The following is a 115,020-nucleotide window of genomic DNA, read 5'->3' as shown; positions in this document are numbered from 1 at the left end:
CATGTGGTGGTGGACCCGAACGGTCCGCAGTGCCGGTGCGGTTCGCGCGGCTGCCTGGAGCAGTACGCGGGACAGGCGGCGCTGCTGCGGGCCGCCGGGGTCGACGGGGGCGGCGGCCTCGGCGTCGCGGAGCTGGAGAAGCGGGTGCGGGCGGGCGACGCGCGGGCGGTCGGCGCGGTCGCGGAGGCCGGGCGGATGCTGGGGCGGGTGCTGTCGGGGGCGGTCAATCTGCTGGACCCGGACGCGGTGGTGCTCGGCGGGATCTACCGGAACCTGATGCCGTGGCTGGCCGCTCCGGCCGACGAGGAGTTGACGGGCCGGGTCGTGTCCGGGCTCTGGGCGCCCGGCGGGGGCCGGCTGCGCGCGTCGTCGGTCGCGGGGGACGCGGCGCGCGGCGCGGCGGCGCTGGTGATGACGGATGTGCTGGCCGACCCGGTGGCGTACGCGCGTCCGGCGATGGCCTGAGACGTAGAAGAAAAAAAGGGGGGAGGGGCGTCCGCCCCTCCCCCCTTTGCCCGTGGTGTCAGCGGACGCCGAGCAGGTGGTCCATCGCCAGCTGGTCCAGGGCCTCGAAGGCCATGCCGCGCTCGGCCGCCGCGTCGACGTCGAACTCCTCGAACGCGGAGCGGTCGGCGAGCAGGCCGGCCACGCCGTCCTCGGCGGTGCGCTGCGCCAGCTCGTCCAGGCGGGAGGCGCGCAGCGCGTCCTGGACGGCCGGGTCGGCGCGGAAGGCGGCGGCGCGCTCCTTGAGGATGAGGTAGTTGCGCATGCAGCCGGCGGCGGAGGCCCAGACGCCGTCGTAGTCCTCGGTGCGCGGCGGCTTGAAGTCGAAGTGGCGCGGGCCGGCGTAGTCGGAGTTCTCCAGGAGGTCGACCAGCCAGAACGCCTGGCGCAGGTCGCCGGCGCCGAAGCGGAGGTCCTGGTCGTACTTGATGCCGGACTGGCCGTTGAGGTCGATGTGGAAGAGCTTGCCCGCCCACAGGGCCTGGGCGATGCCGTGCGGGAAGTTCAGCCCGGCCATCTGCTCGTGGCCGGTCTCCGGGTTGACGCCGACCAGCTCGGGGCGCTCCAGGCGCTCGATGAAGGCGAGGGCGTGGCCGATGGTGGGGAGGAGGATGTCGCCGCGCGGCTCGTTCGGCTTGGGCTCGATGGCGAACTTCAGGTCGTAGCCCTGCTCGGTGACGTAGTCGCCCAGGAGGTCGAAGGCCTCCTTCATACGGTCGAGCGCGACGCGGATGTCCTTGGCGGCGCCGGACTCGGAGCCCTCCCGGCCGCCCCAGGCGACGTAGGTGGTGGCGCCCAGCTCGACGGCCAGGTCGATGTTGCGCAGGGTCTTGCGCAGGGCGTAGCGGCGGACGTCCCGGTCGTTGGCGGTGAAGGCGCCGTCCTTGAAGACGGGGTGCGTGAAGAGGTTCGTCGTGGCCATGGGGACGACGAGGCCGGCCGCGTCGAGCGCCTGGCGGAAGCGCTTGACGATGCCCTCGCGCTCGGTGTCCGAGGAGCCGAACGGGATCAGGTCGTCGTCGTGGAAGGTCACGCCGTACGCGCCCAGCTCGGCAAGGCGCTGGACGGAGTCGACCGGGTCGATCGCGGCGCGCGTCGCGTCACCGAAGGGGTCGCGGCCCTGCCAGCCCACGGTCCAGAGGCCGAAGGTGAACTTGTCCTCGGGGGTCGGTGCGAAGCGTTCCGTCATGGTGGTGCCGCCTTCGGGGCCGTGGGTCCGCAGCCGGTCGGGCGGCCGAACCTCAATTTGTTCACTGTCATGACTAATCATGCACGGGCAGCCCGGGCAACGTAAAGCCCCCGGAGCGGAGACGTCTGCGCGTGGAAGCCGCGAACCCGGAGCAGGGCCTGTTCCGGACGGGTTCGATCACGTAATTTGTTTTGCGTACGATCAAATACCAGCGAATGAGGTCAGCCATGCCGCCGCATACCGTCGTCATCGGTGTGGACAGCTCCACCCAGTCCACCAAGGCGGCGTTCACCGACACCGCCACCGGCCGGCTGCTCGCCGTCGGCCGCGCCCCGCACGTGGTCACCGGCGAGGGCGGTGCGCGCGAGAGCGACCCGGAGGTGTGGTGGCAGGCCCTGCGCGACGCGGTCGCGGACGGGCTGAAGGAGTCCGGGATCGCACCGGCCGACGTCGTGGGCATCGCGGTCGCCGGCCAGCAGCACGGCCTGGTCGTCCTGGACGCCGAGGGCCGTCCGCTGCGCCCGGCCCTGCTGTGGAACGACACCCGGTCCGCCCCGCAGGCCGCCGCCCTCACCGCCGCACTCGGCGGGCCGGACGCCTGGACCGCGCGCACCGGTTCCGTCCCGGTGGCCGCGATGACCGCGTCGAAGTGGCAGTGGCTGCGGGAGAACGAGCCGGAGACCGCGGAGGCGGCAGCGGCGGTCCGCCTCCCGCACGACTTCCTGACCGAGCGGCTGTCCGGCCGGGCGGTCACCGACCCGGGCGACGCCTCGGGCACCTGCTGGTACTCCACCGCGACCGGCGCCTACGACCCGGAGCTGCTGGAGCTCATCGGCCTCGACGCGGCGCTGCTCCCCGAGGTCGCGCCGAGCGGCGGGGCCCGGGTCGGTTCGCTGACGGTGGCGGCCGCCGAGGCGCTGGGGCTGCCCGCCGGGATCGCCGTCGCGGCGGGCACCGGGGACAACATGAGCGCCGCCGTCGGGCTGGGCCTGGGCGGCGGCGGGCTGCTCGACCACCCGGTGCTGAGCCTGGGCACCTCGGGCACGGTCTTCGCGGCCTCCCGGACCCGGCCGGAGTCGGCCGCGCTCTCCGGGTTCGCGGCGGCGGACGGTACGTATCTGCCGCTGGCCTGCACCCTCAACTGCACGCTCGCCGTGGACAAGGTGGCGGCCCTGCTGGGCCTGGACCGCAATGACGCGGCGCCCGGCGGCGAGGCGGTGCTGCTGCCGTATCTGGACGGCGAGCGCACCCCGGACCTGCCGACGGCGGCCGGTCTCCTCACCGGACTGCGGCACGACACGACCCCGCAACAGCTGCTCGGCGCCGCCTACGAGGGCGCGGTGGTGACCGTGCTGCGGGCGCTCGACGAGCTGTCGCGGGCCTGCGGTCTGGACCCGGCGGACCCCGAGGTGGCGGGCCGGCCGCTGCGCCTGATCGGCGGCGGGGCGCAGGGGCGCGTGTGGGTGGAGACCGTACGGCGGCTGTCCGGGCGGCCGGTGATCGTGCCGGGGGCCGGGGAGCTGGTGGCGCTCGGGGCGGCGGCGCTCGCCGCTTCGGCGGCGACGGGGGCGGACCCGGTGGCGGTCGCGGCCGGCTGGGAGACGGGCGACGACGTGCTTCTGGAAGCGGTGGAACGGGATGTGACGGCGTGGGACCGGGTCAACTCCGTACTGGAGCGGGCGGCGGGCCCGCTGCTCGGCGCGGACCGCCCCGTCTGATCGGTCATCACGTCGCCGCTGTGCGCGCGCACAGCGGCAACCAGCCGTTTTGGATAGCGAACTGATGTTCACTAGTATCCGGCGATGATCATAAGAAGAAGGCTGATGGCCGGGGTGGGCATCCTGCTCGCCACCCTGGCCACCGGGCTCGGCTCGGTGCTGCCCGCATCGGCCGGCGAAACCCCCACACAAGCCTCCCCCAAGGTCGAACTGGTCCTCGACGTCAGTGGTTCCATGCGGACCCGCGACATCGACGGCCAGTCCCGGATGAGCGCGGCGAAGCAGGCGTTCAACGAGGTGCTCGACGCGGTGCCGGAGCAGGTGCAGCTCGGCATCCGTACCCTCGGCGCCGACTATCCGGGCGACGACCGCAAGGTGGGCTGCAAGGACACCAAGCAGCTGTACCCGGTCGGCCCGCTGGACCGCACCGAGGCGAAGACCGCCGTGGCCACGCTCGCCCCCACCGGCTGGACCCCGATCGGCCCCGCGCTGCTGGGCGCCGCCGACGATCTGGAGGGCGGCGACTCCACCCGCCGGATCGTGCTGATCAGCGACGGCGAGGACACCTGCGGCCCGCTCGACCCGTGCGAGGTCGCCCGCGACATCGCGGCGCGCGGCATCCACCTGGTCATCGACACGCTGGGCCTGGTGCCCAACGCGAAGATCCGCCAGCAGTTGACCTGCATCGCCGAGGCCACCGGCGGCACGTACACGGCCGTCCAGCACACCGATGAACTGTCGGGCCGTGTCAAGCAGTTGGTGGACCGGGCGGCGGAGCCCGTGGTCACCCCGGTCGCCACGAAGGGCGCCGACAGCTGCACGGACGCGCCCGAGCTGAAGCCGGGCCTCTACACCGACCGCGAGAAGTTCGCCGAGCACCGCTGGTACAAGGTCGAGGTGAAGCCCGGTCAGGAACTGCGCGCCTCGGTCAGCGTGTTCGCCGACCGCGCCGTCAACAACGACTACGGGATGCTGCTGCGCGCGGTGACCACGCACGGCCGCGAGATCGTCCGGGGCTCCGAGTCCGGGACGGGGCGCACCGACGCCATCTCGTCCGGGCTGCGCTACCCCAAGCCCGAGCAGGACGACGACGAGCAGACCCCGGAGACCGTGTGCCTCCAGGTCGCCAACTCCTTCTCGGCCCCGGCCTCGGTGAAGACCGCCCCCGGCATGCCGCTTGAGCTGACCGTCGACGTGGTGGACGCGCCTGACGAGGCGGCGGACGTCGCCGCGTTCGGTCTGGGCCACGGCTGGTGGCTGCTGGGCCTGCTCACCCTGACCGGCCTGATCGTGGGTCTGCTCTTCGGCTGGATCTCACGCTGGCGCATCGCTGTCTGGAGGACCCGCTGATGTCCCGTACGAGACGTGTGCTCGCGGGCGCGCTGCTGACCGGCCTGACCCTGCTGACCGGGGCGTCGGCCGCCGTGGCCGACGACGCGTCGCCGAGCCCGAGCGCTTCCGGTGACGCCTCGGGCCCTACGGAGGCCGGCACCACCTTCCGTACCGCCACGGCGCTCCAGCAGGGCGAGACCGCCACCGCCGGGGCCTCCACCGGCGACTACCTGTACTGGGTCTTCCCGGCCGACGCCGGGCAGCGTCCCACGGTGACCGCGAAGGTGACGCTGCCCGAGAGCGCCACCCGGCACGGGGCGCAGACCTGGCAGGTCGACGTGTACGACGGGCTGCGCCGCCGCCAGGCGTGCGCGTACGGCAAGCAGACCGGCACCGCGGCGGCCGACGCCGCCACGGTCGAGCTGACCTGTGTGCTGCGTACCGTCCGGGCCAACGCCGAGCCGTGGGCCAACGACCCGCTGCCGGGCAGCTATTACGTCCGCCTCACGGTCCTGGACCTGGCCCAGGCGGACCTCGGTCTGCCGGTGCGCACCGAGGTCGAGGTGAACTCGAAGGACCAGGGCGGGTCCGTCGACGTGGACGGCAGCCTGTCGAAGCCGCTGGTGCCGGGGGTCTCCTCGGCCGAGCAGGCCTCGGACGACGCGGACGGCACCGACGCCTCCGCCGAGCCGGTCGCGCTCGCCGGTGAGCCCGAGGACGGCTGGTCCTCCGGCTGGTGGACCAGCCGCTGGCTGTGGACGGCCGGCGGCGGCCTGCTGGCCGCCCTGGCGGGCGTCTTCGGCTACACGGTGACCCGGGGCCGGGGCCGCCCGACCCACGTGCCGCCGGGCGCCTGACGGCGTGCCCGCCGCCGGACCGGTCCCTGCTTCGGGGGCCGGTCCGGCGGCGGTTCAGGCCCTGTCCGCGAACGCGCCGCCCGCCCCGAAGGCCAGGGCCGCGAAGCGGTCAGCCATGCGCAGGTGCGTGGCGGCGTCGGGGTGGAGGGCGTCGGGGAGGGGAAGTTCCTCCGCGTCCGCCTCGCCGTACAGCTCACGGCCGTCCAGGTAGTGCAACTGCGGTTCCTCGGCGGAGCGTTGGTCCACCAGGCGGGTCAGTTCCTCGCGGATGACGCGGAGTGTCAGCTTGCCGGTGTCCCGGTCCCCGGGGTCGCCCATCGCCGCGAAGCGGACCCTGCCCTCGCCGAGGCCGCTGAAGTCGGGGACGCTGGGCCCCGGGGTGTCCTCGTGGATGGGGCACAGCACGGACGACACCACCAGGAGCGGGGTGTCCGGGTGGCCCTCGCGGATGGTGTCGAGGAAGCCGTGCACCGCCGGGGCGAAGGCGCGGACGCGCATCACGTCGGCGTTGACGAGGTTGATGCCGATCTTGACGCTGATCAGGTCCGCGGGGGTGTCCCGCATCGCGCGGGCCGTGAACGGGTCGAGCACGGCGCCGCCGCCCAGGCCCAGGTTGACCAGCTCGACGCCGCCGAGCAGCGCCGCACGCGCGGGCCAGGTGGTCGTGGGGCTCGCGGCGTCGGAGCCGTGGCTGATCGAACTCCCGTGGTGCAGCCACACCTTGCGGCCGGAGGCCGGGGCGGGCGTGACGGGCGCGTCGGTGTGCAGGGCGACGACCTCGGTCCGTTCGTTGTACGGCAGCCAGACCTCGACGTCCTTCTCGCGGTCCGGGAGCCCGTCGAACCGTACGGACCCGACCGGGCCGTTACGGAACCGGGTCGACCCGGTCGTCATGTCGACGTCGAGGACGTTGCCGCCGCTCGCCGAGGACTGCGCCGCGAGGACGCCGTCGACCAGCAGGTCGTAGAGGCCGCCGGACCTCGGCGGGACGCCCTGGTAGACGGTGCGGGTGCGCCGCGCCTCCAGCTCGACCACCGTGGCCCGGGTCCGGAGGACGAGCCGTACGCCGGAGGGCTGGGCCTCGGCCAGGGCGATCTGGCCGTCCGGGGCCTGGGCGCGGGCGGCGGCGGGCAGGCGGTGCGGGAGCAGCCCGGCGTCGGTGCGCTCCACGTCGAGCGCACCGCGCAGGAGGGCGGGGGTGACGGGGGTGGTGAACGGCAGGGGTGCGGGCGTGTCGGTGCTCATGGCTCCACCTGGGTCGCGGGGGGGCGGTCGGGCGTCGTTACGCCTGCCCCGGCGGGGGCCAGTTGCGCAGGAGGGCGTCCAGCGCGTCCAGGGTGCGGGTCCAGGACTCCTGCGAGTCGGGGGCGCTGTGGCTGAACCCGCCCTGCGCCTCCAGGGTGGTGAATCCGTGGAACACGCTGCCCAGGAGCCGTACGGCATGCGTCTGGTCCGGCTCGGTCAGGTCGTAGCCGCGCAGGATGGCCCGGGTCATCCGCGAGTGCCGCAGGCCGGCACTGGCGGCCGCCGTTTCGGGGTCCAGCGTCATCTGGGCCGCCGCGTACCGGCCGGGGTGCTCGCGGGCGTAGTCGCGGTACATGTCGCCGAGGCCGCTCAGCGCGTCCTTGCCGGCCCGTCCCACGAGGGCGGCGGTGCCCCGGTCGGCCATCTCCTCCAGGGCGAGCAGGGCGATCCGGGTCTTCAGATCGTGGGAGTTCTTCAGGTGCGAGTAGAGGCTCGCGACCTTGACGTCGAACCTGCGGGCGAGCGCCGAAACGGTCACCTGCTCGAAGCCGACCTCATCGGCCAGCTCGGCGCCCGCCCTGGTCAGGCGTTCGGCGGTCAGCCCCGCGCGCGCCATGGTCCCTCCTCGTCCGGGGAAGGCCATGATGCGCGTACCTAAGGACTTTAGGCAAATGCGAAAGGGTTCAAGGAATGGTTACGCCCCTCGCACCGTGACCGTCCCCTTCCCCTCCCCCACAGCGCCCGTCGCCTCGGCGACCACGCGGTACGGGCGGTCGATGCGTTCGGAGGTGACCGTGAGGGAGTCGCCCTCGCGCGTCAGCCGGAAGGTGGCGGCGGTGGCGCCCGAGTGGTCCGGCACGGTGACGCTCGTACCGGTGACCTCGCCGAACACCCGCAGGGTGAGCCCGTCCAGCCAGTCGCCGTCCGGGCGGCGGTCGTCGCCGCCCCAGGGCAGGACCGCGCCGGGGCGGACCAGGACCGGGAGGCTGTCGAAGCCGTGGGTCTCGTGGCGCCAGGCGGGGCCGGTGACCGTCTCGCCGGTGAGCAGGTGGGTCCAGGTGCCCTCGGGGACGTAGTACTCGACCTGCCCGTCCTCCGTGAAGACCGGGGCGACCAGCAGGTCGGGGCCGAGCATGTACTGCCGGTCCAGGGTGCGGGTGGCCGGGTCGTCCGGGAATTCGAGCAGCATGGGCCGCATCACGGGGATGCCGGTGCGGTGGGCGGTGGCGGCGGCACCGTACAGGTACGGCATGAGCCGGTGCTTGAGGAGGGTGAACTTCCGGGCGACGTCCACCGCTTCCTCTCCGAACTCCCACGGCACCCGGTAGGACACGTTGCCGTGCAGCCTGCTGTGCGAGGAGAGCAGGCCGAAGGCGAGCCAGCGTTTGAAGACCGCCGGGTCCGGGGTGCCCTCGAAGCCGCCGATGTCATGGCTCCAGAAGCCGAACCCGGAGAGCGAGAGCGACAGGCCGCCGCGCAGGGACTCGGCCATCGCCGTGAACGAGGCGAAGCAGTCGCCGCCCCAGTGGACGGGGAACTGCTGGCCGCCTGCCGTGGCGGACCGGGCGAAGAGGACCGCCTCGCCGTGGCCGCGCTCCTTCTCCAGGAGTTCGAAGACCGTCCGGTTGTAGATCTGCGCGTAGTAGTTGTGCATCCGCTCGGGGTCGGATCCGTCGTGCCAGACGACGTCGGTCGGGACGCGCTCGCCGAAGTCCGTCTTGAAGCAGTCGACGCCCTGGTCGAGCAGCAGCCGCAGCTTGCCGGTGTACCACTCGCGCGCGGCGGGGCTGGTGAAGTCGACCAGGGCCATGCCGGGTTGCCAGAGGTCCCACTGCCAGACGTCACCGTTGGGGCGGCGGACGAGGTGACCGAGTTCGGCGCCCTCCGCGAACAGTTCGGACTTCTGGGCGATGTACGGGTTGATCCACATGCTGATCCGCAGCCCGCGCTCCTTGAGCCGGGCGAGCATGCCCTCCGGGTCGGGGAAGACGTCCGGGTCCCAGAGGAAGTCCGACCACTGGTACTCGCGCATCCAGAAGCAGTCGAAGTGGAAGACGGAGAGCGGGATGCCGCGCTCGGCCATGCCGTCGACGAACGAGGTGACGGTCTCCTCGTCGTACGAGGTGCAGAAGGACGTCGTCAGCCACAGGCCGAACGACCAGGCCGGCGGGAGCGCCGGACGGCCGGTGAGCGCGGTGTAGCGGGCCAGCACCTCCTTGGGTGTCGGACCGGCGACGATGTAGTACTCCAGTGACTGGTCCTCGACGCTGAACTGCACCTGCCCCACGGACTCCGAGCCGACCTCGAAGGAGACCTTGCCGGGGTGGTTGACGAAGACGCCGTAGCCGCGCGAGGAGAGGTAGAACGGGATGTTCTTGTAGGCCAGTTCGCTGCTGGTGCCGCCGTCCGCCTGCCAGATGTCGACGCTCTGGCCGTTCTTCACGTACGGGGTGAAGCGCTCGCCGAGCCCGTAGACGTTCTCGCCGATGTCCAGGGCGAGTTGGGCGATCATGTGGTGGGCGTCGTCGGGGGTGGTGGCGAAGGCGGTGCCCTTGGCGTCGACCCCGGTCAGGCGGCGCCCCTCGGCGTCGAGGAAGGTGAGGCCCCAGGGCCCGTCCGCGTCCATGCGCAACGTCACTGGTCCGCTGGTGAGTTCGGTGAGAGTGCCGTCCTGCCGGGTGCGGGCGCCTGAGGCGGCCGGGTCGAGCCCGGGGAGGGCGAAGTCCGGGCCCCGGCGGGCCTTTCCGGCGTGGTGCGTGGTGCGGACGCCGATGATCCCCTCGGCCGGGGAGAAGCAGTCGACGGTGATGAGCGGGGTGTTGAGGGTGTCGCCGCGCGCGGCCACCCGCTTCACCGCCGCGTACGCGGTGAACCGGTCGGCGCCGACGCTCAGATCGCGGATCTCGGTCGCGTAGGAGGCGCGTACGCCCTCACGCATGAGCCAGAAGCCGTCGGTGAACTTCATGCGGACTCCTTGCCGGGGGCATCGGAAGGGGGAACGGGGAGGCTGCGGGATCTCACGCGCCGGCCCCCGTGAAGCCGAGCCGCGCCAGCCGGACCGTGCCGCGCAGGGTGATGCGCAGGTCGCCGGCGCCGGAGGCGGTCAGACCGGCGTGGAGGGCGCGGTGGTCGTACGGTCCGTCCGTGGCGGGCACCGGGACGGTGACGGTGGTGCCGTCGACGGTGATCAGGACGGCCCCCTCGCCGGAGGCAAGGACCTCGACGCCGTCCGCCCCGGCACCGAAGTCGCAGCGGCGGTAGAGGAGTTCGTTGGCCTCGGCGGTGGCGGTGACCGCGTCGCCGTCCGTCTTCGCCCGGTCCACGATCGCGGTGCCCAGCTGCTCGTCGTAGTCGGCCGCCTCCAGACCATGGACCAGGACGGGGCGCGGCCCGGCCGGTTCGCCGTCGACGGTGACGACCGTGACGCCACGGATGTCCGTGCTGGAGGCGCCCGCCTGGATCTCGTACGCGCCGGGCTCGACGGTCCAGCGGCCGTGCGCCACGTCCCAGTGGCCCAGCTCCTCGACCGGCACGGTGAACGCGAGGCGCTCCGCCGCCCCGGGTGCCAGGTGCAGCCTGCGGTGCCCGGCGAGTTGGCGCAGCGGCAGGGGTACTGACGGGGCCACGGCCCGTACGTACAGCTGGGCGACCTCGTCGGAGGCGACGGCGCCGGTGTTGGTGACGTTCAGCGAGACATGGAGCTGGTCGCCCTCGCGTACGGCGGTCAGGTCGCTGTAGGTGAAGTCGGTGTAGGTGAGCCCGTGGCCGAACGGGTAGAGCGGGGTGCCGTTGTAGTAGAGGTAGGTCTGCCGCGAGCCGATGATGTCGTAGTCCAGGAGGTCCGGCAGCTCCGCGTCGGAGGCGTACCAGGTCTGCGGGAGCCGTCCGGCCGGGGAGACGTCGCCGGCGAGGACGCGGGCCAGCGCGGTGCCGGCCGCCTGGCCGCCGTGCGCGGTCCACAGCAGCGCGGGCAGCGTGGCGGCGGCGTCGGCCAGGGCGTACGGGTAGGCGGAGGTGACCGCCAGAACGGTGCGGGGGTTGGCGGCGTGGGCGGCGCGCCAGAGGCGTTCCTGCTGGGCGGGCAGGTCGAGGGTGGCGCGGTCCTCGGTCTCGCGGCCGTTGATGTGCGGGTCGTTGCCGACGACCACGACCACGGTGTCGGCGGCCGCGGCGGCGCGGGCGACGGCGTCCTCGCCGCGTTCGGTCACCTCGATCTCGAAGACGGTGGCGGCGGCCGGATCTTTCTCGTCCGGGGCGGCAACCTTTACGCCGTCGGCGGCGACTGAGACATACCCACCCGTTCCGATGTGCAGAAGGCGGTGACCGCCGGCATGCCCTTCCACCGCCTCCCACCGGAAGGTCTCCTGGACGATCCAGCCGCCCGGCTCGTCCGCCGAGGCGCGTACAAAGCCGTCCTCGGCGACCGAGAGGTAGCGGCCTTCCGGCTCCCGCAGGGTGATCACACCGCCGCCCCACTCCACGAGCACCAGCTCGGACGGGGTGTCGGCGCAGATCAGCGGGGGCAGGTCGGTGCGGCCCGCGAGCAGCGCCGGGTCGAGGGCGCCCTCCGAGCCGCGCGCCGCCTCCCCGGCCGGGTCCGCCTCGGGGATGCGCAGCCAGCCGTCCGCGCACCTGACGCGGATCAGGTCGGCGCCCTCGGCGTGGATGACGTGGTCGGCGCCGAAGCGCTCGCGGAGTCCTTCGAGCGGGGTCGAGCGGTGGATCAGGGTGCCGCTGTACCAGTCGAGCTTGCAGGCGTCCGCGAGGAGCCCGACGACGGCGACGGTGCGGCCGGCGTCCGGGTCGAGCGGCAGCAGCCCGTCGTTCTTGAGGAGCACGACGGCCTGCTCTGCGGCCTCCAGGGCGAGCGCCCGGTGCGCCTCGGTGTCGAGCGCGTCGGTGACCGCGTACGGGTCCAGTCCGGGGTCGAACTCACCGAGGGCGAAGCGCATATGGAGCAGGCGGCGGACGGCGGTGTCGATGTCGTTCTCGTCGAGGAGGCCGCGCTTCAGGGCGCCCTGGATGCGGCCGGTCATGACGGAGGAGTCCTGGCCGTGGTCGGTGAAGCTGTCGACGCCGGCGCGCAGGGCGGCGGCGGTCGCCTCCTCGTGGGTGTCGAAGTAGTGCTCGGAGTCCACCAGGTTGGTGGGTGCTCCGGCGTCGGAGCAGACGGCCAGGGGCTGTTCGGTCCAACTCCGCAGATGTCGGGAGAGCAGCGGCGACACGTGGTTGGGGCGCCCATTGACCAGGTTGTACGCGGGCATCACCCCGGCCACCGCGCCCGCGCGGACGGCGTCGCGGAAGGCCCTGAGGTCGTATTCGTGCAGCACCCTCGGGCGGACCGAGGAGGACGAGGTGTCGCGGTCGGTCTCGTTGTTGTGGGCGAGCCAGTGCTTGAGGACGGGGGCGGTGCGCCAGTAGTGCGGGTGGTCGCCGCGCAGGCCCCGGGTGTACGCGACGGCGATGGCGGAGGTGAGCCCGGCGTCCTCGCTGTACCCCTCCTCGCCGCGCCCCCACAGCGGGTGGCGCAGCAGGTTGACGGTGGGGGCCCAGACGTTGAGCCCGACCCGGTCGTCGTGGGCGCGCTTGGTGCGGACCTCGTCGCCGACGGCCTCGCCGATGCGGCGGACCAGGTCGTCGTTCCAGGTGGCGCCGAGCCCGACGGCCTGCGGGAAGACCGTGGCCTCCCCCATCCAGGCGACGCCGTGCAGGGCCTCCTGGCCGGTGCGGAAGGCGGCGAGCCCGAGCCGGTCGACCGCCGGGGCGAACTGGTGCAGCATCGCGACGCGCTCGTCGGGGGTCAGCCGCCGGAGCAGGTCGTCGACGCGCTCCGCGAAGGGCAGTCGCGGATCGCGGAAGGGCTGCGGATGTTCCGTCACGTGCGGGTCCTTCGTCAAAGGTGGGAGGTATGGCGGTGCCGGCGCGTCGTGCGGGCCACTGAGCAGCCTCGGACGATCTTTCGAAGCGCTTCGATGCTCAACGGCCGACCCCGCGCGTGTCAAGGCCCCGTCCTCGACCCCTCCCGCCTGTGCGCCTTCGTTGCACCAGGGGCGCCAAGGAAACAGGTCGGAGGAATCTGTAAACGGACTCTTGTGCGGCCGAGACCCTTCACTTAACCTCGCTGCAACATCGAAGCGCTTCGACAGAGCTTCGACCGACTTGCGACGGGGCGCTCTCGCCCCTGATTCCCCGGGACGGCGACACCGTAGGGCGCCTCCCTGTTGAACCGCTGCACCTGGTGCGCCTCGAAGGGTTGACGCAATGACGCCGAATTCCTCCCCCTCCGCCTCCGCCCCGAGCCGGAGAAGCTTCCTCGCCACGGGCGCGGTGGCGGCCGTCGCCGTGGCCGGCGGGGTGCCGCTGCTCGCCGCGTGCGGCGGTTCCGGCTCCGGTGCCGGGAGCAAGGAGGGCACGACCACGGGCAAGGCCCTGAAGAAGGTCGTGCCGAGCTACGCCCCGCTGAACCTGGTCCAGCCCGATGTCCCCGGCGTCAACGGTTCGAGCCCGGGCTTCACCAAGCTCCCCGACCCGCTGGTGGTCTCGGTCAAGGCGGTGCCGGGCAAGGGCTCGGCGTTCCGGGTGATGACCCCGCTGTGGGGCACGGTCCCGAAGAAGAACAACCCGTACTACACGGCCGTGAACAAGGCGGTCGGGGCGACGCTCAACTTCGACCCGCAGGACGGCAACACGTACCAGGACAAGATCGGCGCGGTCCTCGCCGGCTCGGACATCCCGGATGTCATGACGATCCCCGGCTGGAACATGCAGGGGCAGATCCGCAACGCCATCACCGCGAAGTTCGCCGACCTCTCCCCGTATCTCGCGGGTGACGCCGTCAAGAAGTACCCCAACCTGGCCAACATCCCCACCGGCGCCTGGCAGTACTCGGTCTTCGGCGGCAAGCTGCGCGGCCTGCCCATGCCGACGCCGGTCATCGGCAACGCGATCTTCTACCGCAAGGACCTGACCGGCTCCGGCGCCGTCCCCGCGAGCGCGGACGACCTGCTGGCCTTCGGCAAGGAGTACACCGCCCCCAAGAAGAAGGTGTGGGCCTTCGACGACCTGTGGACCTGCATCCAGAAGATATTCGGGCTGCTCCCGGACGCGCCGCACTACTGGCAGCTGGAGAACGGCAAGCTGGTCCACAAGATCGAGACGCAGGCGTACCGGGAGGCGCTGGCCTTCGCCCGTAAGCTCCACGACGGCGGGTACGTCCACCCGGACGCCGAGGCCAACAAGGACGCCGACGCCAAGATCCGGTTCACCAGCGGACACGTCGTCATGTACAACGACGGCACCGGCGGCTGGAAGGGCATGGTCACCGAACAGGCCGCCGCCAACCCGAAGTTCGACATGCAGGCGCTGGACTTCTTCCACCACGACGGCGGCAAGCCGGTGCTGTGGCAGGACGACCCGGCGGGCATCTTCACCTTCCTCAGCAAGAACCTGTCCAAGGAGAAGATCCAGGAATTCCTCGCCATCGCCGACTACGCGGCCGCGCCGTTCGGCACCGAGGAGTTCATGCTCACCAACTACGGCGTGAAGGGCACCCACTACACGATCAAGGACGGCACCCCGACGTACACCCCGCAGGGTGTCGAGGAGGCGCAGCCCTCCACGTTCCTGTTCGTGGCCTCGCCGCCCACCTCGATCGCCTACCCGGACCAGCCGCAGCTGGCCAAGGACTACGCCGGCTGGATGGCGCGCCAGGCGCCGTACATCAAGAAGCCCCTGTTCTTCGGCATGCAGGTGGTCGAACCGCAGCGTTACGCCTCCCTGTACACCCCCTTCGACGACCTCCAGAAGGACATCCGCCGGGGCCGCAAGAAGGTCGCCGACGTCGAGGACGCGGTGAACACCTGGAAGAAGAGCGGCGGCGACAAGCTGCGCGACTGGTACCAGGACATTCTCGACAAGAACGGCTCCGGCAACTGACACGCAGGTAAGAGACGTTGGGGGTCGCCGGGCACGCACAGCCCGGCGGCCGGGGTCAGGAGCACGACATGGGGAGCACACGGTGAAGGCACGGGCCACGGTCGCGGCCGCCCCGGACCGCACCGCCGCCGGGGCGAGCGCCCCGGCCGGCGGGAGCGGCGCCGGGGACGGCGACGGCGGGGATACGAGGAGCGCGGGCAGGACGCGGGCCCGGGGCGTTCCCAAGCCCCGGAAGGAGCAGGGCGGGATCACCTGGCGGCAGCGGCTGCGGCGCGACCGCACGCTGATCCTGATGACGATGCCGGCCATCGCGCTGCTGCTGATCTTCAACTACATCCCGCTGCTCGGGAACATCGTGGCCTTCCAGGACTACGACGTGTACGACCTGGGCATCACGGGCAGCCCGTTCGTCGGGTTCGACAACTTCACCCGGATCTTCGAGGACTACCGCTTCTGGGAAGTCCTCGTGAACACGCTGGTCATCTTCGTGACCCAGCTGGTCCTGTTCTTCCCGATCCCGATCGCCATCGCGCTCCTGCTCAACACGATCATGAGCACCCGGGTCAGGGCCTGGGTGCAGGCGGTCGTCTATCTGCCGCACTTCTTCTCCTGGGTGCTCGTCGTCACCGTGTTCCAGCAGATGTTCGGCGGCGCCGGACTGGTCGCCCAGTGGCTGCGCGAGCACGGCCACGAGGGCTTCGACCTGATGACCGACCCGGGCTTCTTCAAGTTCCTGGTGAGCGCGCAGGCCGTGTGGAAGGACGCCGGCTGGGGCGTCATCGTCTTCCTGGCCGCGCTCGCCGCCGTCAACACCGATCTGTACGAGGCCGCCGCCGTCGACGGGGCCGGCCGCTGGCGCCGCATGTGGCACGTCACGCTGCCCGCGCTGCGCCCGGTCATCGCCCTGCTGCTCGTCCTGCGGGTGGGCAGCGCGCTCAACCTGGACTTCGAGCAGATCCTGCTCCAGCGCGACCAGGTGGGCGCGGGGGCCTCGGAAATCCTGGACACCTACATCTGGTGGACGGGCATCAAGACCGGCGACTTCGGCTACGCGGCCGCCGCCGGCATCTTCAAGGGGCTGTTCAGCGTCGCCATGGTGCTGGGTGCCAACAAGGTCGCCCACATGTTGGGCGAGCAGGGGGTGTACTCCAAGAAATGACAACTCTCCTGGACCAGCGGGCGGAGCCGGCGCCCCCCACCGAGACACGCCTCCAGCGCGCCCTGCGGATCGAGCCGCGCCCCGTCTGGGAGGAGGAGCCGACGAAGGCCGGGCTCGCCTTCAAGGGCTTCGGGCTCGTCGCGATCTGCGCGGTCATCATCGTCCCCATCTGGGTGGTGCTGGTGACCAGCCTCTCCGACACGAGGACCATCAACGACGCGGGCGGCCTGGTCGTCTGGCCGAAGCACATCACCTTCGTCGCGTACAAGGAGCTGCTGAGCGGGGGCGCGGTGACCCGGGCCGCCGCCGTCAGTGTCGGCCTCACCGTCGTCGGCACGGCGGTCAGCATGGTCGTCTCGATCCTCTGCGCGTACGGGCTCAGCCGCCGCGACTCGTACGCGCACCGCCCGCTGCTGATGACGCTGATGGCGACCATGTTCTTCGGCGCCGGGCTCATCCCGACGTATCTGCTGGTCACCGGGATCGGGCTGAGCGACAGCTACTGGTCGATGATCCTGCCGAGCGCGATCAGCGTGTTCAACGTGCTGGTGCTGCGCGGCTTCTTCATGGACACCGCGCCCGAACTCATCGACGCGGCCCGCATCGACGGGGCCGGCGAGTGGCGCATCCTGCTCCAGATCATCATGCCGCTGTCGCGTGCGGTGATCGCGGTGATCTCGCTGTTCTACGCGGTCGGCTACTGGAGCCAGTGGTTCAACGCGATGCTCTACATCCAGGACAGCGACAAGTACCCCTTGCAGATGATCCTGCGTCAGCTGGTCCTCCAGCACCAGGTGCCGCCGGGCGCGATGGGCGCGGCCGTCAGCAGCGGCCAGATCAACAGCCTCGCCGTGCAGATGGCGGTGATGATCCTCGCGCTGATTCCGGTCGCGGTGCTGTCGCCGTTCGTCCAGAAGCACTTCCAGAAGGGCATGCTCACCGGCGCCGTGAAGGGCTGACCGGCCCCTAAACCCCCACCCAGGAGAACCGGAGACGCCATGCCGTCCCTGCGCGACGCGGCCCGTGGCCGCATCCTCTTCGGAGGCGACTACAACCCCGAGCAGTGGCCCGAGGAGGTGTGGGAGGACGACGTCCGGCTGATGAAGGAGGCCGGGGTCAACTCCGTCACCCTCGGCGTCTTCTCCTGGGCGAAGATCGAACCCCGGCCGGGAGCCAGGGAGTTCGGCTGGCTGGACCGGCTGATGGACCTGATGCACGCGCACGGCATCGGCGTCGTGCTCGCCACGCCGACCGCGTCCCCGCCGCCCTGGATGGGGGCGCGGCACCCGGAGACGCTGCCGCGCGCGGAGGACGGCTCCCTCGTCTGGTACGGCTCGCGCCAGCAGTTCTGCCCCAGCTCGCCGGTCTACCGCCGTTACGCCGCCGCGCTCACCGAGGACCTGGCCGCACGGTACGCGGAGCACCCGGCGCTCACCGTGTGGCACATCAACAACGAGTACTGCACGCACTGCTGGTGCGACGAGACGGCGGGCCACTTCCGCCGCTGGCTGCGCGCCCGGTACGGGACGCTCGACGCCCTCAACGAGGCGTGGGGCACGGCGTTCTGGAGCCAGCACTACGACGCGTGGACGGAGATCCTGCCGCCGCGCAAGGCGCAGTACATGAGGAACCCCACCCAGGTGCTGGACTTCAAACGCTTCACGTCCGACGCGCTCATGGAGTGCTTCACCGCCGAGCGGGAGATCGTCGCCCGGCACACCCCGCACATCCCGGTGACGACGAACTTCATGCCGCTGTGGTCCGGGCAGGACGCCTGGGCCTGGTCGGCCGAGGAGGACATCGTCTCGGTCGACGTCTACCCGGACCCGCGCGACCCGTGGGGCGGGCAGTACAACGCGATGCTTGCCGACATGACGCGCTCGCAGGCCGCCGGCCCGTGGATGCTGATGGAGCAGGCGGCGGGCGCGGTCAACTGGCGGGGCGTCAACCACCCGAAGCCGGAGGGCCTGAACCGCCTCTGGTCGCTCCAGTCGGTGGCGCGCGGCGCCGACGCGATCTGCTACTTCCAGTGGCGGCAGTCCCGGCAGGGCTCGGAGAAGTTCCACTCGGGGATGCTCGGCCACGCGGGTGAGCAGGGCCGCGCCTTCCGCGAGACCCGGCGGCTGGGCGGCGAACTGGCCGCGATCGGATCCGCCGTGTCCGGTACGGACGTGACCGCCGATGTCGCCGTCCTGCACGACTGGGACGCCTGGTGGGCGGGCGCCCAGGAGGGCGCCCCGTCCGCGCTCCTCGACTACGCGGAGGTGATCCGGCGCTGGCACCGGGCGCTGTGGGAGAACGGCACGCCCACGGACTTCGCCCGCCCCGACGCCGACCTCGGCCGGTACAAGGCGGTCGTCGTCCCGCACCTCTACCTCCTCGACGACGCGGCGGTCGACAACCTCGTGGCGTACGTGGCGGGCGGCGGACGCCTGGTGTGCGGGTTCTTCAGCGGCGTCGCGGACGTGGACGACCGCGTCCGGCCGGGCGGGATGGACGCCCGCCTGCGCGAGCTTTTCGGGATCGCGACCCTGCACGAGTGGTGGCCGCTGGACGCGGACGAGACCGTGGAGTGCGACGGATTCCGGGGCACCCTCTGGTCCGAGGAGCTGGAGGCGGCCGAGGGCACCGAGGTGCCGGCCGCCTACCGCGACGGCGAGCTGGCCGGGCTGCCCGCCGTGCTGCGCCGGGGCCGCGCGGTGTACGTGTCGACCCTCCCCGAGCCCCCGGCGCTGCGGGCCCTCCTGGCCGACGTGGTCCGGGAGGCCGGGGTCGAGCCGGTCCTCGCCGGGCTGCCCGAGGGGGTGGAGGCGGTGCGCCGGGGCGAGCTGCTGTTCCTGCTGCACCACCGCCGCGAAATGGTCACCGTGGCCGTGCCCGGCGTGTACGAGGACCTGCTCACCGGGCGCGTGGTGACGGACCGGATCGCGCTCGGCCGCTACGGAGTCGCGGTGCTGCGGAGATCGGCGCCATGACCGGCCGTTCGGACATCGACGCCACCTGGGAGCCGCGCCCCGCCGCCCGCTGGGAGGACGCCTTCCTCGGCGGCAACGGCCGGCACGGCGCCATGGTGTACGGCGACCCGGCCGACGACCGCGTGATCGTCAACCATCACACGCTGGTGCGGCCCAACGGCAGCCGGCACGTCCGGCCGCCCGAGCTGGCGGACCGGCTGGGCCGGCTCCAGAGCGCGCTGCTCGCCGGGGACACCGGGGCGGCGGAGCACTTCGGCGCGGGCCGGCCGCTGGTCTGGGTGCAGCCCTTCCACCCGGCCTTCCAGACCCGGGTCCGGCCGCTGCCCGGGAACGCCGCCGACCCGGCCATGGCGTACCGCAGGACCGTCGACTTCGCCACGGGTGAGATCACCGCCGTCTGCGAGTCGTGGCGCAGCCGGGTCCTCGTCTCGCGCGCCGACGATGTCATCGTCCAGCACGTCACGGGGCCGGGGCTCGCCGTGGACGTGACGCTCGACCACGCCCTGCCCGGCGCCCCGGCGCGGCTGGCGGTCGGCCGGAGCACCGTGCTCACTCCGGACGGGGCCCGGCTGACACTGCGCGCGGGCTACCCCGACAGCGACCTCGCGTACACCGGCGTGACGGTGCTCCGCGCGGAGGGCGGGCGGGTGTCGGTGGCGGGCGAGGGCGTCCGGGTCGAGGGGGCGCGGAGCCTGTCGCTGCTGACCCGGGTGCGCCGGCACACGGGCCACCTGGATCTGGCGGCGGAGTGCGCCGCGCTGCCCGGTGACGGGTATGCCGCGCTGCTGGCCCGGCATGTGGCGCTGCACCGGCCCGCCTTCGAACGGGCGGCGCTCACGCTGGACGCGGACCCGACCGAACGGGCGCTTCCCGGCTCCGAGTTGGTGCGGCGGCCGGACAGCCCGGCCCTGCTGGAGCGGCTGTGCGCGGCGGGCCGCTACCACCTGCTGTCCGCGTCCGGAGCCCTGCCGCCCCGGCTGACCGGGCTGTGGACGGGCGACTGGGACACCGCCTGGTCGGGGGCCTTCACGACGAACGCCAACCTGAACCTCCAGATCGCCTCGGCCGCCGCGGCAGCGCTGCCGGAGGTGTCGGAGGCCCATGCCGCGTTGGTATACGGGCAGCTCGCGGACTGGCGGGACAACGCGCGGGCGATCTTCGGGGCCCGCGGCATCGTGGCCCCGTCGCACACGGACGGCGAGTCCGGGCACACCCGCCACTACCAGCGCGCCTACCCGCTGCACCTGTGGACGGCGGGCGCGGACTGGCTGCTTGAGCCGCTGATCGAGCACGCGGAGACGACGGGGACCGAGGACCCCCGGCTCACCGCCGCCCTGCACGAGACCGCCCTGTTCTACGAGGACTTCCTCGTCCGGACCGGCCCGGACGGGCGGGTGGCCGTCGTGCCCTCGTACTCGCCGGAGAACCGTCCGGCCAACGCGAGCTGGGGCACGGTCGACGCGACGATGGACCTCGCGGCGGCCCGCCACGCGCTCACCGCCTCGGCCGACCGCTCCCCCGACGCCCGGGTCGCCGACCGCCGCCGCGCGCTGGCGGACCGGCTCGCCGACTACCGGGTCAACGAGGACGGGGCGCTCGCCGAGTGGGCGTGGCCGGGCCTCGCGGAGACGTACGACCACCGCCACCTCAGCCACCTGTACCCGGTGTGGCCGCTGGACGCGGTCAACCCGTACGACACGCCCGGGCTTGCCGCCGCCGCGCACCGGGCGCTCGCACTGCGGGGCGCGGAGAACGACTCGGCCCACGGCCATCTGCACCACGCGCTGATCGCGGCCCGGCTGCGGGACGGGGCCCGGGCCTCGGCGGCGGTCCGGTCGGTCCTCGCGGGCGACTTCTTCCACGACTCGCTGATGAGCGCCCACTACCCGGCCCGCGACGTGTACAACGCGGACGCGGCCCACGCGCTGCCCGCGGCCGTGATCGAGTCGCTGGTGCAGTCGACCCCGCGCCGGCTGGTCCTGCTGGCCGCGCCGCTCGCGGGGTGTCCGGGCGGCGAACTGCGCGGTGTGCGTACACGGTTCGGCGCGTCCATGGACCTGCGCTGGGCGGCCGACGGCACCGCGACGGCGGTGCTGCGTCCGACGCGTGACGCCCGGGTCGACGTCCGTACGGGCGAGGGCCACACGCTCGTCCGCACAGGCGAGGCCCACACCCTCACCGAAGCCTCCGCCGGCTCCCCCTCGGCTCCCCTGGAGCTGACGGCCGGCGTGGACCGCGTCCTGGAACTCCGGGCGCGGTAGCACTTCCCCCCACCCACCATGGAAGGACGACCCATGGCACCACGCACCCTCAGCAGGCTGGCCCTCACCCCGGCGGTGGCCCTCGCGGCCCTCGTCGGCTTCGCCGCCGCCCCCGCCCAGGCGGCCGTCTGGTCCTCGTCGGACCAGTGGGGCACGTACACCACCTCCGACAACTACACCCTCTACAACAACATCTGGGGCTCCGGCGCGGGCACCCAGTCCATCTGGGCCAACTCCTCATCGGACTGGGGCGTGTGGGCGGACCACCCGAACACCGGCGGCATCAAGTCGTACCCGAACGCCAAGAAGGTGGTGAACAAGCCGATCGGCTCGCTGTCGTCGCTCAAGAGCACGTACAACGTCACCGTCCCGTCGTCCGGCGCGTACAACACCTCGTACGACATCTGGGACAGCGACTACGACTACGAGGTCATGCTCTGGGTCAACTACAACGGCGCCGTCGGCCCGTTGGGCACCTCCCAGGGCACTGTGACGCTGGGCGGGCACACCTGGACCGTCTACAAGGGCGACAACGGTTCCAACCAGGTCTTCTCGTTCCTGCGGACCTCGGACTCCACCTCGGGAACGGTGGACATCCTGCCGATCCTGAAGTGGATCAAGGACACCAAGGGCTGGTGGGGCAACGAGACCATCGGTGACGTCCAGTTCGGCTACGAGATCACCTCGTCGGCCGGCGGGCTCGACTTCCGTACGAACGGATTCGGCGTCTCCGCGAGCTGACCCGCACGCCTGAGGAGCCGGCCCCCCGCTGCGGGGGGCCGGCTCACGCAGTCACCGAGGAGCGGGACCGGTGCTCTCACGCACCGTCAGTTCCGGTGCCAGCAGCTCGACTTCGTCCGTGCCCCGGCCGGACAGCTTGGCGACGACGTGCTCGACGGAGCGGCGGCCCATCTCCTGCGCCGGTATGGCGACGGAGGTCAGCCGCACCGATGCCTGGGTGGCCACCTGCTCGGGGCAGATCGCCACCACCGACACATCCTCGGGGACTGCCTTGCCCTGTTGGCGCAGCAGGTTGAGCAACGGCTCGACCGCCGCCTCGTTCTGCACGATGAAGCCGGTGGTGCCGGGGCGCTCGTCGAATATCCGGGACAGGGTCTGGGCCATCGCCGCGTACCCGCCCTCGCAGGGGCGGTGCAGCACGCGCACGCCGGTCTCCTGCGCCTTGGCGCGTACACCGTCAACGGTCCGCTCGGCGAAACCGGTGTGGCGCTCGTAGACCGCGGCGGCCTCGCCGATGACCGCGATCTCGCGGTGCCCGAGGCCGGCCAGGTGCTCCACGCAGAGCGCCCCGGTCGCCTCGAAGTCGAGGTCCACGCAGGTCAGTCCGGTGGTGTCGGCGGGCAGGCCGATGAGGACGGCGGCCCGGTCCGTCTCGCGCAGCAGGGGCAGCCGCTCGTCGTGCAGCTCGACGTCCATCAGGATCATCGCGTCGGCCAGCGAGCTGCCGGCGATCCGCCGCACGGCGGCCGGGCCCTCCTCGCCGGTGAGGAGGAGGACGTCGTAGCCGTGGGTGCGGGCGGTGGTGGCGACCGCGATGGCGATCTCCATCATCACGGGCACGTACATGTCGGTGCGCAGCGGCACCATCAGCGCGATGATGTTGGACCGGCTGCTGGCGAGCGCCCGGGCCCCGGCGTTGGGGTGGTAGCCGAGCTGCTGGATGCTCTGCTCGACGCGCTCGCGGGTGGCGACGGAGATGGAGCGCTTCCCGCTGAGGACGTAGCTCACCGTGCTCGCGGAGACTCCGGCGTGCTGCGCGACCTCGGCCAGGGTGACCACGGAACTCCCTCACGGTCGGATGTGGCGAAGCGCTTCGACTCCGCTCTCTCCAGCCGTGACGTGGAGAGACAGCGCGAGCCTAGCCCTGCCGTGACAGCATGTCCAGACCACTGTCGAAGCGCTTCGACACGCGGGGAGGCTTCCGGCTACCGCAACGATATGCCCGCCGGCCGACTCCCCGTCGCATCGGCTCAGCCGCCGAGCAGGACCGGGAAGGACTCCATGTCGTTCTGCGTCATCACCGGAAGGTTGCGCAGCTCGGCGTCGGGGATCGCGAGCCGCAGCTCCGGGAAGCGCGCGAAGAGGGCCGGCAGGGCGATGCCCGCCTCGACCCGGGAGAGCGCGGCGCCGGGGCAGATGTGCGGGCCGTGCCCGAAGGTGATGTGCCGGATCGGGGTGGGGCGCGTGATGTCGAAGGCGTCGGCGTCGGGGCCGTGCTGCTCGGGGTCGCGGCCGATCACCCGGTACGAGATCACCACACCCTCGCCCTTGGCGATGACGGCGTCGCCGACCTGGATGTCCTCGGTGGCGAAGCGCATGAGCAGATGGGTGGTCGGGGTGTCCCAGCGCAGGGTCTCCTCGATGACGGTGTCCCAGGACACCTCGCCGTCGAGGACCATCCGGAGCTGCTCGGGGTGGGCGAGCAGAGCGCGTACGGCGTTGAGGATGAGCCCGATCGTGGTCTCGTGCCCGGCGGCGACCATGGCCTTGAGGTTGCCGACGACCTCCTCCTCGGTGAGCGGCTCGCCGCCCTCCTCGGCCAGGATCAGCGCGGACGTCAGGTCGTCCGTGGGGTGCGCGGTCTTCTCGCGTACGAGTCCGGCGTAGAAGACGTCCAGGTCGGCGAGGAGCGCGAGCCGTTCGTCCTGCGGGGTGAGCATGGAGAAGAACTTCTTGTACTGACGGGTCAGCATGGCGTTCTCGGTCGGGTCGACGCCCATCAGCATGCCGACGACCCGCATGGGCAGGGGCTGGGCGAACACCGACTTGAGGTCCACCACGGCCCCGTCCCGGCCGCCCTCCTCCAGCGCGTCCAGCAGTTCGGCGGTGAACTTCTCGATGGCGGGACGTATCGCCTCCAGGCGGCGGGGCGTGAGCGCCTGGGAGGTCTTGGTGCGCAGCCTGCGGTGCTCCGCGCCGTCGACGGTGAACATGGACCGCCCGGCGTCGATCATGCCGATGAGCGGCCAGGCGTGCGTCACCTCGCCGCTCTGCCACAGCCCCCAGGCGTTGATGTCCTTGACCAGGCGCGGGTCGACCAGGAGCCGCCGGGCGTCGGCGTGCCGGGTGAGGGTCCACGCGGGGACGCCGAGGAGTTCGATCCGGGCCAGCGGTCCGGCGTCGCGCAGCCGGGCGGTCTCGCCGTCGAGGTCCTGGACCATCGGGTCGATGACGACGGTGGCACCCGGCTGGGCCGCGGCCTGGGCGGCATGGGGGCAGGTCACGAGAGATCTCCTGTCGTGCGTACGGGGGTGAACCGGACGGGGAGCGTGGTGTTGCCGCGCAGGAAGGGTGAGGGCCGTCGGACCAGGTCCTCGACGGCGACGTCGAGCCGGAGGTCGGGCAGCCGGTCGAGCAGGACCTCGATGCCGGTCCTGGCGATGATCTCGGCGATCTCCTGGGCGGGGAACGGGCACCGGTACTCGCCGTGGCTGAAGGCGAGGTGCGCGCCGTTGCCGCCCTGGGCCGGGCCCGCGCCGCCGGAGAGGCCCTGGCGGATGAGCGGGTCGGTGTTGGCGGCGCCGAGCCCGAGGAGCAGCATGTCCCCGGACCGGATGCGCTGCCCGCCCAGCTGGGTGTCGCGGGCGGCCCAGCGGCCGGCCAGGATCTGGGTGGGGGTGTCCTCCCACAGCACCTCGTTCATGGCCTCGCCGATGCTGCGCCGGCCGCCCGCCATGGAGTCGGCGAACTCGTCCTCGGTGAGCATCAGCCGGACCGAGTTGCTGATCCAGTCGGCGGTCGGGAGGTGTCCGGCGGCCGTGATCGCCATGAGGTCGAGCGTGTACTCCTCATCGGTGAACTCCTCGGGGTACGCGAGCATCCGGGAGGTCACATCGTCGCCCGGCTCGGCCCGTTTGGCAGCGAGCAGCCGGGCCATGTGCTCCCCGAACCGCTGGTGGGCGCTCTGCGCCTCCGGTCCCCCGTCCGCGAGGCCCTTCAGGACGCGCGCGATGGCGGCGCCCTCCTCGTCGGGGAATCCGACGAGCCGGGCGAGGACGAGCACGGGCAGGGGTTCGCAGAACTCCGCGACGAGGTCGGCGGTGCCCCGGGCGCACACCGCGTCGATCAGCCGGTCGGCCAGCTGCTCGCAGTGCTGCCGGATGCGGAACGGGTCGGCGCCTTCGAGGGCGGGGGTAACCATGCGGGCGTGCCGCAGGTGCTCCTTGCCCGCGCTGAAGTAGATGGACGGCAGGGGGCGCCCGACCATCGGCAGGAGGGGCCAGTCGTCGGGGACGTTCGGCCACTGGTTCCAGAGGCCGACGTCGCGCGGGAACAGCTCGCCGTCGCTGGTGACCCGGTGGAGCTCCCGGTATCCGACGACCAGCCAGGCCGGGAAGCCGCCGAGCAGCTCGACGGGGACGACCGGCCCGTGCTCGCGGCGCATCGCGCGGTAGACGCTCTGGGGCTCGGCCTGGAAGCCGGGGCCCCAGAGCGGGACGGCGCCGGCGTGGGCCGGGCAGCCGGAAAGGGCGTCCGGGGACACCGGCGCGGACTCGGCCGGGGAGGGGCGCGTCATGAATCCTGACTCCTGTGGCGAACGACTGGACGCGCCGAGATCACGCGGTCAACACCCGCTCACTATAAGGATTTTATGTGCAGCAGGACGGTCATTCGCGATCAATCCCGAACCTTGGACGGTCACTCCGGCCGGTCCGCGCGGGGCCTCACCCGGTCAGCAGCCCCGGATCGCTCACCCCGGGCGCACCCGTCTCGACATGCCCGGCGAAGCGCCGCAGGAAGGCGGCGTCCGCGTCGCTCGTGACGGTGAGGTCGTACCAGCGCTTGCTGCGACGCAGGTCGAGCGTCTGCGTCACGGTCTGCCCCGGGCGCACGGTGACCGCCCGCACCTCTCCCCCGTAGGCGGCGGCGCCGCGCAGGGTCAGCCGGACGGAGCCGGTGCCGGTGTGGGTGAGCGTGAGTTCGAGGTTGCCGGTCGCGGTGTTGTGACGGGCCGTCACCTCGGGTCCGGCGGCCTTGCCGGGGTTGCGGAAGGAGCGCAGGAAGCCGTTCGGGCCGTGGACGGTGAGGTCCGTGACACCCTTGGAGTACGCGGTGTTCCAGGTGTCCCCGACCGAGGCGCCCGCGTGCGTGGTGTAGGTCCAGGGCCCGTCCGTGCGGTTGCCGGACGTCACGAGGAACTGCGCGCCGGCCGCCGGTCCCCCGCCGAAGGTGAGCCGGAAGGTCCCGGCGGCCGGGTCGGCGGCGCCGTCCACCAGCGGCGCGTAGGGCAGCGGGCGGGTGGGCCGCGAGCCGGGCTCCTGCTTCGGCACCGCTCCGGTGGCGGGCGGTACGGGCCTGTAGTCGGGGTGCCGGTCGCCGTCCGGGGGCTCGTAGGCGTCGGTGGACGGCAGTTCGGGCGCGGAGGGGTCCGTGCGCCCGAAGTCGAAGGCGGAGGTGAGATCGCCGCAGACGGCCCGCCGCCAGGGCGAGATGTTGGGCTCGTGCACCCCGAAGCGGCGCTCCATGAACCGGATGACGGAGGTGTGGTCGAAGACCTCCGAGCAGGCGTAGCCGCCGGTGCTCCACGGCGACACCACGGTCATGGGCACCCGCTGGCCGAGCCCGTAGGGACCCGCCGCGTACCGCAGGTCGCCCGGGAAGTAGTCGGCGGCGGTGTCCACGGTGGACAGCCCCTGCGCGGGACCGGAGGGGACGTACGGCGGCACGACGTGGTCGAAGAAGCCGTCGTTCTCGTCGTAGGTGATGAAGAGGGCGGTACGCCCCCACACCTCCGGGTCCGAGGTCAGCGCGTCCAGCACCTGCGCGATGTACCAGGCGCCGTAGTTCGCGGGCCAGTTGGGGTGTTCGCTGTACGCCTCGGGCGCCACGATCCAGGACACCGAGGGCAGCGTCCCGCCCTTGATGTCGGCCTTGAGGTCGTCCAGCAGTCCGCCCCCGTTCTTCAGGTCGCTGCCGGTGCGGGCCTTGTCGTACAGGGCGTCGCCCGGCTTGGCGTCGCGATAACTGTTGAAGTAGAGCAGCGAGTTGTCGCCATACGTGCCCCGGTAGGCGTCACCGATCCAGCCCCAGGACCCGGCGGCGTCCAGCCCGTCGCCGATGTCCTGGTACACCTTCCACGACACCCCGGCCTCCTGGAGCCGCTCCGGGTAGGTCGTCCAGCCGTATCCGCGCTCGTCGTTGCCCAGCTCGGGCCCGCCGCCGGCGCCGTCGTTGCCGGTGTAACCGCTCCACAAGTAGTAGCGGTTGGGGTCGGTCGAGCCGATCAACGAGCAGTGGTACGCGTCGCAGACGGTGAACGCGTCGGCGAGCGCGTAGTGGAACGGGATGTCCTCCCGGGTGAGGTGGGCCATCGTGGTCGCCGTCTTGGCGGGCACCCACTGGTCGTAGGCACCCTTGTTGAACGCCCGGTGGCCGCCCGCCCAGTCGTGGTTCAGGTCCTGGAGGAACTGCATCCCGAGCTTGTCGGCCGGCGGCCGGAACGGCAGCACCTCCTTGCCCGCCGCGTCCGCCTGGTGCCACACCGGTTTGCCGCTGGGCAGCGTGACGGGGCGCGGATCGCCGTAGCCGCGTACACCCTTCATCGTCCCGAAGTAGTGGTCGAAGGAACGGTTCTCCTGCATCAGGACGACGATGTGCTCCACGTCCTGGATGGTGCCCGTACGCCCCCGCGCGGGGAGCGAGGCGGCACGGGCGATGCTGCTCGACAGAGCGGTGAGGGCGACGGAGCCCCCGGCGAGCTTCAGGAGCCGGCGGCGGTCGATTTCTGCCATGGAGGGAAGCCTTCGCGGTGGGGGGATGCGGGTGGAAGCGACTGGAGTGTTCCAGACCCGCCGGTCTCCGCGTAAGGCCCTTGCAGGGTGCACGGAGTGACGCCGGGCGGAACAGTCGGCGAACCTACCCACCGGGACCGGATCCATTCCCGCTCGCCGAGATCAGGCGCCGCACCGGTGCCGGGGCCCGTCACCCGGCGGCGGGCTGAGCGGTGAGGTGTACGTGCCGCCCGCCGCGATCCGCGAGGCGGCCATGCGGTCGTACGCGGTCAGGATGAGCTCCTTGGTGCGGTAGCCGCCGTACCGGGCCTCGTCCTTGCGCCGGACGATGGGGAAGGTGTCCAGGATGTACGCGGTGTCGGCGCGGCCGATCCCGTACAGGTGGAAGAAGAACGCGTCGAGTTCCGCGCGGATCTGGTGGCGGCGGCTCTCGTTCCAGCGGAACGGGCCACCGGTGTCGCCGAGATCGGCGGCGAAGGGGCCCATGTCGTGCGCGGTGCACGTGAGTTCGAGGACGCGCGGGGTCAGGAAGTCCGTGTGGCGGTGGACGGTCTCCGGTGGCAGGACCGGGAGTTGGCGGACGTAGAAGAAGTTGAGGTTGAGTCCTGCGGCCTTCTGGCGGGTGACGTAGTCGAAGACGAAGGAGTTGAAGTGGGCCACCAGGGCCGCGCTGTCCGTTGAGTTCCTGGTGTGCAGCAGGAAGACGGAGTCGCCGATGGCTGCCGGGGGCAGGATGGCGGAGATCATGGTGCGCTGGTTGGTGGGGCTGCTGATCCGGAGGAAGGCGAGGCGGCCGGGCGGGGTGCCGGGCGGTGTCTCGGCGCGGTCCACCCAGTTGCCGGGGACGGCCAGGCGGGACGCGCGGGCCCAGGAGTCGGCCGTCAGATAGGCGGGCTGGTTCTGGCGCTTCACGGCGGTGGCGCTCTTGACCACGTCCGCCGCGCGGTGGTTGTAGGCGTCGACCATCTTGGCCTCGTACAGCGGGAGCATGACCCGGTCGCCGTTGACATAGTGGTTCCCGGCCGGCTGCCAGCCGGTGGCCGTCAGCTCCTCGCGGGTGCGGAAGCGGTGCGAGTCGTTGGCCATGTGGAACATCGTGCCGAAGGCGACGCCCCACGGGTTGCCGTCCGGGGCTCCCTCCTTGATCAGGACGGGGAGCCGTGCGTAGACGCCGAGGGTGATCTCGGCGTCGCGGCGGGTCCGGAAGACCGGGCAGGTGCCCGTGTTGGGGTTGAGGAGCGTGATCTCCTCCGGCGTGAGCGCGAACACCCGTGACTCGTCGACGAGTTCGGCCGGGTCGCGGAGGAAGAAGGCGAACCGGGCGGCGGGTTCGCGCAGGGCGCTACCGGTCAGGGACAGGATGCTGAACTTGAACGAGCGGTGGACGTCGGGGAAGACGGGCGCGGCGTTCTCGAAGTCGTACAGGGCGGCGAGCGCGCCGCCGTCGATCAGGTCCTTGAAGTAGAAGCGGGTCGTCGCGTCCGTGGCGATGCCCGTCGGCACGATCATGCCCATCCGGCCGCGCGGGCCGGTCAGCGCACGGCCCGCCTCGGCGAACACGGCGTACGTGTTGATGTCACCGCGCCCGGTAAGCGGATACCGTCCACCGTCGCGCAGGAAGTGGCTCGTCCGCTCCGCCGTGCGCTTGGCCGCCTCGAAGGCGGTGTGCAGGGCGGCCCGGTCCGGGTCCTCCTTCAACGCGGCGATCAGGCGTTTGCGGGTGGCGGCCGTCTTCGCAACGGCGATCTCCGCGTCGTGCTGGGCGAAGAACTCCTGCTCCTGGAGCTTGATGCGCTCCCAGGGCGGGTTGCCGAGGACACAGTCGAAGCCGCCGCCCCCGTCCGGGCCGAAGACCTCGGGGAACTCCAGGTACCAGTGGAAGAAGCCGTACCGGTCCCGCAGCCGCGCGATCTCCTCGTGGGTGGCCCGGTCCGCGCCCGGCAGGTCGCGGAGGACCGCGTCGGTCACCGCCGGCGCCGCGTCCGCCGTCCTGCGCCACAGGAACGCGGCGCACCAGGCGTCGGCGGCCTCGCGCGCCGGTACGACGGGCCGGGCGCACGAGGCGTTCCGCTCGGCCCTGTTCCGCTTCTTCAGGGCCCTGGCGTGCGCGCGGTCGTCGCCCGCGAGCGGGGTGAACGCCGCGTCCGGGATGCCGTGCCGCACGAGGTCCGGTGCCGCGCCGATCAGGGCGTTGCCGTGCTTGACGCGCGCGTCCAGGAAGGTGAGCGGCCGGCCGGGCTCCGGGGCCTCCAGCCACAGCGCCATTCTGGCCAGTTCGACGGCCATCGGGTCCAGGTCCACGCCGTGCACGCAGTGGGCGACGACCTCGCGGAGTGCGTCGCGGAACAGCTCCGTCGTGCCTCCGCGCACCGCCGCGACGCGCCGGGCGATGCGGCGGGCCGCCGCCACGAGGAAGTGGCCGGAGCCGCAGGCCGGGTCGCAGACGGTGAGGGCGAGCAGCTCGCGGGCGGCGGCCTCGCCCGGGTCGGCGGCGCCCGCTGCCTCGCCGCGTGCGACGGCGGCGTCGAGGACGGGGTCGAGCGCGGCGTCGAGCAGGCACTCCACGAGGGCGGCCGGCGTGTAATAGGAGCCCGACGTCTTACGGGCGTTGCCCGGCAGCCCGACCAGCGCGAAGGCGCCGTCCGCCGCGTCGATCCGGGGGACGAGCTGGAGGAGCGCCTCATGGACGGAGCCCAGTTCCTCCGCGTCGAGGCGGCCGAAGTCGACCGGGCGGGCGCGTCGTGTCCCCGGGTCCGGGACCTCGGACAACTGGCGCACCGCCGTCAGCAGGTCGTCGTCGGACAGGGCCAGGCCGTGCAGCGGGGCATCGGCCTCCGTAGCGGTGAAGATGCCGCCGAGACCGGGCAGGCCGAGGCCGGGGTCCCCGTCCGGGTCACCGAGGGCGTCGAGTACGGCGCGCAGCGCCGCGTAGAGCTCACCGTGCTCCTCGGAGCCGCGCGCGCGGGCGCGGAGGCGGGCCGTCGAGAAGTGCGTCGCGTACCGCGCCCTGGCCCGGGCGGTCGTGGCCGGGGGCAGCAGGGCGTCGCGGTCCTCGGTGACGAAGAGGAAGAGGAGCCGGAAGACGAGGCGCAGGAGGGCGGTGTGCAGGGCGGCGGCGTCCGCGTTCGCGCGCAGAGCGGTGTTGGCGGGGTGGCGCAGGAAGCCGGTGCCGAGGGTGGTCAGCGCGGCGCGCACCCCCTTGCGGAGCCGGTCCGGGGTCCGGCTGCTGGGGAGGGCGGACATCAGGCGGACTTCCCGGCGGTGACGGTGGGGAGCGGAGTTGGGGAGCGAAATCGTATCCGAGGCGGTGGACGTCCGGGAGGCCGCTAGGGCCTGTCCGGGCGTTGGCTATCCTGAACGACCGTTGCGGATGTGATCACGGGCGGCCGGGGGGCCACGGGCGCGCCCGGCGAGGGGAGAGTCACGTGCAGGGTGCCGCGAGCCGGGGGTCGGCCAGGAAGGCCGAGCAGGCGTGGAACCAGGGGATGGTCCTCATGCGGCAGGGGGACAACACCGGGGCCGCCGCACAGTTCGCGCTCGCCACGACGCACGACCCCGGCGCCACCGACGCCTGGCTGGGGCTGCATGTGACCGGCACCGACCAGAAGGCTGCGCTGGACGGCATGCTGCGCAGCTCCGCGCAGTTCGGGGCGCTGCGGTCGAAGTACCAGACACCGTTCCGGTCCACCTTCCAGATCGGCCACTACGTCACCTTCCGGCTGGAGAACTCCCGCGATCTGTGGCTGGCCGCCATGTCGGCGTTCCTGGACGACCGGCGGCTCGACGACGCGTGGAAGGGGCTCTCCACGGCGCTGCTGGACTGCGACGAGACCCGTTTCGTCTGCACCCGGTACGCGTTCCTGAAGGAGGACTGGCCGCTCGTCCTGAAGTTCGCCCCCGGGATCGGTGACGCGTTCCTGCGCGACGAGGCGCAGTTGTACGTGGGCTGCGCGCTGTTCGCCCAGGGGGTCTGCCACGAGTCGCTGAACGTGCTGTCCGCGCTGCCCGGGAAGCTGGACGCGGGCAGCAGGTTCGACGCCGAGGTGAAGTACTTCATGGGGCGGTCGCTGGAGGCGCTGGGCCGCGAGGAGGAGGCGCTGAAGCGGTACCAGTACGCGTTCCGGTGCGCGCCCGACCTGCTCGACGTGGAGTCGCGCGCCCAGGCCCGCCCGGTGAGCAAGCCGGCCCCGGCGCCCGCCGCCCCGGTCGCGGCCATGGCGGGCGGGGGCCCGTCGCAGGCCGGTTCCGGTTCCGGTTCCGGCGGCGACGGCGGGCCGTCCGCCGACGAGCGGGCCCAGGTGCTCGCCGAGGCGCAGCAAGCGCTCGACGCCATGATCGGGCTGCAGCCGGTGAAGCGCCAGGTGCGGACGCTGCTCGCGCAGTTGCGGATGTCCGCGCTGCGCGAGGAGCAGGGCCTGCCCGGCGGGGCCCGGCCCCGGCACTTCGTCTTCGCGGGTCCGCCCGGCACCGGCAAGACGACCGTGGCCCGCATCATCGGCCAGGTCTTCGCCGGACTCGGGCTGCTGAGTTCGGGGCATGTGGTGGAGGCCCAGCGCGCCGACCTGGTCGGGCAGCACCTGGGGTCGACGGCCCTCAAGACGAACGAGGTCATCGACTCGGCGCTGAACGGGGTGCTGTTCATCGACGAGGCGTACTCGCTCAACATCACCGGGCTCAACGGCGGCGACGCCTTCGGCAAGGAGGCGGTTCAGGTCCTGCTGAAGCGGGCGGAGGACGACCGGGACCGGCTCGTCGTGGTGCTCGCCGGCTACCGGGACGAGATGTCGGAGCTGCTCGCCACCAACCCCGGACTGGTCTCCCGGTTCAACACCCGCGTCGACTTCCCCTCGTACTCCGCCGAGGAACTGGTGCAGATCGCCCGGTCCGTGCTGGCCTCGCAGGGCGACGAGCCGGACGCGGGCGCGCTCGACGTCCTGACCTCGCTGTGCGCGGCGATCGTGGACGGCGGCAAGGGGGACCTGGTGGGCAACGCCCGGTTCGCCCGGGAGCTGTGCGCGAAGGCGTCGGCGCAGCGCGATCTGCGGCTGTACTCGGCGCACACCGACTCCACGCCGACCCGCGAGGAGATGGTCACGGTCCTCGCCTGGGACATCGTCGCCGCGCACGACGAGCTGATGGAGGCGCACCGGGACGCGGGCACCGCGTAGCCCCTGTCTACGATCGATCGCGTGTGCGCACATGTGATCGTTGCCGAAGACGACGAGAATCAGGCCGAGCTGCTCCGCCGCTATCTCGAACGCGAGGGCCACCGGGTGACCGTCGCGCCGGACGGCCTCGCGGCTCTCGACGCGGTCCGGCACCGGGAACCGGATCTGCTGGTCCTCGATGTGATGATGCCCCGGGCCGACGGCCTCGACGTCGTACGCGTGCTGCGCGCGGAGCACCGGGAGCTGCCGGTGCTGATGCTCACCGCCCGGACCACGGAGGACGATCTGCTGCTCGGCCTCGATCTGGGCGCTGACGACTACATGACGAAGCCGTACAGCCCGCGCGAGCTGATGGCCCGGGTGCGTACGCTGCTGCGCCGCAGCCGACGGGGCGCGGGCGGCGAACCGGAGGACGCCGGGGTGCTGCGGGTGGGGGCGCTGGTGGTCGATCCGGTCCGGCACGTGGTGTCGGTGGAGGGGCGGGCCGTGGAGTGCACCCCGGGCGAGTTCCGGATCCTGGCCGCGCTGGCCGCCGAGCCGGACCGGGTGTTCTCCCGGCAGCAGCTCCTGGGCGAACTGCACGGCTTCGACCGGTACATCAGCGACCGGACCGTCGATGTGCATGTGATGAACCTGCGCAAGAAGATCGAACCGGCCCCGCGTCGGCCCGTGCGGCTGCTCACCGTCTTCGGTGTCGGCTACAAGCTGACGGACCCGGCGAAGGCGGCGGCCCGTGCGGCGACTTCGTAGCGTGCGCCGCTCCCCCGGCACCGGTGCGCGGCGGACCGTTCCGCTGCGCAAGAGCCTGTTCGCCCGACTCCTCGCGGTCTCCGCCCTGGTCGCGGCCTGTTCGGTGGCGGCGACCGCCTGGCTCGCCGTGCAGACGACCTCGGGCGCGATCCGGCAGGAGCAGGGCCAGAATCTGGCCGCCGACGCCCGGATCTACCACCGGCTGCTCGGTTACGCGGCGGCTCATCCGACCTGGGACGGTGTCGGGGCCACGGTGCGCGAGCTGGCGGAGCAGTCCGGGCGGCGGATCGCGCTGACGACCCAGGGCCGCGCCCCGCTGGCCGACTCGGCGGCCCGGGGCGCGGCGGCGCTCCCGGCGCAGGCGTCGGCGGTGGTCGATCCGCTGTCCGTGGACACCGCGCTGTCGACGGGCGCCGGGGCGACGGGCACCACCACGGACCGGGTCGACCCGCGCGCGGTGGGGCCGTTCCGGCTGCCCGCGTCGGAGCGGACCCGGCTGCGGAAGACCGCCGACCGGGGCGTGGCCTGCCTGGGCGACTTCGGGATCGCCGCGGATGTGGTGGCCGGTGCGAGCGGGCGCCCGCTGATCCAGGTGGTGGGCGGCAACGACCCCGAGCGGATCCAGGGCACACGGTGCGCCGTGGACGAGCTGGACACCCCGACGGCCACGGAGCGGAAGGCGCTGAAGGCCCTCAACCAGCTGGCCGACGCCTGTCTGGAGCGCCAGGGCCGCGACGGCGTCCACCTCAGCCTGGGCCTGTCCTGGGGGCAGGCGGCCGAGCCCGTACCGGCGGAGGCGGTGCCGGTGCCCGCAGCGCCGATGGCCACGATGCCGCCGAGCGTCGAGCCGCGCGCGGTGCCGACCGAGGCGCCCCGCGAGGAGCCGAGCGCCGAGCCCAGCGCGGTGCCGGGCCCCGGCGACCAGCAGGCGGCGGCCACCAGCGAGAACGACCGGGCCGTCGCCTCCTGTGTGGGCACGGCCCGCCGGGAGCAGCTGAGTTCGTACGTGGCGTCGCCCGCCCTGCTGTTCATCGGCGACCCGGGCGGCGGGACCGTGCCCGGCTTCGACCTCTCACCGGCGAACACCGCGCGGATCGCGGGCGCGGCGGCCTTGGTGCTGGCCCTGACCGTGGGCGCTTCGGTGCTCGTCGGCGCCCGCCTCGTACGCCCGCTGCGGGCGCTGACGGGCGCCGCCCAGCGGATGCGGGACGGGGAGGACACCGCGCCGGTGGTGGTCGCCGCCGACAACGAGATCGGGCGCCTCGCCGCCACGTTCAACGACATGTCCGCCCACCGCGCCCGCCTGGAGGCGCAACGCAAGGCCATGGTGAGCGACGTCGCCCACGAACTGCGCACCCCGCTCAGCAACATCCGGGGCTGGCTGGAGGCGGCCCAGGACGGAGTGGCCGACCCGGACCCGGAGTTCATCGCCTTCCTGCACACGGAGGCGGTCCAGCTCCAGCACATCATCGACGACCTCCAGGACCTGGCGCAGGCGGACGCCGGCGCGCTGCGGCTGCACCCCGAACCGGTGGACGTGGCGGAGCTGTTGGGGCAGGTCGCCGCCGCACACCAGGCGCGGGCCGACGCGGCGGGCGTCGCGCTGGGGGTCCGGCCGCCGGACCGCCCGCCGCCCCCGCTGACTGCCGACCCGGTCCGGCTTCGGCAGGCGGTGGGCAACCTGGTGTCGAACGCGGTACGGCACACCCCGGAGGGCGGGACGGTCACGCTGCGGGCGTACGGCTCCGAGGACGGGGACGCGGTGCTCGTGGACGTCGCCGACACGGGGAGCGGCATCCCGGCCGACGACGTGGCCCGCGTCTTCGACCGGTTCTGGCGCGGGGAGAAGTCCCGGTCGCGGCGGACGGGCGGCAGCGGGTTGGGGTTGGCGATCGTGCGGAAGCTGGCGGAGGCGCACGGCGGTACGGCCACGGCGGTGAGCACCTTGGGCGAGGGCTCGGTGTTCACGCTCCGCTTCCCGGCCGACACCACGCCCCCCGGCACTCCGGACGGCCCTGATGCGATGAACACAACGGTCTGACAGCTTCCTCACAACTTGGCGCGAGCCTGTCCGCACGCCTCGCGCCGCGGTGCGCACCCGCACCGCGGCCGCCCCTGAGGCCCATCCGGATCGGAGCCCTGCCCATGCCCCTGCGCACCACCCTGCGTACCGCCCTCCTCGCCGCCGTCGCGGCCGGTGCGGTCTGCGTACCGGCCACCGCGGCCTTCGCCGACTCCTCGGCCCAGCCGTCGGCCGCGCCGACCCGCCCCCCGGCGGAGCAGTCCGCCGAACCGTCCGCCGTGCCGTCGGCCGAGGCGACGGAGCCGCCCTCGGCGGTCCCGTCCGCCGCGCCGCGCGGCGGCGTCGCGGCCGGTGAACAGCCCGCCGGTTCCTCGGGCAGCGGCACGACCGCCCTCGCGGGCTCCGCGGCCGCCGCGCTGCTGCTCGGCGGCGCCGGGACGTTCGTCGTACGCCGCCGCACCGCCCGCCGCGACGGCTGACGCGCCCCGCACCCGATGAGCCGCAGTGGCGCCGCCCTAACGACCCGGGCGGCGCCACTGCCGTACGTACGACCCCTGGAGCCCCGACCCATGCCCCGCACCCGCCTTCCCCTCACCGCAGCCCTCACCCTCGCCGCCCTCGCCGCACTGACCGGCTGCTCCGGCGACCCCGCACCGCAGCCCTCCAAGGCCCCCGCGTCGGCGGCGGCCGCCGAGGCTCCCGCCCCCAGCGCCGCCGCCACCGCCGAGCCGCCCGCCCATGTCTCCATCCCGTCCCTGGGCGTGGACAGCGACATCATGCGGCTCGGCCTCAACCCGGACCGCTCGGTCGAGGTCCCGCCGGCCGACAAGGGCATGACGACCGGCTGGTACACGGGGAGCGCCGTGCCCGGTCAGCCCGGCGCGGCGGTGCTGATCGGCCACAACGACACCCGCTTCGGCCGGGCCGTCTTCCACGACCTGAAGAAGATCGCCAAGGGTGCGGAGATCGTGGTCCGGGACGCTCGGGGCAAGGATGTCCGCTTCGAGGTCACCGCCCTGGAGACGGTGAGCAAGCACGCCTTCCCGACGGCCCGCGTCTACGGCCGCACCACGGACCGCGCCCTGCGCCTGATCACCTGCGACGGCGCCTTCGACGCGGCCGGCCACCCGGTGGACAACCTGATCGTGTACGCGAAGCGGAAGTGACACGGACGCCGACCTGCGCCCCGCGCTCCCGGGGCGCAAGCTGAGGCGAGGAACTACTCCGGAGGGAGTGACCAGGTACGGGTCCTCAAGGAGGGCAAGAAGCTCCCCGTGGCGATCTCGCCCGACAGTACGCTCGATATCCCCGCGACCTCGGCCGAAGTGACCCTGACAGAGCTGAAACAGGCCGGCCGCTTGCCGAACGACGCGGGGCTCGACCCGGAGGTCGCCGATCCGGGAAACCCGCTGACGCACGCACGGTGGACCGGCAAGGACGGCGAGACAAAGACCATCGATGAAGTGACCAGCGGCAACTGCGCGGGGCTCGGCATGGCCGAGGAGACCCTCCTGAACGAACCGGACCCGCGGCCGGGCGAGTTCGTGCGTCCGGGACCACGGTCCTCATGGTCCCGGACGGACAACCTGGGTACCTGGAATTCGACGACCGCCAGGACCTCGGCATGTTCAAGGTCGAAACCCACTCATCTCCATGAGACTTGACCGTCCGTCAGGTGCTGAGAGGGCGCGGGCCTCCGCGATGGCCTCCTCCGATGGGTCGACCGCGTCGACCGTCATGCCCAGGCGGGCGAGCCGCCGCGCGAACCGCCCGGTCCCGCACCCCACGTCCAGCGCCGCCCCGCAGTCGCGCGGCACTTGGCGCAGCAGCAGGCGGTGGTAGTGGTCGTTGTGATCGAAGGGCATGGCCCCGACCCTGCCACAGCACCCGCACCACGGGCCGGCGCTCACGCCGAACCAGACTTCGCGATCCTCGCCGACGGAATCGGTCGCGCAATCCGCACCGGCCGTTCCGTCCGCTCGCCGGCCACCCTCCGCTGCGCGACCATGAGTACGGGCATCCCGCGGGCCAACGCACCAGGAGGCATCCATGGCGCACACGCGCTCCAGTGAGCACTCCAACGACACCGACGTCCTGATCATCGGCGCCGGGCCCGTCGGGTTGAGTGTCGCGGCGGAGCTTCGACGGCGCGGGGTGGTGTGTCGGATCGTCGACCGGCTGGCGGGCCGGCTGCCGTATGCGAAGGCGGTGGGTATCCAGCCGCGCACGTTGGAGCTCTGGGACCGGATGGGGTTGGCCGGGGCCGTACTGGAGGCGGCGGCGCCGATGTACGGGCAGCTCATCCACGTCAACGGGGCCGAGGTGGCCCGGATCGAGCTCGCGCTGCCGCCCGAGGTGCCCTACGGCTTCGCCTCGCTTCCGCAGTACGAGACCGAGCGCATCCTGGAGGAGTACGTCGCCGGTCTCGGCACGGTCGTCGAGCGCGGGACCGAGTTGGAGGGCTTCGACCAGGACGCGGACGGGGTGACGGCGCGGCTGCGTACGGCCTCCGGCGGGACCGAGGAGGTGCGGGCCGGATATCTGGTCGGCTGCGACGGTGCGCACAGCACCGTGCGCAAGGGGCTCGGGCTCTCCTTCGAGGGCGGGGCGTTCGGCGAGGAGTACATGCTGGCCGACGTCGAGGCCGACTGGGACCTGCCGTACGGGTACGGGGTGCGTGCCAGTCACACCGCGGCCGACGGGTCCACGGACGATCTGCTGGTCTGCATCCCGCTGCCGGGGACGGGCCGCTACCGAATGTCCATGCTGGTGCCGCCCGCGCTCTCCACCGGTCCGGCGGACGGCGGAGAGGTGGCGCACGGGCTGGAGGGCGGGCGCACGCCGGCGCTCGCTGACATCCAGGCCGTGGTCGACCGCCTGGCGCCGAGCCCTGCCGTCCTGTCGCGGATGCGCTGGTCGTCCGTCTTCCGGATCAGCCACCGGATCGTGGACCGGTACGGCGAGGGCCGGGTCTTCGTCGCGGGCGACGCCGCCCACATCCACCCGCCGACCGGGGCGCAGGGCATGAACACGGGCATCCAGGACGCCTGCAACCTGGCCTGGAAACTCGCCCTCGTGGTGCGCGGCGAGGCCGGTCCCGCGCTGCTGACCAGCTACGACGCGGAGCGCCGCCCGGTGGGTGAGGAGGTCGTCGGGCGGACCGTCCGGCACGCCACCCGGGGTGTCGAGAACGACGCCGACGACCTGCGGACCGTACTGCTCCGCGAGGCCCAGCTGCTCGTCGACTACCGGGACGGACCGCTGTCCGGCACCCCCTACGGGCCCGCCGACGCCCCGCAGCCCGGCGACCGCGCCCCGGACTGCGCCGGTCTGACGCACCCGGTGGCGGCATACTCGCTGCGGCTGCTCGACGTACTGCGGGGCCGGACGGGCCATGTGCTGCTCCGGTACGCGCCGCAAGCTGTCGACGCGGCGGACGTGGGCGGCATGGACAGCGTCACCGTCCTGGCGGGCGACGCGCCGGCGGACGCGCCCGGCTACCGCGACACGGGCGGCGAGTTCGCCCGGCTCTACCGGCCGGACGGGCCGACCGGTTTCGTCGTACGCCCGGACGGTCAGCTCGGCGCCCGCTTTCCGCTGTCCCTCGCGTCCAACGCGCTGCCGCGCTATCTGGCCGCCCTGTCCGCCCGGGACGCAGGCGCTTAGCGCCGCGCCTGCGCCAACCGCTGCCGCCGTGCCTCGTACAGCACGATCGACGCCGCGTTCGAGGCGTTGAGGGAGCTGGCCGAGCCCGTCATCGGGATGCTGATGATGTGGTCGCAGCGGTCGCGCCAGGCGCTGCTGAGGCCCGCCGTCTCGTTGCCGATGAGCAGCAGGACGGGCTGGGTGAGGTCGAATTCCGAGGCGTCGCACTCGCCGTCCTCGTCGGTGCCGACGACGAGGACCGGGCGGCCCCGGTCGCGCTCCGCGTCCAGCCACGCGCCGACCTCGCGGTGCGAGGGGGTGCGGACGACGGGGAGGGCGAAGAAGGAGCCGGTCGTCGCGCGGACCGCCTTCGGGTCGTACGGGTCGGCCGCGTGCCCCGTCACGATGAGCCCGCGGGCGCCGAAGGCGTCGGCGGAGCGGACGATGCTGCCGATGTTGCCGGGCTGCGTCGGGCGGTCGAAGACCAGGCCGAGGAAGTCCTCGTCGACCCGGATGCGGGACAGCTCGTCCGGCTCCATCTCGACCACGGCCAGGACCTCCGGGGCGCCCTCCGCCTTCTCGCTCAGCTCCGCGAGCAGGTCGGGGGCCATGGCGATGCGCTCCGTGGTGATCCCGCGCACCAGCTCCTCCGCCCAGCGGGACAGCGGGCGGCTCGCGTCGTACAGGAGGGAGCGGACCGTCCAGCCGTGCTCGACGGCCATGGTGATCGGCCGGACGCCCTGGACGAGGAACTCGCGGGCGCGGCCGCGCTTGGTCCGGTTGGTGAGCAGCGTCTGGAACTGCTGAAAGCGGGCGTTGCGGGTCGTGATCCGCTGGACAGCCACCGGGGTCCTCCAAGGGGTGATCGGCTCCTCCGGCCGCGGCGCGGGGCCGCCCGGAAACCAGAAATTCCCACGGTTCGCGATGAACCGTGGGAACTGGATGAGTGTCCGAGGGGGGACTTGAACCCCCACGCCCGATAAAGGGCACTAGCACCTCAAGCTAGCGCGTCTGCCATTCCGCCACCCGGACCAGGTGATCCGCCCCGGTTTCCCGCGGCGACAAAGAAAACAATACCAGGGGTTCGGGGTGCCCTTCACCTGGATATCGGGGGCCTGCCGGTGGACATCGCGCTGGTCAGTGCGGTGCCGGGGTGCCGCAGAGCCATTTCGCGGGCGGGGCGGGTTACGTTCGCCACCATGAGTGATCGCGGCTCCCGTACTCCCCGCGCGCTGTCGCCGCTGCGCGAGCATCTGCGCGAGACCTTCTGGTTCGCCCCGGCCATGACGCTCGTCGTCGCGTGCGTGCTCTGGTTCGCCGCCTCGGCGGTGGACGAGCAGATCGTCTCGTACCTGCGCGAGGAGCGGGCGTACGACGAGATCCAGGACCTGGTGAAGGTCGCCGAGGACACCAAGCAGATCGTCGTCACGGTCAGCTCGGCGATGATGACCTTCATCGGTGTGGTCTTCAGCATCTCGCTGGTCGCGGTGCAGATGGCGAGCGGCCAGCTCACGCCCCGGGTGGTGCGGATCTTCGTACGGAGCCGGATCAGCAAGCTGACCCTGTCGGTGTTCCTGGCGACGTTCGTGTTCTCGCTGCTGGTCCTCAGCTCGTACGAGAGCGAGACCGACCCGCGCCGGGTCACCTCGCTGCCGTTCGTGCAGAGCGTGCTGACCGCCCTGCTCGTCGGTCTCAGCCTGCTCCTCTTCATCGCGTACGTGAGCTCCACGCTGCGTCTGATGCAGATCGGGCCCGTCCTCGACCACATCACCCGGGACACCTTCCGGGTGCTGGGCCGGATGCCCGCCGGCCGCCCCGGCGAGGAGCCGCTGCCCGACGAGACCGGGCAGATCCTGTACGAGGGGCGGGCCGGCGTGCTCCGCGATGTCAACGTCGCCCGGCTGGTCCGGGCCGCCCGGCGCCAGGGGGTGGTGCTCCGGCTGATCCCCCGGCTCGGGGACTTCGTGGTGCCGGGGACGCCGGTGCTCGCCGTGCACGGCGGGGCGGCCCCGTCCCGGCACGCGCTGCGGTACACGGTGTCGGTGGGCGTGGAGCGCACCCTGCACCAGGACCTGGCGTTCGGGCTGCGCCAGCTGTCGGACATCGCGCTGCGGGCGCTGTCCGCCGCGACGAACGACCCGACGACGGCCGTGCAGTGCCTGGACCGGATCGTGCAGTTCCTGGCGGCGGCGGTGCGGCTGCCGCTGGGCACGGTGCACCACCGCGACCGCAAGGGCGCGGTCCGGCTGGTGCAGGAGGTGCCGTCGTGGGAGGACCTGGTGGACCTGGGCTTCGAGGAGGTGCGCCGGTGTGCGGCGGGTGTTCCGCAGGTGACGCGGCGGCTGCTCGCCGGGATCGACGACCTGATGCCGCTGGCCGGACCGGACCGGCGGGGGCCGCTCGTCCGGCACCGCGCCCTCACCGTACAGGCGGTGGAGCACGCGGTGCCGGACGCCGCCGAGCGGGAGTTCTCGCTGCTGCCCGACCGGCAGGGCATCGGCTGACGCGGCCGCGCCGGGCCTCTCCCTACTTGCGCAGCGCCGCGATGCCCTCGTAGCCGATCCGCGCGTGGTTCAGGGACTGCGCGAGGTCGGTCGAGCTCGGTGCGTTGTCCTGCTCGACCATCGGGTTGCGGTAGCGCGCCTCTCCGACGCGGCTGAAGAACGTCCGGTAGTCGATGATTCCGGTGCCGAACGGGACCATGTCGTAGCCGTCGCCACTGGTGGTGTTGGCGACGCCGTCCTTGGCGTGGAACAGCGGGTAGCGCTTGTTGTTGCGGCGGACCAGGGCCGCCGGGTCGAAGACGTTCTCCTGCTGCGAGCCGTCAAGGGCGGTGTAGGTGTGGAACTTGTACTGGGCGACGTGCGCCCAGAAGATGTCCATCTCCAGCCAGACGGCCTTCGGGTCGGTGACCTTCAGGAAGTATTCGAGCTTGCGGACACCGGAGCTGCGGGTGGGCCGTCCCTGCGCGTCCAGCGGTCCGCCGTCGAGCAGGAAGCCGTAGGCCGCGTCGTGGTTGTGCGTGTACAGCTTGATGCCCGCACGGCGAGCGATCTCCCCCAGCGCGTTCCACTTGTCGGCGGCCACGTCCCAGTCGGCCCGGTAGGCGCTGCCCGTGGGGTCGCCACCGGTGCCCATGTGCTCCATGCCGAGGATGTTCGTTATCTCCAGGTGCCGCTTGAACTCGTCCAGGTCGCTCTGGCTCAGCGGCCAGGACGACGGGATGAATCCGTGGTTGCCCTGGGCGCGCAGGCCGTATTCGTCCAGCCAGGAGCGCAGGAGCTTCGCGCCTGCCACCGTTTCGAGGTTGCTGCCGCCGGGTGCGTTGGCGTGCTGGCCGTAGCCGGCGAACTCGACCTGCCGGTAGCCGAAGCGGGCCAGCTGCTTGAAGACCTCGCGGAAGCCCGAGGGGAGATCGGTGCTGAGCGGGTCCCGGCCCGTGGCGTCGCGCACGGTGTACAGGATGATGCCCCGCTTGTCCGCCGGGACGAGAGCCTGCCCGTGCCCGTGGCCATGGTCGTGCCCGTGGTCGTGCCCGTGACCGTGGCCCTGGTGGGCGAAGGCGGGCGAGGCGCCGAAGACGGGCGCGGCGATGGCCGTCGCCGCGGCGGCGGTGCAGGTGCTGAGGAAGCGGCGGCGGTTGACGCCGAGGCTGCGGCGCAGGCCGTCTTCCGTTCCAGGTGCGTCGTTGTACGCGGTCATGGTGTCCTACCTTCGTTCTGGGCTCGACGGGTCCCCTGGGAGACCGGCCAGCGTGAGGAGCAGGGACTTCACTTCGGTGGCCCGGACGGGTCCGGTGAACGCGTGGGGGGTGGAGCAGAGGATGAGCGGCCCTTCTTCGTCGCTCGGGGGGAGGCGGCCGTGGCTGCCCCGTATCGGTGAGGGATCGAGCGGCACGACGGCGAGGCGGTAGCGCATGCCGAGCTTCTTGCGGGCGATGGCCGTGGCCGCCTTGACCCGGACGTACGGGTCCTCGGGGTCCATGAAGAGCTCGACGGGGTCGTAGCCGGGTTTGCGGTGGATCTCGACGAGCTGCGCGAAGTCGGGCGCGCGGTCGTCGTCGAGCCAGTAGTAGTACGTGAACCAGGCGTCCGGGTCCGCGACGGCGACCAGCTCTCCCGAGCGGGGATGGTCCAGACCGTGCGCCTTCTTGCCCTCGTCGTCGAGGAGGAGGTCGATGCCCGGGAGCCCGTCCAGGGCCTCGCGGGCGGCTTCGAGGTCTTCGGGCCGGCGTACGTAGATGTGCGCGATCTGGTGGTCGGCGACGGCGAAGGCCCTCGACGTCATCGGGTCCAGGTACTCCATGCCGTCCTGGGTGTGGACCTCCAGGAGTCCGGCGCGGCGCAGCGCCCGGTTGATGTCGACGGGCCGGTCGACCCGGGTGATGCCGTATTCGGAGAGGGCGACGACGGTACGTCCCTCGCGGCGGGCGTCGTCCAGGAGCGGGGCCACCGCGCGGTCCAGGTCGGCCGCGGCCCGGAAGGCGCGCGGGTCGTCGGGGCCGTAGCGCTGGAGGTCGTAGTCGAGGTGGGGGAGATAGCAGAGGGCGAGGTCGGGGTGGCGGGTGTCCAGGATGTGGCGGGTGGCGTCAATGATCCACTGGGAGGAGACGAGGTCGGCGCCGGGGCCCCAGAAGTGGAAGAGGGGGAACGTGCCGAGCTTCTCGGTGAGTTCGTCGTGCAGGGCCGGCGGGCGGGTGTAGCAGTCGGGTTCCTTGCGGCCGTCGGCGTAGTAGACGGGGCGGGGCGTGACGGTGTAGTCGGTGTCGGCACCCATGGCGTACCACCAGCAGATGTTGGCCACCGTGTATCCGGGGTGGGCGCGGCGGGCGGCGTCCCAGAGCTTGTCGCCGGCGACGAGGCCGTTGTGCTGGCGCCACAGCAGGACGTCGCCGAGTTCGCGGAAGTACCAGCCGTTGGCGACGATGCCGTGCTCGGCGGGGGTGGTGCCGGTGAGGAAGGTGGACTGGGCGGCGCAGGTGACGGCGGGCAGGACGGTGCCGAGCGGGGCCCGGGTGCCGGACTGTCCCAGGGCCTTGAGGTGGGGCATGTGGTCGAGGAGGCGGGGGGTGAGCCCGACGACGTCGAGGACGAGGAGGGGGGTGGGTGGGGCGGCCGCCCCTGCGGTGGTCATGGCAGCTCCTTGAGGCCGAGGTCGGTCAGGAGGTCGCGGGCGAGGGCGAGTTCGGCGGCGATGCCCTCGGCGAGCTGGGCGCGGGTGCGGGGGCGCAGTCCGGCGGGAAGCGCCTGCCAGGTGTAGGTCTCGACCTCCAGGTGCCGGGTGAGCGGCCTGGCACCGCCGACGAGCCGGCCCAGCGCGGCGCGGAGGACGGGGAGCGTGGAGGTGAGCGGGGGTGCGGGCGGTGCGTGCAGCGGTACGTGGAAGTGGGCGCGCCACGGGGTGCTGTCGGTGAGGACCTCGCCGGTGACGGCTTCGTCGAGGTCGTCGGTGCCACGCAGTCCGGCGGCGGTGGCGGTCCGGGTCTGGTGGAGGAAGCGTGGTTCGGCGAAGGCCGCGAGGGCGTTGCGCACCTCGGGGAGATGGGGGTGTTCGGCGTGCAGGGCGGCGGACAGCTGCGCCTTGACGGTGGGTATCCCGGCCTCGGTGAGGGCGTCGATGGCGGTGTCCGGGTCTTCGAAGGACGTGGCGAGGTGGCAGGTGTCGACGCAGACGCCGATGCGCGGGTGGCCGACGGCGGTGAGGGGGGCGATGGCGTCGGCGGTGGTTTCGACGGTGCATCCGGGTTCGGGTTCGAGGCCGATCCGGATGGACTTGCCGGTGAGTTCGGCGAGTAGGTCGAGGTGTCCGCCGAGGGTGGTGAGCGCGTCGAGTGCGGTGCGGGCCGCTTCGGGATCGCCCGAGTACGGGGTGCGCCAGGCCAGGGGCAGGGTGGAGATGGTGCCCTCGGTGACGTCGTCGGGCAGGAGCGCCGCGAGCAGCCGGGCCAGGTCGGTGGTGTGGGTGAGCCGTTCGGGGTCCGTCCAGTCCGGTTTGTAGACCCGGTACTTGACCTCTTCGGCGCCGAAGCCCTCGTACGGGAAGCCGTTGAGGGTGACGACTTCGAGTCCGCGGCGGTCGAGCTCGGCGCGCAGGGAGCGCAGTTGCGAGGGATCGTCGATGAGGGTGCGGGCGGCGTCCCGGGCGAGCCAGAGGCCGATGCCGATGCGGTCGCGCCCGAGCTTCCTGCGTACGGATTCGCAGTGGTCGCGGAGTTGGGCGAGGACGCCGTCCAGGGTTTCGGCGGGATGGACGTTGGTGCAGTACGCGAGGTGGACGACGGTTCCGTCGGGGTGGCGGAAGCGCATGGGCTCACTCCCCTCCGCGCAGGATGGAGTTGCCCTCGTGGAGTGGTCGGGGTGAGGGGGTGTCGAGGTGGAGGCGGCCGCTCTGTCCGTAGAAGGCGACGGGGTTGCGCCAGAGGACCTGGTCGACGTCGTCGTCGGTGAAGCCGGCGGTGAGCATGGCGTCGGCTACCCGGCGGGTCTTGAGCGGGTCGCTCCTGCCCCAGTCCGCCGCGGAATTGACGAGGACCTTCTCGGTGCCGTGCAGCTTGAGGACGGCGACCATGCGGTCCTCGTCCATCTTGGTGTCGGGGTAGATGGAGAACCCGGCCCAGCAGCCGCTGTCCAGGGCGTCCTTGACCGTCGTCTCGTTGAGGTGGTCGAGCAGGACGAGCTCGGGAGCGAGGTTCGACTCTCGTACGACGTCGATGGTGCGGCGCAGGCCGGTGAGCTTGTCGCGGTGCGGGGTGTGGACGAGGGCGGGCAGGCCGTGGTCGGCGGCGAGCTGGAGCTGGGCGGCCAGTGCGTGGTCCTCGGCCGGGGTCATCGAGTCGTAGCCGATCTCCCCGACGGCGACGACGGAGTCCTTGACGAGGTAGCGGGGCAGGGCGTCGAGGACGGGGGTGCAGCGGGGGTCGTTCGCCTCTTTGGGGTTGAGGGCGAGCGTGCAGTGGTGGGCGATGCCGTACTGGGCGGCGCGGAAGGGCTCCCACCCGAGGAGGCCGTCGAAGTAGTCGAAGAAGCTGGCGGGCGAGGTGCGGGGCTGGCCGAGCCAGAAGGAGGGTTCGACCAGCGCGCGGACCCCGGCGTCGTACATCGCCTGATAGTCGTCCGTGGTGCGCGAGGTCATGTGGATGTGGGGGTCGAAGATGCGCATCAGGTCTCCTCCGTGGGGGCGGTGGAAGCGGCGGGGCCGGGTGCCGTGAGGGCGAGGACGTGGTGCAGGCCGGCGGGGACGGGGCGGCCGGCCGCGATGCGTTCGGACGCGAAGTCGCCGAGCATCCGGGCGAGTTCGGCGTCGCCGCGTGATCTTCGGGCCAGGTCGTCGACGGCTTCGACGGGGACGCCGGTGAACAGGCACTTGAGGACGGCGTGGCGCCAGCCGTGCGGATCGAGGTGGGCCGCGGCGTACGGTCCGACGGCTGCGGTGACGAGGGTGGTGTCGTTGGTGCGCAGGGCGTCCTCGACGAGGGGCAGGGCGGCCGGGCCGAGGTCCAGTGCCGGCAGGGCGAGCAGAACGGCCCGGCGTTCGGCGGCGGTGCCCTGTTCGTAGAGGCGGGTCAGGACCGGCAGGCCGGCGCGGGCCTCGACGAGCAGCAGGGCGCGTACGGAGTCGGCGTGTTCGAGTCCGCAGTGCCGCCCGGCGGCGGCGTACCTCAGCTCCCACGGCGGTACGCCGTAGCCGTCCGCGGGTGCGGTGTCCAGGTGGGATGCGGCGTGGGCCGCCTCGGCGAGGGCCTCGTCGAGCCAGGCGCGCGCGGCTCCGCCGAGCAGGGTGTCGAGTTCCTCGCGCGTCAGGGACGGGTTCTTCGGGGTGTGCGTCACGGCGTGCTCCCTTCGGCGGTCTCAGCGGTTCGACGGGCGGTGCTTGTTCAGGAAGTCGAGGGAGGAGCATGCCAGTTCGGGGCCCGCGTGGGAGTGGCGGGGCAGTTCGACGACGGTGAGCCCGGCGTATCCGCTGCTCCCGAGGGCGTCGAGGGCGGCGAGGACGGGCGGAAAGTCGATCTCGCCGTCGCCGAAGGGCAGGTGCTCGTGGACGCCGCGCCGCATGTCCTCGATCTGTACATGGCGCAGCCAGGGGGCGGCGTCGCGCACGCAGTCGACGGGCGGGGCGGGCTCCAGGCACTGGCAGTGGCCGATGTCGAGAGTGAGGCCGAGGGGCTCGGGGTCGCCGCTGAGCACCCGGAGGTGGTGGAAGCCGGCGAGGTCGGCGAGGAGGTGCCCGGGCTCCGGCTCGATCGCCAGGGGGACCCCGGCCCGATCGGCGGCGCGGAGGACCGGGTCGAGGGCGCCGGTGAGCCGCTGCCAGGCGGCGTCGGGTGGCGTGCCCGGGGGCGTGAGGCCGCTGAAGCAGTGCACCGCGTGGGCGCCGAGGTCGGCGGCGACGTCGACGGCCCGGACGAGGAGCGCGGTCCTGGCCGCGCGGGCGTCGGGGTCCGGGTCCAGGAGCGAGGGCCCGTGCTTGCGGCGCGGGTCCAGGACGTAGCGGGCGCCGGTCTCGACGGTGACGCCGAGCCCCAGCTGCTGGAGCCGGGCGGCGACGCGGCGGGTGCGGGCGGCGAGGTCCGGGGCCATCGGGTCGAGGTGCATGTGGTCGAGGGTCAGGCCGACGCCGTCGTAGCCGAGGTCGGCGAGGAGGGCGAGGGCGTCGTCCAGTCGGAGGTCGGTGAGGCCGTTGGTTCCGTAGCCGAGGCGGAGGGTCATGTGGGGCTCACCTTCCGGGAGAGGGCGCGGGCGAGCGGGACGAGGCCCATGACGGCGAGGGCGGGACCCACGGCTCCGGCGCGTGCGGCGAGCGCGGCCTGGAGGGGGATCATCGCCCGGATGCCGCTGCCGACGGCGCGCTGGGTGAGGGGTGGCGACGGGTTGAGCGCGGCGTGCGTGAGGGGGCGTGCGGCGGTGCGGAGGTAGGCGCCGGTGAGCGCGGTGAGGAGGAGCCCGGCGGGGGCGCTGCGAGGGGCCCGCCGTTCGTGCGTCAGGGCGCCGCCGATCCCGGCGGCGGCCGTGAGCGCGGCGACGGGCGCGGAGGTGGAGCCGCCCTGCGTCTCGTGGCGCGAGACGGCGGTGACCGCGTAGGTGTGCGCGCCGAGCAGCGCGGCGGCGGGCAGGGCGGCGCGGGTGGCCCGCAGCGCCGGACCCCGCCCGGTGGCCGCCGCTCCCAGCAGCAGGTCCAGGCCCCGCGCCGCCGCCATCGCGGCCGGGCCCGCCGGGGTGTGCTTGAGGCGGAGGTCGTACGCCCAGACGGTGGCCGCGAGGCCGGTGGCCACGCCCAGGGCCGGGCGGCCCGCGCGGGCGGCGAGCACCGCGCCGGCCACGGTCAGGGCGCCGGCCGCGGTGAGGGCCGCGCGGGGCGTGATCCGGCCCGAGGGAATCGGCCGGTGCGGGCGGTCGACGGCGTCCTCGTCGCGGTCGGCCCAGTCGTTGAGCGCCATGCCGGCCTCGTACAGGCAGAGCGAGGCGCCCATCGCAAGGGCTGTGGAGCGGTCGGGGCGCCGGCCGGCGGCCGCGGCGCCCGCGAGGGCGTCTCCGGGGACGGTGAACAGGGCGGAGATCCGCAGCAGTTCCGCCCAGTCGCGTGCCGTCACCGGTCACCCCGGAGCCGATCGGCGAAGGCCAGCAGCGCCTGGTACTGCTCGAACAGTGCGGCCGGTCCGCCGTCCGGGTCCTTGAAGTAGAAGCCGAGTTCGGGCCGGGGGCCGGTCAGGCCCGCCTCGTGGGCCCGGGCCAGCAGTCGGGCCAGGTCGAGGACCAGGGGCGCGGCCAGGGCGGAGTCGCAGCCCTGCCAGGTGGTCTGGAGCACCATGCGGGCTCCGAGGAACCCGTCGAACGCGATGTGGTCCCAGGCGGTCTTCCAGTCGCCGAGTGCCGGGACGTCGTCGATGTGTACCTCACCCTCGGGGGCGGTGCCGAGCGTGTCGGCGAGGACGCGTTCCTTGCCGGCGTTCTTCGCCGCGGCGGCGGCCGGGTCGGCGAGCGTGGCCCCGTCCCCGCCGCCCAGCAGGTTGGTGCCGGACCAGGCCCGTACGGGCAGGGCGCGCTGGACGAACATCGGGGCGAGCACGGACCGCAGCAGGGTCTGGCCCGTCTTGCCGTCGCGGCCGGCGTACGGCAGCCCCGAAGCGGCGACGGCGTCCTGGAGGGCGGGTGCGCCCAGGCCGGTGGAGGGGGTGAAGTTCACGTACGGGCAGCCGGCCCGGAGCGCGGCGGCGGCGTAGAGCGAGCTGGCGGGCAGCCGTACGGCGCCGGGGGCGGGCACGGGCTCGGTGGAGGAGACGTTGACGACGACGGTCCTGGCCAGGCGGTTGCGTCGGCCGAAGTCGGTGAGGTCGGCGGCGAACGCAGCGATGAGTTCCTCGTCGGTGCGGGTGTCGCCGGGTAGGGGCCCGCCGATACGTATCTCCGCTTCGGCGGCGCCGAGTTCGGCCCGTACGGCCGAAGGGAGGCCGTGCGGGAGTACTCCCCCGGCGGCCAGTGCCTCGGCCCGTTTGGGGAGGGGGCAGTCCAGGGTGTCGTGGCCGCCGAAGACGAGGGAGGTGACGGGTGGCAGGCCGCTGTCGGCGAACGGGGCGGTCTCGGTGACCATGCCGGCGGCCGGGTGGAGTCCCGCCGCGACCGCCGCGGCTCCCGCTGTGGCGGTGGTGGCGACGGAGCCGTGTGCTCCGATGAACCAGACTCCGGTACGTACGGCGGTTGCTGACACGAGCTGCCTCCCTGACTGGGGGTCCTGGCTGGGTCGGTCCGGTGGCGCTGTACGGGAGAGGGAGGGCGGCGGGCGGGATTGCGGGCCCGCCCGCCGCCGGTCGGGAAACCCGCCCTACGCCGAGGGCAGTTCCTTCAGCTGGATGTTGCGGAAGGACACCTGGTCGTCCGCCCCGTGGTTCTGGAGGCCGATGTAGCCGTCCTTGAGGCTGCGGACCGGGTCGGTGTTGGTGAAGTCGTTGATCTTCACGCCGTTGAGGAAGATCTGGAGCCGTTCACCCCGCACCTTGATCTCGTAGCTGTTCCACTGCCCCGGCGGGCGCAGCACCTGGTCGCGGGCCTTGGTGTCGGCCGCCTTGAAGGTGTAGACGGAGCCGGTGGTGCGGTCGACGGCGTCGGAGGCGTCGATCTGGACCTCGTAGCCGTTGTTCACCGCGGACCAGGGGTCGTCGGACTCCGGGAAGCCGACGAAGACACCGGAGTTGTCGTCGCCCGCCAGCTTCCAGTCGAGCTTCAGGGAGTACGACTTCAGCTCCTTGGCCTGGTAGGTCAGCAGGCCCATGCCACCTTCGGAGCGCAGTTCGCCGTCGACCACGTCGAACTTCCCGGGGCCTGCCTGCTTCCAGCCTTCGAGCGTCTTGCCGTTGAAGATCGACCGGTAGCCGGTGTCGGGCTTGCAGTCGCCCTTGACCTGGCCGGCGGCGTACCGCATCCCGCCCAGGAGAAGCTTTTGGAAGTCCGCGTCGGCGTACGACTCCTTGGTGTGGCCGAGGCCCGTGTAGAAGGAGCGGCCTCCCTCGTAGGTCTGGCACCAGGTGATCGGGTGATCGCCCTTCATGGTGCCGCCGGTGTAGGTGGTCTCGTCGAGCGTGGCGAGGACCTTGACCTTGTCGCGCGGGTCGGTGCGGTAGTTGTACAGCTCGTCGGCCCGCTGCCATTCGTCGCCCAGGTGGGCGGTGGCCGGGTGCTGGTGGTCCTCGACGCGGACGGTGACGGGCTGGATGGCGGGGTGGCCGGAGAAGTAGGCGCCGACGAGTCCGCCGTAGAACGCCCAGTCGTACTCGGTGTCGGCGGCGGCGTGGACGCCCAGGTAGCCGCCGCCGGTCCTGATGTAGTTCTCGAACGCCTTCTGCTGGTCGGCGTTGAGGACGTCACCGGTGGTCGACATGAACACGACGGCGTCATAGCGGGCCAGGTTGGCGGTGGTGAACTGGCCCGCCTCCTCGGTGGCGTCGACCGTGATGTTGCTGTCCTTGCCGAGTTCCTTCAGCGCGGCGATTCCCTCGGGGATCGCGTCGTGGCGGAATCCGGCCGTCTTGGAGAAGACCAGGACGCGCTTGGCGGTCTTGTCGGGCGGGGTGTTGGAGAGCTCGAAGTCGTCGATGTCGTAGAGCGCGCCTTCGCCGCCCTTGAACACCAGGAAGAGTTCGGTGGCCTTCTTCGGGACGCCGCGCAGCGGGACGTCGATGTCCTGGAAGGTCTCCCAGCCGCCGGTCACCGGCACCGGTGCGGAGCCGAGGATCGTTCCGGTCGGCGAGCCGGTGCGCACTTCGAGGAATCCGCCGGCGCCGCCGGAGGAGATCCGGGCGGTGAGCTTGGTGGAGTCGCCGAGGATGTACGGCTTGAAGGAGATCCAGTCGTCGTTCTCGATGTCGCCGACGGTCTTGCCGCCTTCGGCGTTCGCCTTGTCGTAGGTCTTGATGCCGGACGAGTCGGTGAAGTGCTCGGCCTGGCGGTGGCGCGGCTGGAGCTGCGACTGGTCGTGGCCGGTCAGTGCGGCCTGGCCGCCGCCTCCGCCGTCGGTGTACGAGGCGTCGATGACGCCGAAGATGTTGGCGTTGGGGTCGTGCCCGCCGTCCATCTCGGTCTTGATGGTGCCGGTGCAGCCGTGCTCCGAGGTGATGGGGTGGCCGTGGCTGTCGTGGCCGAGGACGAAGCGGACCTCGATCTTGGAGCAGTCGATCGTGCCGTCCTCGGGATCGGTGACGGTCACCTTGAAGGGAATGGTGTCACCGAAGGTGAACAGCTGTCCGTCGCCCGGGAGTTCCAGCTTCACCGTGGGTGCCGTGTTACCGACGGTCACATGCACGCTGGCCGCTCCGGTGCGGCCCGAGGGGTCCTTGGCGGTGACGGTGGCGGTGTAGGTGCCGTTCTTCTTGTACGTGTACGTGGGGTTCGCGGCCGTGGACGTTCCTCCGTCGCCGAAGTCCCAGGCGTACGTGAGGGCGTCGCCGTCGCCATCGGTGGTGCCGGCGGAGGAGAACCGCACCTTCAGGGGCGCGGTGCCCGACGTCTTGTCGGCGGCGGCCTCGGCGATCGGGGAGCGTCCGCCGGTGGCGTTCTCGATGCGGTACAGGGCGGAGTTCTCGTCGCCGCCGAACCAGGAGAGGCCGTAGTCCAGGACGTACAGCGCCCCGTCGGGTCCGAAGGCCATGTCCATGATCTGGGTACCGGACCAGGGGACGTCGTTGATGGACTCGACCTTGCCGTCGGCGTCCTGCTCGATCCGCTTGATCCACTGGCGGCCGAACTCACCGGCGAAGAAGTCCCCGTCGTACGCCTCGGGGAACTTCACGGGCGAGTCGAGGTCCGCGTCGTAGTGGTAGACCGGTCCGCCCATCGGGGACTCCGAGCCGGTGCCGAACTCCGGGACGGACCCACCGTCGTACGGGATCCAGGCGGCCTGGGCCGGGGGCAGGTCGACCAGGCCGGTGTTGTGCGGCGAGGTGTTCTTCGGGGCCGCGCAGTCGAAGGCGGCGCCGGAGGTCTTGGTGGCGAAGTCGTAGTCCATGTAGGGGTCGTTCGCACCGGTGCAGTACGGCCAGCCGAAGTTGCCGGCCTTCGTGACCCGGGCGAACTCGACCTGCCCCGCGGGCCCCCGCTTGGGGTCGGCCGCGCCGGCGTCCGGCCCGTAGTCGCCCACGTAGACGATGCCGGTCGCCTTGTCGACGGAGAAGCGGAACGGGTTGCGGAAGCCCATCGCGTAGATCTCGGGACGGGTCTTGTCCGTCCCCGGCGCGAAGAGGTTGCCGTCCGGGACGGTGTACGAGCCGTCGTCCGCGACCTTGATGCGGAGGATCTTGCCGCGCAGGTCGTTGCTGTTGCCCGCGGAGCGGCGGGCGTCGAACGCCGGGTTGCGGTCCGGGCGTTCGTCGATGGGCGTGAAGCCGTCGGAGGCGAAGGGGTTGGTGTCGTCGCCGGTCGACAGGTACAGGTTGCCGTCGGCGTCGAAGTCGATGTCCCCGCCGACGTGGCAGCACATACCGCGGGACGTCTTGACGTCGAGGACCTTCTTCTCGCTGCCGAGATCCAGCGTGCCGTCCTCGTTGAGGACGAAGCGGGAGAGCCGGTTGACCCCGTCGAAGGGGGCGAAGTCGGCGGCGGTGCCGGTCTCGGGCGCGTCGCCCGCCGGGGTGTCCAGCGGGGGTGCGTAGTAGAGGTAGATCGCCCGGTTCTCGCTGAACTTCGGGTCGACGCCGATGCCCTGGAGGCCTTCCTCGTCGTGCGAGTAGACCGGGATGACGCCGGAGACCTTGGTGTTCCCCGCGCTGTCGGTGATGCGCAGCTCGCCGCTGCGCGAGGTGTGCAGCACGCTGCGGTCGGGGAGCACGGCCAGCGACATGGGCTCGCCGGTCTCGGCGGCGCCCTTGGCGAGGGTGACCTGCTGGAAGTCGGCGGCCGGCGCGGGTGCGGGCTCCTCGTGGGCGGCGGCCGTGCCCGAGGCGGCGCTCAGGCCGAGGGTGGCGGCGGCCAGCAGACCGCCGGTGAACAGGGCGAGGGATTTTCGGATGCGGAGCCTGGTGCGGCTGCCGCTGCGGGTGGTGTGCACGTGTCCTCCGGAGGTTGCCGGTTGTGCGGGCGGTGATGCCGTGCCGTTCGCGCGGGGACTGCCGCGCAGGTCAGCCGGGCCCGTGCGACGCCGGTGACAGGAAAGTGACGCTGGTCTATGTCAGGGACATGCCAGCACGGTAGGCCTGTTCGTCCAGGACGGAAAGCCCTTGTGCGCAGAGTTGCCGGACTTTTTCCTGGCTGAGGACAAAGCGGGATGAGGGCAGGGCGGAGCGGCCCGGCGGCGCGTGTGGACCGCCGGGCGCCGTCGCGAGGGAGATCAGTCACTGCCCCCGAACGCCGCGTCGAAGGATGCGCTCGGCGGGTCGAAGTCGTACCGCTTCAGCGAGGCCAGCGCCTCCGGGGCGCCCGCAAGGCGGTCCATGCCGGCGTCCTCCCACTCCACGGACACGGGGCCCTCGTAGCCGATGGACCGCAGCATCCGGAAGACGTCCTCCCAGGGCACGTCCCCATGGCCGGCCGAGACGAAGTCCCAGCCCCTGCGCGGGTCGCCCCAGGGCAGATGGGAGCCGAGGCGGCCGTTGCGGCCGTCCAGGCGCTTGCGGGCCTCCTTGCAGTCCACGTGGTAGATCCGGTCCCGGAAGTCGTACAGGAAGCCGACCGGGTCCAGGTCCTGCCAGACGAAGTGGCTCGGGTCGAAGTTGAGGCCGAAGGCCGGGCGGTGGTCCACCGCTTCGAGCGCGCGGTGCGTGGTCCAGTAGTCGTACGCGATCTCGCTGGGGTGGACCTCGTGGGCGAAGCGCACGCCCTCCGCGTCGAAGACGTCCAGGACCGGGTTCCAGCGCTCCGCGAAGTCCTCGTAGCCGCGCTCGATCATGTGCGGCGGGACCGGCGGGAACATCGCCACCAGGTGCCAGATCGACGATCCCGTGAAGCCGATGACGGTGTCCACGCCGAAGGCGGCGGCCGCCCGCGCGGTGTCCGCCATCTCGGCGGCGGCCCGCCGGCGCACCCCCTCCGGCTCACCGTCGCCCCAGATGCGGGCGGGCAGGATGCCCTGGTGGCGTTCGTCGATGGGGTGGTCGCAGACGGCTTGGCCCACCAGGTGGTTGGAGACCGCCCAGCACTTCAGGCCGTACTTGTCGAGGAGTTGGCGGCGGCCGTCCAGGTACGCCGGGTCGGCGAGGGCCTTGTCCACCTCGAAGTGGTCGCCCCAACAGGCGAGTTCGAGGCCGTCGTACCCGAAGTCGCGGGCGTGCCGGCAGACCTCCTCCAGGGGCAGGTCGGCCCACTGGCCGGTGAAGAGAGTGAAGGGACGGGGCATGGGGACGGGACCTCCTAGAGCGTTACGGGGGTGAGGACGGAGTACTTCGCGGCGCTCTCCTCCACCGCGGCCAGCACCCGCTGCACCTGAAGGCCGTCCGCGAACGTCGGAACCTCCGGGGCGCCCCCGGCGATGGCGCACACCACGTCCCGGGCCTGGTGGACGAAGGTGTGCTCGTAACCGAGGGTGTGGCCCGGCGGCCACCACGCCTCCAGGTACGGGTGCTCGGGCTCGGTGACGAGGACGCGCCGGAAGCCGGCCGTGGCGGCGGGTTCGGTGTGGTCGTGGAAGGACAGTTCGTTGAGGCGCTCCAGGTCGAAGGCGAGCGAGCCGCGCTCCCCGTTGATCTCCAGGCGCAGAGCGTTCTTGCGGCCGGCCGCCATCCGCGTCACCTCGAACGACGCCAGGGCGCCGGAGGCGAGCCGGCCGCTGAAGGCGGCGGCGTCGTCCACGGTGACCGGGCCGGTGTCCCCGGCCGCCGCCCCGCCGCCGAGACCCCCGGCCGGTCCCGCGGGCCGAGGGCGTTCACGTACGAAGGTCTCGGTCAGCGCCGACACCGCGACCAGCGGCTCCCCCGCGAGGTACTGCGCGAGGTCCACGACGTGCGCCCCGAGGTCGCCGAGTGCGCCGGAGCCCGCGCGGTCCTTGTCCAGGCGCCAGGTGAGCGGCGACGCGGGGTCGGTCAGCCAGTCCTGGAGGTAGACGGCGCGCACATGGCGCAGGGCGCCGAGGCGGCCGTCCTCGATGAGCCGGCGGGCGTGGGCGAGGGCGGGCACCCGGCGGTAGTTGAAGCCGACGAAGGCCGACCGGCCCAGGGCGGCGGCGCGCCCGGCCGCCGCCGTCATGGCCTCCGCCTCGGCCACGGTGTTGGCGAGCGGCTTCTCGCAGAGGACGTGCTTGCCGGCCTCCAGGGCGGCGACGGCGATCTCCGCGTGGCTGTCGCCGGGCGTGCAGATGTCGACCAGGTGCACGTCGTCGCGGGCGATCAGGGCGCGCCAGTCGGTCTCGGCGGCGGCCCAGCCGTGCCGCCCGGCCGCCGCCTCGACCGCGGTGCGGTCGCGTCCGCAGACCGCGGCGAGGACCGGCCGCATCGGCAGGTCGAAGACGTGTCCTGCGGTGCGCCACCCCTGGGAGTGGGCGGCGCCCATGAACGCGTATCCGACCATGCCGATCCCGAGCGTCGGCGGCGCTCCCGTCTCCTGCTGTGTCTGATCCCTCTGGGCCATCCGGGGCTTCCTCCTCGTCGGTGGTTCGGCGGGTGCGGCGGCGGTGCGGCTCAGTTGAAGCCCGTCGGCAGGTACTGGTCGACGTTGTCCTTGGTGACGACGGCGGAGTACAGGGTGAGGCTGGTGGGGATCTCCAGCTCGGAGAGGCCGGACACCCCCTTGGACTGGCCGAGGGCACGGGCCAGGTCGATGGCGGAGGCAGCCATGGTCGGCGGGTAGAGGACGGTGGCCTTCAGGACGGTGTTGCCGGCCTTGATGGCGTCCATGGCGGACTTGGCCCCGGCGCCGCCGACCATCATGAACTCGTCGCGCCCGGCCTGCTCGATCGCGCGCAGGGCGCCCACGCCCTGGTCGTCGTCGTGGTTCCACAGGGCGTCGAACTTCTTCTGGGCCTGGAGGAGTTGGGCCATCTTGGCCTGACCCGACTCCACGGTGAAGTCGGCCGCCTGACGGGCCACCAGTTCGATGTTGGAGTAGTTCTTCAGCGCGTCGGCGAAGCCCTTGCTGCGCTGCTTGGTGAGTTCCAGGTTGTCGATCCCGGCGAGCTCGACGACCTTGGCGTTCTTCTTGTCCTTGAGCTGTTCGCCGATGTAGGTACCGGCGTTGAGGCCCATGCCGTAGTTGTCGCCGCCGATCCAGCAGCGGTACGCCTGCGGCGACGCGAAGATGCGGTCCAGGTTGATGACGGGGATGCCCGCCCGCATGGCCTCCAGGCCGACCTGGGTGAGGGCCTTGCCGTCTGCGGGCAGCACGACCAGGACGTCGACCTTCTTGTTGATGAGGGTCTTGACCTGGCCGATCTGGGCGGCGGTGTCGTTGGAGCCCTCGGTGGTCTCCAGGGTGACCTCGGAGTACTTCTTCGCCCGGGACCTGGCCTGCTCGTTGATGGCGTTGAGCCAGCCGTGGTCGGCCTGGGGCCCCGCGAAGCCGATGGTGACGGGCCTGCCCGGCTTGTCGTCGGCGGCGGGCGCCCCGCTCTGCGCGGGCGCGTCCTTCTCCTTGGGGTCGTTGCTGGTGCACGCGGTGAGGAGGGCGCCGGCGGAGACGGCTGCGGTACCGAACAGGAGCCCTCTGCGACTGGTTTGAGGCATGGCGGTGGAACCCTTCATCCGGGGTGGGTGTGCGGAAGGTGGACGGGCCGGGCGGTTCAGGTCTCGGTGCGGGCGGTGCGGCTCTGGACGAGGACGGCGGCGACGATGATCGCGCCCTTGGCGATCTGCTGAACATCGCTCTGGAGGTTGTTGAGCGCGAAGATGTTGGTGATCGTGGTGAAGATCAGGACGCCGAGGACGGAGCCGGTGATGGTGCCGCGTCCGCCGCTGAGGAGGGTGCCGCCGATGATCGCGGCGGCGATGGCGTCGAGTTCGTAGAGGTTGCCCGCGGTGTTCTGGCCGGAGCCGGACAGGATGATCAGCATGAAGGCGGCGATGCCGCAGCAGAGCCCGGACAGCAGGTAGAGGTAGAGCCGCTGCCTGCGGACGTCGATGCCGGCGAGCCGGGCCGCTTCGGCGTTGCCGCCGATGGCGACGGTGCGGCGGCCGAAGGTCGTACGGTTCAGCAGCAGCCAGCCGGCGACGGTGACCGCCGCGAAGATCAGGACGAGCGGCGGGATGCCGAGGACGTAGGAGTCCGGGAGCCCCAGGTCCAGGACCGCGTCGACGGTGACCATCTGGGTCTTGCCGTCGGTGATCATGAGGGCGACCCCGCGCGCCGAGGCGAGCATCGCCAGCGTCGCGATGAACGGCACCACCCTCCCGTACGCGATGAGCACCCCGTTGACCAGACCGGCGCCCAGGCCGACGAGTACGGCGGTGAACAGGATGCCCGCGAGCCCGTACTCCTGGGTGGCGACCGTGCTCGCCCAGACGGAGGCCAGGGCGACCATCGCGCCGACCGAGAGGTCGATGCCGCCCGAGGTGATGACGAAGGTCACGCCGACGGTGACGACCCCGATCACCGACGCCTGGGTCAGGACGAGTTGGAGGTTTCCGGTGTCCAGGAAGGCGTCGGGTTCGGTGAATCCGCCGACGGCCACCAGCACGGCGAGGATGCCGAGCAGGGACAGGGTGTGCAGGTCCAGGCGCAGCCCGGGGACGCGCCGGGCTCCGGGCTTCTTCAGGGTCACGGGGGCGGGGGCCTGGTCCGGCCCGCTCTGCCGCGCCGTGGGAACGGGGTGGGTCATGACGTCGGGCTCCCTTCCATCACGAGGTCGAGTACGCGGTGCTCGTCCAGCTCCGTGGCGTCGGCGGTGTGCACCACACGCCCCTCGCGCAGGACGAGCACCCGGTCGGCGAGGCCCAGGACTTCGGGCACTTCGCTGGAGACGAGCAGCACGGCCAGCCCTTCGTCGGCCAGCCGGCGGATCACGGCGTAGAGCTCGGCGCGGGCGCCGACGTCCACACCACGGGTCGGTTCGTCCAGCAGCAGGACCCGGCAGCCGCGCAGCAGCCAGCGGGCCAGGACCGCCTTCTGCTGGTTGCCGCCGGAGAGGTTGCGCACGGGGGTGTCCGGGTTGTCGGGGTGCAGCGACAGGGCCCGGGTGGCCTCGCCCGCCGCCCTGCGTTCCGCGATGCGGTCCAGCCAACCGGCCCTGGAGTAACGGGACATGGTGGACAGCGAGACGTTACGGGTGACGGATTCGAGCATCAGCAGGGCCTGGGCCTTGCGTTCCTCGGGGGCGAGGCCGATGCCGGCGGCGACGGCGGAGCGCACGCTCCCGGGCCGCAGCGCCTTCCCGTCGACGGTGACCCGGCCGGCGGTGGCCCGGCGCGCCCCGTAGACCGTCTCCAGGATCTCGGAGCGCCCGGAGCCGACGAGTCCGGCGAGGCCGACGATCTCCCCGGGCCGGACCTCCAGATCGACCGGGGCGAACTCCCCGTCCCTGGCGAGCCCTTCGACGGTGAGAACGGGTGCGGCCTCGGCGCGCCCGGCGGGCGGCGGGGTGCGGGGCGGGAAGACGTACTCCACCTTGCGGCCCGTCATCAGCGCCACGATGTCGTGCGTCGGGGTGGTCTCGGCGGGCAGCCCGGCGGCGACGGCACGGCCGTCCTTGAGCACCGTCACCCGGTCGCCGATGCGGCGGATCTCCTCCAGGCGGTGCGAGATGTAGACGACGGCGACGCCCTCGGCGGTGAGTGAGGCGATGATCCGGAAGAGGTTGCCGACCTCGTCGGGGTCGAGCGCGGCGGACGGCTCGTCCATCACGATGAGGCGCACGTCGTGCGAGAGCGCCCGGGCCATGGAGACGATCTGCTGCTGGGCGGCGGAGAGTTCACCGACCGGGCGGGCCGGGTCGATCTCCGGGTGACCGAGCCTCGCCAGCAGGGCGGCGGCCTCGGCACGGGCGCGGCGGGAGCGGACGACGAAGCCGGCGCTGGTGAACTCGTGCCCCAGGAAGACGTTCTCGGCGACCGACAGGCCCCGGACCAGGTCGAGTTCCTGGTAGATGGTGGCGATGCCGAGGCGCATCGCGGCCATGGGCGACTTGAGTTCGGCGGGTTCGCCGCGCCAGGTGATCGCGCCGTCGTCGGGCTGGTGGGCGCCGGCCAGGACCTTGATGAGGGTGGACTTGCCGGCCCCGTTCTGGCCGAGCAGGCAGTGCACTTCGCCGGCCTGGACCTCCAGGTCGACGCCGTCCAGGGCGCGGACGCCGGGGAAGGACTTGGTGATGCCGGACATGGTGAGCAGGGGTGGTTGCGGAGCCATGACGAATCCCCTCGGCGGACGAGGTGTGGGTGTGTGGGGCCGGCCGCTCGGGCGGGCGGGCGGGTCAGACGGGTGAGAAGAGGTGGTCGCTGATGAGCCTGGCCGCGCCGGTGACTCCGGCGGCGGGTCCCAGCTCGCCCAGGACGATCGGTAGGTTGCCGGTGGCCAGCGGCAGGGAGCGCCGGTAGACCTGGGCCCGGACGGCGGCCAGCAGGGTGTGGCCGAGTCCGGTCACCCCGCCGCCGATCACCACCAGGGTGGGGTTGAAGAAGCTGACGAGGCCCGCGATGACCTGGCCGACGCGGTTGCCGCCCTCGCGGATCAGGAGGAGCGAGGCGGCGTCCCCGGCGGCCGCGGCGGCGGCCACGTCCGCGGCGGTGAGCCGGCCGGACGCCTTCAGGCGGGCCGCGAGCTCCTCGGACCGTCCGGCGCGGGCCGCGTCCTCGGCGTCCCGGGCGAGCGCGGCGCCGCTGAAGTGGGCTTCCAGGCAGCCCTTGTTGCCGCAGGCGCAGAGCCGGCCGCCGGGTTCGACCTGGATGTGCCCGATGTCGCCGGCGCTGCCCGTCGCGCCCCGGTGGACGGTGCCGCCGACGACGATGCCGCAGCCGATGCCCGTACCGATCTTGACGCAGAGGAAGTCGCCGACCGAACGGGCGACGCCCGCATGCTGCTCCCCCAGGGCCATCAGGTTCACGTCGTTGTCGACCATGACCGGGCAGCCCAGCTCCTGGCTGAGTGCCTCACGGACCGGGAAGCCGTCCCAGCCGGGCATGATCGGGGGTGCGACGGGGACGCCCTCGGGGAAGCGGACCGGTCCGGGGACGCCGATCCCGGCGCCGTCGAAGCTGTCGGCGAGCCCGGCGTCCCGGAGCTTCGTCGCCATGGACAGCACCTGCTCGAAGACCGCGACGGGCCCTTCGCGTACGTCCATGGGGTGGTTGAGGTGGCCCAGGACCTCCAGCTCCGCGTTGGTGACCGCCACGTCGACGTGGGTGGCGCCGATGTCGACGCCGAGGAAGCGCAGGTGCGGGGCGAGCCGGATGTTGTGCGAGCGGCGTCCGCCCCGGGACGCGGCGAGCCCGTCGGCGACGACGAGTCCGGTCTCCAGCAGCCGGTCGACCTCGACGGCCAGCTTGGACCGGGAGAGGTCGACCTGATCGCCCAGCTTCGCCCGGGAGTTGGGCCCACCGTCGCGCAACAGCTTGAGCAGTCGCGCCTGGTGGGCGTTCGCGGGTCGTGCCGTCATTCGTCTCACGCGCCCCTCCCGCCTCGTCGGCCTGTCCGTCGGGCTTGGGAGGGGAACGTAGCAGCGCTCGGCGGGACTGGGAAGAAGTCGCGCAGAAATCCGGCGAACTTTCTCCACTCCGAGGACAAAGGGCCGGGCTACGCGACAACGGGCTGGGCTACGCGTGGCTCACGGGCAGCTGATCACCTGTCCCGCGTAGCTGAGGTTGCCGCCGAAGCCGAAGAGGAGCACGGGCGCGCCGCCGGGGATCTCGCCCCGTTCGACCAGCTTGGACAGGGCCATGGGGATGGAGGCGGCGGAGGTGTTGCCGGAGTCGACCACGTCGCGCGCGACGACGGCGTTGACCGCGCCGATCTTCCGGGCGACCGGCTCGATGATCCGCAGGTTGGCCTGGTGCAGGACGACCGCGGCCAGGTCCTCCGGGGTGAGGCCCGCCTTCTCGCACACCTTGCGGGCGATGGGGGGCAGCTGGGTGGTGGCCCAGCGGTACACGGACTGGCCCTCCTGTGCGAAGCGCGGCGGCGTCCCCTCGATGCGGACCGCGTCCCCCATCCCCGGGACCGAGCCCCACAGCACCGGTCCGATGCCGGGGCGCTCCGCGTCGGGCGGGTCGGCGACGACGACGGCCGCACCTGCGCCGTCCCCCATCAGCACACAGCTGGAACGATCCGTCCAGTCGACGATGTCGCCCATCTTGTCGGCGCCGATGACCAGGGCGCGGGTGGCGGCACCGGCCCGCAGCGCGTGGTCGGCGGTGGCGAGGGCGTGGGTGAAGCCGGAGCACACCACGTTGATGTCCATCACCGCGGGCGCCTCCATACCGAGGCGGGCGGCGACCCGGGCCGACATGCTCGGCGAGCGGTCGATGGCGGTGGAGGTGGCGACCAGCACGAGGTCGATGTCGGACGGCTGGAGACCGGCCGAGGCGAGAGCCTTGGCCGCCGCGTGCGCGGCCAGCTCGTCCACCGGCTCGTCGGGACCGCCGATGTGGCGGGTCCTGATGCCGACCCGGCTGGTGATCCACTCGTCACTGGTGTCGACCATGGCCGCCAGATCGTGGTTGGTGAGCACCTTGGCGGGCTGGTAGTGGCCGAGCGCCACGACACGTGAGCCGGTCATAAAACAGGGTCCCCTCGCTCCATCTGTCAGGAACCAACCAGTCTTGGTCGCTACCGCCCGGTACGGGGGCAGGTGATCCCACAGGAATACCGGCCCCGGCTTGGAGGGCTCGACACCACCCCCGGTGGCCGGCGCCCGGCCCCTCCCGTTGCGGCACCGCGCCGGAGGTGCAGGACAATGGCAGCGTCGGGCGCACCGCCGGTGCGGCCCAAGCCCCCTCACACACAGAAATCCCAAGCCCCCTCACACACAGAAATACGGGTCCAACGGTCATGGGACGGGTCACCGAGCGCCGCCGCACCATCCGCATCCGGGACGGGGCCGTCTCCACCCGCCCCGACACCCTCGTCGCCGAGGAGCCCCTCGAGATCCGGCTGAACGGGAAGCCGCTGGCCATCACCATGCGCACCCCGGGCGACGACTTCGCGCTGGCGGCGGGCTTCCTGGTCAGCGAGGGCGTGATCGGTGACCAGGGCGATGTGCGGTCGATCGTGTACTGCGCGGGCGCGACCGCCGACGGGGTCAACACGTACAACGTGGTGGACGTGCGGCTCGCACCGGGTGCCGAGGTCCCCGACATCACGCTGGAGCGCAACGTCTACACCACGTCGTCCTGCGGGCTGTGCGGCAAGGCGAGCCTGGACGCCGTCCGCACCACGACCCGGCACCCCGTCGCCGACACTCCCCCGCTGCTGCTGGCCCCCGCCCTGCTGGCCGCACTGCCCGACCGGCTGCGGGCCTCGCAGCGGGTCTTCGACCGGACCGGGGGCCTGCACGCGGCGGCGCTGTTCTCGGAGACCGGCGAGCTGATGGACGTACGGGAGGACGTCGGGCGGCACAACGCGGTCGACAAGCTGGTGGGCCGGGCGCTGACGGACGGGCGGCTGCCGCTGTCCCGGTCGGTCCTGCTGGTGTCGGGGCGTGCCTCGTTCGAGCTGGCGCAGAAGGCGGTGATGGCCGGGATACCGGTGCTGGCGGCCGTCTCGGCACCCTCGTCCCTCGCCGTCGACCTGGCAGCCGAGACGGGCCTGACCCTGGTCGGCTTCCTGCGGGGTCCCTCGATGAACGTGTACGCCGGAGAGCACCGCATCGCGCTGGACGCGGGCTAGGACACCGGCGCGGCTTCGGGCGACACGGCGTCCTGACCGTCGCGGGCGCGCCGCTTGGCGATGACCGCGCAGACCATCAGCTGCATCTGGTGGAAGAGCATCAGCGGCAGGACCGCCAGGCTCGCCTGTGCGCCGAAGAGGACGCTGGCCATGGGCAGCCCGGAGGCCAGGCTCTTCTTGGACCCGGCGAACTGGATCGCGACGCGGTCGGCGCGGCCGAAGCCGAGGCGCTTCGCGCCGTACCAGGTCACCGTGAGCATCAGCGCGAGCAGCACCGCCTCGGCGGCGAGGAGGGCGCCGAGCCGGACCGGGGTCACCTGGTGCCAGATGCCGGCGACCATGCCCTCGCTGAACGCGGTGTAGACGACGAGCAGGATCGAGCCCCGGTCGACGAATCCGAGGACCTTGCGGTGGCGGGCGACGAAGCCCCCGATGCGGCGGCGCAGCAGCTGGCCCAAGGCGAACGGAAGCAGCAGCTGGACGCCGATCTTCAGCAGGGCCCCGCCGGAGAACCCGCCCCCGTCGCCGCCGAGCAGCGCGGCGGCGAGAAGCGGGGTGAGGAAGATCCCGGCGACCGAGGAGAAGGACCCCGCGCAGATCGCGGCGGGCACGTTTCCCCGGGCGATCGAGGTGAAGGCGATCGAGGACTGGATGGTCGAGGGGACCAGGCACAGGAAGAGGAAGCCGCTCTGCAACTGCGGCGACAGGACGTACGGCACGAGGCCCGCGCTCGCCAGCCCCAGCAGCGGGAAGACGACGAAGGTGCAGGCCAGGACCGTGAGGTGGAGCCGCCAGTGGCGCAGCCCGTCCAGCGCCTCGGCCGTGGACAGGCGCGCCCCGTACAGGAAGAAGAGGAGCGCGACCGCGCCCGTGGAGGCGCCGCCGGCCACCTCGGCGGCCGGGCCCGAGGCCGGCAGCAGCGCCGCGAGGACGACGGTGCCGATCAGCGCCGCTATGTACGGGTCGACCGGCAGCCAGGACGGCGGCTGCGGGATGCGGCGGCTCATGTGACCACGTTTCTCTCGTTCAGGGTCGGGGCGTTCCCGGGAACCATCCTGCTCGGAGGCCCTCCGATCGGGAAACCCGTACACCGCTCTGACTGCCATCACGATCCGCGATAGCCTGCCCGGCATGTACGACCCCGCGCAGCTGCGCACCTTTCTGGCCGTCGCCCAGACCCTGTCCTTCACCGCCGCCGCCCGCCGGCTCGGGGTGCGGCAGTCCACGGTGAGCCAGCATGTGCGGCGGCTGGAGGACGCGACCGGGCGGCAGCTGTTCGCCCGGGACACCCACCGCGTCGATCTCACGGCGGACGGCGAGGCGATGCTCGGCTTCGCCCGGACGATCCTGGAGGCGCACGAGCGGGCCTCGGCGTACTTCACCGGAACGCGGCTGCGCGGACGGCTGCGGTTCGGCGCCTCGGAGGACTTCGTGCAGACCCGGCTGCCCGAGATCCTCCAGACGTTCCGGCGCGACCATCCGGAGGTCGAGCTGGAGCTGACCGTGGAGCTGTCGGGGACCCTGCACCGGCAGCTGGAGGCGGGCCGTCTCGATCTGGTGCTGGCCAAGCGGCGGGCCGGGGACACGCACGGGCAGCTGGTCTGGCAGGACGCCCTGGTCTGGATCGGCGCGCCGGGGCTCCGGCTCGACCCGGACCGTCCGGTGCCGCTGGTCGTCTTCCCGCCGCCGGGCATCACACGGGCGCGGGCCCTGGAGGTGCTGGAGGAGCAGGGCCGCTCCTGGCGGATCGCGTGCACGAGCGGCAGCCTCAGCGGTCTGGTGGCGGCCGCCCACGCGGGGCTCGGCGTGATGGCGCACACCCGGGGCCTGGTGCCGCCCGGCCTGGAGCCGGTGCCCGCCCGGGCGGGGCTGCCGGAGCTGGGCGCGGTGGACTTCGTCCTGCTGCACGGCAGGCGCCGGGGCGGGGCGCAGCAGGCGGCGGACGCGCTGGCGACGGCGATCCTGGCGGGCGGCGACCGGCTGATCCGCGGGGTTCGTGGGCGTGAACCGGCATGACCCGGCCCCGCGAGGGGGAGAATGGCGGGGACGCGGCAGCCGGGGCCCGGCGAACCCGCCATACCGGCACGCAGCCACCCACACCGGCAGTGATCGCGTCGTACAGATTCGGTGGAGATTCCCGCCCGAGCTGCTTACTCCATGGTCAGAAGCGTGCCCGAGCCTTGCCCACTTGGCCGGATTTCGGCCCCTGACCTGTGCATATACCAAGTGGTACGGGCCGTTCCGGACCCTCCCGCACCGGCGTCCGGTGGGGTAGCGTCGCGGCGCTGTGCGGAGCACCTCAAGGAGCAGGTCATTGCGCGAATTCACTGTCCCGCCCATGGCGGCCGCGCCCCTCGTGGGCGGCCTCGCCGATGTCGTGTTCGACCATGCCGACGAGGAGCCGCACCGGGTCGCGCTCGGCCGGAAAGACGCGGACGGGAACTGGCAGGACGTGACGTCGGCCGCGTTCCGTGACGAGGTGCTCGCCCTGGCCAAGGGGTTGATCGCGCACGGGGTGCGGTTCGGCGACCGGGTCGCCCTGATGTCGCGTACGCGCTACGAGTGGACGCTGTTCGACTTCGCGCTGTGGGCGGTGGGCGCCCAGTCGGTGCCGGTCTACCCGACGTCGTCGGCCGAGCAGGTGCTCTGGATGCTGCACGACGCCGAGGTGTCGGCGGTGATGGTGGAGCACGAGGACCACGCGATGACGGTGGCCTCGGTCATCGACCGGCTGCCGCAGCTGAAGCGGCTCTGGCAGCTGGACGCCGGCGCGGTGGCGGAGCTGGTCGAGGCGGGTGCGCACGTCGAGGACGAGGTCGTGCACCGGCACCGGCGGGCGGTGACCCCGGAGTCGGTGGCGACCGTGATCTACACCTCGGGCACCACGGGCCGCCCCAAGGGCTGTGTCCTCACGCACGCCAACTTCATGTTCGAGGCGGACACCATGGCCTCGCGCTGGGAGTCGGTCTTCCACTCCAGACCGGGCGACGAGGCGGTGACGCTGCTCTTCCTTCCGCTGGCGCACGTCTTCGGGCGAATGGTGGAGATCACCGCGATCCGGGGCCGGGTGAAGCTGGGGCACCAGCCGGAGCTGTCCGCGAAGGCCCTGATGCCGGACCTGGTCTCGTTCCGGCCGACGTTCATCCTGGCGGTGCCGTACATCTTCGAGAAGGTCTTCAACGCGGCCCGCCGCAGGGCGGAGGCGGAGGGCAGGGCGGGGCCGTTCGACAAGGCCGTGGACATCGCGGTGAAGTACGCGGAGGCGATGGAGGCCCGGGCCTTCGGCACCGGCCCGGGGCCCTCGGCCGGGCTGCGGATGCAGCACCAGTTCTTCGACAAGGTCGTGTACAAGAAGGTCCGCGAGGCGATGGGCGGCCGCATCCGGCACGCCATGTCGGGCGGCTCGGGCATGGAGCGCAGCCTCGGCCTGTTCTTCGCGGGCGCCGGCGTCACGGTGTACGAGGGGTACGGGCTGACCGAGACGACGGCGGCGGCCACCGCGAATCCGCCGGAGCGCACCCGGTACGGCACGGTCGGGCAGCCGATCCCCGGCAGCACGGTGCACATCGCGGAGGACGGGGAGGTGTGGGTGCACGGGAGCCATGTCTTCGGCGGGTATCTCGGCGACCCGAAGGCGACCGACGCGGTGCTCAACGACGGCTGGCTGGCCACCGGGGACCTGGGCTCGCTGGACGAGGACGGCTATCTGACGATCACCGGGCGGAAGAAGGAGATCCTGGTGACGTCCGGCGGCAAGAGCGTGTCGCCCGCCGCCCTGGAGGAGCGGGTGCGGGCGCATCCGCTGGTGGCGCAGTGCATCGTCGTCGGCAACGACCGGCCCTATGTGGCGGCGCTGGTCACCGTCGACCAGGAGGCGGTGGAGCACTGGCTGACGATGCAGGGCCGGCAGCAGCTGGCCCCGGGCGAGCTGGTCCGCGACCCGGACCTGGAGATGGAGGTGCGCCGGGCGGTGGTGGCGGCGAACACCGCCGTCTCGCAGGCGGAGTCCATCCGTACGTTCCGCATCCTGGCGCACCAGTTCAGCGAGCAGCACGGGCTGCTCACCCCGTCGCTGAAGCTGAAGCGCAAGGCGATCGAGGCGGCGTACGAGACCGAGGTGGACGCGCTGTACCGCTGAGCGGGGATCGGATCGCGGCTGCCGGGAATGCGTGGGCGTTCTTGATCGTTGACCTTGGGAGTCCCACCCCTCAACGTAAGGATCCTCAGCTCGTGAGCCAGGTCCCCTCCCTCACCCTCAACAACGGCGTCGAGATGCCCCAGCTCGGGTTCGGAGTCTGGCAGGTGCCGGACGACGAGGCGACGAAGGCGGTCGCCACCGCCATCGAGTCCGGGTACCGCAGCATCGACACCGCCGCGATCTACCAGAACGAGGCGGGCACCGGCAAGGCCATCGCCGCCTCGGGCGTCGCCCGCGACGAGCTGTTCGTGACCACCAAGCTGTGGAACAGCGAGCAGGGCTACGACTCGACGCTGCGCGCCTTCGACGCCTCGCTGGAGAAGCTGGGCCTCGACTACGTGGACCTGTATCTGATCCACTGGCCGGTGCCGGCCAAGGACGCGTACGTCGACACCTACCGGGCGTTCGAGAAGATCTACGCCGACGGCCGCGCGAAGGCCATCGGTGTGTCGAACTTCCTCCCGGAGCACCTGGAACGGCTGCTCGGTGAGACCTCCGTGGTGCCGGTGCTCAACCAGATCGAGCTGCACCCGCAGCTCCAGCAGGCCGAGTCCCGCGCCCTGCACGCCAAGCACGGCATCCTCACCGAGGCGTGGTCGCCGCTCGGTTCCGGCAAGGGCCTCCTTGAGGTTCCGACGGTCCACGCGGTCGCCCGCAAGCACGACCGCACGCCCGCCCAGGCGGTGCTGCGCTGGCACCTCCAGACGGGCAACGTGGTGATCCCGAAGTCCGTGACCCCGTCGCGGATCGCGGAGAACATCGACGTGTTCGACTTTGAGCTGGACGCCGACGACCTGGCCGCGTTCGCGGCGCTGGACGAGGGCAAGCGGCTCGGCCCGAACCCGGGCGAGTTCAACGTCGGCGCCTGACCGCCACGGCTTTACGGAACCGCCGCCCCGCTCTTCTCCGAGCCGGGCGGCGGTTTCGCTGTGGTACGGGGATGGCTCAGGCGTCGCGCCGGCCCAGGTGGAGGGTGCGGGCCAGAAGCAGGAAGACGTCCGGGCGGCGGTGCAGGGATGCCGGGTCCTCGGGGTCCAGGAGCCGGTCGAGGACGGCGAGGTCCTCGGCGTCCAGGTGGTCGCGCAGCCCGCCGCTGCGGCGGGTGAAGTCCGCGACGACCTGTTCACGGGCCGCGTCGCCGAGGGGCGCGGGCAGGTCGAGCAGGAAGCTGCGGGTGCCCTGCGGGGTGAGGCCGGCCGCGCCGAACAGGGCCGCCCAGTTCTCGACCTCGCGCCGGGCGTCGGGCAGCTCCGCGCGCATCTCCTGGAAGAGCTCCGCCTCGGCGGCCTCCATCCGGGCTTCGATCCCTGGCCTGCCGAAGCCCAGGTCGCGCGGGAGCTGCCGGGGCTGGAGCCCGCCCTCGACCAGGGCGACGGTGCCACCGGGGCGCAGCAGTCCGCCGAATCCGGCGAGCACGGCGCGCTGGTCGCCCATGTGGTGCAGGGTGTTGCCGGCCCAGATCAGGTCGGCCTCGCCCAGGGCGGACAGCTCTTCGGGGAGGGCGGCGTGCAGGGTGGTGACGCGGCCGTCGAGCCCGAGCCGCCGCGCCCGGTCCCGGGTGCGGTCGAGGAGGGCGGGGGTGCCGTCGACGGCGACGACCTCGGCGTCCGGGAAGACCTCGGCGAGCAGGCAGGCGACCACCCCGGGTCCCGCGCCGACGTCGAGGACCCGGCGGACCTTCGGGGCGGTGGGCAGGGCGGCGATCCAGCGGGCCGCCTCGGTGTACTGCGCGCTGCTGAGCTCGGCGTTGCGCTCCAGGAGCGGGGCCATGACGTCCCAGTCGGGTTCGGACCCGCCGTGGTGGTGCCCGTGTGCGGAGGGCTCGTGGTGCAGGCCCTGGTGGCCGTCGTGGTGGTGGCCGTGGCCGGAGTGGTTGCTCATGGCATCAGGGTCACCACGTCCGGCCGCTCAGGCAAACTTCCTTGCCGTTCCGGCAAGCCTCTCGGGTGAGCTATCGGCGCCGGAAGGCCAGCAGCCGGTACTCCGGGTCGGCGCGCTTGCGGTCCTGGTCCGGCAGGGCGGCCAGGCTCCGGACGAGCTGTCCGGTCGCGTCCCCCGGCAGGACCAGTCGGGAGGCGTAGTAGCCCCGCCGGACCCCGCCCGCCACGCTCACTGGCGAGCGGCCCTGCCCGTGCCCGGTGAAGGACGCCTCGCCCACCACTTCGAGGCCGCCCTCCGCCGCACGGGCGACGACCAGGTCCGTACCGTCGGCCGGGGTCGGCGCCAGATACGGGGCGAACGCCTCGTCGATGTCGCTGCCCACGTCGTGCGAGGCGTCCTTGTCGACGGTGGTGATGAACACCCCGCCGGGCCGCAGCACGCGCGCCGCCTCCGCCACCACCGCCGGGACCGCGCCCGGTTCGCGCAGCAGATGCAGCAGCCAGACGGCCGAGACCGCGTCCACCGCCGCGTCGGGCAGGGGCAGCCGGCGGGCGTCGGCGAGCACGACGGCGCCGACGCGCTGCCGGGCGACGACGGCCATACCGTGCGCGGCGTCGGAGCCGGTCACCCGCAGTCCGGGCCGCCCGGCGGCGATCCGGCCGGTGACCAGACCCGTACCGCAGCCGATGTCCAGCAGGGTGCGTGCCGTGTCCGGCACCAGGCCGAGCACTGCGGTGGCCGCCGCCTCGGCGCGCGGCAGCCCGCCGCGCGTGGCGTCGTAGACCGTGGCCTCTTCGTTGTAATCCAGCATCGGGAGGCGACTCTAGGCCATGACCGCCGACCGCGGGCACCGTCCAGAGGTCTGAACCACCGACGTATTGCCGTGCGGCGACGGGGGCCATAACGTGCGGTGATGGAGCTGGAGTTGCGCCATCTGCGAACCGTACGTGCCATCGCCGACACGGGCAGTCTGACCAAGGCCGCCACCGCGCTGGGCCTCGCGCAGCCCGCGCTCAGCGCACAGCTGCGGCGGATCGAGAAGGCGCTCGGCGGCCCGCTGTTCGACCGCGACCACACCGGCGCGCGGGCGACGCCGCTGGGCGAACTGGTCCTGGAACGGGCCCGGATCGTGCTGCCCGCCGTCAGTGAACTCCAGGAGGAGGCGGTCCGGTTCGCCAACGCGATGGGGTCCATGGAGCGGTTCCGACTGGGCGGCACACACGGCCCTTTGCTCGGCGGCCTCGTGGACCGGCTGGCCGCCGCGCACCCGGCGGCGCCCGTGTCCACGTACACCTCCTGGTCAGTGGCCGAGATCGCCTCGCAACTGGTGGACGGGCGGCTCGACTTCGCGCTCATCGGGACCTGCGGCGAGAGCGCCCCGCCGGACGCGGACCGGCTGGAGTGGCAGGTCGTCGGGGTCGATCCGGTCTTCGTGATGCTGCCGGAGACCCATCCGCTGGCCGCCCGGAGCGAGTTGGAGCTGTCCGAGCTGGCGGACGAGTGCTGGGCGGACGTGCCGGGCGACGGCTGCTTCGCGGACTGTTTCGTGGCGGCGTGCGCGCGGGCCGGCTTCCGCCCGGTGTCGGTGTACGAGACGGACACCTCGTCCGTCGTCCATCTCGTCCAGGTGGGGCGCGCGGTGGGGCTGTGCCGGGCGACGTTCCCGCCGACGCCGGGGGTGGTGACGCTGCCGGTCGCCGGGGCACCGCTCAGCTGGCGCCATCTGCTGGGCTGGCACCCGCGCTCGGCCGCCGCGTCGGCGGCGGCCGGTGCGGTGAGCGGATACACCCGGGCGGCGTACACCCAGGCGGTGGAGCGCAGCGGAAGCTACACACGCTGGCTCGCCACCCACCCCGGGTTCGGCGCCTCGGTGTGAGGGGCTACTCCGCCCCGTGGCCGAGTGCCACCGCCGCGACCCGGGCGGCGAGGCCGAGGTCCTTCTCGGTGACCTTGCCGCCCGCGTCGTGCGAGTTCACCCACAGGGCGACGGTGTTGTAGCCGAGCGTCAGGTCGCTGTGGTGGTTCAGCTCGTCCTGGATCGCGGCGACGTGCATCGCGAGCGCGGCGGCGGCGAAGTGCGAGGGCAGCCGGTAGGTGCGGCCGATCCGGTCCCCCTCCAGCGACCAGCCGGGCAGCTCGCGCAGCCGGTCCTCGATCTCGTTCTGCGGCAGCGGTGCGGCGGGCATGGGGCGGCTCCCTCACTGGTGGTCGATGCCGGTCGGCGGTGCCGGTGACGTTACGGTCTCCGTATGACAACTGTCGCGCGCGACACGGGGGTAGGGCCGCTGCTGCGCAGCTGGCGGGAGCGGCGCCGGGTCAGTCAGCTGGAGCTCGCACTGCGGGCCGGCTCCTCGGCGCGGCACGTCTCGTTCATCGAGACGGGCCGCTCGCGCCCCAGCGAGGAGATGGTGCTGAGGCTCGCCGAGCACTTGGACGTGCCGGTACGGGAGCGCAACGCCCTGCTGGTGATGGCGGGTTACGCCCCGCACTACGCGGAGACCGCGCTCGACGACCCGGCGATGGGGGCGCTCCGGGACGGCCTCGACCGGCTGCTGCGGGGCTACGACCCGTATCCGGCGTTCGTCGTGGACGGGACGTACACCGTGGTGGCGGCCAATCAGGGGATGACCCGGCTGCTCGACGGCGTACCGGAACACCTGCTGGCGCCGCCGCTGAACGCGATGCGGCTCACCCTGCATCCGGAGGGCCTGGCCCCGCGCATCCGGAACCTCCGCGCGTGGCGGGCGGACCTCCTCGCGCAGATGGAGCGCCAGATCGGGCTGGTCCGTTCGCCGGAACTGCGCGCGCTGTACGAGGAGGTGGCGGGCTATCCGCTGCCGGCGGGCCCGGACGGGGGCGAGGACTGGCAGCCGCCCTCGTCGTCGGTGCCGTTCGCCCTGCCGCTGGTCATCGAGCACGAAGGGCACGTGCTGTCGTTCGTCGCCTCGATCGCCACGTTCAACACGCCGATGGACGTGACGGTGGCCGAGCTGGCCATCGAGACGCTGCTGCCGGCCGACGCGGACACCGCCGCGTATCTGCGCGCGCTGGTGCCCTGAGGGCGGACGGGGCCCGTGCCCGCCGGTCGCGGTGACACGGGCCCGTACGCGCTACACCCGCGCCCCGTTGTCGTGCGGGTCGCGGCGTCCCGCACGCTGCCGGGCACGCGGGGCCCGGGTACGGGCGGGTGGCGGGACCTTGCTGGTGCGTTCCAGCAGGAGCGCGGCCGGTACGGCGGTCATCACCGAGGAGTACGTGCCGACGACGATGCCGATCAGCAGGGCGAGCGCGAAGTCCTCCAGCGAGTCGCCGCCGAGGACGGCGAGGGCGGTGAGGATGAACAGGGCGCCCATCCCGGTGTTCACCGTCCGGGGCACAGTCTGGAGGACCGCCTTGTTCGCCACCTCGTCCAGCGGCTTTCTGCGGGCCTTCGCCCACAGCTCCCGCACCCGGTCGAAGACCACCACCGAATCGTTGACGGAGTACCCGATGACGGTGAGCAGCGCCGCCAGGAAGATGCCGTCGACGGTGCGCCCCAGCCAGGCGAACACCCCGATCAGGATGATCACGTCGTGCACGAGGGCCCCGACCGAGGCGACGGCGAACGTCCAGCGGAACCGGATCGCCAAATAGGCCAGCTGGACGAGTACGGCGATGGCCAGGGCGATCAGGGCGTTGCGCCGCAGTTCGTCGCCGAGGCTGGGGCCGATCAGCTCGTCGCGGACCTTGGTGGTCTCGCCGCCCTCGGCGGCCAGGGCGGCCCGCAGCGCGTGTTCGCCGTCGTTGTCGAGCTCCCCGGTGCGCACGGAGATGTCGCCCGCGCCGGCCGTGGTGACCTCGGCGTCCTTGAACCCGGCGCCCGCGAGGACGGTACGCGCGGTCTCGACGTCCACGGGGCGGCTGGTGGAGTACTCGACCAGGCGCCCGCCGGTGAACTCGACGCCCGGATTCACCCCGCGCACCAGGATGCCCGCGACGGCCACCGCGATCAGGACGGCGGAGACCGCCAGCCAGCGGCGCGGGGAGCGCATCAGCTGCGGGTCGCGCCGGGTGAGCCAGGTCCGCACCCGGCCCGGGATCGCGATGCCGTTGACGCCCCGGTAGTCCGCGACGAACCGCGAGTGCGCCGCGATCTCGGTGAGGGCGCGGGCGATGACCAGCGCGGAGAACATCGACGCCAGGACGCCGATGGCGAGCGTGACACCGAACCCCTTGACCGGTCCGGAGCCGAGGAGGAACAACAGCCCGGCCGCGATGAGCGTCGTCACGTTGGAGTCGGCGACGGCCGTCCAGGCGCCCTTGAACCCGGCGGCGAGCGAGGCCCGCAGGCTCTTCCCGGCCCGCCCGGCGTGCTCCTCCCGGGCCCGCTCGAAGACCAGCACGTTCGCGTCGACCGCCATGCCGATCGCCAGCACGAAACCGGCGAGCCCGGGCAGGGTCAGCGTGACGCCGAGGGCGACGAGGGCCGCGTACGAGATCACTCCGTACGCCGCGAGCGCCACGGCGGCGAGGGCGCCGAACAGGCGGTAGATCACGATGATGAACAGAGCGGTGGCCGCCGCGCCGATCAGGGCGGCCCGCGCGCTGGCGTCGATCGCGGCGGCACCGAGCGTCGGGCCGACCGTCCGCTGCTCCACGATCTCGACGGGCACGGGCAGCGCGCCGCCCTCGATGAGCAGGGCGAGTTCGCGGGCCTCGTCGGCGCTGAACGAGCCGGTGATCCGGGTGGACCCGGAGGGCAGGCCCGAGCCGCAGGAGACCGTCGGCGAGACCTGGGGCGAGGAGATGACCCGCTTGTCGAGCACGATGGCGACCCGGCGCCGCTCGTCCTGCACCGGGTGGCAGGCCGCCTCGCCGGTCAGCCGGGTCCAGTCCCGGCCGGCGTCCTTGTGGAAGTCGAGCGACACGGTCCAGCCGGCACCCTGCTGGGCGTCGAAGGACGCGGACGCCTCCTTGACCCCGGCGCCGGAGAGCGCGACGGGCCCGAGGGCCAGTTCGCGGCCCTGCTCGTCGGGGAGGGTCAGCCCCTTCCCGTCGCCGGCTGGTCCGTCCGCGCCCTGGACGGCGTGGAAGGTCAGCTGGGCGGTCTTGCCGATGACCTCGGCGGCCTTGCGCGGGTCCTGGACGTCCGGGAGTTCGACGATGATCCGGTCCTCGCCGGACCGGGTGAGCGTCGGCTCCGCCACCCCGAGCGAGTCGATGCGGCGGCGCAGCACCTCCAGGGTGCGGTCGGTGCTCTCGCGGTCGGCCTTCGCGGTGTCGGAGTCCTGGGCCTGGAGCACCATGCGGGTGCCGCCCTGGAGATCGAGGCCGAGTCTGGGTGACATGGTCAGCGTGATGAACACGGAGACGAGCAGCACGGCCGCAGCCAGCACCGCCCGCACCATGGTGGCGCGCGTCATTGCGGGTTTCCTCCGAGGGAGCGCCGAGCACGTCCCTCACCCGGTCAGGACGGCGGGAACGGCACGGCGTTGATGGGTCGCGGGACCGGAAAGCGGTCCCCGGGCCGGTGGACACCGGCACTCGGAGGCCCACGCACCCCGGGCAGCGCCACGCGCGGGCGCTGGACGGCGGAGACGGGGGCGGTACGAACGGCCCAGGGGCCGGAACGCGGAAGCGGGGCCCGCGCGGGACACGGAACGAGCCCGCCGGGGCCGGGCGGGGGCAACTGGTGTGCGGTACGGGGATGCTCGGCGGCGGCCCACGGGGTGGTGTCGGGGCCCCGCTCGACGGTCGGCTCGGTCCAGGGTGCCTCGGCGGTCGCCTGTTGTACGGGGCGGCTGGGGGCGGTCGTCGCGGGGGTCGCAGGCGTCGTGAGGCTCGCAGGCATCGCGGTGGGCGCGGGCGTCGCGGGCATCGTGGGAAGCGCCGCCGACGCGCGTACGGGGAGCCCCGCCCCGGCCGCCGCAGGCGCCCCGCCGACGAGGGCCAGCACGGCCAGGAGCAGCGCAAGCAGACCGTGCCGCGCGGCGGACGGGCGCCCCGAGGTCGCCCGGGGCGGCCCCGGGAGCGGGGTCACCGGGGGCGGCCGGGCAGGGCGGGCGCCGTGGCGTGGCGGAGGACGGAGCTGAGGACCCGTCCGGCGCCGCGCACGACCGTGGTCGCCGGGTCGTCCGTGCGCCGGACCGGGACGCCGAGGCGGACCGCTGTCCGGTGGGTGACGTCCGGTCGCAGTGCACCGCCTCCGGTGAGCAACGGGCCCCTGCGCAGGGCGCCGAGCAGCGCGCCGTGCGGGTCCTGCCGCCACATGGCCATGACCATGTCCAGGACGGCGCGGACGGCGGCGGTGGGCGGCTCGCCCGGCTCCAGGTCGCTGAGCCCGGTCTCGGCGAGCCGGGCGTCGCGCACCAGGCCGTCCACGAGCAGGGTCGCCTCGGTCAGCTCGGCCCCGATGTCCAGGACGAGGAGCGGGCCGCCGTCCCCCGGCCCGGCGAACGCGGCGGCGGCGCGGGCGCTGTCCAGGACGATGACGTCCGAGGGGCCGAGCGCGCGGAGCAGGTCGCGGGCGGCGGCCCGGTGTCCGGGGCCGGCGAGCACCGGGTGGCTGAGGACGATGACCGCGTCCTCGCGGTGCTCACCCAGGGCCCGGTCGGCGATGCGGGCCAGCATCCGGCCGCACGAGTCCGGGTCCACGATGCAGCCGCGCCGCACGGGCCGGCCGGGGCCGTACTCACCGGTCCCGTGGACGGTGTCCGCGACGACGCCCTGTCCGGGGACCCAGGCCCGGGTGCGGGAGCTGCCGAGGTCGAGGGCGAGGCCCCGAGTGGCGCCCCGGTAGTGCCGCCGTCCGTCGCGCAAAGAACGCATCGCCCCTCACCCCCGGCACGCAGCCGCGGCCGTACACACACTGAGTGACCCGCTGATCGCGAGGCATGACCGAGCCCTCACTATGCAATAGGGAGGCAAAGAAAGCCACTCCCCGGCAAAATCGAAGGCCCCGGCCAGGCCCCGCGCACCACGCGTGTGACGCTCACGCGTCAACCGGCAGGAACTCCGCTATCAGCTCCGCGAACTCCTCCGGCGTCGCGATCCGCACCCCCAAGTCCTCCGCCTTGGTCCGCTTGGAGCCCGCCTTCTCACCGGCCACGAGCAGCGTCGTGCGCTTGGAGACACTGGAGGAGGACTTGCCGCCGGCCCGCTCGACCAGCTCGTTCATCTGGTTGCGCGACAGCTTCTCCAACGCGCCCGTCATGGCCCCGGTGACCACCACGGTCATCCCGGCCAGCGGAGAGCCCTCGGCGCCGGCGGCCGTGTCGACCTCGGCCTCCTCGCCCGGCGGGGGCGGCGGGGTCGCGCCCGGTTCAGTCATGTTCAGGCCGGCGGCGACGAGCTTGTCGATGAGTGGGGCGAGCTCGGCCAGCTCCGCGACCACCCCGGCCGCCTTCTCCTTGCCGATGCCGTCGACCCGCTGCAACTCCTCCTCGTCGGCGGCTCTGATGCAGTCCATCTCCGCGAAGTAGCGGGCGATCCGGCGGGACATGGAGCGCCCGGTGCCGCGCACGCCGAGGGCGCAGAAGACCCGGGAGAGCGGCTGCGTGCGGGCCGTGTCGATCGCGGCGAGCAGATTGTCGGTGCTGGTCTCCCCCATCCGGTCGAGCGTGAGCAGCTGTTCGCGTTCCAGCATGAACAGGTCGGCGAAGTCGTTGACGAGACCGGCGTCGACCAGCTGGACGACCCGGGTGGTGCCGAGCCCTTCGATGTCGAGCTGGTCGCGCCCGGCGGCGTACGAGACGGAGGCGACGATCCGGCAGTCGCGGCCCCGCACACAGCGCCAGCGCTGCTCGCTGCTGTCGATCTCCGAACCGCACTGCGGGCATGCCTCGGGGAAGGCGATGGGCTGTTCGTCGCCGGTGCGCAGATGGGCGACGGGTGCCTCGATGCGGGGGATGATGTCGCCCGCCTTGTAGACCATCACGTGGTCGCCGATGCGCAGGTCCCGGCGGGTGATGTCGGCCGGGTTGTGCAACGTCGCGTAGCTGACGGTCGAGCCGTCGATCTCGACGGGCTCCAGCACGGCGCGCGGCGCGATGATGCCGGTGCGGCCCACGTTCCACTCGACTCCGAGGAGGCGGGTGACCTTCTCGACGGCGGGCAGCTTGTAGGCGATGGCCCAGCGCGGGGCCCGGGAACCGGAACCGGCGTCGCGCTGGTCGGCGGCCAGGTCCGCCTTGATGACGATGCCGTCGATACCGAACGGCAACCCGGCCCGCAGCGCGGCGACTTCCTCGATGCGGGCCTGGACCTCCTCGACGGTGGCGGCGGTGCGCGGCGCGACCTCCGTGCCGGCCGCGGTGTGCACGCCGAGCTCCGCGACCCGGGCGAGCACCCGGCTGTGCGGCAACTCGCTCAGCTCGGCCGCCACTTCACCGGACTCGGGCAGCGGCAGGGCGCCGTACGCGAAGAACGTCATCTCCACCGTGTACGCGCGGTCCTTGGCGCGCAGGGTGCCGGCGGCGCCGTTGCGCGCGTTGGCGAAGGGGGCGCCGCCGTGCTCGGTGCGGACCGTGTTGGCCTGCTCGAACTGCTCGGTGGTCATCAGGATCTCGCCGCGTATCTCGATCGTGACCGGCTCCGCGAGCCGCGCGGGGAGCCCGACGACGGTCCCGATCGCGTGGGAGACGTCCTCACCGGCGGTCCCGTCGCCACGGGTGATCAGCCGTTCGAGGCGGCCCTCGTGGTACCGCGCGGCCACCGCGAGCCCGTCGAGCTTCGGCTCGACGCTCCACGCGGTGACGGGCCGTCCGATCCGGCGCTCCAGGGACGCGGTCCAGGTGGCGAACTGCTCGGCCGAGAAGACGTTGTCGAGGGAGAGCATCGGCACCGTGTGCGGCACGTCCCCGACGGCCGCACCGCCTGCCACCTTGCCGGTCGGCGAGGCGGGCAGCACCTCCTGCGGATGCTCCCGCTCGTACGCGGCGATGCCGCGCGCCAGGCGGTCGTAGGAGTCGTCGTCGAGCGTGCTCTCACCCGTGGCGTAGTACGCGGCGGCGGCCTGCGCGGCCTCCTCGACGGCGGCGGCGTAGGAGGCGTGGTCGGCGAGCACGACTGCTGAGTTCGTCATGTCCTCCATCCTGCCGTCCACCACTGACAACGCCGCGGCCTCAGAGCCAGGAGAGCGCTCTCCCAGGCCCAGTGCCCCGGGTTTTGGTCAACAAATGCCAGAGAGAGCGCTCTCCCGCCTTTCACGGCCCGAACTGTCTCTTCGACACCCGGATTCGAAGGTTCGTCAGCCGTATTGACATGCCCTCAACACGCTCTTACGTTCCCTGGCAGAGAGCGCTCTCTCGCCTGATCAGGCCGCCCATGATCAGGGCACATCCCCCCACCACTTCCCGAACAGGAGTGCCGTGCTCTTCTTCCGACAACGACACAGCGGCGAGGACAGCCACCGCAGAACCCCACCGCCCCGGCGGTACCGCACGGCGGCGCTCGCCGCCGCGGCGCTCGCCCTGACCCTCCTTCAGGCCACCACCGGCAGCGCGTCCGCCGGCCAGGCGGCCCCCGCCCCCAAGGCGGCCGCCGACGTGGTCCGGGTGGCCGAATTCCTCGCCGAGTGCCCGTACACCCACCGGGCACCCGACGACCCGATCGTCTTCCCAGGCCTGCCCGGCGCCTCGCACATGCACAGCTTCTTCGGCAACGACTCCACGAACGGCCACTCCGACCTGGCCTCGCTGGAGAAGGCCAGGAGCACCTGCTCACCCGACATCGACCTGTCGTCGTACTGGGTGCCGACCCTGTACGACGGGGACAAGGAGGTGGAGCCCACCGGCACCACGTTCTACTACCTGGGCGAGGGCGTCCGGGACGACGTCATCCGGCAGATCAAGCCCTTCCCCCGGGGCCTGCGGATCGTCGCGGGCAACGCCAAGGCCACCGGGCCGAACGACAACACGATCTCGCGCTGGTCGTGTCTGCACCACGGCGAGGTCAACCCGTCGCACGACTTCGTCAACTGCCCGTCCGGCGCGATGCTGGAGTCGTACCTCGACTTCCCGCAGTGCTGGAACGGCAAGGACCTCGACTCGCCCGACCACAAGAGCCACATGTCGTACCCGGTCAACGGCGAGTGCCCGGCCACCCACCCGGTGCCGGTGCCCAAGCTCCGCCAGGTGCTGCGGTACCCGGTCAACGGTGACCCGGCCAGGTTCCGGCTGGCGTCCGGTCCCGGCTACACGATGCACGGCGACTTCTTCAACGTGTGGCCCGAGGCCGAACTGGCGCAGCGCGTACGCGACTGCATCAACGCCATCATCAAGTGCGGGGCCGACGGCACCCCCTGACGCACACCCCCGTCCCCACCCGCCCGTCCGGGGCCCCGCGCCCCGGACGGGCCTTCCCCCGAGGGAGCCCCTGATGAAAGCGGCCCGCGGTGCGGCGGCGCTCGCCCCGCTGCTCCTCCTCCTGGCCGGCTGCGGCTCCCCTGCGGCCGAGCCGGAGAGCACTCCCCCGTCCGCCACCGGCGCTCCCGCCGATCCGACCGACGCCGCCTGGGCACAGCTGATGACCCCGATGAACGAGTCGGCCGTGACGCTCCTCTCGCTCGCCGCCGACCGAGCCGACGATGCCGCCGTACGACGCTGGGCGGCCGGGCTGCGGACCTCGCAGAACGGTGAACTGGCCCGGCTCCGCCCGCTGCTGGCCCGGATGGGGCTCCCGGACACCAATGTGCACGAGGGCCACCACATGCCGGGCATGGTGACGGCCGACGACCTGGCACGGGCCCGCACGCTGAAGGGCGCGGCCTTCGACCGGTTCCTGGTGGACCGGATCGGCGGCCATCTGCGCCAGACCGCCCAGGTGTCGCGCTCCGAGACGGGGGCCGGCACCCGACCGGACGCCAAGCGGCTCGCGGCCGCCCTGGTCTCCGCCCGCCGGACCGAGATCGCCCGGCTGCCCGACGTGTCCGGCTGACGGCCGGGTCAACGTCATCCCAAGGCGCCCAGGGTCGTTGTCCCACCGGTCGTACCACCCGGTATAAAGACTGCATGCCTGCCGACGCGCCGCCGCCCGCCCGTCCCGTGACCTTGGAGGACGTCGCCGGAGTGGCCGGGGTGTCACGGGCGACGGTGTCCCGGGTGATCAACGGGGCGACCACGGTGGATCCGGCGCTGCGGCGGACGGTGGAGGCGGCGGTGGACGCCACCGGTTACGTCCCCAACCGGGCGGCCCGGTCGCTGGTGACCCGGCGGACCGACTCGATCGCCCTGGTCGTCTCGGAGCGGGAGCGGCGCACCGTGCCCGAGCCGTTCGTCGGCCGGATGTTCTCCGACCCGTACTTCGGGCGGGTGGTGGCCGGGCTCCTGGAGGTGCTGCGCCCGGCGGGCATCCAGCTGGTCCTGATGCTGGCCGACGACCAGGAGTCCCGCGACCAGCTCCTTTCGTACCTGCGCCACGGGCACGTCGACGGGGTGGTGCTGATCTCGTCGCACGCGGACGACCCGCTGCCCGGGCTGCTGCACGGGACCCGGCTGCCCGCCGTGCTCGCCGGGCAGCCGCGCAGGCCGACCCCGCTCACCTATGTGGAGGCGGACCAGCGGGCCGGGGCGCGGCTGGCCGCCGACCATCTCGCCGCGCTGGGCCGCCGCCGCATCGGCACGGTGTCGGGCCCGCAGGACATGCCGGCCGGTCAGGCGCGGCTCTCCGGGTTCCTGGACGCAGCTGCGGCGCACGGCATCTCGGACGTGGTGACCGCCGAGGGCGACTTCACCCATGCCGGGGGCGCGGCGGCGATGCGGCGGCTGCTGGCGGAGCGGCCGGATCTGGACGCGGTGTTCATCGCGTCGGACCTGATGGCGCTCGGGGCCGTACCGGTGCTGCTGCGGGCCGGGAAGGAGGTCCCGGACGATGTCGCGCTCGTCGGGTTCGACGACAGCAGTGCGGCGCTGGCCTGTGATCCGCCGCTGACGACGGTCCGGCAGCCGGTGGAGGAGATGTCGGCGGAGATGGCCCGGCTGCTGCTCAAGCAGATCGGCAAGCCGGTGGAACCGCCGCCGTCGGTGATCTTCCACCCGACCCTCGTACGCCGGCAGTCGGCCTGATCAGGCGCGGCCGGGCTCCTCGTCCGACATCACCGGCACCTGGGGCCCGGACGACTCCTGGAGCCAGTGTCTGAGGACCCGGTGCACGGCCTCGGCCCCGACGAGTTCGTCCGGGCGCTGCGCGTCCTCGCCGGTGACGGCGTCCAGCGGGTCCGTCAGGGTGCGCGGCCACAGCAGGAACGGCCGGGACTGGTCGCCGCCCAGGCCGCCGTGCGAGCCGATCTGCTCCTCGAAGGCGTGCACGGTGCCGGTGGCGGGGTCGTACATGGAGTTGACCATCACGTCGGCGACGTGCGGGAAGGCGTCCGTCCGCCGGATCGCGTCCGCCGCCCCCGGACCGTACACGGCCAGCGGCCCCTCTCCGTCGGCCAGCTCCGCCAGGGGCACCCGTACGCCGTCGCGGGCCAGCACCACCGAGCCGTGGCGCTCGCTGCGGACGAGCAGGAAGCCGATGCCCGGGTGGTTGGCGAGCGTGGAGAGCAGCGCGGGGTGGCGGCGCTCCAGCTGCTCCTGGGAGGCGCGGCCCTCGATGTCCGGGAAGGAGATCAGGCCGAGGTTGCCGGAGGCGAGGACTATCGGGTCGGAGGGGACCGCGACGTGCTCCTCCTGGCCCCCGGCGACCGGCCGGTGCAGGGCGATCCGGACCGCGTCGCGGGCCTCGGAGGCGCTGCGGGTGCGCTGCGCGCGCCGGGGCACGGGCAGTCCGCTGCCCGCCCGCACGAGGTCCTTGAGGGTCAGCCCGTACACCCCGGCGAAGGTGCTCCCCGGGCTCTGGCCGTGGTCGGACAGGAGCACGATCCGGTAGGTGCGGGGTGCCTGCTCGGCGACCTTGGTGATCAGGGCGAGCGCCCGGTCGAGGCGGGCGAGCACCTTCTCCGCGTCGCGGCTGCGCGGTCCGGAGTGGTGGGCCACCTCGTCGTACGCGACGAGGTCGGCGTAGACCGCGGTCCGGCCGGCGAACATGTCGCCGATGACGGCGGCGACCACCACATCGCGTTCGACGACGGTCGCGAAGGCGCGGATGAAGGGGTAGAGGCCGCCGCGTTTGATGCGGGGCGTCTCCTTGCGGAGGCGGGAGCGGGTCGACTGGGCGATCTCCCGGCAGACCTCGGCGGCGAAGGAGCCGGCGGTGCGGACGGCGTTGGCCGGGTCGGAGAAGTAGGCGAAGTACCCGGCCCGGGAGCGGCGGCCCTTGCCGAGTCGGGCGGCCATCGAGAGGACGAGCGCGAGCTGGGTGGCCCCGCCGCTGAAGAGGTTGCCCCGGCTGGCGCCGTCGAGGGTGAGGAGTCCGCCGTCCCGGGTGCGGGCGATGGCGCGGCGCTGGAGTTCCAGGGCGCTCGCGGGCTTGCTGGAGACCATGACGAGGCCGGTCTCCTTCTCGTACCAGCGGAAGGCGGGCACGTCGTGGTTGCTGCCGTGCAGGATGCCGAGCTGGCTGGCGCCGGTCTGGCTGGACCAGTCGGTGCGCCAGGGCATGAGCCGGTGTCCTTCGGGCTCGGCCAGCCAGTGGGCGACGGTCGGCATGACGCCTCCGGCGGCCGCCGCGACGAGGGCGTCGTGGCCGACCCCGTCGAGCTGGATGAAGACGGTGCCCGGCGGGCCGCCGCGCGCGTCGCCCGTGCCGGTGCGCCGGCGGCGCCGGTCGGCCAGGCGGGAGAGGCGGCGGCGGTAGGCGTTGTCGTCGCGCACGGCGAGGGCGGTGGAGGTCGCGGAGGCGACGGCGGACATCACCGCCGCGACGGCGACGGCGGTCTCGGGGGCGGCGGAACCCCGGCCGTCCGGGATGAGCCACAGCGCGAACAGGAGCAGCGAGCCGTTGAGGAAGAAGACGAGCGCGCCGAGGACCAGGGCCGGGACGATGAGCAGGGCTCGCACCACAACGGGCCAGACGAGGGCGGAGAGCAGTCCGAAGGCACCCGCGCCCCAGGCAGCGGCGAAGGCGGTCCTGGTGATGCTGTCGCCGTCGGGCGACTGGAGCCGGAAATCCGGGAGGATGCCCGCGAGCGCGAGCATGGTGAGCGTCGAGACGGCCCAGACCGCGATCACCCGCATCAGCGCGGCACCGGCGCGCCGCCATCGTCTGTCGCCCACGCCGCCTTCACCTCATGTCCGGGCCCTGCCGTTCCGGGCCCTGTCCCAGCCTTTCACAGCGGGCCGGGCGGTCCTGCGGGCGGTCAGCAGCCGTCGTATCCGGCGGTCGGCATGGAGAGGCGGCGGTGGACGCCCGCCTTGCCGTCGGCGGTGTAGGACGGCTCGGCCAGCCCGGCGATCTCCAGGCGTACGCCGCGCCGCTCGCACTCCGCGGTGAACTCCGGCACCGAGGCCAGGGCGCGGGCGAGGACCCGGTCGCAGGGGGCGACGAACAGCTCGACCTCGCCGCTGTCGATGCCGTCCCAGAGCGCGGGGTGGTCGGGGCGCAGCGCGTAGAGGCGTAGCTGCCGGGTGACGACATAGCCCTGGTCGGCGGCCCAGCGGGCGCACATGGCGTGCTGGCCCCGGGTGTCCACGAGGAACGGATCGCTGTCCAGTTCCTCCAGCGGCGTCAGGCTGGCGATGGCCGCCACGCGTACGTCCCCCATGGCCCGTCCTTCTCCCCGTGCTCGTCGTTCCCCGACCCTATGCGCCCGTACGCGAAGGCCGAGGGAGTGATCCGGGGCGGCGAGGGGGCGCACGGGGGCACGGGCCCGGACCGGTGATCCACGGGTGCGCCGGGGTGCGCCGACCGCCCGGGCGTGACTGGCCGTAGGCTCGTCGGGGCAGGTGTGAGGGGTCCGAAGGGCCCGGGTAGCAGGAGGAGGCGGCGCGTGCCGGTGGAGATCACCTGGTGGGGTCATGCCACGTGCACGATCGAGGACTCCGGGGTCCGCTTCCTCACCGATCCGTTGTTCGTACGGCGCTTCGCGCATCTGCGGCGGCGCCGGGGCGAGCTGCCCGGTCCGGACGCGGCCGTGGCCGATGTGGTCCTCATCTCGCATCTGCACTCCGACCATCTGCACCTGCCGTCGCTGGCGCGCGTCGCGCCGGGGGCGCGGGTGCTCGTGCCGCGCGGTTCGGTGCGGTCGGTGCCGGGGCTGCGGCTGCTGCGCCGGGCGCGCGGGCTGCGGATCACGGAGGTGGTCGTGGGCGACGAGGTGCGCGTGGGCGGGGTCCGGGTCCGGGCGGTCCCGGCTCTGCACGACGGCCGGCGGCTGCCGCTGGGGCCCCACCGCTCCCCCGCGCTGGGTTACGTGGTGGAGGGCGCGGCGCGTACGTATTTCGCCGGGGACACCGGGCTCTTCGACGACATGGCGCGGGCGGTCGGCCCGGTGGACGTGGCGCTGCTGCCGGTCGGCGGCTGGGGGCCGTATCTGGGCCACGGGCACCTGGACGCGGGGCGGGCGGCGCAGGCGCTGACCCGGCTGCGGCCGCGCGCGGCGGTGCCGGTGCACTACGGCACGTACTGGCCGATCGGGATGGACGGGGTCCGGCCGCACGAGTTCCACGCGCCGGGCGAGGAGTTCGTGCGGAAGGCGGCGATGGTGGCGCCGGAGGTCGTGGTGCACCGGCTCGCGCACGGCGAGCGGGTCCGGCCGGAGGGCCGCGCGTGATCGAGTTCCTGCGCCAGACGGCGCAGTTGCCCGCCGAGTCGACGCAGCAGGCGGTCGGCTATCCCTCGCTGTTCCTGCTGGTGGCGCTGGGTGCGCTGGTGCCGGTGGTACCGACGGGCGCGCTGGTGAGTTCGGCGGCCGTGGTGGCGTTCCACCAGTCGTCGCCGTTCTCGCTCCTCGTGGTGTTCGCGGTGGCGTCGTCGGCGGCGTTCCTGGGGGACATATCCCTGTACTGGCTGGGGCAGCGGGGGGTGCGGTCGAAGAACGGCTCGCGGTGGCTGCGGACGATCCGGGACCGGGCGGCGCCGGAACGCCTTGAGCAGGCGCAGCGGAAGCTGGACGAGCACGGGGCGACGGTCCTGGTGCTGTCCCGGCTGATCCCGGCCGGGCGGATCCCGGTGATGCTGGCGTGCCTGCTGGGCCGGATGGAGCTGCGGCAGTTCGCCCGGGGCGATGTGCCGGCGTGTCTGGCATGGGCGGCGACGTACCAGCTGGTCGGGATCCTGGGCGGTTCGCTGTTCCCGGAGCCGTGGCAGGGGGTGGTCGCGGCGGTGGGCCTGACGCTGCTGATCAGCGGGGCGCCCGCGGTGTGGCGCCGGACGCGGGCGTGGTGGGCGCGCTGACGCCGGCCTCCCGGGCTGTCAGCAGGCGGGAGCCGCCGATGGGCAGGTCCCAGAGCCGGTCGCGGGGGTGTCCGGCGCGCTGCCAGGCGGTCCGCAGCCGGGTGAGCGGTTCGAGGACCGGTTCGGCGGAGAGCAGGAAGGTCGCCCAGTGCATGGGCGCCATCGCGTGGGCGCCGAGGTCTTCGTACGCCTGCACGGCCTCCTCCGGGTCCGCGTGGACGTCGCCCAGCCACCAGCGGGGCTCGTACGCGCCGATCGGCAGCAGGGCGAGGTCGATGCCGGGGTGGCGGCGGCCGATCTCGGCGAACCAGTGGCCGTATCCGGTGTCCCCGGCGAAGTAGATCCGGCCACCGTCCCCCGGCCCCTTGGTGTCCTGGACGACCCAGCCGCCCCACAGCGAGCGGCAGGTGTCGGTGAGGGTGCGCCGGGACCAGTGGTGGGCGGGCACGAAGTCGAAGCGGACGCCGTCCAGCTCGGCGTGCTCCCACCAGTCGAGTTCGGTGACGCACGTGAAGTCCCGGCGGCGGCACCACGGGCCGAGTCCGGCGGGGACGAAGAGCGGGGTGTCCCGGGGCAGCCGGCGCAGGGTGGGGGCGTCCAGGTGGTCGTAGTGGTTGTGGCTGATGACGACCGCGTCGACGGGTGGCAGGTCCTCCCAGCGGACGCCGACGGGCGTGATCCGGGCCGGGGTGCCGAGGATGCGGCGGGACCAGACGGGGTCGGCGAGGACGGTGAGGCCGCCGGTGCGGATGATCCAGCTGGCGTGCCCGGCCCAGGTGACGCAGCTCGCGCCCGCCGGGACGGGCGGCAGGGGCTCGGGGGCGTACGGCAGGCGGTGGATGTGGCGCAGGCCCTCCGCGTTGGGCCGGATGGCGTGCTCGCGGGCCAGCCGGGACATGCCCCGGACGCCGGGGAGCGGGGCGGTGAGCCGGTCCGCGAAGCTCCGGGGCCAGGTGCGCACCTCACCGAGGGGGCGCGGGGTGACGACCTCGCCGCAGACCACAGGGGGTGCGACCGGGGTCTCGGTCCGGTCAGTCATCGGGGCTCCCGTCCAGGAGGGCGCCGGCGCGGTGGGTCAGCGCGGTGCGTCGAGGGCTGCTCGGAAAATGCTCAGCGCTGCCGCGATGTGCGGCAATTCGAGCGGGTCCGGGGCGGTGAGCGCCTCGGTCTGGCGCTCCGGGTCCGTGCCGAGGAGGGGGCCGGTGCCCAGGCGGACCCGGAGGGCGCCGAGTTCGTCGCCGAAGCGGTGGCCGCCGGGGGCGGGGGTGCCGAGCCGGGCGGACAGGTACTCCTCCAGTTCGAGGGAGTCGGTGACGCCCCGGGCGGCGAGCCGGGAGCGGAGCGGGCCGAGGTCCGCGTAGAGGTGGCGGCCGGCCTGCGGGGGCCGGGCGAGGGCGCCCCAGCCGAGGACGGTGCGGTGCGCCTCGGCGGCGAGCCGGCCGTGCAGGGCGGCGGAGCGCCGGGCCCGTTCGGCCACGGCGTCCGGTTCGCGCAGCGCGTGGGCGGCGGCCGCCGCGACCGGTCCGGCGACGGAGGCGCCGAGTGCGGTGAGGACGTCGAGCGTACGGGCGTGGCGGACGGCGGCGCGCGCGGTGTCCGGGAACCGGGCGACGGCGACCGGCCAGGCGGCCGGGGTCAGCGCGCCGTACAGGCCGGAGACGACCGTGACGTCGTCGGGGCACATCTCGGCCGGGCTGACCAGGACCGTGTCGTGCGGGCGGTGCAGGGTGTCGCGCCAGGTCTCGTCGCTGACGATGTGCAGCCCCTCGTCCACCGCGGCCTCGCAGGCCTCGCGCACGAGTTCCGGCGGGGCGACCGTGGCGGTGGGGTCGTCGGCCACCGAGAGCAGCAGCAGCCGGGGCCGGCCGCCCTCGGCGCGCACCCGCCGCACGGTTTCGAGGAGGGCGTACGGGTCGGGCACTCCGCCGCACTCGGCGGGCGTGGGCACCTGGTAGGCGGGCCGGCCGAGCAGCCTGGCCTGCGGGATCCAGGAGGCGGGGCAGGGGCGCGGCAGCAGGACGTCGCCTCCGTGCGCGGCGATCAGGGCGAGCAGCAGCGGTGCGGTGCCGGGGGCGGCGGCGACGCGCTCGGGGCCGCCGTGCAGTCCGCGCCGGTCCCAGTAGGCGCAGGCGGCTTCGCGCAGGGCGGCCGATCCGCCGGCGGGCTGGGGCGCGGCGTCGCCGGCGGCGGAGGCCAGCACCTCGGCCAGCTCGGGGAGGACGGGCAGTCCCGGCCAGGGGGCCGGCGGCCCGTACCGTACGGGGCCCCGGTCCTCCCGGACCGTGTCCGTGCCGCGCTCGTGCCGCCCGGTCCGCTCCCGGCCCATCGGGCCTCCTTCGCCGTCCGCCCGCGGGACCTTTATCCGCCCTCGGGACCTTTATACGAGGGAACGGGGCGGGGCGCCTTCCCTGGCCGGGTTCACACCGTGCTCCGGTCGTGTCCGAGGCGGCCCGACAGCTCGTCGGCGCCTTCGACGGCGAGGGCGGCGAGTTCCCGTTCGCGCTCCTCGCTCCAGCGGATCATCGGGACCGAGACGGAGAGCGCGGCGACGACCCGCCCCGACCGGTCGCGCACGGGGGCGGCGACACAGCTGACGCCGGGGTCGGACTCCTGGTGCTCCGTCGCGACCCCGCGTTCCCGTACGGCGTCGAGCGCGGCCCGCAGCTCACGTTCGCCGGTGAGGGTGTACGGGGTCAGGGCGGCCGGTTGGAGGCCGTCGAGCCGGGCGTCGAGCTCCTGGGCGGGCAGCGAGGCGAGGAGCATCTTGCCGGCGGACGTGCAGTGGGCGGGCAGCCGGTGGCCGGCCGCCGAGACCGTGCGGACGGCGTGGGTGGAGTCGGCCTGGGCCACGCAGACGGCGTCGGTGCCGTCCAGGATCGTCACGTGCACGGACTCGCCGCACCGCTCGGCGACGCGCCGGGCGACCCGGCGGCCCTCGGCGGCGAGGTCGAGCTGTTCGCCGTACCGGCTGCCGAGCTGGTAGGTGCGCACGCCCAGCCGGTAGCGTCCGGGCCGCTCGGGGTCGGTGACCAGGTAGGACCGGGCGGCGAGGGTGGTGAGCAGCTCGTGGACGGTGGTGCGGGGCAGCTGGAGCTTGCGGGTCACCTCGGGGGCGGACAGGGTGCCGTCGCCCTGGAGGAAGAGTTCGAGCACGTCGAGTGCCCTGGTCACCGCCGGCACGAGTCGCCCCATGGCCCCGCATTCCCCCTTGTTCGGTGTCCCGGCCGCGACCGGTGTGACGAACCTCAGGCTACCTGCGGCGTGGCCGCTGGTTCGGGGCGGCGATGCGGGGTATCCGCTGTCGCATGTCGTCAGCGAGCAATGCTTCCGTACCGTCCCGGATCGCCGGGCTGCGCGACCGGTTCCACCGGCGCGATCTCGCCGTGTTCCAGAATCTGGCCGAACGGCACTGGCCGGCCGCGGGCCCGGTGCTGCCCCGTCTGAGCCGCAGTGCCAATCACGGGCTGCTGTGGGTCGGGGCGGCGGCCGGGATGGCCGCCTTCGGGGGCAGTGCCCGGGCCCGGCGGGCCGCGCTGCGGGGCATCGCCTCGCTCGCGGTGGCGTCGGCCGCGATCAACACGGTGGGCAAGGGGGCGGTCCGCAGGCAGCGGCCGATCCTGGACGCCGTGCCGGTGATACGGCAGCTGAAGCGGCAGCCGGTGACCACGTCGTTCCCGTCCGGTCACGCGGCGTCGGCCGCCGCGTTCGCCACCGGGGTCGCCCTGGAGTCGCGGGGCTGGGGGGCGGTCGTGGCGCCCGTCGCGCTGTCCGTGGCGGCGTCCCGCGTGTACACCGGGGTGCACTACCCGAGCGATGTGCTGGCCGGGGCGGCGCTGGGCGTCGGCGCGGCGTTCGCCCTGCGCGGGGTGATACCGACGAGGGGGCAGCTGCCCGCGCCGGGCAGACCGCCGGCCGACGCGCCCGCCCTGCCCGGGGGCCGGGGCCTGGTGGTGGTCGCCAACCAGGAGTCGGGGACGGCGACCGCGACGGCCTCGCTGATCCGGAACGCGCTGCCGGAGGCGGAGATCGTGGAGTGCGCGCCCGGCCGGCTCGCCTCGGAGCTGGCGCAGGCGGCGGACCGGTGCACGGCGCTGGGGGTGTGCGGCGGGGACGGCACGGTCAACCTGGCGGCGTCCGTGGCGGTGGAGCACGAGGTGCCGCTCGCCGTGTTCCCGGGCGGGACCCTGAACCACTTCGCGTACGACCTGGGCATCGAGACCGTCGCCGACGCCTGCTCCGCGCTCACCACCGGGAGCGCGGTGCGGGCGGACGTGGGCCGGTTCCGGCCGGGGCCGGAGGGCTCCGAGGGCTACTTCCTCAACGCCTTCAGCCTGGGCGTGTATCCGGAGCTGGTGCGGATGCGGGAGCGGTGGTCGCCCCGGATCGGCGGCTGGCCGGCGGGGGTGCTCGCGGCCCTGCACGTGCTGCGCGGCGAACGTCCCCTGGAGGCCGAACTCCAGGGCCGGTGCCGCCCGTTGTGGCTGCTGTTCGTCGGCAACGGCCTGTTCCAGCGGGTGGGCCCGGCGCCGGGGCGGCGGCACAACCTCGCCGACGGGCTGCTGGACGTGCGCGTGGTGCACGGCGGCCGGACGCCCGGGCTGAGGCTGCTCGCGGCGGCGGTCGCGGGGCCGCTGACCCGCTCCCCCATGCACGCGGCGGTCCGCCGGCAGCGGGTGCGGATCTCCGGCCTGAAGGCGGGGACGCCGTACGCGTACGACGGTGAAGTGGCGCACAGCGAGACGGAGTTGCTGATCGACAAGCTGCCGGAGGCGCTGACGGTGTACTGCCCGAGGCCGGCGTAGCGAGACCGGGCGGGAAGCCCGACAGGGGGCGGTCGACGTGGAGTCGGCCGCCCCTTTCGCACGCCCGGCCACTGTCCACATAGCAAGATACCCATCTCATTATTCGGCGGGAGGCCCTACGGTGGTCCTACCGATCAGCGCTTTCGCGGTTCGCGTTTCGAGAGAGGATGCACGGCCATGTCGAAGGAGACCGCCGTCTACACCCACGGCCACCACGAGTCGGTGCTGCGCTCGCACCGGTGGCGCACCGCCGCCAACTCCGCCGCCTACCTGGTGGGCGAACTGCGTCCGGGCCTGGACGTGCTGGACGTCGGCTGCGGCCCCGGCACCATCACCGCGGACCTGGCCGCGCTGGTCGCCCCGGGCCGGGTGACCGCCGTCGACACCACCGACGACATCCTGGCCCAGGCCGCCGAGGTGGCCGCCGAACGCGGCGTGGACAACGTGGAGTTCGTCGTGGCGGACGTCCACGCCCTGGACTACCCCGACGACTCGTTCGACGTGGTCCACGCCCATCAGGTCCTCCAGCACGTGGGCGACCCGGTGCAGGCGCTGCGCGAGATGCGCCGGGTGTGCCGCCCCGGGGGCGTCGTCGCGGCGCGCGACAGCGACTACGCGGCGATGACCTGGTATCCCGAGTCGCCGGGCATGGACCGCTGGGCGGACCTGTACGGCCGGGTGGCCCGCTCCAACGGCGGCGAGCCGGACGCCGGGCGCCGGATGCTGTCCTGGGCGCGGCAGGCAGGATTCACCGACATCACCCCCACGGCGGGCTCCTGGTGTTACGCCACGCCGGAGAACCGGGCCTGGTGGAGCGGGCTGTGGGCCGACCGCACCGTCGGCTCGGCGTACGCGAAGCTGGCGGTGGACGGCGGGCACGCGACGGCCGAGGAGCTGGCGGAGATCGCCGAGGCGTGGCGTACGTGGGGCGCGCAGGACGACGGCTGGTTCCTGGTGCCGCACGGCGAGGTGCTGTGCCGCGTCTGAGCGCGGCCGAAAGGATCACATGGCGGCGGGCGGCCAACTAACCTGGCCGCCATGGAGATCCTGGGAACCACGCTGCGTATCTGCGTCGACGACCTGGAGGCCGCGGTCGCCTTCTACGAGCGGCTGACCGGCGCTCGGGCCCTCCGCTTCGAGCGCGGCGGAGTGTCCGTCGCCGCGATCGGCTGCTTCCTGTTGATGAGCGGCCCCGAATCGGAGCTGGAGATCCTGCGCAAGGTCACCGCGACCATCGCCGTGAAGGACGTGGACGAGGCCCACGAGTCCCTGACCCGGGTCGGCGCCCGCGTCATCGCGGGCCCGGTCCCGACCCCGGTCGGCCGCAACCTGATCGCGGTGCACCCGGACGGCTCGGTCTTCGAGTACGCCGACCGCAACCTGCCGGTCTAGCCGAGACCGGTTCGCTCCAGCACCAGGCCGGCGAGCTCGGCGGTGGGCAGCTCGCCGTCCAGCACCACGGTGTCCTCGCGCAGACTGCCCACCGCCGCCACGCACTCGGCGATCCGCCCCTTGCCCCAGCGCCGCACCGTCTCGTCGCGCTCCGGATCGCCGGGCACCACCACCCGGTCGTGCAGCCGCTGTTCGAGGACGGCTGCCGACACGTTCAGGAAGAAGTGGTGCACGGGCACGCCCGCCTTCTCCAGGGCCCCGAAGATGTCGTCGGCGTACTGCGTGCGGACCACGGTCATCGGCGCGAGGACCGGCCGGCCGTACTCCTCGACCAGCCCCTGGGCCAGGGATGCCACCTGCTTGCGCCACAGCGGGATGTTCTGGAAGTCGCCGCCCGGCGCCTCCACGATCTCGCGCAGCAGGAAGCCGACGTTCTCCGGGTCGAAGACCAGCGCCTCCGGCAGTCTGCGGTGCAGTTCGGTGACCAGGGTGGTCTTGCCGCTGCCGAAGGCTCCGTTGATCCAGATGATCATGCAGTGGTTCTCCTGTCAGGTGCGCGGGCGCATCCGGTAGTCGTACGGGTCCGGCAGCGGTTCGTCCGTGAGCCGCTGCCACACCTCCTCAAGGATCTCGGCGCCCTCGCGCAGGTCGGCCACCTCGAAGCCCGCGTCGAACACCGCCTTCGCGTCGTCCTTCCGGCCCTCCGCGATCAGCAACCGCGCTTCCAGCAGCCGGAACCGGCCGCGCGCCCGGACCTCCGGGGGCAGCCCCGCCCACACCGTGCGGGCCGCACCGGGACGCCCCGCCGTGAGCAGCGCCTCGATCGCCTCCCGGCCCAGCGCGGCGCTGGCGGCGGTCCAGGCCTCGTCGTCTTCGGTGCGCTCGGCGCACAGCCCGTCGAACGCCTCCGCGTAATACTCGGCGGCCAGTTCGCGCTGGCCGCTCACCAGGGCGGCGACGGCCAGGCAGCGCAGCAGCGGCCAGCGCGAGGCGGCCGTGGCCAGACCGCGTTCCCAGCTGCGGACCGCCTGGGCGCGGTCGTCGGCGTGCCACTGCGCGATGCCGAGGTGGAATTCGGTGTGCGGTTCGGCGGGGGCCGTCTCCAGCATGTCCCGCCAGTGCCAGGAGACCAGCGAGGGGCCGGGGACCGCTCCCTCGGGGCCGGGGAACGTGCCCTGGTCCAGCAGCTCCAGCCAGGGGGCCTGCTCCTCGCCCAGCGTGTCGTCGGTGAACGGGGTGCCGGGCAGCTTGTACCGGCCGCGGCGCACCTCCAGGGCGCCCCAGCCGGAGCCGGTGGCGAGGCGTTCGCCCGGTTCGGCGTCGGCGTGGGCGCGCCAGGCGTCGTACGCGGCGTCCACGTCGGCGCGCGGCAGGGCGTCCGCGAGCCGCCGCTCGGTCTCGGCGCGGGCGGCCGCCCAGTCGTCGCCGTGCACGACGGAGGGGTCGGCGGCGAGCGGCCCGTACGACTCCAGCCAGCTGAACTCGCCGCCCGGTTCCAGCGGGACGTGTTCCAGCTGGGTGCGGGCCAGTCCGGCCTGGATCTCCGCGTAGCCGCCGGTGCCGGGCTCGGTGAGCCATTCCTGCCAGCGCCGCCCGCCGCGCCCGCTGCCCCAGAGGAACAGCTTGCGGCCCCGCAGCAGGTCGGTGGAGGTCTGGACGAGGCCGTGGCCCTGCTCGTCCAGGGCGGCGATCCAGCGGCGGGCGCCGTCGGGCACCTCGTAGAAGTAGTCGGCGGGGTACTCGCTGCGCAGCGGATACGTGCGGTCGGTGCCGCCGCTCTCGGGGACCGGGACCCGGGTCAGGGCGCGCTCGTACCCGAAGTGCCAGGCTTCGTCGGCGGGCGCGACCACCCGGGTGCGCGCGTCCTCGGGGACGGCGATGTTGGACCACCAGTAGACGGGCGCGGGCTGCTCGTGCGGGTTGCGTATGCGTACGCCGACGTGCAGGAACGCGGAGTCGTCCGGGAGCCACAGGTCCACCTGGAACGGCAGGTCCCGCAGCCGCTCCCACTCCCAGAGCCGGACCATCTCGCCGCCGTCGGGCGCCGGGACGAGCGCCGCGTGCACGGGGGCGCAGGAGAGCGTGGTGTGCCCGGTCGCGCCGATGTTCCACTCGATGCCGCCGGAGAACCAGGCGCCGTTGAGCGCGAAGTCGGCGGGCTGGAGGACCGGGTTGGTGTACACGAGGTCGCGGCCGGCCGGCTTGTGGACGAGGGAGTGGATCCGGCCGCCGCGGCCGGGCAGCACGGTGACCCGCAGGTGGTCGTTCTCGATGACGATCGCGTCGAGGTCCGCGGGGACGCGCTCGCGCCCGTAGCCGTCGAGGAGGCGGACCGGCAGCACGGTGGTCAGCGGAGCGTGGCCGAGCTGGCGGGCCATGTCGCGCGGGAGCCCGGCCCGGTCCCGGTCTTCGATGACGTGCGTCTCGTCCAGCGGCCGCAGCGCGGGCAGCGGGTTCTCCGGCCCGGTCGCCGCCGCGGGCAGGGTCAGGACGGCACGTCGTACGGTGGTGGCCAAGGCAACCTCGCTCCCTCGCGCGGGCCGCCACAGGTCCGGGCGCCCCCCGATGACCATGGAACACGCCGGTCGCCGCCCCGACAAGGGGTGTCTCGGCGCCCGGAATTCCGTTTCCGTCCCGCTCACCACCCCCGTACGCTCGCTGCGGACACCGGAAGCGGCAGGCGAGAGGGACAGCGCGACAGATGAGTACGCAGCACACCTACCGGGTGATCGTGCGCGGCACGTTCCAGGATCTGACGGACGCGGCGCGCGAGCGGCTGCTGGCCGAGGTCGAGGAGCACGGGCTCGCCGGAATGCAGTTCACCGAGGAGGGGTCGCTCACCTACGACCGGGTCCTCAAGCACTTCAGCTTCCGCTATGTGGTCGTCTCGGACGCCGGGGACGGCGAGGAGATGGCCTGCGCGATCGCCGAGGACCGGGCGCAGACGACGCTGCGCGAGGCGGGGTACGGGCACGGCGAGCTGCGGTCCACGGCGACGGACATGGACACGATGAAGATCAATTACAAGCGGCGGTGACGCCGGGCCGGGCGCCCGATGGGGGCAACCTGCCCCCGGAAGGTGATGGACCGCGCGGATTCGGGAACCCGTTCCGTCGTCCCGCCCTCACGCGAAAGGTCCGGCCCATGACCAGCGAACAGACCACGCTCGGCCCCGACAGCGATCTCACCGAGGTCTTCGAGCTCGCCCAGCAGCTGAGGGTGGACTCGGTGCGCGCCAGCACCTCGGCGGGGTCCGGGCACCCCACGTCCAGCCTGTCGGCGGCCGACCTGATGGCGGTCCTCATGACCCGCCATCTGCGGTACGACTGGAACGCGCCCGAGAACCCGGCCGGTGACCACCTGGTCTTCTCCAAGGGCCATGCCTCGCCGCTCCTCTACGCCATGTTCAAGGCGGCCGGTGCCATCACCGACGAGGAGCTGATGACGACGTACCGCCGGTTCGGCCACCGCCTCCAGGGCCACCCCACGCCCGAGCTGCCCTGGGTGGACGTGGCGACCGGCTCGCTGGGCCAGGGCATCGCCTACGGGGTGGGCATCGCGCTCGCCGGGCGGGACCTGGAGAACCAGCCGTACCGGGTCTGGGTGCTGTGCGGCGACAGCGAGATGGCCGAGGGGTCCGTCTGGGAGGCCCTGGACAAGGCCGGGCAGCACCAGCTGGGCAACTTCACCGCGATCATCGACGTCAACCGCCTCGGCCAGTCGGGACCCACCGAGCTGGAATGGGACACCGGCACCTACGCGCGCCGCGTGGAGGCGTTCGGCTGCCGCGCCCTCGTGGTCGACGGCCACGACCTGACCGAGGTCGACAAGGCCCTGAAGACGGCGGCGGACGGCAGCGCCCCCACCGTGATCGTCGCGAAGACGGTCAAGGGGCGCGGGGTGAGCGAGGTCGCCGACAAGGAGGGCTGGCACGGCAAGCCGCTGCCCGAGGACCTGGCCGAGCGCGCGATCGAGGAGCTGGGCGGCGTCCGCGACCTGCGGGTGGCGGGCCCCCGGCCGCCGAAGGCCGCGCCCGCCGTCAAGCGCACCGGCGGCACCGTGGAGCTGCCGCGCTTCGAGAAGGGCGACGAGGTGGCCACCCGGGTCGCCTTCGGCAAGGCGCTGGTGGCGCTCGGGGGGCGCCCCGAGGTCGTCGCCCTGGACGCCGAGGTCGGCAACTCCACGCACTCGGAGGACTTCAAGAAGGCGTACCCGGACCGCTTCTTCCAGACGTACATCGCGGAGCAGCAGATGGTCGCCGAGGCCGTCGGCATGGCCGTGCGCGGCTTCCGCCCGTACGCGACGACCTTCGCGGCGTTCCTCACCCGGGCGCACGACTTCATCCGCATGGCGGCCGTCTCGGACATCACGATGGCGCTCTGCGGTACGCACAGCGGGGTGGAGATCGGCGCGGACGGGCCCTCCCAGATGGGTGTCGAGGACCTGGCGATGATGCGCGCGGTGCGCGGTTCGACCGTGCTCTACCCGAGCGACGCGACCTCGGCGGCGGCCCTCACCGTGGCGATGGCGGACCTCGACGGCATCTCGTACCTGCGCACCACGCGCGGCGCCTACCCGGTGCTGTACGGGGGCGAGGAGACGTTCCCCGTGGGCGGCTCGAAGACCCTGCGCCACGGGGACGGCGACCAGGTCACCCTGGTCAGCGCGGGGGTCACGCTGCACGAGTGCCTGGCCGCCGCCGACCTGCTGGCCGAGCAGGGCGTACGGGCACGGGTCATCGACCTCTACTCCGTCAAGCCGCTCGACGCCGACGCGCTCGCTCTCGCTGCCCGGGAGACCGGCGCCCTCGTCGTCGTCGAGGACCACCACCCCGAGGGCGGCATCGGCGAGGCGGTGCTGTCGTCGCTCGCGGAGTCCGGCAGCCACCCGGGCTTCGTCCACCTCGCCGGGAGCAACCTCCCGGGGTCCGGCACCACGGCGGAGCTGCTCGACGCGGCGGGGATCTCGCGCACGCACATCGCGGACGCGGCACGGAGCCTGGTCAAGTAGCCGGCGTCGGGCGGTCAGCGCATCTCGGCGGTGATCGCCCAGCGTTCGTGGTCGCGCCAGGCGCCGTCGATGTGGAGGAAGTCCGGTGAGTAGCCTTCGAGCCGGAAGCCCGCCCGGCGCACGAGCCCGATCGACCCCGCGTTGTCCGGCTGGATGTTCGCCTCCAGGCGGTGCAGGGCGAGCGGCCCGAAGGCGTGGTCCAGGACGAGTTCCAGCCCCTCGCCCATGAGGCCGCGCCCGGCCGCGTGCGCGAAGGCGCCGTAGCCGAGGGCGCCGCAGCGGAAGGCCCCGGCGACGATGTTGTTGATGTTGATGAACCCGGCGATCGCCCCGGCCCCGTGCGCCCCGTCCCGCTCGCACACGAGGAACCCGGCCTTCGTCGGGTCCTCGATGAGCACACCCGCGTAGGCGGCGTACGTCTCCGGGGTGGCGGGCGGGAAGAGCCAGGGCCGGTGCAGGGCGGCGCTCTCCCGGGCCCGGGCGGTGAATTCGTCGGCGTCGCCGAGGGTGAAGGGGCGGATCGCCGTGCGCGGCCCCTCGGCGAGATGGCGGGTGTCGGACATCGTCCCAGCTTAGAACGGCCGTACGGGGCAGGGCCGGTCAGCCCTGTCCCGTACGGCCGTCGCCCGCGCCGCTACTTGGGCCGCCTGCGGAAGACGTACGCGCCGCACGCCATGCCGGCCACGAACATCACGATCAGCCATACGTAGAGCGGCGCCGTCACCAGCGGGACGATGAGGCGGACCTCGACGTCCTTGGTGTTCTCGGCGATGAACACGATCGAGAGGACCGCGATCACGAGGACCAGGATGCGGGCGGGGGTGAAGGCCCCGCTCTTCCCGCTGCTCGACACGTCCTTCGGGCTCATGAGCAGCCCCTTTCCCGGCCCATGTACGGCCGTAGCCCCGGGGCTCCAGCATGGCTCCGCCCCCGTCCCGACCGGCGGAGATGTTCGGCCATTCGGGTGACGGGGGCGGTCGCGTCGGCAGGTCAGAGCAGTGCGGGCACCTCGACGGTGAGGGTGGCCGGGCCACCGTCCGCCGGGGCGTCCAGCACCGCCGGCACCCCGAGCGGGACGGTGAGCCCGGTGGGCCCGTGCCCGAAGCCCAGCTCCTCCACGACCGGGACGCCCAGCGCACCCAGCCGGTCCGCGAGCACCGCCCGCACCCGCTCATACGGCCCGCACCCCGCCCAGGACCCGCAGGCCACCCCGGCGACGCCGTCGAGCGCCCCGGCCCGCAGCAGCTGGGTGAGGATGCGGTCCAGGCTGTACGGGTCCTCGGTGGTGTCCTCGATGACGAGCAGCCCGCCCCGGGCCGAACGGCGGGCGTGCGGGGTGCCCAGGTCGGCGGCGAGCAGGCTCACACAGCCGCCGTAGGTGATGCCGCGCGCCCGGCCCGGGACCAGCGCCCGCGCCTCCTCCAGGCCCAGGGTCAGCTGCGTCCCCGGGTCGAAGAGCGTGGCCCGCAGGGACTCCTGGGTGCGCGGGTCCTTGAGGAACGTCTCGGTCCCCACCATGGGGCCGTGCAGCGTGGCGAACCCGGTCCGCAGCGCGAACGCCTCGTGGAGCACGGTGACGTCGCTGTAGCCGACGAACGCCTTGGGCCCGGCCTCCCGCACCGCCGCCCAGTCCACCAGGTCCACCATGCGGTGCGCCCCGTACCCGCCGCGCGCGCAGATCACCGCGTCCACGGAAGGGTCGCACCACGCGTCCTGGAGGTCCCGGGCCCGGGCCTCGTCGGCACCGGCGAGGTAGTCCAACTCCCGGTGCACGTCCAGCACATGGGGCATCGGTACGGGGTCGAGGCCCCAGCCGCGCAGGAAGTCCAGGCCGGGGTCCAGCCGGTCGGCGGGGACGGGCCCGCACGGCGAGACGACGGCGACCCTGGCCCCGGGGCGCAGCCGGGCGGGGCGGGTCAGTGGAGTGAGGGTCACCGCTTCAGCTCCAGGGTGGGCACATCGGTCCGGTCGAAGCCGAACACCTGGGCATACAGCGAGAGTTCGGACTCCAGCGCGTCGATCATCGTGCCCGCGCGACGGAAGCCGTGGCCCTCGCCCGGGTAGGTGCGGTACGCGTGCGGGATGCCGCGCCCCTCGACGGCGGCGAGGAAACGCTCGCACTGCACGGGCGGGCAGATGGGGTCGGCCTCGCCCTGGAGGAGCAGGAACGGAACGGTGAGCCGGTCGGTGCGGCCGACCGGGGAGCGTTCCCGGTAGCGCTCGGGGACCTCGGCGAGGGGTCCGACCAGCGATTCCAGGTACTGGGACTCGAAGTCGTGGGTCTCGTCGGTGCCCCAGCCCGCGAGGTCGAGGATGGGGTAGATGATGGTGCCGCAGGCGTAGACGTCGGTGCCGGTCAGCGAGGCGGCGCTGGTCCAGCCGCCGGCGCTGCCGCCCCGGATGGCGAGCCGGTCCGGGTCGGCGGTGCCCTCGGCGGCGAGCGTCCCGGCGACGGCGGCGCAGTCCTCCACGTCCACGATGCCCCACTGCTCGCGCAGCCGGTCGCGGTAGGCGCGGCCGTATCCGGCGGAGCCCCCGTAGTTGACCTCGGCGACGCCGATGCCGCGCGAGGTGAAGTAGGCGATCTCCAGATCGAGGACGAGGGCGGCATGCCCGGTCGGACCGCCGTGTGCCCACACCACGTAGGGCGGCAACTCACCCTCGGGACCGGTGTGTTCCGGGTTGCGCGGCGGGTAGATCTGGGCGTGGATCTCGCGCCCGCCGGGCCCGCTGAAGGTCCGCAGGGCCGGTTCCGGGTAGTACGCGGGGTCGACGGCGTCCTCGTGCGGGGTGCCGATGATCCGGGTGTGCCCGGTGGCGGTGTCCAGCTCCACGATCTCGTAGCCGCTGTGCGGGCTCGCGGCGACCCCGGTGACACGGGAGCCGCGCACAGTGAGCGTCGGCACCCACTCGGTCCAGGGGCCTGCGATGTCGACCAGTTCGCAGGTCTCCGGGTCCAGTATGCCGAGGGTGGTGGTGCCCTTGCCGTGCAGGACGGCGATCAGCCCGTTGTCCAGGGGGCGGAACCAGACGAGCCCGATCTTCCACAGCGGCCCGGCGAACTCCTCCTCGCGCGGGCACAGCTCCCGGGTCTCGCCGGTGTCCGGGTCGAGCCGGCACAGGTTCCACCAGCCGCTGCGGTCGCTCGCCAGGAGCAGCTGCCCGTCGGCGGTCCACTGGACCTGGGGCACGGACTCCTCGGGGCCGCCGGCGACGGCCCGGGCGCCGTGGAAGGTGCCGTCGTCGCCGATGTCCGCGACCAGCACCTCGGTGCCGTCCCAGGGCATGCGCGGGTGGTCCCAGCCGATCCAGGCGGCGCGCCGCCCGTCCGGCGACACCTCGGGGCCGGTGACGAACCGATGCCGCCCGTGCTCAAGTTCGCGTACGGCCGACCGGTCGTCGGCCGCCGATCCGTCCAGGGGCACGGCCGCGAGGACCCGGCGCAGCGCGGTGGGCGCCTCGCCGGTGAACTCCTCCAGGACGCACCACACCTCACCGGCCGTTCCCCGGTCCGGGTGGAGGCGCGGGTCGACCCAGCGCAGTCCGCCGCCGACGGGGGACACGGGGGTGAGCGGCCAGGGTTCGCCGTCGCCGTCCGGCTCGTAGGCGTACAGCCGCTGGTCGGCGAAGTGGACGAAGACGACCAGCGGGCCGCCCTCCGCCCGCGCGATGCCGGCCCAGGGCTGTCCGCCGTACTCGATGACCCGGCTGCGGACGTCCCAGGGGGCGGGCAGTTCGGTGGTGGTGCCGTCTGCGGTGCGGCGGACCAGGGCGCGCCGTCCGGCCTCGGCGGGGCGCGGTTCGGTGCACCACAGCTCGTCGCCGACCGGGCCGGTGTACTCGGGCCGGCCGTCGTGCGAGGCGGCCAGTGCGGCGTCGATCGGTGAGGGCCAGCTGCCGTGGGGCTGTGCGGTGGGCATGGGTGTGGGTCTCCCCCGAGTGGTTCAGGCGGTACGCAGGTAGTGGTCCAGGACCCGGACGCCGAAGTGCAGCGCGTCGACGGGGACGCGTTCGTCCACGCCGTGGAAGAGGGCCTGGTAGTCGAAGCCGATGGGCAGCTTCAGCGGCGAGAAGCCGTAGCCGGTGATGCCGAGCCGGGAGAACTGCTTGGCGTCGGTGCCACCGGACATGCAGTACGGCACGACGTGCCCGTCCGGGTCGAACCGCTCGATGGCGGCCCGGAGTTTGCCGTACGTGGGTGAGTCGACCGGGGCTTGGAGGGCGATCTCGCGGTGGGCGAACTCCCAGTCGACCGAGGGTCCGGTGAGCCGGTCCAGGGTGGCGTGGAACTCCTCGTCGCCGCCGGGGACGGTCCGGCCGTCGATGTGGGCGGTGGCGTGGCCCGGGATGACGTTGACCTTGTAACCGGCGTCCAGCATCGTCGGGTTGGAGCTGTTGCGGACGGTCGGGGCGACGAGGGCCGCGGCCGGTCCGATCTTGCCGAGGAGTTCGTCCACGTCGAAGCCGGGGGCGTCCAGGTCCGGGTGGATGCCGTGGAGCGCGGCGATCTCGGTCAGCGCGGCCCGGACCGTGGGGGTGAGCCGGACGGGCCACTCGTGCTCGCCGATGCGGGTGACGGCGGCGGCGAGCGCGGTGACGGCGTTGGCCCGGTTGACCTTGGAGCCGTGGCCGGCCTTGCCGTGGGCGGTGAGCTTCAGCCAGCCGGTGCCGCGTTCGCCGGCGCCGATGGGGTAGAGCGGCATGTTGGGCCCGGCGTGGAAGGTGAAGGCGCCGGATTCGCTGATGCCCTCCGTGCAGCCGTCGAAGAGCGCGGCGTGCCGGTCGGCGAGGAAGCCGGCTCCGTCCGCCGCGCTGGCCTCCTCGTCGGCGGTGTACGCGATGACGATGTCGCGGCGCGGGCGGATACCGGCCCGGGCCCAGAACCGGACGACGGCGAGGACCATCGCGTCCATGTTCTTCATGTCGATGGCGCCGCGCCCCCACACGGTCCCGTCGCGGACCTCGCCGGAGAAGGGGTGCACGGTCCAGTCGGCGGCCTCGGCCGGCACCACGTCGAGGTGGCCGTGGACCAGGAGGGCGGGGGCGGACGGGTCGGTGCCGGGAATCCGGGCGACCACGTTGGTGCGGCCGGGGGTGCGCTCCAGGAGCGCGGGTTCCAGGCCGGTGGCGGCGAGGCGCTCGGCGACGTACTCGGCGGCGGGGCGTTCGCGGCAGTCGCCGTCGCCCCGGTTGGTGGTGTCGATGCGGATCAGTTCGGAGGTGAACGTCACCGATTCGTCGAGCGCCAGGGTGTCGACGGAGTCCTGGGGGGCGGTCGCCTCAGCCATACTGCTCCTCCACGGCGGACGAGACGATCGTCGTCACCGCCTTGAACGTGCGGATACCTTCGTACATCGTCGCGCTGGTGTAGGAGACCCGCCTCTCGCCGCTGGGCGCCACACCGGGTACGACGGTGGCCGCCGCGGCCAGGTGCTCGGCGTCGAATTCCAGCTCCACGGTGAACGGGCCGCCCTCCACCGGTGTGTACCGCCCGGCCAGGGGGACGGCCCGGGCGGCGGCCGCCCGGATGTCGGCGGCGGTACGGGCGGGGGTGCGGCAGACGGCGGCGTACCGCGACACGTAGTCCTTGACGGCCACCTTCGCCGCGTCGGGGGCGTACCCCTCGGCGTCCACACAGGTCAGGTCGTCCCCGGTGACGAGGACGACGGGGACCCCGTACTCGGCGGCGACGTGCGCGTTGAGCAGGCCCTCGCTGGCCCGGACGCCGTTCAGCCAGACCCCGGTGATGGAGTTGGCGAGGTAGGTGTGGGCGAGGACGCCCTCCGTACCGGCGCCCGTGTGGTAGCCGACGAAGGCGACCGCGTCGACGTCCCCGTGCTGGATGCCCTCGACCATGCTGAGCGACTTGTGCTTGCCGGTGAGCATCTGGACGCGGTCGTCCAGTCTCTCCAGGAGCAGGTTGCGCATGGTCCAGTGGGCCTCGTTGATCAGCACCTCGTCCGCTCCCCCGTCGTAGAAGCCGAGGGCGGCGGCGTTGACGTCGGAGGTGAACAGGGAGCGGCACCGCTCCCACTGCGGCGTGCCGGGCAGCACGTCGGCCGGCCAGGTCACGCCGGTGGCGCCTTCCATGTCGGCGCTGACGAGGATCTTCATGCGGTCACACGGTACGCGCCGATGAACGCGCAGGCCAGGGGTGCCGAGCACGCCACAGGTCCATTCCAATGACGGCCCCGGCGACCGCTGCGGGCCGCCGGGGCCGGGCGGCGTCAGCCGCGCTTGGCGCCCTTCAGCAGCTTCTCGATCCGGCTGAGTTCCTTGTCGGTGAAGTCCAGGTTCCGGACCGTCTCGACGTTGTTCTCCAGCTGGGCGACGCTGCTCGCGCCGACCACGGCGGAGGTGACGCGGCCGCCGCGCAGCACCCAGGCCAGGGCCAGCTGGGCGAGCGACTGGCCGCGCGCGGCGGCGAGTTCGTTGAGTTCGCGCAGCCGGGACACCAGGTCCGGGGTGACCGCCTCGACCGACAGGAAGGGGCTGTTGCCGGCGGCGCGTGAGCCCTCCGGGATGCCGTTGAGGTAGCGGTCGGAGAGGATGCCCTGCTCCAGCGGGGAGTACGCGATGGAGCCGACGCCCAGCTCGTCCAGGGCGGTGAGCAGGCCGTCCTCGGGGCGGCGGTCGAGCATCGAGTAGCGCGGCTGGTGGATCAGGAGCGGGGTGCCGAGCTCCTTCAGGATGCGGGCGGCCTCGCGGGTCTGCTCGGGTGAGTAGTTGGAGACGCCGACGTAGAGCGCCTTGCCCTGGCGCACCGCCGCGTCGAGCGCGCCCATGGTCTCTTCGAGCGGGGTCTCCGGGTCGGGCCGGTGCGAGTAGAAGATGTCCACGTAGTCCAGGCCGAGCCGGGTGAGGCTCTGGTCCAGCGAGGACAGCAGGTTCTTCCGCGAGCCCCACTCGCCGTACGGGCCGTCCCACATCAGGTAGCCGGCCTTGGTGGAGACGATGATCTCGTCCCGGTGGGCGGCGAAGTCCGTGGCGAGCGCCTTGCCCATCGCGCTCTCGGCGGAGCCGGGCGGCGGGCCGTAGTTGTTGGCCAGGTCGAAGTGGGTGATGCCGAGGTCGAAGGCCCTGCGCAGGATCTCGCCCTGGGTCTCGGGTGTCCGGTCCCCGCCGAAGTTGTGCCACAGGCCGAGCGAGAGGGCGGGCAGCTTCAGGCCGCTGCGCCCGGTGCGCCGGTAGGGCATGCTCGCGTAGCGGTCGGCGGACGGGATGTACATGCGGGCTCCATAAGCGAGGTGGTCCGGCCACGACCGGCAGGACACCCCCAGGCTGGCTCACTTCGATCCAGTAGTCCAACAGGAGATTCCGCTTGGATTCAGGGCCTAGAGTTCTCAATCATGGAGTTGCGCCAGCTGGAACATTTCGTGGCCGTCGCCGAGGAACGGCATTTCACCCGCGCGGCGGAGCGGGTCGCCGTCTCGCAGTCCGGGCTCTCCGCCTCCGTACGGGCGCTGGAGCAGGAGCTGCGGACGCCGCTGTTCAGCCGGACCACGCGCAGCGTACGGCTGACCGAGGCGGGGCGCGCCCTGCTGGTCGAGGCGGAGCGCACGCTGGCCGGGGTGCGGGCCGCGAAGGAGGCCGTCGACGCGGTACGGGGGCTGCTGCGCGGGACCCTGTCGGTGGGCGTGGAGCAGTGCGTGGCCGGGCTGCGGCTGCCCCGGCTGCTCGCCGCCTTCCACCACGCCCACCCGCACATGGAGATCCGGCTGCGCCAGGAGGGCACGGCGGGGCTGGTGGAGGGGGTGGCGGGCGGCCGGCTCGACATCGCGTTCGCCGCGACGGTGGACCCGGTGGGCTGGCGCGGCGAGCTGGTCCCGCTGGCCCGGGAGCCCATGGTGCTGCTGTGCGCGCCGGGCCACCGGCTGGCGGAGGCGGACCGGGCGGCCTGGGCGGAGCTGTCCGGTGAGCCGTTCATCGACTTCCACCCGGACTTCGGTCCGCGCCGGGCGGCCGACGCGGCGTTCTCGGCGGCCGGGGTGCGGCGCACGGTGGCCCTGGAGGTCACCGACGTGCACAGCCTGCTGGAGCTGGTCCACGAGCAGCTGGGCATCGCGCTCGTGCCGCACCACTTCTCCCGCAAGCCCGAGGCGCGCGGACTCGTCGCGGTGCGGCCCGAGGGTGCCGATGAGGCGTTCTACGAGAGTGCCGTGGTGCTTCCCGAGGCGCGGGCGCTGAGCCCGGGGGCGCGGGCCCTGATGGCGCTGCTGCGGGACGACACGGGGAGCTGAGGCCGGGGGCCGCGCGGGCCCCCGGCGCCCGGTCTCAGCCGGTGGCCAGCACGAACCACCTCGCGGGCAGGTCGATCCGGGTTCCGTCGGGCAGGTTCTCGGTCTGCGGCAGGACCGTGTCGCCGCTGTCCAGGACGGTCAGCCCGGCGGCCGCCAGCAGCTGCGGGACCTCCTCGTCGGTGGCGCTCGCCGGTTTCAGCCCGTGCTCGAAGACCCGGCGCAGCTTCGGGCCCGGCCCGCCCGGGCCATGGGCGGCCCGTTGCAGGACGTCCTTGGAGGCGGGGGTCAGCTCGGCGACGAAGGCCCGGCCCCGGGTGCCGAGGAGCGTGGCGACGGCGGCGGCGACAGCGGGGCGGGCCTCGGGGTCGCTCTGGTGGATCACCGCCCGCATGTACACGTTGGTGTCGCCGGTGCGCGCGTGCAGGGCGCGCACGGCGTCGGCGTCGGTGAGGTCGAGCCTTTCGTACGCGGCGGTCTCCCCCGGGTCCGCCTTCCGGGCGTGCTCGATCGCCGCATCCGAGAGGTCCACGCCGAGGGCGCGGGGGAAGAGGGAGGCGAGGTAGCGGGTCTGGGTGCCGTTGCCGCAGCCGAGGTCCACGACGGGCAGGGTGGCGTCGGCGTACGGCAGGAGCAGCCGGCTGTGCGGTACGGCGCTCAGATCCGGGCCGGAGTCCCAGATGGCGTCACCGGGCTCGTGGGAGGTGGACGCCCAGTAGCCTTCCCACGCCTCGCGGTATTGCGGTGACACACCCATGCGTACTCCCCAGTCCCGTCGTACAGGCTCATCCTGCTCAGCCAGGGACTACTGCCCAGAGGTGCCCCGGGGCAAGGGTGCGGACACAACCTTCTTACGATCTACGGCTGTTGGTACGCGGGCGCGGCACCCGGGACAGGGCCAGCTCGAACCAGACGGTCTTGCCGTGCCCGGTGCCGCTGGTGCCCCACTCCCTGGCGAGGCTGCTCACCACCATGAGGCCCCGGCCGAATTCGTCGCTGTCGGTGACACCGAGGAGCGAGGCGGGGGCCGGTTCGTCGTCGCTGACCTCGCACAGCAGCGCGTCGGTGCGGACGAGTCGGAGCCCGATGTGGTGGGTGCGGCCGTGCTTGAAGGCGTTGGTGACCAGCTCGCTGACCATCAGCTCGGCCGCCTCCACGGCGTCGGGCAGCTCCCAGTCGAGGAGTTGGCCGCGCACCAGGCGGCGGGCCCGGGACACCTCGCGGGGGTCCAGGGCGAGCTGCCACTCGGCGACGTCCTCGTCCGCGATGCCGTTGAGCCGGGCCATCAGCAGGGCGACGTCGTCCTTGCGGCCGCCGCCGGTGTTCAGGGCGCGGATGATGGTGTCGCAGGCGTCGTCCATGGAGGCGGCGGGGTGGGCGGCGGAGGCGCAGAGCGCGGCGAGCCCGGCCCCGATGTCCTGGCCGCGCACCTCGACCAGCCCGTCCGTGCACAGGACGAGACGGTCGCCGGGGCGCACGCGCACGGTGGCGGTCTCGAAGGCGACCCCGCCGACGCCGATGGGCGCCCCGGTCGGCAGGTCGAGCAGTTCGGCCCGGCCGTCCTCGGCGCGGACCAGCACGGGCGGGATGTGACCGGCGTTGGCGATCTGGAGCTCGCCCGCGATCGGGTCGTAGACCGCGTACAGGCAGGTCGCGAGGTACTGCTCGCCGAGGCGCTGGGCGAGGTCGTCGAGATGGCGCAGGAGCTGGGCGGGCGGCATCTCCATGGTGGCCATGGTCAGCACGGCGGTCCGCAACTGCCCCATCATGGCGGCCGAGTTGAGCCCGTGGCCCATGACGTCCCCGACGACCAGCGCGGTGCGCGAGCCGGGGAGCTTCACCGAGTCGAACCAGTCGCCGCCGATCCGGCCGAGCCGGGTGCCCGGCAGATAGCGGGTCGCGATGTCGCAACCCGCCATGCGGGGCTCGACCTTGGGCAGCATGCTGTCCTGGAGCGTCTCCGCGACGTTCTCCTGGTACGTGTACATGCGGGCGTTGTCCAGGACGAGCCCGGCGCGCGCGGCGAGTTCGGCGCCGGTGGTGCGGTCCATGTCGTCGAAGGGCTCGCGGCCGGGGCGGCGCATCAGGACCATGAAGCCGAGGACCACGTCGCGGGCCTTGAGCGGCACGATGAGCAGCGAGCGGTGCGTGATCAGGGGGCGCAGGTCCCGCTTCTCGAACTCGCCGGAGATCCGGTTGCTCAGCTCCTCGCTCACATGAGGCACGATGACCGGCTCGCCGGTGACCATGCACTGGAAGAACGGGGTGTGTTCGGGGAAGGCGATGGCCTCGCCGACGGGCACGGTGTCGTCCCAGCGGCCCGGTTCGTCGTTGTGCTCGACCCAGACGCGGTGCCAGACGGTGGTGACGTCGGGCGGTCCGTCGGGAAACCCCTCACCGGCGAGGACGGCGGCGCGCAGATGCGTACCGGCGAAGTCGGTGAAGCGGGGGACGGCGGCGCTGGTGACCTCGCGGATGGTGCGTTCCAGGTCGAGGGAGGTGCCGATGCGGCCGCTCACCTCGTTGAGGAATTCCAGCCGTTCGCGGACCGCCGCGTATTCGAGGTCCAACTCGGGCCGGGGCACGGTGCGCTGCGGGACCACCTGCGCCTCGTCGCCGTACCGCTCCTCGCGCACCGGCAGCCCTCCGGCGCGCTTGGGCACGCCCCAGTCCGGGGTGACGGGAATGCGTTCGTGGTGGCTGAACTCCAGGACGGGGTAGCCCAGTTCGAGCACCTGGGCGACAATGTGGGTCGCCTCCTGGACGCTCATGTTCGGCAGGATCTCCGGCAGCCGCGCGGACAGCTCGGCGTGGCCCGGGAAGTCGGTGTGCAGGGCGAAGCCGGGGGCGATCGTACGCGCCGGACCGCCCTCGCCCTCCTCCACGCCGCGCAGCGGGCCGCAGTCGGCGGCGAGCACGAGCAGCCGGGCCGGTCCGGGGCCGGCGAGCGGGTAGGCCCACCACAGCACGTCGATCCGGCCGTGCCCGGGCTCGTCCAGGCGGGCCCGGCCCGACGCCGGGTAGGGGAAGTCCCCGCTGAGCGAGCTGTCGAGCGCGGGGCCCTCGTCGTACTGGGCGGGTGCGCCGTTCGCCCCCAACACGCCGGAGACGGGCAGGAGTTCACCGGCCGGGCAGCCGACCGCCTCCTCGCGGGCGATTCCGAAGAGCCTTCTCGCCCCGGACGACCAGTGCGAGACGAGCCCCTCCGCATCGACCACGGCCACGGCGAGCGGCACGCGGCCCGCCGTGCCGTCACCCGGCAGTGGTGTCCTCTGCGGCGGCACACCGAGGTCCATGAGGGGAAGGCTCCTTCCTCACCGCGGCATTCCGCGGCGCGTGACTCCACGGTACGGGGATGCGACCGGCGTCCGCGGGTCATCGGCGGAATCCCCCACGGGGGTGGTGCGCCCCGCGCGCTCCGGGGCGCACCGAAAGGCCCTGAGGGGGTCAGTCCTCGTGGCCCAGCTGGAGGTCGCGCTCGGTGCGACCGCCGCCCGCGACCTGGAGGACCGTGGCGACGGGCGGGTAGCCGGCCGCGATCACGGTGTACTCGCCGGTGGACAGGTCCACGAAGCGGAACGCGCCGTCCGGTCCTGTGGTCACGGTGTCCACGACGTTGCCCGCCGCGTCCAGGAGCGTGACCCGGGCGTCCTCGACGGGCCGCCCGGCGGTGGCCCGGACGATCCCGCGCAGCACGGCACCGCCGGCCAGTTCGATGTCCTGCCGGGTCTCCCGGGCCGCCTGCACGCTGACCGGGAGCGCGGCGGGCCGGAACGCCGGGGCGGAGGCCGCGAGGGTGTACTCGCCGGCGACCAGTTCGCCGATCACATAGCCGCCCTCGCGGCCGCTGCGCGTGGAGGCGACGACCTCGCCGCGTACGTCGGTGAGCGTGACGGCCGCGTCCCGCACGGGCGCCCCGTCCGCCGTGACGACGGTGCCCGCGAGCCGGCCGGCGCCGCCGAGCACCACGTCCAGTTCGACCGGCCGTTCGCCGACGGTGACGCTGACGGCCTGCGGCTGGTGGCCGCCGGCGGCGGCGATCAGGACGTACGAACCGGCGCCCGGCACGCTGAGCGCGTACCGCCCCTCGTCGCCGCTGGCGCCCCGGCCGACCTGCTGGCCCTGGACGTCGATGAGGGTGAGGGCGGCGCGCGGCACCTTCGTACCGTCGGAGTGCTGGACGCTGCCGGAGACCGGGACGCCGGAGAGGTAGCCGGCGGACGGGGCGGTGGTGTCGGTGCGGGCGGAGGGGATCGGGGTGTACTCGGTGGTGGCTTCGGGGCCTGCGGTGGTTTCGGGGCTGTGGGACACCAGCGGTTTCTCCTTGAGGAAGAAGGCGAAGAACAGGCCGAGCACGAGGACCGGCACGAGGTAGAGGAAGATCCGGGGCATCGCGTCGGCGTACGCCTGGATATAGGCGTCCCGCAGCGCGGGCTCCATCGTGTGGACCAGCTGCGGGCTGATCGACTCCGGGTCGGGGAGGTCCGCCCCGGAGGGCAGCCGGACGGCGAGCGCGTCGGCCAGCCGGCCGGCGAACAGGGTGCCGAAGACGGCGGCGCCGACGCTGCCGCCGATCTGCCGGAAGTAGTTGTTGGCGCTGGTGGCGGTGCCCAGGTCGGCCGGGCGCACGGAGTTCTGCACGGCGAGGACCAGGACCGGCATGATCATCCCGATCCCGAGGCCGAGGACCGCCTGCGCGATGCTGTACTCGAAGCGCGGGGTGTCGGTCTCCAGCCGGGACAGCAGATACATGCCCAACGCCGAGATCGCACTGCCCGCGATCGGGTAGACGCGGTAGCGCCCGGTGCGGGAGATGAGCTGGCCCGAGATCACGGAGGCGCCGACGACGCCGCCCATCATGGGGAGCATCAGCAGACCGGACTCGGTGGCGGTGGCCCCGTCGACCATCTGCAGGAAGCTCGGCAGATAGCTGGCCGCGCCGAACAGCGCCACGCCGACGACCGCGCCGACCAGGGCGGTCACGTTGAAGATCGAGTCGCGGAACAGCCGGAGCGGGATGATCGGTTCGGCGGCGCGGCGCTCCACGAGGACGAACAGCAGAGTCGTTCCGGCAGCTCCGGCGGCCAGTCCCAGGATGGTGCCCGAGCCCCAGGCGTACTCCGTGCCGCCCCAGCTGGTCAGCAGCACCAGGCAGGTGGAGGCGGCGGCGAGGAGGGCGGCGCCGAGGATGTCGAGCCGGGGGCGGACGGTGGGCCGCGGGAGCTTGAGGACGACGGTGATCACGGCGAGGGTGACCAGGCCGAACGGCACGTTGATGTAGAAGCACCAGCGCCAGGAGGCGTGGTCCGTGAAGAAGCCGCCGAGCAGCGGACCGGCCACCGACGCGAGGCCGAAGGCGGCGCCGATGAGCCCCATGAAGCGCCCGCGCTCGCGGGGCGGGACCACGTCCGCGATGATCGCCTGCACACCGATCATCAGCCCGCCGCCACCGATGCCCTGGAGCGCCCGGAAGGCGATGAGCTGGTCCATGGTGCGGGACCAGCCGGCCAGCGCGGAGCCGACGACGAAGACGACGATGGCGAACTGGAAGACGCCCTTGCGGCCGAAGAGGTCGCCCAGCTTCCCGTAGACCGGCAGTCCGATCGTGGAGGCGAGCAGATAGGCGGTGACCGCCCAGGACATCTTCTCCAGGCCGTGCAGCTCGCCGACGATCTTCGGGAGCGCGGTGGCGACGATCATCTGGTCGAGCGCCGCGAGCAGGAGCGTGAGCATCAGCCCGACGAAGACCAGCCGGATGCGGCGGGGGTCCGTCTCGCCGCCGTCGGACGGGGCACCGGCGGGGGCCTCCGTCGCGGCGGGAGGCGGCGGGGGCGGGGCGGGTGCGGGCGCCGCCTCGGCGTCCCCCGGGCCGCCGGGCTCGTCCTCCAACAGTGTGATGCCACCCACCACGTGCCGCTCCCCTCGTCGCGCTGCCGCCCATTTCTCGCATCGCACGACAAGTGAGGGCAAACGCGACGGGGGGCGCTGACGGCGCACTCAGGGGGCGTAATCCCCGGTCGGAGGCACTACGGCGCACCACCGCCCCGCCGCAAAGACCACCCGAACCGGTGAGGCCGGGCGGTGACGACGTGGGGTCAGTTCTCGACCTGGGCCGCGAGGTTGGCCAGCAGCTCGTCGTAGATGCGGGCGAGGCCCTTGGGCGCGAAGGTCTTCTCGAAGAAGCCTCCGATACCCCCGGCGCCGTTCCACACGGTCGTGACGACGGCCTTGGACCTGCCCTCGCCGGCCGGCGTGACGGTCCAGGTGGTGACCATCGAGGAGTTCCGGTCCGTCTCCACGAGCTGACCGTCGGTCGGCTCGGTGACCTCCAGGAGGCAGTCGCGCACCCGCTTGCTGGTGGCCTGGAGCTTCCAGTGGACGAGCGCGCCCTCGCCGTCGCCGCCCTCGCGCACCTCGTACTCGCTGTAGTGGGCGGGGAGCACCTTGCCGCGCACGTCCTTGTAGTCGGCCAGCGCGTCGAACACCGCCTCCGCGTCCGCCGCGATGATCCGCTCCGTCGTGGCTTCGACCTGCGCCATGCCTGCTCCTCCAGCACTCGGTTCTTCGGGGGTGTGCTGAGCCAACCACCTTGTGTGTCCGGCTCAAAATCCGGGGCGGGACGAAGGGGAAAAAACGATCATGGGAACAAGTGTTCTATTCTCGGTCCAGAACTACCGAGGAGGCGTCCATGCGCTGGGACAATCTGGCTGAAGACAACGCCAACCACCCCACGAGCGGTACGGGTGCGCTCTTCGCCGCCGACGCGGTGACCACGCGCACCTTCGACACCCCGGAATTCCGGGGCATCACCTTCCACGAGATCCGGGCCCGTTCGATCGTGAACCGGGTGCCCGGCGCCTCCCGGATGCCGTTCGAATGGACCGTGAATCCGTACCGGGGCTGCACGCACGCCTGCGTCTACTGCTTCGCCCGCAAGACCCACAGCTATCTCGACCTCGACACCGGGCTCGGCTTCGACTCGCAGATCGTGGTCAAGGTCAACGCCCCGGAACTGGTCCGCCGCGAGATCGCCTCGCCGCGCTGGCACGGCGCGCACCTCGCGATGGGCACCAACGTCGACTGCTACCAGCGCGCGGAGGCGTGTTGTTCACTCCCCTAAGCGCCCCTGACCTGCAGAAACGCCAGAAGCCCCGCCCATGCGCCACGGGGGCAGCACACGAACGGGGCCGGTACCGGTCTGCTGAGCCTTGATGCATGCCGTCGCTCAGCCGGCCGGAGTCATTCAGCGCGGGTCACACGGGCATGGTCGGTGTGCTCGCGTCGGAAGAGTGCGTGGTCCGGGTTGCGGCCCGCGTGGCGAAGCGCCCAGTCCTGCGCATCGTCGGGGTTGCCCTGGGGCCCGGAGGAGGCGTCGCAACCGACCGCGACACAGAAAAGCTCCGCTGTGACCCCGCCGTCCGGCACATGGGTGATGGTGTGGTCTACATAGCGCATCACGGCCCTCACGCGTGGTCTGCCCGCTGATGGCGCCGCATCCGCACGTTCAGATCGGTGGCCTTGCTCGCATCGCCATTGGCTCGCGCCCATTGCCGCTGCTGCGCTTGATTCGCACATAGCGCGCACCCTTCGACGGGAACGGGTTCGGGCGGGTCGCCGAACGGCAGCTCGATGGGGTACTCAAGGGGTGCCGGAGTTGCGCTGCTCGACATGGATACTCCCGCTACTGCTCGTGGTATTCGGTGACCCCATCGTGCGGGTGCAAGCCGAGGGCCTGCTAGCTGCTTTCCCGTTGCCGCAACAGGTCATCGCGAATGGATTCCAGCAGTGCGCGCAGCTCGTTCCCCCGCACACTCGATTGGGCGAAGCCGTCGAACTTCGCGACGTACAGCGCCACGTCCTGGGGGTCGGTCACTACCACTTCGGCGTGTACGGTCTCCACGCTCGCCGTCCGATCGTCACTGATGACAAACGCGTGATTGGCGATGTCGTGCTTTCTGCCTGCCAGCGGCACTACTCGAACATCCACGTTCGGCATACGTGACGCTGAGGCAATCCGGTCTAGCTGCCCGGCCATGACCATGTGCGGGACGATGAGCCACCGAAGTACAGGTTCCGTGATCACGAACTCGAACCGTTTGGCGTCGTTGTACAGGGCCTCTTGCCGTTCGAGCCGTGCGCTCACGGTCCGGCGCACCGTGTCCGCTGTCAGGTCGTCGTGACGGGACAGGATTGCGCGCATGTACTCCGGGGTTTGCAGCAGCCCCGGCACCAGGGCAGGTTGGAACACGCGCAATAGGCCCGTACGCGCTTCCGTCTCGCGCAAACGCTGTTGGGCCTTGCGAAGTCCCGCGCGCTGAATGAGGCGCCATGCGGTGGCCTCGGTGGCGACAGCCCGTGCCGCATCCATGTACTCGGCCTTGACGTCGTCCGACACCCCGATCGCGGTCAGGATCCGGTCCACATCGTCGGCGCTGGGGGACTGCTTTCCCGTTTCGATCTTGCTCAGCTTGCTTGCGGACATGACCGCGCCACGGGCGACCGCCTTGGCTTCCTTCCCGGAAGCGTTTCGCAGCGCCCGCAGCGCGGCCCCAAGCTCCGATCGGTTCACTCGCCGTACTTCGCCCACCAGTCCGCGAACGGAACAGCGCGAGACAGCGCCAAATCCCGGTGCTGGGCGTACTGCGCGCCCTGGTGCTCCGGCAGCACTTCCGCCCCGGTGAACCTGCCGTCGTCGCTGTATCGCAGGGCGGCCACCGTTGCCGAGTCGAACAGCCAAAAGTCGCCGACCCCTACCGCCAGATCGGGTTGTCCGGTCGCGTCCAGGATGAAGAACTCTTCGCCGGCCGTGGCGTTCGTGGTGTACCCCCACCCCAACTCGAACCGCAGGTACGGCGTCAACGGACGGGATAGAACGTGCACGCGGTAGACGCGTCGTCCCGCCTCGACGTGCCCCCGCACCTCGTCCAGCCAGTCGGCGTTGTAGTCGGCGGGCTTCGGTTGCCCAGCGATGAATGACTGGTAGGCATCCACGCTGCCCGATCGGCTGTAGTCGTCCAGTGTTTCGAGCCGGAAGGCTTCGCGCTGGAAGCTGTCGAACAAATCCCCCAGAGTCTCAGCCACTGAGCGAGTCTCCGAACGCTTCACGGATCAGCGACAGCGGGATCTCGACCAGGTTTTCGTGAGCGGGGATCGTGAGCCCGTGGTCGACAGGCGTCTCACCCTGCACGAGGATCGTTCCGCGATCGGTCTTGTAGATGGTCGGGCAGTCTTTTTTATCGCATGTCGTCGCGAGCATGGTCACCTTCACGGGCGTTCCCCTCGTCGTCAGCGGGTTGCGCGCTCAATCGTTCCGGGCCTCAGCGGGCGGGGCAAGGGGTGCGAGTTTCGGAAACGAGAAATCCCCGCAAGTCACCTGCTTAACAAGCGCTTGCGGGGACCTTCCCTGTAGTTAATGAGCATTAACCTCGAAGTTTCGTGACGGCTCATCAGGTCAACTGGTGGGCTGTTTCGCTTTGTTGTGACGGGTGCGGGCAGGCTGACGGCCCGGCTGTCGCGTC

Annotated in this window: 93 protein-coding genes, 1 tRNA gene and 1 pseudogene (1 of these 95 only partly in view); 36 read left to right on the top strand and 59 right to left on the bottom strand. The window is 72.7% G+C overall.

What is annotated here, in order from left to right:
- Positions 1–465, top strand: partial view of an ROK family protein gene (locus tag ACIQZN_RS00475; RefSeq protein WP_403986157.1) — the 3' portion only. Its footprint begins 777 nt before the window's first position; the window shows 465 of its 1,242 coding nt (coding positions 778–1,242); its start codon lies beyond the left edge, outside the window; it ends in the stop codon at positions 463–465.
- Between the two features lie 58 nt (positions 466–523).
- Here the strand turns inward: ACIQZN_RS00475 and xylA are convergent, their stop codons facing one another.
- Entirely contained in the window at positions 524–1,693 is a 1,170-nt protein-coding gene (gene xylA, locus ACIQZN_RS00470; RefSeq protein WP_403986154.1) for a xylose isomerase, read from the bottom strand.
- Between the two features lie 227 nt (positions 1,694–1,920).
- Here xylA and xylB point away from each other — a divergent pair, with 227 nt between their 5' ends.
- The 3 genes from xylB to ACIQZN_RS00455 all read left to right on the top strand — a co-directional run bounded on the left by xylB (position 1,921) and on the right by ACIQZN_RS00455 (position 5,600).
- Complete coding sequence (xylB, locus tag ACIQZN_RS00465; protein ID WP_403986151.1) at positions 1,921–3,411, top strand: xylulokinase; 1,491 nt, start codon at positions 1,921–1,923, stop codon at positions 3,409–3,411.
- 84 nt (positions 3,412–3,495) lie between these two features.
- On the top strand, positions 3,496–4,761 hold the full coding sequence (locus tag ACIQZN_RS00460; protein WP_403986148.1) for a VWA domain-containing protein: 1,266 nt from the start codon (positions 3,496–3,498) through the stop codon (positions 4,759–4,761).
- On the top strand, positions 4,761–5,600 hold the full coding sequence (locus tag ACIQZN_RS00455) for a hypothetical protein (RefSeq protein ID WP_403986145.1): 840 nt from the start codon (positions 4,761–4,763) through the stop codon (positions 5,598–5,600). Before ACIQZN_RS00460 ends, ACIQZN_RS00455 begins: the two co-directional genes overlap by 1 nt.
- Positions 5,601–5,654: 54 nt before the next feature.
- On the opposite strand, the gene ACIQZN_RS00450 is transcribed toward ACIQZN_RS00455, so the two are convergent.
- The 4 genes from ACIQZN_RS00450 to ACIQZN_RS00435 all read right to left on the bottom strand — a co-directional run bounded on the left by ACIQZN_RS00450 (position 5,655) and on the right by ACIQZN_RS00435 (position 12,724).
- A complete protein-coding gene (locus tag ACIQZN_RS00450; protein WP_403986142.1) occupies positions 5,655–6,845 on the bottom strand; it encodes a GDSL-type esterase/lipase family protein in 1,191 nt (396 codons plus the stop codon).
- 37 nt (positions 6,846–6,882) lie between these two features.
- Positions 6,883–7,461, bottom strand: coding sequence for a TetR/AcrR family transcriptional regulator (locus ACIQZN_RS00445; protein ID WP_403986139.1), 579 nt, complete (start codon positions 7,459–7,461; stop codon positions 6,883–6,885).
- A 78-nt stretch (positions 7,462–7,539) separates the two neighbouring features.
- A complete protein-coding gene (gene yicI, locus ACIQZN_RS00440) occupies positions 7,540–9,810 on the bottom strand; it encodes an alpha-xylosidase (protein ID WP_403986136.1) in 2,271 nt (756 codons plus the stop codon).
- Between the two features lie 52 nt (positions 9,811–9,862).
- Positions 9,863–12,724, bottom strand: coding sequence for a glycoside hydrolase family 3 C-terminal domain-containing protein (locus ACIQZN_RS00435; protein WP_403986133.1), 2,862 nt, complete (start codon positions 12,722–12,724; stop codon positions 9,863–9,865).
- A gap of 448 nt (positions 12,725–13,172) precedes the next feature.
- On the opposite strand from ACIQZN_RS00435, the gene ACIQZN_RS00430 reads away from it, so the two are divergent.
- The 6 genes from ACIQZN_RS00430 (at position 13,173) to ACIQZN_RS00405 (ending at position 21,916) form a co-directional block, all read left to right on the top strand.
- Complete coding sequence (locus ACIQZN_RS00430; protein ID WP_403987349.1) at positions 13,173–14,780, top strand: extracellular solute-binding protein; 1,608 nt, start codon at positions 13,173–13,175, stop codon at positions 14,778–14,780.
- 82 nt (positions 14,781–14,862) lie between these two features.
- On the top strand, positions 14,863–15,939 hold the full coding sequence (locus tag ACIQZN_RS00425) for an ABC transporter permease (protein ID WP_403986130.1): 1,077 nt from the start codon (positions 14,863–14,865) through the stop codon (positions 15,937–15,939).
- Positions 15,936–16,898, top strand: a complete 963-nt coding sequence (locus ACIQZN_RS00420; protein WP_164627641.1) for a carbohydrate ABC transporter permease — start codon at positions 15,936–15,938, stop codon at positions 16,896–16,898. Before ACIQZN_RS00425 ends, ACIQZN_RS00420 begins: the two co-directional genes overlap by 4 nt.
- A gap of 39 nt (positions 16,899–16,937) precedes the next feature.
- Positions 16,938–18,914 carry a beta-galactosidase gene (locus ACIQZN_RS00415; protein ID WP_403986126.1) on the top strand — a complete coding sequence of 659 codons (1,977 nt, stop codon included), beginning with the start codon at positions 16,938–16,940 and terminating at the stop codon, positions 18,912–18,914.
- Complete coding sequence (locus tag ACIQZN_RS00410) at positions 18,911–21,175, top strand: glycosyl hydrolase family 95 catalytic domain-containing protein (RefSeq protein WP_403986123.1); 2,265 nt, start codon at positions 18,911–18,913, stop codon at positions 21,173–21,175. Before ACIQZN_RS00415 ends, ACIQZN_RS00410 begins: the two co-directional genes overlap by 4 nt.
- A 33-nt stretch (positions 21,176–21,208) precedes the next feature.
- The gene (locus tag ACIQZN_RS00405; protein WP_403986120.1) at positions 21,209–21,916 is read left to right on the top strand and encodes a hypothetical protein; all 708 of its coding nucleotides are present in this window, start codon (positions 21,209–21,211) and stop codon (positions 21,914–21,916) included.
- Between the two features lie 51 nt (positions 21,917–21,967).
- Here ACIQZN_RS00405 and ACIQZN_RS00400 read toward each other — a convergent pair whose 3' ends face one another.
- From ACIQZN_RS00400 to ACIQZN_RS00380, 5 genes are all read right to left on the bottom strand, one after another.
- The gene (locus ACIQZN_RS00400) at positions 21,968–22,975 is read right to left on the bottom strand and encodes a LacI family DNA-binding transcriptional regulator (RefSeq protein WP_018100259.1); all 1,008 of its coding nucleotides are present in this window, start codon (positions 22,973–22,975) and stop codon (positions 21,968–21,970) included.
- Between the two features lie 191 nt (positions 22,976–23,166).
- On the bottom strand, positions 23,167–24,420 hold the full coding sequence (locus tag ACIQZN_RS00395; RefSeq protein WP_403986116.1) for a cytochrome P450: 1,254 nt from the start codon (positions 24,418–24,420) through the stop codon (positions 23,167–23,169).
- Complete coding sequence (locus ACIQZN_RS00390) at positions 24,417–25,712, bottom strand: cytochrome P450 (protein WP_403986113.1); 1,296 nt, start codon at positions 25,710–25,712, stop codon at positions 24,417–24,419. The genes ACIQZN_RS00395 and ACIQZN_RS00390 overlap by 4 nt, the downstream gene beginning before the upstream one ends.
- A 148-nt stretch (positions 25,713–25,860) precedes the next feature.
- Positions 25,861–27,927, bottom strand: a complete 2,067-nt coding sequence (locus ACIQZN_RS00385) for a phosphocholine-specific phospholipase C (protein WP_403986110.1) — start codon at positions 27,925–27,927, stop codon at positions 25,861–25,863.
- A gap of 162 nt (positions 27,928–28,089) precedes the next feature.
- The gene (locus ACIQZN_RS00380; protein ID WP_403986107.1) at positions 28,090–31,170 is read right to left on the bottom strand and encodes an Eco57I restriction-modification methylase domain-containing protein; all 3,081 of its coding nucleotides are present in this window, start codon (positions 31,168–31,170) and stop codon (positions 28,090–28,092) included.
- Between the two features lie 182 nt (positions 31,171–31,352).
- Between ACIQZN_RS00380 and ACIQZN_RS00375 the strand changes: the two genes are divergently transcribed.
- From ACIQZN_RS00375 to ACIQZN_RS00350, 6 genes are all read left to right on the top strand, one after another.
- Positions 31,353–33,095, top strand: a complete 1,743-nt coding sequence (locus ACIQZN_RS00375) for an AAA family ATPase (protein WP_403986104.1) — start codon at positions 31,353–31,355, stop codon at positions 33,093–33,095.
- Between the two features lie 21 nt (positions 33,096–33,116).
- Positions 33,117–33,845 (top strand): response regulator, encoded by a 729-nt coding sequence (locus ACIQZN_RS00370; RefSeq protein ID WP_391262408.1) that lies wholly within the window; start codon positions 33,117–33,119, stop codon positions 33,843–33,845.
- Between the two features lies 1 nt (position 33,846).
- Positions 33,847–35,886, top strand: a complete 2,040-nt coding sequence (locus tag ACIQZN_RS00365) for an ATP-binding protein (RefSeq protein WP_403987346.1) — start codon at positions 33,847–33,849, stop codon at positions 35,884–35,886.
- A gap of 104 nt (positions 35,887–35,990) precedes the next feature.
- Complete coding sequence (locus ACIQZN_RS00360; protein ID WP_403986101.1) at positions 35,991–36,347, top strand: sortase-dependent protein; 357 nt, start codon at positions 35,991–35,993, stop codon at positions 36,345–36,347.
- 90 nt (positions 36,348–36,437) lie between these two features.
- Entirely contained in the window at positions 36,438–37,034 is a 597-nt protein-coding gene (locus tag ACIQZN_RS00355; RefSeq protein ID WP_403986098.1) for a class F sortase, read from the top strand.
- Between the two features lie 108 nt (positions 37,035–37,142).
- The gene (locus tag ACIQZN_RS00350) at positions 37,143–37,532 is read left to right on the top strand and encodes a hypothetical protein (protein WP_403986096.1); all 390 of its coding nucleotides are present in this window, start codon (positions 37,143–37,145) and stop codon (positions 37,530–37,532) included.
- Here ACIQZN_RS00350 and ACIQZN_RS00345 read toward each other — a convergent pair.
- On the bottom strand, positions 37,497–37,733 hold the full coding sequence (locus tag ACIQZN_RS00345) for a class I SAM-dependent methyltransferase (protein WP_403986093.1): 237 nt from the start codon (positions 37,731–37,733) through the stop codon (positions 37,497–37,499). The genes ACIQZN_RS00350 and ACIQZN_RS00345 overlap by 36 nt on opposite strands.
- Positions 37,734–37,917: 184 nt before the next feature.
- On the opposite strand from ACIQZN_RS00345, the gene ACIQZN_RS00340 reads away from it, so the two are divergent.
- Positions 37,918–39,534, top strand: coding sequence for an FAD-dependent monooxygenase (locus ACIQZN_RS00340; protein ID WP_403986090.1), 1,617 nt, complete (start codon positions 37,918–37,920; stop codon positions 39,532–39,534).
- On the opposite strand, the gene ACIQZN_RS00335 is transcribed toward ACIQZN_RS00340, so the two are convergent.
- Both ACIQZN_RS00335 and ACIQZN_RS00330 read right to left on the bottom strand, forming a co-directional pair.
- Positions 39,531–40,358: an RNA methyltransferase gene (locus tag ACIQZN_RS00335; RefSeq protein ID WP_403986087.1), complete on the bottom strand. Its 828-nt coding sequence runs from the start codon at positions 40,356–40,358 to the stop codon at positions 39,531–39,533. The two genes, ACIQZN_RS00340 and ACIQZN_RS00335, sit on opposite strands and share 4 nt — an antisense overlap.
- A 102-nt stretch (positions 40,359–40,460) precedes the next feature.
- A tRNA-Leu gene (locus ACIQZN_RS00330) sits at positions 40,461–40,545 on the bottom strand.
- Between the two features lie 167 nt (positions 40,546–40,712).
- On the opposite strand from ACIQZN_RS00330, the gene ACIQZN_RS00325 reads away from it, so the two are divergent.
- Positions 40,713–42,017: a DUF2254 domain-containing protein gene (locus ACIQZN_RS00325; RefSeq protein ID WP_403986084.1), complete on the top strand. Its 1,305-nt coding sequence runs from the start codon at positions 40,713–40,715 to the stop codon at positions 42,015–42,017.
- Between the two features lie 22 nt (positions 42,018–42,039).
- On the opposite strand, the gene ACIQZN_RS00320 is transcribed toward ACIQZN_RS00325, so the two are convergent.
- The 16 genes from ACIQZN_RS00320 to ACIQZN_RS00245 all read right to left on the bottom strand — a co-directional run bounded on the left by ACIQZN_RS00320 (position 42,040) and on the right by ACIQZN_RS00245 (position 62,622).
- Complete coding sequence (locus tag ACIQZN_RS00320) at positions 42,040–43,215, bottom strand: sugar phosphate isomerase/epimerase family protein (protein ID WP_403986081.1); 1,176 nt, start codon at positions 43,213–43,215, stop codon at positions 42,040–42,042.
- A gap of 6 nt (positions 43,216–43,221) precedes the next feature.
- Positions 43,222–44,646 (bottom strand): nucleotide pyrophosphatase/phosphodiesterase family protein, encoded by a 1,425-nt coding sequence (locus ACIQZN_RS00315; protein ID WP_403986078.1) that lies wholly within the window; start codon positions 44,644–44,646, stop codon positions 43,222–43,224.
- Positions 44,643–45,818, bottom strand: coding sequence for a metabolite traffic protein EboE (gene eboE / locus ACIQZN_RS00310; RefSeq protein WP_403986075.1), 1,176 nt, complete (start codon positions 45,816–45,818; stop codon positions 44,643–44,645). The genes ACIQZN_RS00315 and eboE overlap by 4 nt, the downstream gene beginning before the upstream one ends.
- A gap of 4 nt (positions 45,819–45,822) precedes the next feature.
- The gene (locus tag ACIQZN_RS00305; RefSeq protein WP_403986072.1) at positions 45,823–46,671 is read right to left on the bottom strand and encodes a TatD family hydrolase; all 849 of its coding nucleotides are present in this window, start codon (positions 46,669–46,671) and stop codon (positions 45,823–45,825) included.
- Complete coding sequence (locus ACIQZN_RS00300; RefSeq protein WP_403986069.1) at positions 46,671–47,339, bottom strand: EboA domain-containing protein; 669 nt, start codon at positions 47,337–47,339, stop codon at positions 46,671–46,673. Before ACIQZN_RS00300 ends, ACIQZN_RS00305 begins: the two co-directional genes overlap by 1 nt.
- Positions 47,340–47,360: 21 nt before the next feature.
- A complete protein-coding gene (locus ACIQZN_RS00295) occupies positions 47,361–48,218 on the bottom strand; it encodes a sugar phosphate isomerase/epimerase family protein (RefSeq protein WP_403986066.1) in 858 nt (285 codons plus the stop codon).
- Entirely contained in the window at positions 48,215–49,099 is an 885-nt protein-coding gene (locus ACIQZN_RS00290) for an SCO3242 family prenyltransferase (protein ID WP_403986063.1), read from the bottom strand. The genes ACIQZN_RS00295 and ACIQZN_RS00290 overlap by 4 nt, the downstream gene beginning before the upstream one ends.
- On the bottom strand, positions 49,096–50,214 hold the full coding sequence (locus tag ACIQZN_RS00285) for an inositol-3-phosphate synthase (RefSeq protein WP_403986060.1): 1,119 nt from the start codon (positions 50,212–50,214) through the stop codon (positions 49,096–49,098). Before ACIQZN_RS00285 ends, ACIQZN_RS00290 begins: the two co-directional genes overlap by 4 nt.
- Positions 50,215–50,328: 114 nt before the next feature.
- The gene (locus ACIQZN_RS00280) at positions 50,329–54,042 is read right to left on the bottom strand and encodes a ThuA domain-containing protein (RefSeq protein ID WP_403986057.1); all 3,714 of its coding nucleotides are present in this window, start codon (positions 54,040–54,042) and stop codon (positions 50,329–50,331) included.
- Between the two features lie 279 nt (positions 54,043–54,321).
- Positions 54,322–55,326 carry a sugar phosphate isomerase/epimerase family protein gene (locus ACIQZN_RS00275; protein WP_403986054.1) on the bottom strand — a complete coding sequence of 335 codons (1,005 nt, stop codon included), beginning with the start codon at positions 55,324–55,326 and terminating at the stop codon, positions 54,322–54,324.
- A 14-nt stretch (positions 55,327–55,340) separates the two neighbouring features.
- A complete protein-coding gene (locus ACIQZN_RS00270; RefSeq protein WP_403986051.1) occupies positions 55,341–56,552 on the bottom strand; it encodes a Gfo/Idh/MocA family protein in 1,212 nt (403 codons plus the stop codon).
- A gap of 50 nt (positions 56,553–56,602) precedes the next feature.
- On the bottom strand, positions 56,603–57,643 hold the full coding sequence (locus tag ACIQZN_RS00265) for a substrate-binding domain-containing protein (RefSeq protein WP_403986048.1): 1,041 nt from the start codon (positions 57,641–57,643) through the stop codon (positions 56,603–56,605).
- A gap of 56 nt (positions 57,644–57,699) precedes the next feature.
- Complete coding sequence (locus ACIQZN_RS00260) at positions 57,700–58,734, bottom strand: ABC transporter permease (RefSeq protein ID WP_403986045.1); 1,035 nt, start codon at positions 58,732–58,734, stop codon at positions 57,700–57,702.
- On the bottom strand, positions 58,731–60,257 hold the full coding sequence (locus tag ACIQZN_RS00255; protein WP_403986042.1) for a sugar ABC transporter ATP-binding protein: 1,527 nt from the start codon (positions 60,255–60,257) through the stop codon (positions 58,731–58,733). Before ACIQZN_RS00255 ends, ACIQZN_RS00260 begins: the two co-directional genes overlap by 4 nt.
- Positions 60,258–60,321: 64 nt before the next feature.
- On the bottom strand, positions 60,322–61,503 hold the full coding sequence (locus tag ACIQZN_RS00250) for an ROK family protein (protein ID WP_403986039.1): 1,182 nt from the start codon (positions 61,501–61,503) through the stop codon (positions 60,322–60,324).
- A 168-nt stretch (positions 61,504–61,671) separates the two neighbouring features.
- Entirely contained in the window at positions 61,672–62,622 is a 951-nt protein-coding gene (locus ACIQZN_RS00245) for a beta-ketoacyl-ACP synthase III (RefSeq protein WP_403986036.1), read from the bottom strand.
- A gap of 272 nt (positions 62,623–62,894) precedes the next feature.
- Between ACIQZN_RS00245 and fdhD the strand changes: the two genes are divergently transcribed.
- Complete coding sequence (fdhD, locus tag ACIQZN_RS00240) at positions 62,895–63,731, top strand: formate dehydrogenase accessory sulfurtransferase FdhD (protein ID WP_403986033.1); 837 nt, start codon at positions 62,895–62,897, stop codon at positions 63,729–63,731.
- Here the strand turns inward: fdhD and ACIQZN_RS00235 are convergent.
- On the bottom strand, positions 63,728–64,738 hold the full coding sequence (locus tag ACIQZN_RS00235; protein ID WP_403986030.1) for a bile acid:sodium symporter family protein: 1,011 nt from the start codon (positions 64,736–64,738) through the stop codon (positions 63,728–63,730). The two genes, fdhD and ACIQZN_RS00235, sit on opposite strands and share 4 nt — an antisense overlap.
- 124 nt (positions 64,739–64,862) lie before the next feature.
- Between ACIQZN_RS00235 and ACIQZN_RS00230 the strand changes: the two genes are divergently transcribed.
- The 3 genes from ACIQZN_RS00230 to ACIQZN_RS00220 all read left to right on the top strand — a co-directional run bounded on the left by ACIQZN_RS00230 (position 64,863) and on the right by ACIQZN_RS00220 (position 68,798).
- Entirely contained in the window at positions 64,863–65,747 is an 885-nt protein-coding gene (locus ACIQZN_RS00230; protein ID WP_403986027.1) for a LysR family transcriptional regulator, read from the top strand.
- A gap of 322 nt (positions 65,748–66,069) precedes the next feature.
- A complete protein-coding gene (locus tag ACIQZN_RS00225; protein ID WP_403987343.1) occupies positions 66,070–67,869 on the top strand; it encodes an AMP-dependent synthetase/ligase in 1,800 nt (599 codons plus the stop codon).
- A 92-nt stretch (positions 67,870–67,961) separates the two neighbouring features.
- Positions 67,962–68,798 carry an aldo/keto reductase gene (locus tag ACIQZN_RS00220; protein ID WP_403986024.1) on the top strand — a complete coding sequence of 279 codons (837 nt, stop codon included), beginning with the start codon at positions 67,962–67,964 and terminating at the stop codon, positions 68,796–68,798.
- Positions 68,799–68,874: 76 nt separating this feature from the next.
- Here the strand turns inward: ACIQZN_RS00220 and ACIQZN_RS00215 are convergent, their stop codons facing one another.
- A complete protein-coding gene (locus tag ACIQZN_RS00215; RefSeq protein WP_403986021.1) occupies positions 68,875–69,810 on the bottom strand; it encodes a class I SAM-dependent methyltransferase in 936 nt (311 codons plus the stop codon).
- A 70-nt stretch (positions 69,811–69,880) separates the two neighbouring features.
- Positions 69,881–70,621 (bottom strand): class I SAM-dependent methyltransferase, encoded by a 741-nt coding sequence (locus ACIQZN_RS00210; protein WP_403986018.1) that lies wholly within the window; start codon positions 70,619–70,621, stop codon positions 69,881–69,883.
- Between the two features lie 102 nt (positions 70,622–70,723).
- Between ACIQZN_RS00210 and ACIQZN_RS00205 the strand changes: the two genes are divergently transcribed.
- Complete coding sequence (locus tag ACIQZN_RS00205; RefSeq protein WP_403986015.1) at positions 70,724–71,686, top strand: LysR family transcriptional regulator; 963 nt, start codon at positions 70,724–70,726, stop codon at positions 71,684–71,686.
- A gap of 4 nt (positions 71,687–71,690) precedes the next feature.
- Here the strand turns inward: ACIQZN_RS00205 and ACIQZN_RS00200 are convergent, their stop codons facing one another.
- Complete coding sequence (locus ACIQZN_RS00200; protein ID WP_403986012.1) at positions 71,691–71,996, bottom strand: 4a-hydroxytetrahydrobiopterin dehydratase; 306 nt, start codon at positions 71,994–71,996, stop codon at positions 71,691–71,693.
- A 63-nt stretch (positions 71,997–72,059) separates the two neighbouring features.
- On the opposite strand from ACIQZN_RS00200, the gene ACIQZN_RS00195 reads away from it, so the two are divergent.
- Positions 72,060–72,869 carry a helix-turn-helix domain-containing protein gene (locus ACIQZN_RS00195; protein WP_403986009.1) on the top strand — a complete coding sequence of 270 codons (810 nt, stop codon included), beginning with the start codon at positions 72,060–72,062 and terminating at the stop codon, positions 72,867–72,869.
- A 51-nt stretch (positions 72,870–72,920) separates the two neighbouring features.
- On the opposite strand, the gene secD is transcribed toward ACIQZN_RS00195, so the two are convergent.
- The 4 genes from secD to ligA all read right to left on the bottom strand — a co-directional run bounded on the left by secD (position 72,921) and on the right by ligA (position 78,880).
- Positions 72,921–75,212, bottom strand: a complete 2,292-nt coding sequence (gene secD / locus ACIQZN_RS00190; RefSeq protein WP_403986006.1) for a protein translocase subunit SecD — start codon at positions 75,210–75,212, stop codon at positions 72,921–72,923.
- A 44-nt stretch (positions 75,213–75,256) separates the two neighbouring features.
- A complete protein-coding gene (locus ACIQZN_RS00185; RefSeq protein ID WP_403986003.1) occupies positions 75,257–75,829 on the bottom strand; it encodes a hypothetical protein in 573 nt (190 codons plus the stop codon).
- Positions 75,826–76,617, bottom strand: a complete 792-nt coding sequence (locus tag ACIQZN_RS00180; RefSeq protein WP_403986000.1) for a rod shape-determining protein — start codon at positions 76,615–76,617, stop codon at positions 75,826–75,828. The genes ACIQZN_RS00185 and ACIQZN_RS00180 overlap by 4 nt, the downstream gene beginning before the upstream one ends.
- Before the next feature lie 163 nt (positions 76,618–76,780).
- Complete coding sequence (gene ligA / locus ACIQZN_RS00175) at positions 76,781–78,880, bottom strand: NAD-dependent DNA ligase LigA (protein WP_403985997.1); 2,100 nt, start codon at positions 78,878–78,880, stop codon at positions 76,781–76,783.
- 277 nt (positions 78,881–79,157) lie between these two features.
- On the opposite strand from ligA, the gene ACIQZN_RS00170 reads away from it, so the two are divergent.
- The 3 genes from ACIQZN_RS00170 (at position 79,158) to ACIQZN_RS00160 (ending at position 81,851) form a co-directional block, all read left to right on the top strand.
- Positions 79,158–80,093: a DUF1996 domain-containing protein gene (locus ACIQZN_RS00170; RefSeq protein ID WP_403985994.1), complete on the top strand. Its 936-nt coding sequence runs from the start codon at positions 79,158–79,160 to the stop codon at positions 80,091–80,093.
- 73 nt (positions 80,094–80,166) lie between these two features.
- Positions 80,167–80,724 (top strand): DUF305 domain-containing protein, encoded by a 558-nt coding sequence (locus ACIQZN_RS00165; protein ID WP_403985991.1) that lies wholly within the window; start codon positions 80,167–80,169, stop codon positions 80,722–80,724.
- Positions 80,725–80,798: 74 nt separating this feature from the next.
- A complete protein-coding gene (locus ACIQZN_RS00160) occupies positions 80,799–81,851 on the top strand; it encodes a LacI family DNA-binding transcriptional regulator (protein ID WP_403985988.1) in 1,053 nt (350 codons plus the stop codon).
- Here ACIQZN_RS00160 and ACIQZN_RS00155 read toward each other — a convergent pair whose 3' ends face one another.
- Together ACIQZN_RS00155 and ACIQZN_RS00150 are read right to left on the bottom strand one after the other, a co-directional pair.
- Positions 81,852–83,942, bottom strand: coding sequence for an alkaline phosphatase family protein (locus ACIQZN_RS00155; RefSeq protein WP_403985985.1), 2,091 nt, complete (start codon positions 83,940–83,942; stop codon positions 81,852–81,854).
- 83 nt (positions 83,943–84,025) lie between these two features.
- The gene (locus ACIQZN_RS00150) at positions 84,026–84,430 is read right to left on the bottom strand and encodes a hypothetical protein (protein WP_164629269.1); all 405 of its coding nucleotides are present in this window, start codon (positions 84,428–84,430) and stop codon (positions 84,026–84,028) included.
- A gap of 225 nt (positions 84,431–84,655) precedes the next feature.
- On the opposite strand from ACIQZN_RS00150, the gene ACIQZN_RS00145 reads away from it, so the two are divergent.
- Both ACIQZN_RS00145 and ACIQZN_RS00140 read left to right on the top strand, forming a co-directional pair.
- Positions 84,656–85,438, top strand: a complete 783-nt coding sequence (locus ACIQZN_RS00145) for an MBL fold metallo-hydrolase (RefSeq protein ID WP_403985980.1) — start codon at positions 84,656–84,658, stop codon at positions 85,436–85,438.
- Positions 85,435–86,061: a DedA family protein gene (locus tag ACIQZN_RS00140; protein WP_403985977.1), complete on the top strand. Its 627-nt coding sequence runs from the start codon at positions 85,435–85,437 to the stop codon at positions 86,059–86,061. The genes ACIQZN_RS00145 and ACIQZN_RS00140 overlap by 4 nt, the downstream gene beginning before the upstream one ends.
- Here the strand turns inward: ACIQZN_RS00140 and ACIQZN_RS00135 are convergent.
- The 3 genes from ACIQZN_RS00135 to ACIQZN_RS00125 form a co-directional block, all read right to left on the bottom strand.
- Positions 86,009–87,100 (bottom strand): MBL fold metallo-hydrolase, encoded by a 1,092-nt coding sequence (locus ACIQZN_RS00135; protein ID WP_403985974.1) that lies wholly within the window; start codon positions 87,098–87,100, stop codon positions 86,009–86,011. The genes ACIQZN_RS00140 and ACIQZN_RS00135 overlap by 53 nt on opposite strands.
- Before the next feature lie 36 nt (positions 87,101–87,136).
- Positions 87,137–88,387 carry an aminotransferase class I/II-fold pyridoxal phosphate-dependent enzyme gene (locus ACIQZN_RS00130; protein WP_403985971.1) on the bottom strand — a complete coding sequence of 417 codons (1,251 nt, stop codon included), beginning with the start codon at positions 88,385–88,387 and terminating at the stop codon, positions 87,137–87,139.
- Between the two features lie 92 nt (positions 88,388–88,479).
- Positions 88,480–89,253, bottom strand: a complete 774-nt coding sequence (locus ACIQZN_RS00125) for an IclR family transcriptional regulator (RefSeq protein WP_403985968.1) — start codon at positions 89,251–89,253, stop codon at positions 88,480–88,482.
- Positions 89,254–89,366: 113 nt separating this feature from the next.
- On the opposite strand from ACIQZN_RS00125, the gene ACIQZN_RS00120 reads away from it, so the two are divergent.
- From ACIQZN_RS00120 to ACIQZN_RS00110, 3 genes are all read left to right on the top strand, one after another.
- Positions 89,367–90,863, top strand: coding sequence for a bifunctional phosphatase PAP2/diacylglycerol kinase family protein (locus ACIQZN_RS00120; RefSeq protein WP_403985965.1), 1,497 nt, complete (start codon positions 89,367–89,369; stop codon positions 90,861–90,863).
- 177 nt (positions 90,864–91,040) lie between these two features.
- Positions 91,041–91,850: a class I SAM-dependent methyltransferase gene (locus ACIQZN_RS00115; RefSeq protein ID WP_403985962.1), complete on the top strand. Its 810-nt coding sequence runs from the start codon at positions 91,041–91,043 to the stop codon at positions 91,848–91,850.
- 51 nt (positions 91,851–91,901) lie between these two features.
- Complete coding sequence (locus tag ACIQZN_RS00110) at positions 91,902–92,255, top strand: VOC family protein (protein WP_403985959.1); 354 nt, start codon at positions 91,902–91,904, stop codon at positions 92,253–92,255.
- Here the strand turns inward: ACIQZN_RS00110 and ACIQZN_RS00105 are convergent.
- Together ACIQZN_RS00105 and ACIQZN_RS00100 are read right to left on the bottom strand one after the other, a co-directional pair.
- Positions 92,252–92,788 (bottom strand): AAA family ATPase, encoded by a 537-nt coding sequence (locus tag ACIQZN_RS00105; protein WP_403985956.1) that lies wholly within the window; start codon positions 92,786–92,788, stop codon positions 92,252–92,254. The genes ACIQZN_RS00110 and ACIQZN_RS00105 overlap by 4 nt on opposite strands.
- 15 nt (positions 92,789–92,803) lie before the next feature.
- On the bottom strand, positions 92,804–94,771 hold the full coding sequence (locus ACIQZN_RS00100; protein ID WP_403985954.1) for a DUF5107 domain-containing protein: 1,968 nt from the start codon (positions 94,769–94,771) through the stop codon (positions 92,804–92,806).
- Between the two features lie 185 nt (positions 94,772–94,956).
- Here ACIQZN_RS00100 and ACIQZN_RS00095 point away from each other — a divergent pair, with 185 nt between their 5' ends.
- Positions 94,957–95,292, top strand: a complete 336-nt coding sequence (locus tag ACIQZN_RS00095; RefSeq protein ID WP_403985951.1) for a DUF6204 family protein — start codon at positions 94,957–94,959, stop codon at positions 95,290–95,292.
- Positions 95,293–95,399: 107 nt separating this feature from the next.
- Positions 95,400–97,265 carry a transketolase gene (locus ACIQZN_RS00090; RefSeq protein WP_403985948.1) on the top strand — a complete coding sequence of 622 codons (1,866 nt, stop codon included), beginning with the start codon at positions 95,400–95,402 and terminating at the stop codon, positions 97,263–97,265.
- A gap of 14 nt (positions 97,266–97,279) precedes the next feature.
- Here ACIQZN_RS00090 and ACIQZN_RS00085 read toward each other — a convergent pair whose 3' ends face one another.
- The 7 genes from ACIQZN_RS00085 to ACIQZN_RS00055 form a co-directional block, all read right to left on the bottom strand.
- The gene (locus ACIQZN_RS00085; RefSeq protein WP_403985945.1) at positions 97,280–97,828 is read right to left on the bottom strand and encodes a GNAT family N-acetyltransferase; all 549 of its coding nucleotides are present in this window, start codon (positions 97,826–97,828) and stop codon (positions 97,280–97,282) included.
- A 71-nt stretch (positions 97,829–97,899) separates the two neighbouring features.
- Positions 97,900–98,133 carry a DUF1049 domain-containing protein gene (locus tag ACIQZN_RS00080; RefSeq protein ID WP_403985942.1) on the bottom strand — a complete coding sequence of 78 codons (234 nt, stop codon included), beginning with the start codon at positions 98,131–98,133 and terminating at the stop codon, positions 97,900–97,902.
- A gap of 122 nt (positions 98,134–98,255) precedes the next feature.
- Positions 98,256–99,200, bottom strand: coding sequence for an LD-carboxypeptidase (locus ACIQZN_RS00075; protein ID WP_403985939.1), 945 nt, complete (start codon positions 99,198–99,200; stop codon positions 98,256–98,258).
- Complete coding sequence (locus ACIQZN_RS00070) at positions 99,197–101,185, bottom strand: prolyl oligopeptidase family serine peptidase (RefSeq protein ID WP_403985936.1); 1,989 nt, start codon at positions 101,183–101,185, stop codon at positions 99,197–99,199. Before ACIQZN_RS00070 ends, ACIQZN_RS00075 begins: the two co-directional genes overlap by 4 nt.
- A gap of 24 nt (positions 101,186–101,209) precedes the next feature.
- Positions 101,210–102,553 (bottom strand): M20/M25/M40 family metallo-hydrolase, encoded by a 1,344-nt coding sequence (locus ACIQZN_RS00065; RefSeq protein WP_403985933.1) that lies wholly within the window; start codon positions 102,551–102,553, stop codon positions 101,210–101,212.
- Positions 102,546–103,379, bottom strand: a complete 834-nt coding sequence (locus ACIQZN_RS00060) for a M55 family metallopeptidase (protein ID WP_403985930.1) — start codon at positions 103,377–103,379, stop codon at positions 102,546–102,548. The genes ACIQZN_RS00065 and ACIQZN_RS00060 overlap by 8 nt, the downstream gene beginning before the upstream one ends.
- A gap of 113 nt (positions 103,380–103,492) precedes the next feature.
- Positions 103,493–104,494, bottom strand: coding sequence for an aldo/keto reductase (locus ACIQZN_RS00055; protein WP_403985927.1), 1,002 nt, complete (start codon positions 104,492–104,494; stop codon positions 103,493–103,495).
- Positions 104,495–104,614: 120 nt separating this feature from the next.
- Between ACIQZN_RS00055 and ACIQZN_RS00050 the strand changes: the two genes are divergently transcribed.
- Positions 104,615–105,505 carry a LysR family transcriptional regulator gene (locus tag ACIQZN_RS00050; RefSeq protein WP_403985925.1) on the top strand — a complete coding sequence of 297 codons (891 nt, stop codon included), beginning with the start codon at positions 104,615–104,617 and terminating at the stop codon, positions 105,503–105,505.
- A 34-nt stretch (positions 105,506–105,539) separates the two neighbouring features.
- Here the strand turns inward: ACIQZN_RS00050 and ACIQZN_RS00045 are convergent, their stop codons facing one another.
- The 4 genes from ACIQZN_RS00045 to ACIQZN_RS00030 form a co-directional block, all read right to left on the bottom strand.
- Positions 105,540–106,259 carry a class I SAM-dependent methyltransferase gene (locus ACIQZN_RS00045; RefSeq protein ID WP_403985922.1) on the bottom strand — a complete coding sequence of 240 codons (720 nt, stop codon included), beginning with the start codon at positions 106,257–106,259 and terminating at the stop codon, positions 105,540–105,542.
- A gap of 94 nt (positions 106,260–106,353) precedes the next feature.
- Positions 106,354–108,798 (bottom strand): SpoIIE family protein phosphatase, encoded by a 2,445-nt coding sequence (locus ACIQZN_RS00040; protein ID WP_403985919.1) that lies wholly within the window; start codon positions 108,796–108,798, stop codon positions 106,354–106,356.
- A gap of 151 nt (positions 108,799–108,949) precedes the next feature.
- A complete protein-coding gene (locus ACIQZN_RS00035) occupies positions 108,950–111,412 on the bottom strand; it encodes an MFS transporter (RefSeq protein ID WP_403985916.1) in 2,463 nt (820 codons plus the stop codon).
- 185 nt (positions 111,413–111,597) lie between these two features.
- Positions 111,598–112,041, bottom strand: a complete 444-nt coding sequence (locus ACIQZN_RS00030) for an SRPBCC family protein (RefSeq protein WP_403985913.1) — start codon at positions 112,039–112,041, stop codon at positions 111,598–111,600.
- Positions 112,042–112,190: 149 nt separating this feature from the next.
- Between ACIQZN_RS00030 and ACIQZN_RS00025 the strand changes: the two are divergent.
- Positions 112,191–112,601 (top strand): annotated as a pseudogene (locus ACIQZN_RS00025) (radical SAM protein); the annotation flags it as partial.
- A gap of 364 nt (positions 112,602–112,965) precedes the next feature.
- On the opposite strand, the gene ACIQZN_RS00020 reads toward ACIQZN_RS00025, so the two are convergent.
- From ACIQZN_RS00020 to ACIQZN_RS00005, 4 genes are all read right to left on the bottom strand, one after another.
- Positions 112,966–113,172 carry a hypothetical protein gene (locus ACIQZN_RS00020; protein ID WP_403985910.1) on the bottom strand — a complete coding sequence of 69 codons (207 nt, stop codon included), beginning with the start codon at positions 113,170–113,172 and terminating at the stop codon, positions 112,966–112,968.
- A gap of 65 nt (positions 113,173–113,237) precedes the next feature.
- Positions 113,238–114,071 carry a helix-turn-helix domain-containing protein gene (locus ACIQZN_RS00015; RefSeq protein ID WP_403985907.1) on the bottom strand — a complete coding sequence of 278 codons (834 nt, stop codon included), beginning with the start codon at positions 114,069–114,071 and terminating at the stop codon, positions 113,238–113,240.
- On the bottom strand, positions 114,068–114,583 hold the full coding sequence (locus tag ACIQZN_RS00010; RefSeq protein ID WP_403985904.1) for a DUF6879 family protein: 516 nt from the start codon (positions 114,581–114,583) through the stop codon (positions 114,068–114,070). The genes ACIQZN_RS00015 and ACIQZN_RS00010 overlap by 4 nt, the downstream gene beginning before the upstream one ends.
- Positions 114,576–114,770 carry a hypothetical protein gene (locus ACIQZN_RS00005; RefSeq protein WP_403985901.1) on the bottom strand — a complete coding sequence of 65 codons (195 nt, stop codon included), beginning with the start codon at positions 114,768–114,770 and terminating at the stop codon, positions 114,576–114,578. The genes ACIQZN_RS00010 and ACIQZN_RS00005 overlap by 8 nt, the downstream gene beginning before the upstream one ends.
- Between the last annotated feature and the right edge of the window lie 250 nt (positions 114,771–115,020).

Source organism: Streptomyces sp. NPDC097595 (genome assembly GCF_044761525.1).
GTDB classification, from domain to species: domain Bacteria; phylum Actinomycetota; class Actinomycetes; order Streptomycetales; family Streptomycetaceae; genus Streptomyces; species Streptomyces drozdowiczii_A.
This window is presented reverse-complemented; position numbering and strand designations above follow the sequence as displayed.

Coding starts and splice junctions, on each gene's coding strand:
- xylA (WP_403986154.1), bottom strand. CDS start 1,693: ATGACGGAACGCTTCGCACCGACCCCCGAGGACAAGTTCACCTTCGGC.
- xylB (WP_403986151.1), top strand. CDS start 1,921: ATGCCGCCGCATACCGTCGTCATCGGTGTGGACAGCTCCACCCAGTCC.
- ACIQZN_RS00460 (WP_403986148.1), top strand. CDS start 3,496: ATGATCATAAGAAGAAGGCTGATGGCCGGGGTGGGCATCCTGCTCGCC.
- ACIQZN_RS00455 (WP_403986145.1), top strand. CDS start 4,761: ATGTCCCGTACGAGACGTGTGCTCGCGGGCGCGCTGCTGACCGGCCTG.
- ACIQZN_RS00450 (WP_403986142.1), bottom strand. CDS start 6,845: ATGAGCACCGACACGCCCGCACCCCTGCCGTTCACCACCCCCGTCACC.
- ACIQZN_RS00445 (WP_403986139.1), bottom strand. CDS start 7,461: ATGGCGCGCGCGGGGCTGACCGCCGAACGCCTGACCAGGGCGGGCGCC.
- yicI (WP_403986136.1), bottom strand. CDS start 9,810: ATGAAGTTCACCGACGGCTTCTGGCTCATGCGTGAGGGCGTACGCGCC.
- ACIQZN_RS00420 (WP_164627641.1), top strand. CDS start 15,936: ATGACAACTCTCCTGGACCAGCGGGCGGAGCCGGCGCCCCCCACCGAG.
- ACIQZN_RS00415 (WP_403986126.1), top strand. CDS start 16,938: ATGCCGTCCCTGCGCGACGCGGCCCGTGGCCGCATCCTCTTCGGAGGC.
- ACIQZN_RS00410 (WP_403986123.1), top strand. CDS start 18,911: ATGACCGGCCGTTCGGACATCGACGCCACCTGGGAGCCGCGCCCCGCC.
- ACIQZN_RS00405 (WP_403986120.1), top strand. CDS start 21,209: ATGGCACCACGCACCCTCAGCAGGCTGGCCCTCACCCCGGCGGTGGCC.
- ACIQZN_RS00390 (WP_403986113.1), bottom strand. CDS start 25,712: ATGACGCGCCCCTCCCCGGCCGAGTCCGCGCCGGTGTCCCCGGACGCC.
- ACIQZN_RS00385 (WP_403986110.1), bottom strand. CDS start 27,927: ATGGCAGAAATCGACCGCCGCCGGCTCCTGAAGCTCGCCGGGGGCTCC.
- ACIQZN_RS00380 (WP_403986107.1), bottom strand. CDS start 31,170: ATGTCCGCCCTCCCCAGCAGCCGGACCCCGGACCGGCTCCGCAAGGGG.
- ACIQZN_RS00360 (WP_403986101.1), top strand. CDS start 35,991: ATGCCCCTGCGCACCACCCTGCGTACCGCCCTCCTCGCCGCCGTCGCG.
- ACIQZN_RS00355 (WP_403986098.1), top strand. CDS start 36,438: ATGCCCCGCACCCGCCTTCCCCTCACCGCAGCCCTCACCCTCGCCGCC.
- ACIQZN_RS00345 (WP_403986093.1), bottom strand. CDS start 37,733: ATGCCCTTCGATCACAACGACCACTACCACCGCCTGCTGCTGCGCCAA.
- ACIQZN_RS00340 (WP_403986090.1), top strand. CDS start 37,918: ATGGCGCACACGCGCTCCAGTGAGCACTCCAACGACACCGACGTCCTG.
- ACIQZN_RS00325 (WP_403986084.1), top strand. CDS start 40,713: ATGAGTGATCGCGGCTCCCGTACTCCCCGCGCGCTGTCGCCGCTGCGC.
- ACIQZN_RS00320 (WP_403986081.1), bottom strand. CDS start 43,215: ATGACCGCGTACAACGACGCACCTGGAACGGAAGACGGCCTGCGCCGC.
- ACIQZN_RS00315 (WP_403986078.1), bottom strand. CDS start 44,646: ATGACCACCGCAGGGGCGGCCGCCCCACCCACCCCCCTCCTCGTCCTC.
- eboE (WP_403986075.1), bottom strand. CDS start 45,818: ATGCGCTTCCGCCACCCCGACGGAACCGTCGTCCACCTCGCGTACTGC.
- ACIQZN_RS00305 (WP_403986072.1), bottom strand. CDS start 46,671: ATGCGCATCTTCGACCCCCACATCCACATGACCTCGCGCACCACGGAC.
- ACIQZN_RS00295 (WP_403986066.1), bottom strand. CDS start 48,218: ATGACCCTCCGCCTCGGCTACGGAACCAACGGCCTCACCGACCTCCGA.
- ACIQZN_RS00275 (WP_403986054.1), bottom strand. CDS start 55,326: ATGCCCCGTCCCTTCACTCTCTTCACCGGCCAGTGGGCCGACCTGCCC.
- ACIQZN_RS00270 (WP_403986051.1), bottom strand. CDS start 56,552: ATGGCCCAGAGGGATCAGACACAGCAGGAGACGGGAGCGCCGCCGACG.
- ACIQZN_RS00265 (WP_403986048.1), bottom strand. CDS start 57,643: ATGCCTCAAACCAGTCGCAGAGGGCTCCTGTTCGGTACCGCAGCCGTC.
- ACIQZN_RS00260 (WP_403986045.1), bottom strand. CDS start 58,734: ATGACCCACCCCGTTCCCACGGCGCGGCAGAGCGGGCCGGACCAGGCC.
- ACIQZN_RS00255 (WP_403986042.1), bottom strand. CDS start 60,257: ATGGCTCCGCAACCACCCCTGCTCACCATGTCCGGCATCACCAAGTCC.
- ACIQZN_RS00250 (WP_403986039.1), bottom strand. CDS start 61,503: ATGACGGCACGACCCGCGAACGCCCACCAGGCGCGACTGCTCAAGCTG.
- ACIQZN_RS00245 (WP_403986036.1), bottom strand. CDS start 62,622: ATGACCGGCTCACGTGTCGTGGCGCTCGGCCACTACCAGCCCGCCAAG.
- fdhD (WP_403986033.1), top strand. CDS start 62,895: ATGGGACGGGTCACCGAGCGCCGCCGCACCATCCGCATCCGGGACGGG.
- ACIQZN_RS00235 (WP_403986030.1), bottom strand. CDS start 64,738: ATGAGCCGCCGCATCCCGCAGCCGCCGTCCTGGCTGCCGGTCGACCCG.
- ACIQZN_RS00230 (WP_403986027.1), top strand. CDS start 64,863: ATGTACGACCCCGCGCAGCTGCGCACCTTTCTGGCCGTCGCCCAGACC.
- ACIQZN_RS00225 (WP_403987343.1), top strand. CDS start 66,070: ATGGCGGCCGCGCCCCTCGTGGGCGGCCTCGCCGATGTCGTGTTCGAC.
- ACIQZN_RS00215 (WP_403986021.1), bottom strand. CDS start 69,810: ATGAGCAACCACTCCGGCCACGGCCACCACCACGACGGCCACCAGGGC.
- ACIQZN_RS00210 (WP_403986018.1), bottom strand. CDS start 70,621: ATGCTGGATTACAACGAAGAGGCCACGGTCTACGACGCCACGCGCGGC.
- ACIQZN_RS00205 (WP_403986015.1), top strand. CDS start 70,724: ATGGAGCTGGAGTTGCGCCATCTGCGAACCGTACGTGCCATCGCCGAC.
- ACIQZN_RS00200 (WP_403986012.1), bottom strand. CDS start 71,996: ATGCCCGCCGCACCGCTGCCGCAGAACGAGATCGAGGACCGGCTGCGC.
- ACIQZN_RS00195 (WP_403986009.1), top strand. CDS start 72,060: ATGACAACTGTCGCGCGCGACACGGGGGTAGGGCCGCTGCTGCGCAGC.
- secD (WP_403986006.1), bottom strand. CDS start 75,212: ATGACGCGCGCCACCATGGTGCGGGCGGTGCTGGCTGCGGCCGTGCTG.
- ACIQZN_RS00180 (WP_403986000.1), bottom strand. CDS start 76,617: ATGCGTTCTTTGCGCGACGGACGGCGGCACTACCGGGGCGCCACTCGG.
- ligA (WP_403985997.1), bottom strand. CDS start 78,880: ATGGAGGACATGACGAACTCAGCAGTCGTGCTCGCCGACCACGCCTCC.
- ACIQZN_RS00165 (WP_403985991.1), top strand. CDS start 80,167: ATGAAAGCGGCCCGCGGTGCGGCGGCGCTCGCCCCGCTGCTCCTCCTC.
- ACIQZN_RS00160 (WP_403985988.1), top strand. CDS start 80,799: ATGCCTGCCGACGCGCCGCCGCCCGCCCGTCCCGTGACCTTGGAGGAC.
- ACIQZN_RS00150 (WP_164629269.1), bottom strand. CDS start 84,430: ATGGGGGACGTACGCGTGGCGGCCATCGCCAGCCTGACGCCGCTGGAG.
- ACIQZN_RS00135 (WP_403985974.1), bottom strand. CDS start 87,100: ATGACTGACCGGACCGAGACCCCGGTCGCACCCCCTGTGGTCTGCGGC.
- ACIQZN_RS00130 (WP_403985971.1), bottom strand. CDS start 88,387: ATGGGCCGGGAGCGGACCGGGCGGCACGAGCGCGGCACGGACACGGTC.
- ACIQZN_RS00125 (WP_403985968.1), bottom strand. CDS start 89,253: ATGGGGCGACTCGTGCCGGCGGTGACCAGGGCACTCGACGTGCTCGAA.
- ACIQZN_RS00120 (WP_403985965.1), top strand. CDS start 89,367: ATGTCGTCAGCGAGCAATGCTTCCGTACCGTCCCGGATCGCCGGGCTG.
- ACIQZN_RS00115 (WP_403985962.1), top strand. CDS start 91,041: ATGTCGAAGGAGACCGCCGTCTACACCCACGGCCACCACGAGTCGGTG.
- ACIQZN_RS00110 (WP_403985959.1), top strand. CDS start 91,902: ATGGAGATCCTGGGAACCACGCTGCGTATCTGCGTCGACGACCTGGAG.
- ACIQZN_RS00105 (WP_403985956.1), bottom strand. CDS start 92,788: ATGATCATCTGGATCAACGGAGCCTTCGGCAGCGGCAAGACCACCCTG.
- ACIQZN_RS00095 (WP_403985951.1), top strand. CDS start 94,957: ATGAGTACGCAGCACACCTACCGGGTGATCGTGCGCGGCACGTTCCAG.
- ACIQZN_RS00090 (WP_403985948.1), top strand. CDS start 95,400: ATGACCAGCGAACAGACCACGCTCGGCCCCGACAGCGATCTCACCGAG.
- ACIQZN_RS00085 (WP_403985945.1), bottom strand. CDS start 97,828: ATGTCCGACACCCGCCATCTCGCCGAGGGGCCGCGCACGGCGATCCGC.
- ACIQZN_RS00080 (WP_403985942.1), bottom strand. CDS start 98,133: ATGAGCCCGAAGGACGTGTCGAGCAGCGGGAAGAGCGGGGCCTTCACC.
- ACIQZN_RS00070 (WP_403985936.1), bottom strand. CDS start 101,185: ATGCCCACCGCACAGCCCCACGGCAGCTGGCCCTCACCGATCGACGCC.
- ACIQZN_RS00065 (WP_403985933.1), bottom strand. CDS start 102,553: ATGGCTGAGGCGACCGCCCCCCAGGACTCCGTCGACACCCTGGCGCTC.
- ACIQZN_RS00060 (WP_403985930.1), bottom strand. CDS start 103,379: ATGAAGATCCTCGTCAGCGCCGACATGGAAGGCGCCACCGGCGTGACC.
- ACIQZN_RS00055 (WP_403985927.1), bottom strand. CDS start 104,494: ATGTACATCCCGTCCGCCGACCGCTACGCGAGCATGCCCTACCGGCGC.
- ACIQZN_RS00050 (WP_403985925.1), top strand. CDS start 104,615: ATGGAGTTGCGCCAGCTGGAACATTTCGTGGCCGTCGCCGAGGAACGG.
- ACIQZN_RS00045 (WP_403985922.1), bottom strand. CDS start 106,259: ATGGGTGTGTCACCGCAATACCGCGAGGCGTGGGAAGGCTACTGGGCG.
- ACIQZN_RS00040 (WP_403985919.1), bottom strand. CDS start 108,798: ATGGACCTCGGTGTGCCGCCGCAGAGGACACCACTGCCGGGTGACGGC.
- ACIQZN_RS00030 (WP_403985913.1), bottom strand. CDS start 112,041: ATGGCGCAGGTCGAAGCCACGACGGAGCGGATCATCGCGGCGGACGCG.
- ACIQZN_RS00020 (WP_403985910.1), bottom strand. CDS start 113,172: ATGTCGAGCAGCGCAACTCCGGCACCCCTTGAGTACCCCATCGAGCTG.